The sequence below is a fragment of the Solidesulfovibrio magneticus RS-1 genome, from assembly GCF_000010665.1.
GTDB classification, from domain to species: Bacteria; Desulfobacterota; Desulfovibrionia; order Desulfovibrionales; family Desulfovibrionaceae; genus Solidesulfovibrio; species Solidesulfovibrio magneticus.
This window is the reverse complement of sequence record NC_012796.1, coordinates 1,941,864-2,057,206: the sequence shown is the minus strand read 5'-3', so window position 1 is coordinate 2,057,206 and position 115,343 is coordinate 1,941,864. Positions and strand designations below refer to the sequence as shown.

Genomic DNA, 115,343 nt, shown 5'->3' with positions numbered 1-115,343 from the left:
AGCAGACGGCTCCAGCAGTTGGAGCGCGCCATCTATGAAGGCCATGTCGCGGTTGGGCGGGATGATGTAGGTGCAGTTGGGCTTGACCACCATCCCGTCCACCACTTCGAAAACCTTCATGCGGGTATAGCGCTGAATGAGATCTGTGAGGATGCTCTTGTGATCAGGGGCAAGATGCTGCACCAGCACAAAGGCCATGCCAGGATCGGTATCGGTAGGCATGCCAGAAAAGAAGGCCTCAAAAGCCGCCAGCCCTCCTGCGGAAGCACCTATCCCGATTATGGGGAAAGATGATCCAGAGGCCTGTACAGGGTCTGTGGCAGATGTTTCTACCGAAGAATCTCGGCCTGTCTTGGGCTTTGACTTCGGTGGGGCCTTTTTCTTGGCCATAGGACGATCTCCCTGAGGGTGATGTGAACACAAGATCTCGAAAATTATGATGTCGCAACAGTCACGATTGTAGCCTATTTTGCCATCATGCCACTTAAGATGATTTGAGACAAGCGAAACGGTGCGGCACCTTGAACCTAGTGTCAACAGCAGCCAGATACTTTGCAGCCAGATGATATTGTTATAAATATATTCATTCGCAACCAATAAAGAAGGTGCTGAACTGCTTTTCCATGTCATGGCGGAACGCCACGAGCGAGGATCGGTCATCATTACGACGAATCTTGGCTTTGCGGACTGGCCCCAGTTCTTTGGGGACGCGACCCTTGACAGCGGCCTTGCTCGATCGCCTGACCCACAAGGCGTTCATCATTAGCTGCAACTGGGATTGTTACCGGCCCAGGGAAACCTTACGGGCTCCAAGCAGCAAGCTGCTGTCCTGGCGAAGAGGACGTCCGGCACTGATATTACTAACTAGTTAATTTCCTTTAATAATTTTGCACATGAGTACGCCGTATGATTTCACCGAACTGCCGGACGGGTTATGGGCAAAATTTGAACCGCTCCTTGAGCCGTTTAAGCGAAAGCGTTCTGGCGGAAGCCCTCCGATATCCTCTCGAAGCATAATCAACGGCATCATCTTCCGCCTGAAAACAGGATGTCAGTGGAATATGATCCCAAAATGCTATGGATCAAAAAGTACTATTCATGATCACTATCGCCGAGGGGCGAAACATGGGGTCTTTGACCAATTGATGAAAATATGCCTGGAAGATTATCATCGCCAGCAAGGTCTTCATCTTTCCTGGCAATCTATGGACGGCTCTTTGATTCAGGCACCTGTTCGCACAAAAAAAAGATGCGGCTGAAGGCCTTGGAGCGAATCCCACAGATAGAGGACGCTCTGGAACAAAGATCCATTTGCATGTTGACCAACAAGGGACACCTCTCGGAATTATTGTCGTTGGGGCAAATGTTCACGACAGTCGACTAGTTGGCTTAACGATCGGAAATAATAGCGATCTTGTTTCCATGTGTTTAATGTTTGCGCAGACAGCCATCACTTGTGCCTGGACAAAGGGTATGATTATCCACGCGTGCATGAAGAAGTGTATTCATATGGGTTTGAAGCGCATATTCGCTCCCGAGGGTAAGAGAAAATTGAGAAGCAAGAAGGCCTTCATCCTGCTCGTCGTTGGGTCGTAGAACGCACATTCGCTTGGCTGAAAGGATTTCGCGGTATTCGAACGAGATATTGCCTCTATCTATCAACCTTCATTGCCTTTGTAAAACTGGCCTGTGCAATTATCGTGTTCAGGAAGAGCTATGCACGGCAATAGTCGTGCCGGATGTCCTCTAAGGATGTCGACTGGGATTCGCTCCCGTCGGGCGAAGACTGGCAACTAGACGGGGGATTTTCGGCGCTCGGGGTGTGGAACTGACCCCGTGGGTCTGGAGAAACAGCATGACAGACCGAATTTCTTTCTGCTCTTCTCTGCCCCACCCTATCATCAAGCCCCACTCCCTTTCCAGAAATGGGGCTTTTCCTATCTCAGTTGACCATCCCCAGGATCATCCCGCCGACACGCTGCAGCCGATAGCCACTCTCTGCCGTCAGCCGAGGGTACTGGGCCGCCTTGGTGTAGGCGTTAATCACATGGAACATGGTCTCGCCCTGCTCCTGCGGCCACGCCCATTCAACGGCTTCCACTTCCTGCTTCCCAAGCTGAAACTGGCGGTTGAATGACTTCATGGTCGCAATCGGCTCCTTCACTTCCGACTCCAGGGAAAACTGGAGCCTTTGCTTCTCATCCAACAACTTGGCACCGACATCGCCAATGGCCGTGGGGAACTCATCCAGAATCCGCGTCGAAATGTGGCGATACGAAGCCTCGACTTCCGTCTTCGAAATGAGCCCGTTGGTGCACACCAGTCGCAACAGGAACGCCGAAATGGACAACGCCGCCAATCCGATCTCGGAATTGCCAATGGAAATCCCGGGCCTTACGCGATCGTTTCCATTAACAGCAAATTCCTGCCCTTGGTCAAGGATGGAAAGCGACATGAACTCGTGATCCAGGTAACATTGCACCTCAAGCTCCTCGCCAAAGCCCATCTCGGCAAGTTTGTGCAAAACCGTCATGTTATCCACAGGCACGTAGCGAGGGGTGAACACGGCCCTGACATCATCGCCGTCGAATCGAAGATAAAGATCCTCATTGCGTTCCCTGGCCAGCCAATGGTTCAGGTTCTGCGCTTGCAACTCGGGCGGGCACTTCTTCAGATATTGCAGCGGCACACCCAACCGATACGACAACGATCGCTGGGCCATGTGCCGCAACTCATGCACCTCAGTGCCGACTCGAATCGATTCCAGGTCATTGAATTCGATATGGCGCACCGGCACAATCTGGTCATGGCAGTTTACGGACATCCGTTCCACCTTCTCCATCACCTTCCCCAGGGTCGTCAGCTTGCCTTTCACGACCGCACTTCCTGGCTGCTCGACGACACGACACTATGCCCATGAACATCCACCACCGGTTCGCAGGGGAGCATGGAATTGGCCGCCGACGCTTCGATGTTGAAAATGGCCACGGCCACCGGCATCGAAATGGTCGGGTACAGCGACTCGACTTCTCGGATCACCAATTCCTTTGTTGAACCGAACGGGCTCTTGGCGCTGCGTTCACCTGTGAGCAGCAACAAGCCGACATCAATTTTTCCCAGGTCGTACCCGAGCTGCAGCCGAACGAGCCCTTCAAGGATGTACTCGTAGGCGTGGAAGTTGGCCTCGATGGCGATGCGCTGGAGACAGCCCTTGTACTGATACCGGCGGCCTTCGATGATGGGCAGGTTCCCGTTGTCACGCCAGCCGCAATCTTCCAGGCTGCTCTTGAGCCGACGCCCTTTGTACGGCGACTCAGGAAGCCAATCATCGACGTACCCCAGGGTATCCTTAACGATATTGGTCATCCCCTTTTCCTCGATGACCATCTTGGAATCTCTGAAATGGAGCAATTCATAAGACATAGAAGCCTCCATCATGGGCTTGGAATCTGTTTTATGGGATCAAGGACAGCCAGGTCGCCGGTCATCTCATCAATGAAGATGGACCTCTTGGCGGGCTGCCCCAGGTAGTTGTGCGAGTAGGTCACGTAGAGCCGATCCATGGCGCGGGATAAGGCGACGAAGCAGATCCTTCTCTCCTCTTCCAAATCGCCGCGCTTGGTGGGCATGATGCCTTCGACCAACCCGACCACGAACACCACGGGAAATTCGAGTCCCTTGGCCTTGTGGATGGTCATGAGCTTCACGCCACTGGGGTCACGGCTGCAGGTTTCGTCTTCAACCGTCGCCACATAGGTCAGAAACTCACTGATGGACGCGTACCGGGCCGCCGACTGCAGCAGCTGGTTCAGGTTGAGCACGGCCTGGTTGTCAGGAGAGGGAATATCCTTGTCAGTGACGAACCGGTCGTAATCCAACCGCTGGCGCAGCTTCGCCAACACCTCGGCCGGCCCCATCTCCCCTTCGTTCTGAATGAATGACTCCATAAGCCGCACGAACTCATGGACATTCCTCCTGATGTAGGGGCTGTCGAAGTCCATGGTGCGAAGGGCTTGATACAGGCTGCAGGATGCCTCATTGGCCACCCCAGCCACCTGTTCCATGAACTTCTTCCCCAGGTATCTGTTGGGGGCATTGATGATCCGTTGCAAGGCTTCATCTCCGGCCACCGAATCGGGATCTTCAATAAACCGGAGATAATCGAGCAGGATTCTGACCTCACGGCGCTCGTAGAAGCTCATGCCGTTGTCGATGTAGAAGGGAATGCCAGCTCTCACAAAGACATTTTGCAATATCTCCGACTGGAAGTTGGCTCGGTAAAGCACCGCCATATCGCTATACGCCGTGCCATCAGACACACTCAGGTGCTTGATTTCATTGGCGACCAGACACGCTTCCTCTTCCTCATTGAAGGTGTCGATGACAAACAGGTCATGGTTGCCGCCTGGCTTGTGTGCGATAAGCTCCTTGGGGATCTTCCGCTGGTTATGATCGATGAGCTTCTGACACGCGGCCAAGATCGCCGGGGTGGAGCGGTAATTGACGTTGAGCACGATCTCCTGAGCCGAGGGGAATATCTGCTTGAACCGAAGGATGTTCCCGATGCTGGCTCCGTTGAACGCGTAGATGCTCTGCCAATCGTCGCCGCAAGCCCAAAACGAGCCCCGGCCGGTATCTTCGATGAGCGCCTGGAGCACGGCCAACTGCGCCGGGTTGGTATCCTGGTACTCGTCAACGAGGATGTGGGGATACACGTCATGGTATTTTTCAGCGCCGCCCTCATGGGCCAGAAACCGATACGCCTGAAGGAGCAGGTCATCGAAATCGTAGAGATACCGGATGGCCTTTTGCTCCTCATACTCCTTGAACACCATGGCCGTTTTCTGCTTCGACTGATCTTCACCGTAGAGATCAATGAACTCTTCTGGGCTGATCAGGTTGCTCTTGGCCAAGCTGATATCTTGCAACACTCCACCGATGGCCAAGTCTTTGATCCCTAGCGAACGCATAATCGTCGCCACCATGGTCATCTGCTCGGAGCCTGAGACAATATTGAAGTATCGGCCTTCGGATTTGAGCAACCGCAGACAAAACGAATGGATGGTATACAAATTGACTCGACTGGCTTCACCATGGAGAACCAACTCCAATCGTTCCCGCATCTGCTCGGCAGCCTGACGGGTGTAGGTCAGCCCCAGAATGTTCTCCGGGGCGACGCCGTGGTCATTGACAAGCCGGCCAATTCGTTCCGTCATCGTCTTGGTCTTTCCGGAACCAGGGACAGCGACAACCAATGCGATCCCGGTATGAAACTGCGCCGCCTCCAACTGTTTGGCGTTAAGGGACATGATCCCTCCTTGTTCAATTTGCGAACCAATCCCGACAGCACAGCTGATACGAACAGCCCTTGCACTTCCAGGACGTGTCATTGGGAATGAACACCCCTTGCATGATCCCACGATAGACAGCCTGAATCTTCTTCATGGCTCGCTGCTCATCTTCTTCAGTTCTGACGGTGTAATACTGCTCGAACTTGGGCTTCTTGGTTTTGACGAGACAATCAAATCGCAGCATGATCTCCCGGTCAGCATACCCGTTGGCCTTGGCAGCCATGCCGTAGATGGTCAGCTGCAGGCTCTTGTCGATGTCATCGGAGGAGTAGGAACGACTGGAGGTCTTGTGGTCGACGATGACGATATTGCCGCCGGCATCTTCTTCGACCATGTCCATGACGCCGACGATGGGAATCGGCACGCCTTCGATCTGAAACGAAAAGGCCTTCTCCAAGCCAATGACCTTGAGCCCGGTTTCGGGAAACTGAGTGACATAGGTGGCAAGCAGGGATTTCCCTTCAAGCAGCGTCGAATCGAAATCCTTGCTGACAGCGACCGTGCAGAAGGATGCCGCCGCCGAAATTCGGAATCTCCACGCCAAGATCGGTCAATTGACATGGAGAAGGATTTTTTAGAGCGGGCCTTCGCCAAACGGTGAGTCACGAGTGAGCGAAGGCGCGGGATGGTCGAACGCGGGCGTCCCCGGACACCTCAACACGTCGCATACAACATTCTAAATTTACTATTTTTTTGTTTCGCCGCAAAACCTCCAACAAATTAGTCCAACAATCCCACCGACAAATCCACCTAAATCACAAACGATGTCTCTACACTTTTCTTTAGTTCGCCTGCTTTTACTTTATTTATACGTTCAATAATAGTGTTTCGAGTAATATCATGAGACCTTTGTTCATCTTTGTCGCCACATATAATTGCGTCATACTCTAAAAGCAGATTTTCCAGGACATTTAATTCATATTCTTTGTATATTTTTTCAAACAATGCCACTCTCAACATAGTTCGACTTTCACGCTTCGTAACACCACGACTTGTAACCCTTCCTAGCAAAGCCGCCTTGATCGTCGACAAACTTAATTCACTTACATTGCATAGAATAGCTTGCCTTGCACCAATATCTTTTATCTTGTAGCCAATTACATCATAACAGTCTTTTAATGCTTCATTTCTTAATTTTACCATATTTATATCAACTGAATTGAACGCTTTAAAAAACGTTCTGCTATTCTTAGATCTATAATATGAAAACATATCACACATTGGTTTGCTATACTCTCTAAAATCTGGACAATTCATCATAAAATCCTTAGCCTCATCATGCCAAAGCTTATTTGGCAATCGCTCTATTTCATTAAATTTATCTGCAAAATTTTGCCTTGATATACATAAAATATTATTTCTAGAACAAAACAAATAGCGCGTCATAAACAATGCCAGTAATAATTCTCTGCGCTTTATTGGGCTACTTTCATACTTTTGGCGAATTTTACCACAGGATTCATTAAAGACTACCATATTAATCCTTTTTCCAGTCAACTCGACCAATTCGATAGGCCAATCCAATTTATCTTCAAAATTACATCCGTCATCAAAATTGCCACTGAATACCGCTTCCCGTATCTGCCGTACGTTATGCTTTTGCCAGAGACATCATGCCCAAGGACTTCTCTGGCTTTGTATTCATCTACTCCGGCAACTTTACAGGCATTTGCGAAGGTATGGCGAAAGGAATGAAACACTTTCTTGCCATCTCCACTCTTGACCCCGACCTTTACTAGGAAATCGGCATTGAACCAACGGGATGCATAATGCGAAAATCGTCCACTTTGCTTCCGCAACTCTGGGAATAACCGTTCATTTTTCTTCGCTTTTTGTTCAGCAACAAAGTCCGGAAATTTGAACTTGTCAACAAGATCAGGATGCAGCGGTACCAGCCGCTTTGCAGCAGGCGTCTTTATTTTTTTATCTTTGTCGTCATTAACGCTTAGACAATACAAACCGTCTTCCACAACCAGGTCTTCAACGTAAAGCTGACAGATCTCTTCAAGCCTCATCCCTGTATACAATCCAAGCAGCGGTATCCAATATTTAAAAGACTTTTCAGCACCAGCCTTCGCATAGATCTCGGACTTGAAAATTTTGGCAAGGTCCGCCTCAGTAAAAACATCTCGCAGAGCGTCAACTTGACGATTGATCTTGATTGCCAGAACATCAGAAAGTCCTTCACCGACGCCATCATAATTCTTCTTCAACCATATCAAGAAGCTATTTATAGTCCCATAGTATTTACTAAGACTTGACGGAGACATCCTATCGTCTAAAGGGATAGAAGCCTCAAGAACCTCTTCAAGGCTGAGGTCTTTGTATTTTTTAGTTATACCATAGCGAGCAGGCAGCCTATCAATGACAAGCTTGAAGTCTCTGACATGCTCTCGACTCAACTTTTCTATGGCTATATTTCCGACTAGCTGCTTGAAAAATTGTAGCTTCGGTAGAAAATCAGCCTGGGAACGCTCTGTCCATGCACCTGCTCGAATTCTTTCTTCTATATATCTATCAAGGACATCGTTCAACAGATTTTCCGGTGCCGGCTCTACTGGCTTGCTTGCTATGTCGGCACTCCTGACAACTGCGACATCTTCTACAGAATTTGAAGGAATAGGATCTGCAGTCAATGAATCTGAGTAATCACCTATCGTTCTGTTTGCCTGAATCTTGGAGAGATCGACCGTCGCCTTCATGAACTCTGCAGTCAGCATCTTAAATTCGAGAGAGTCCTTCTCTGGAATCGGCAGGTTCTCCCGCTCCAAGCGTTCCGCCACCCAGTCTTGATTGACGCATGAAAAATCGCCCGCGGCCAATTGCTCTTGGTAATAGGCCGCCATGCTCTCAAGCGACGCTTTACGAGCCTCACGCATCTCTGCGTTCACGGGCTTATCCCGAGACAGATGCTCGGCTTCGTAATAATCCAGCCCCTCCAAAAGCCACTTCTTAGCCAAGGCCCGGATGGTCTTCTTATCCAAGTTTCCCATTGGGATGGAGTCCTTTTGGACATGACGATAGACGAGGTGAGCGTTTGCCGCAAGTTTCCCTGCCAACAACTTGGCCTCGCGGAGCACTCCCGTCCTCAGAGACGCCTTGAACTCGTTGAGTCCGCCTAAGCGCGGGCGACAAGGAGTGGGAACGGCCATACGGAAATGCCAGGTGCCATTCCGGAGGACCAGATGGGAAGGAGATTTTGTACCAGGGGAGAGGGTCGGATAAGCCGAAGGTGAAGCCCGCATGGGGGCCTCCTGGCGTTGGCATTTTGTACCAACACTTTGTACCCAAGACCGTCCACAAGATTTTCAAGGGTTTTTCGCGGGCCGGGATCGAAAAAAGGCCGTTTTTAACCCCTGAAAAAAGTAAAAGGGTTCAAGCCCTTACAGCTCAAACCCTTTTACAATTGTGGTGCCGAAGGGGGGACTCGAACCCCCACGGGCATGGCCCACCACCCCCTCAAGATGGCGTGTCTACCAGTTCCACCACTTCGGCAAATATCGTCTCTACTGCTTCGCCGCGCCAGGAGCCGGAGCCGCCGGGGCCGGAACATCCTCGAAGGTAACTCCCTTCTTGGGTTCCGCATCCTTGGCGCCTTCCACAGCTGCCGGAATCTGCACCGGAGCGCCGCTGGCGTCCATCATGACCGATTTGGCCGAACGCTTGTGCGAGCCCGAATACACATTGTAGGCAAGCGAAGTAATAAGAAAGATCGCTCCAAAAAGCGCGGTCAGCTTGACGAGCAGTCCACCTGCCCCCGTACTGCCGAAGACGGATTGGCTTCCGCCTCCGAAGATCACCCCCATGCCTTCCTTGCCGGACTGCAGCAAAACCAGGATGATCACGGCCACGCAGGCGAGTACATGTACAGTAATTATGAGAGTTGTCAACTGATTTTTCCCGTTATTTTCGCGGACATGTCCACGTGTTCGTCAAGCTGTCACAATCGCCGCGAAGCTTCCAGCCTCAAGGCTTGCGCCACCTACCAGCACTCCGTCGACGTTGTCAATCCCTAATAGCTGCCCCGCGTTGCCCTGCTTCACGCTGCCGCCGTAGAGAATGCGGATTTGGCCGCCCACAGCGCCCAATCGTTCGACCAACATGGCCCGCACCAGGGCGTGGGCCTCGGCCACTTCCTCCGGTCCGGCCGTGAGCCCCGTACCGATAGCCCAGACCGGCTCATAGGCCACGGCCAGCTTTTCCGGCCCAACATCAGCCCCGACCTCGGCCAACCCGGCCTCGATCTGGCGGCGCAGCACGGCTTCCAATTCGCCGGCCTTGCGCTCCTCCACCTTCTCGCCCACGCACAGGATCATGGACAGGCCGCTTTTCAGCCCAAAACCCACCTTGCGCCCGACCATGGCGTCGTCCTCGCCCAGGATATGGCGGCGCTCGGAATGGCCGGCCAGGGCGTAGGTGCAACCCGCGTCCAGGAGCATCTCCGGCGCGATCTCGCCGGTAAACGCTCCCTGGCCCGAAGGATAGAAGTTCTGGGCGCCCAGGGCGAACCCGGCCTGGCCGGCCAGGGCCTCGCCCGTGGTCCCCAGGGCGGTAAAGGGCGGGATCACCAGCACCTCGCGGTCGGCCGGCAGCTTGCCGGCCAGGGCGGCGACCAGCTCGGCGGCCGTTTTGCCCGCCTCGCCCCGAAGCTTGTACATCTTCCAGTTGGCGGCCATGAGCTTTTTCATGACTGGCACTCCTTGAGCGCGGCAAAGGCCGGCAGTTCCTTGCCTTCCAGAAATTCCAGGGACGCGCCGCCGCCGGTGGAGATGAAGGCCATCTTGTCGGCCAGCCCGGCCTGATGCACCACCACATCGGTGTCGCCGCCGCCGACGATACTCAGCCCCCGCACCCCGGCCACGATATGAGCCACGGTGTAGGAACCCTGGGCAAAGGCGGGGTTCTCGAAAGCGCCCATGGGGCCGTTCCAGACCACGGTCTTGGCGGCGTCCATGACCAGGGCGAAAAGCCCGGCCGTCACCGGGCCGACGTCCAGGGCCACGGCGTCCTCGGGGATGGCGGCGAAAGGCACCTGGCCGCAGGGCTGCATCTCGGCCATGGGTTTGCCCGCGTCCTTGGAAATGATGAAATCCACGGGCAGGTAGAAGCCCACGCCGCGCTTTTTGGCCTCGGCCATGATCTCCAGGGCCGCCTCGAACAGATCGGGCTCGACCAGGGACTTGCCCACGCCGTAGCCCTGGGCGGCCAGGAAGGTGTTGGCCATGGCCCCGCCGATGCACATGGCGTCGACCTTGGTGAGCAGATTTTTGAGCACCCCGAGCTTGGAAGACACCTTGGCCCCGCCCGAAACGGCCACGAACGGGCGCTGGGGCGCTTCCACTGCCTCGCCCAGGAACTGCCATTCCTTCATAAGAAGAAACCCGGCGCAGCACTGCTTGGCTACCTTGGCAAAAGCCACCATGGAGGCATGGGGCCGGTGGGCCGTGCCGAAGGCATCGCACACGTAGACCTCGGCCATGGACATGACGTCCTTGGCAAAGTCCATGTCCCCGGCGGTCTCGCCCGGATGGAAGCGCAGGTTTTCGAGCATGAGGATCTCGCCGGGCTTAAGGGCCGCGGCCATGGCCCTCGTCGCCTCGCCCAGGCAATCCGGGGCCATCTTGACCTCGCGACCCAGCAACTCGGAGAGCCGCTTGGCCGCCGGGGCCAGGGAATACTTGGCGTCCGGCGCCCCCTTGGCCTTGCCGAGGTGGGAGCACAAGATGAGCGAGCAGCCCTTGGACAGGGCGTATTCGATGGTCGGCAGGCTCGCCCGGATGCGCAGGTCGTCGGTGATCTCGCCGTCTTTGAGCGGCACGTTGTAGTCCACCCTGATGAGCAGCTTCTTGCCGGCGACATCGATTTGATCAATGCGGATAAGGGCCATGGGAACTCCTTAACGCGTGCCTGAGAGGGGTTATATGTTGGCGCTTGCGCCCTGGCCGGCCGTACGCCGCATGACCAGGGCGTCCTCCCCGGTGTCGGGGTAGTACCGTTTTCGCACGCCGACCACGGCGAAACCGTGGCGAAGATACAAACGTTTGGCCGGCTCGTTGCCGGCGCGCACTTCCAGATGCCCCTGCAACATGCCTGCTTTGTCGGCCTGTTGCAAGACATGGCCGAAAAGCCGAGACCCCAGACGCTGCCCGCGCCGGGCCGGGTCCACGGCGATGTTGATCACCTCGAACTCGTCGCCCAGGAAGTGGAACACGCCATAAGCGGCAAGATGGTCGCCGTCGCGAATACCGTAAGCCCGGACATGAGGCCGGGCCAGGGCGGCGGCAAAGGCGGAAGCGTCCCAGGCGTCGGGAAAACAGGCCCCCTCCAAAGCGGCCAGGGCTACGGCGTCGGCCACGCCCAGGGCCTCGGGCGCGACGATTCGAGGCCCGCCCGCCTGTTGCGTCGGTTCGCCCGGCGCGGCCCGTCCCCCTGCCTGTTCCCCGCTTGCGAGGCTCGCTGCATCCGGTTGCATTTCCGGCGTCTCCTGGCATCATGCCGCCACAGGACCAAGCCATGGCGAAAAAAGCGAATCCCAAACCGGTTGAGGAAATGGTGGACGTGGTCGATGAAAACGACCGCGAACTGCTCGTCATGCCCCTTGGCGAGGCGCACCGTCAGGGCCTTTACCACCGCGCGGCCATGGTGCTGGTCTACGACCCCGCCGGCCGGCTCTATCTGCAAAAACGCGCCCCGCACAAGGACCTCTACCCCGGCCGCTTCGATCTCTCGGCCACGGGCCACGTCCAGGCCGGCGAAGCCCGCGAGGAAGCCGCCGCCCGGGAACTCCACGAAGAACTCGGCCTGACCGCCAAGACGCTGACGCCCGTGGACGCCGCCCAGGCCAGCCGCGAGACTGCCTACGAGTTCGTCACCGTCTTTTCCGCCGGCCGCCTGACCGACCCGCCGCGCCCCAATCCCGAGGAACTCGCCGGAGGCATGTTCGTGGACGAAGCCGAACTGGCCGCCCTGGTGCGCGACTACCGCGACTGCCTCACCCCGGCCGTGGTCCACTTTTTCGAAAAGGGCACGCTGTTTCCGAGGCTATAGAATCTGAAGAGCCTCCGGCGGCCGGGGGCCTGAGGCCCCCGGACCCCCCAAATGGGGATAGTCAATCGGCCAGCAGGGCCAGCATGGGGGCGTGGAGCGCGCCGTTGGTGGCCAGTATCCGGAAATCGCCCAGGCAATACGGCCCGTCCGGGCGATAGCTGCCCACCCTGCCCCCGGCCTCGGCCACAAGGAGCGCCCCGGCCGCCACGTCCCAGGGATTGAGCGCCAGCTCATAAAAAGCGTCGAACCGCCCGGCGGCCACGTAAGCCAAATCCAGGGCGGCCGAACCCGGCCGGCGGATGCCTTGGGTCTCGGCCAGCATGACCCGCAAATCGGCCATGATCTCGTCCAGATTCTCGCGGATGGCGTAGGGAAACCCCGTGGCGACCAGGGCCGCTTCGGGCCGGTCGGTCCGCGAAACGCGGATGGACTCGCCGTTGCAATACGCCCCCAACCCTTTGCCGGCCGTGAAGCACTGGCCAAGCAGCGGCGCGTTGACGCAGCCGACCACCGGCTCCTGGCCGTCGTACAGCGCCACCGACGTGCAGACAAACGGAAACCCATGGGCGAAATTCGTGGTGCCGTCCACCGGGTCGATGATCCAGGTCAGCCCCGACAACACGGTTCTGGCGGCGGTCTCCTCGGCCAGGAAAGCAGCCTCGGGCAACACCCGGGCCAGAGCCTCCTTGAGGCCCTCCTCCACGGCCAGATCCGTGGCCGTGACCAGATCGATGCGGCCTTTTAAACGCACGTCGCGCGGGGCGTCCCAATCGGCCTTGATGCGCTCGCCGGAGGCCAAGACCGCCTGCCGCACGGCCTCCATCAGGCGTGCTGTTTCCGTCTTCGACATGGGTGGTTGTCCTAGAGAAGAAGATGAAGAATGCCTCCGGCGGCCGGGGGCCTGAGGCCCCCGGACCCCCCAAAGGGGTTAAGGGGGGGATGGGCGCTCTCATGTAGCGTCCCTCAACAAGTACAATAGTTTTTTAAGAAAAATTTATGGTTTTAAGATGTTGCCTACGAAATGCCTTATGCGCTTTTCATGGACGCGACACCCGGGAGCGGAAGTTCATTCGAGGAGAAGCCTGCCGGGACCATGCCCGCGCTTCGGACGGTCTGCCTCGGGGCAATGTGCAACGCGGCAGCGCCTTAATTGATGAAAACGTCCTTAAAGCGGTCCCGGTCGACCATGGAGCGGCCGGTGCCGCGCACCACCGTGGTCAGGGGATCGTCGTCGAGGACCACCGTGAGATTGGTCTCCTGGCTGATGCGCTGATCCAACCCGGCCAGAAGCGCTCCGCCGCCGGCCAGGAGCAGGCCGTTCTTGGCGATGTCGGCCACCAGCTCGGGCGGCGTTTTCTCCAGTGCCTTCATGGCCGCGCTGACGATGATGTTGACCGGCTCGCGGATGGCTTCCCGGATCTGCTCGTCGGTGATGGTCACCGTGGTCGGCGTGCCGTCGATGAGCGACTTGCCCGACACGTCCATGGAGCGCGGCTCGGGCAGGGGCATGGCCGAACCGATGCGGATCTTGATCTCCTCGGCCATGTTTTCGCCGATAAGCAGTTGGAATTCATCCTGGACGAAACGCTGGATGGTCTCATTGAGTTCGTCGCCGGCCACGCGCACGGATTCGGCGTAGGCGATGGCGGAAAGCGAGATGACGGCCACTTCGGTTGTGCCGCCGCCAATGTCCACCACCATGTTGCCGGAAGGCCGGTCGATGGGCAGGCCCGCGCCGATGGCCGCGGCCATGGGCTCCTCCACCAGCTTGACCTCGCGCGCGCCGGCCATCTGGGCCGATTCGACCACGGCGCGTTTCTCGACCTGGGTGATACCGGTCGGCACACAGATGACCATCTTGGGCTTGGCGTAACGAAAACCGGTCAGCACCTTGCGCACGAAAAAGGCGATCATGGCCCGGGTAACGTCGAAGTCGGCGATGACGCCGTCCTTCATGGGTCGGATGGCCCGGATGCGTTCAGGGGTGCGGCCAAGGTACTCCTTGGCCTCGGCGCCCACGGCAATGAGTTCGTCGGTACGGGTGTCGATGGCCACCACCGAGGGCTCAGCCAGCACGATGCCGTCCTGGGCGGTATAGAGCAGCGTATTGGCCGTGCCGAGGTCCATGGCCAGGTCCTTGCCGAGGAACCGAAACAGTTTCGTGAAAAACATGCCCACACTCGCGTTGGCGTTCGAAAAAAAGGGGACGGCCCATTGCCGGACAATTGGCCCATGGTAGATGGGCGCGGCCGAAAAGTCTACGCCGAAGGGCTGCCGAGACGGGTGCGCAGGTGCAGGTTTTCCAGAAACAAGGCCAGGCTTTCCGAGACCATGCCGACAAAGGTCTTGAGGTCCTCGGCCACGGGCAGGGGCCGGGGATCGGCCAGGGTGAGCACGGCCCGGGTCTTTTTGGAAAAAGCGATGGGCAGACAGATGACGCTTTTGCAATCGATGGTCGCCACGTCCAGGCCGAAAAGCGGCAACCGGCTGGCTTCGTCCTTTTCGCCGGTATAGACCGGGGTGTTGTTCTTGAACACCCAGCCGACCAGGCCCTGGCCCACGGAAAACCGGCCGGGCACGTCGCGGCCGCCCAGAAACGGGCTTTCGCTCACGCCTTCCAGAAAATACGAGCGCCCCGATTCGTCGCGCACGGCCAGGATGGCGTGGCGAAACCCTGCCGCCTCGGCCAAAATCGACAGGAAGGCCTCGCGAAAAGCGGCCCATTTGGGGTGGGTCTTGTGCAGCAGGGCGATGCGCTGGTGGGCTTTGTAAAAACCGTGCTCGACCAGGCTTTGGGCCACTTCCCGGCTACGGGCCAGGTGGTTGCCGGCCAGCTGCGCGAACTGCGACAGGATCTTGAGGTCTTTTTCGACAAAAGCATAGGTCTTGCGGGTGTCGATGCAAAGCGCCCCGCCGGTGGCCGGCACGGGATGGCCCATAAAGGCCCGGATGCGCTCCTCCTCGCCGCCCCGGTAATAGCCCAGGATACCGCGTTGCTGGTCAAAATTGCTGATCAAAAGCGGCTTTTTTTCGCGGATGATCCAGCCAACCAGCCCTTGGCCCGGGGCGATGGCGGCCTCGCGATTGAGCGCCTCGCCCAGGCTGAACGCGGCCGCCGCCCGGCACACCCCGGGCTCGGCCGGATCGGGCAGAAACAGCACGGCCGAATAGGCGTCGAAGACGTTGCCGACAATGTCGAGCAGTTGCTCGTAAAAGGCGGTCTGCTGCATGGCGGCCGGTGTCTCGCTTGCAAAAAGCCGGCAGGCTTTTCCAACTACGGATTATAAATTCAGCTTGTTAAATGGCAACTTTGGCCGGGCCTCTGGCAGCCCGGGCAACGGCCGCCCGCAAAGGGGCTTCCGTCTTGGGCGCACCTTACGGAGACGGACCGCCTGCGTCAAATCGTTCACCCCGCGTAACCGCCACCGCCTCTGCGGGGCTTTATTCCTAATGGATATTAGGCTAAGAAAGGGTTTTCGGCAGCGGCGGCCAGCCCGCCGGCGGCCGGCAACCGACAACCCGCCCATGGAGCGGCCATGATCTTCGACTGGACGACCGCCTTTTCCCAGGTTCCCGAAGCCCCTTTCCTCGACGGCCAGCACCGCGCCAGAGAAGGGGAAATCCTGCGCGTCCAGACGTTGCCCGATCTGCGCCGTTATCTCGACTGGATCCACATCAAGCAGTGCCTGCTCAAGCCTTACGCCGAACACGCCAACTATCCGGTGGTGGATTTCCGCGAGTTGCTGCCTTCGTTTGAGGCTGACGCCTACGAATACAAGGAGCTGCCGGGCTTTTCCATGGTCGCCCTGGCCCGACCGCTCAAGTATTTCCAGGAAATTTTCCAGTACGACATCCTGCACTGCCTGCTCGACTACGCCGACGAAAAATACCGCGACCAATGTCCGCTGGAATCCTCGATCTTCAGCCAGAACATCCGCACTTTCTGCGCCCACCTGCCCAAGGCCAGCCAGGACGCCTTCCGCACCCGCTTTTCCGAGACCGACGTCACGAGCCTGGAGAACTACGCCGCCCTGCTCCCCACCATCCTCGACATGGACCGGGCCCATGTGCTGTCCATGGACAGCCAAAACGACTTCTACCTCTCCGGCGTCTACTGCTCGTTCCCGTCCTACCTCGACACCGAACTCAAGCGGTTTGGCCTGAACATCAAGAAATTCGCCGTGGGCGACGACCGGCGCTACGAGCGCCATCGCGGCTTCGTCTACCAGTTTCTCATGGAGCTTTACGGCTTCCCCATCGTGTCCGAACGGCGCACCTCGTCGGCGCTTTTCGCCCGCCGGCTGTTCCGCATGGGCGAAAAATTCCTGGTCCGCGTCCTGGGCCAGACCGACCGGGCCATCACCACGCTCTACTCCCACCCTGACGCGCGCTTTTATCCGCGCGTGGAAAAAATCGCCCTGGTGGCCGTGGACAAGTCCCAGACCGAGGCGGTCAAGGCCTTGGCCGAAGGCGGCTACTTCATCGACCCCGACCGCCGGGTGGTCATCACCCGGGTGGTCTACCGCCAGCACAAGTACGATCCCAACAACGTGCGCCAGGATCGCGCCCTGTCCGTGGCCTCCCAAGAGGTCATCCACCCCCTGACCGGCCGCAGCTACTACCGCCTCAACCTCGTTAAGGACACCTACAGCCTGTTTTTGCGCTTAAACGACATCGTGCGCGGCGAATACTCCGGCCGCATCGTCTACAAGCGCAACGAAATCGTGGAAAATACCGACACCCACGAAAAAAAGCTCAAGTTTCTCTACGCTTGGCTGTCCAAGCACCAGCGCCGCATCATCGGCTACTCCGACGATTTCTATTCCAACGTGGTCAAGGTCCTCGACAACTACCTTTTAAGTGCCGACCACTACGACGACTTCAGCAACCTGCGCGATGTCTACCAAGAAGTCTGGAGCAAATACAGCTACATCCAGCAGGCCAGAAAAGTGAAGATGCTCGAAGACCTCCAGGACCGCAACTATAAGGGCGAACGGCTGACCTACGCCAAAATGCTGGCCCTTTTCACCGAAGTCTTAAATGATCTAAAATTCGAGATCGTCAACTATTTCGATGCCTTGGTCGAGCGTGTTCTGTCCCTTGGCGATATGATCTTAAACGACAGCTACCTGCTTCGGACCTACATACGCAAAAAGGACCTGGACCTTTCGCCCTACGGCCTGTCCGTAAAAAAGACCTACGGCCGGCTGGTGGCCCTGCTCGACGAGTTCCGCATGATCCGCAAGGCCAAGAAAGAGCAGGGCATCGTCCTGCCGCTGGTGGCCCAGAGCTGATGCTGCCTTTATAACGCAACCATGGTTGCGTTATAAAATATATAATTATGCAAACATGTTGTTTGTTATATTATTGCACTTCGCAACTGCAATCGGAACAAAACCTGACCGGCGGCCCGGCCGCCGTACACCCTTGACGTCGGAACGCCGTTTCCGACAGACCCGGAGCCAATTGCCGTGGAAAAGCCCACCCCCACTCCCCTGACCGACTGGAACCGCGAGCACGGAGCCAAGATGGTCCCCTTTGCCGGCTTCGACATGCCGGTGCAGTACACCTCCATCCTGGCCGAACACGAGCAGACCCGCAACAAAGCCGCCGTCTTCGACATCTGCCACATGGGCGAATTCACCCTGTCCGGCGACGGCGCGGCCCAGGCCCTGGGCAAGGCCGTCACCCACGACCTGGCCACCCTGGCCCCGGGCAAATGCCGCTACGGTTTTCTCCTCAATGAAAATGGCGGCGTCATCGACGACCTCATCATCTACTGCCTGGGCGTGGACGACTACATGCTGGTGGTCAACGGCTCGCGCATCGTCGTGGATTTCGAGACTATCAAGGGCCGGCTGCCGGCCGGCTCGAACTTCCGCAACGTCTCGGCCGAGACGGCCAAGATCGACCTGCAAGGCCCGCTGGCCTTCGAGGTGCTGCGCGACCGCCTGCCCGGCGATTTTTCGGGCCTCAAATACTTCAACTTCGTCTGGACCGACTTCCAGGGCGTCAAGATGATGGTCAGCCGCACCGGCTACACCGGCGAACTGGGCTACGAGCTGTTCCTGCCGGCCAGCCACGCCGTGGCCCTGTGGGAGGCCATCACGGCCGACCCGCGCGTGGCCCCGGCCGGCCTTGGCGCGCGCGACACCATCCGCCTGGAAATGGGCTATCCCCTCTACGGCCAGGACCTCGACGAGGAGCACACCCCAGCCGAGGCCGGTTACGGCTGGCTGCTCACCTCCCCGGCCGACTACGTCGGCAAGGGCAAGGCCGCCGGCCTGCGCCAAAAGCTCATCGGCCTGGAGATTCCCGGCCGCCGCAGCGCCCGCCACGGCGACGCCGTGTGCGACAAGTCCGGCAAGACCGTCGGCGTGGTCACCAGCGCCTCATTCGCCCCGAGCCTTGGCCACGCCGTGGCTCTGGCCTATGTGGACGCCTCGGCCGCCGAGGCCAAGGACTTCGTGGTCAAGGCCGCCCGGGTCGAACTGCCGGCCAAACGCCGCGATCTGCCGTTTTACAAGGACGGCACGGCCAGAAAGGCGATTACGGGGTAAGCGGAAAGAGGAAGATGCCTCCGGCGGCCGGGGGGATGATCCCCCCGGACCCCTGCAATGGAAGCCAGGGGTTGGATCGGGAGCATGATGGTGCGGCCGGGGGGTGTGCCTCTCGGCCGCTTTCGTCACCGGACGCTGTGACAACGCCAGCCAAGGACTTTTTTCGTGGGCCGACCCGACGCCTTTTTCATTCCGCCCGAGCAGTTCGCCGCGCCCTTTTCCCTCACCGGCGGCGAGGCCAGCCACTGCGCCAAGGTGCTGCGCAAACGCCCGGGCGAACTCGTGCGCGCCTTTGACGGCACGGGCCACCACGGGCTTTTTCGCATCGAAACCGTCGGGCGCGACCGGGTGGAGCTTATCCCCGAGAGTCTCGAAGAAACGCCGCCCCCCGCGCGGCGACTTCACATCGCGGCCGGCTTTTCCCGCTCGGCCCGGCGCGACTTTTTTTTGGAAAAGGCCGTGGAACTCGGCGCGGCCGGCATCGTCTTCTGGCAGGCCGAACGCACACAGGGCAAAATGCCCGGCGACCCCAAGGAAGCCTGGACGGCCGGGCTCATCGCCGCTGCCAAACAGTGCGGCGCGGCACTTTTGCCGACGCTCGCCTGCGTGCCCGGCGGTGCGGCCGGCCTGACCAAGGCCGGACAAGCCTACCCCCGCAGATTTCTCCTTTGGGAAGATCCGGCCGTGTCCCGGCCGCTTACCCCGACCGATCTGGCTGCCGCCGGCGACACCCTGTGCGTCGTCGGGCCGGAAGGCGGCTTCACCGACGCCGAGGCCACGACGATCACAGCTGCCGGGTTTATCCCGGTCACCCTCGGCCCGCGCGTGCTGCGCTGGGAAACCGCCGCCCTGGCCGTGCTGGCCCTGGGCCTAGCGTCCGAGGCGAGATAGGAGCCTCTGGCGGCCGGGGGCCTGAGGCCCCCGGACCCCCCACATGGGAAAAAGTATAACGGGGTTCGACGGGAATTGGCTTTGTGTCGGCCGGGAAGCATCAATTGGACTTGACGGAGACTGCCGTTGACCTGACTTCAACGAGTCCCGATACCTTGATGAGTCGTACGCAACGACAAAAAAACGGTCGCCGACTGAAAACCTTCGCCAACCACGGAGGAGAGTCTCCAGCCCAACCCGAAACGGGATTCCAAAGGGCAGCGCCCTTTGGCCGCCGGAGGCTTCCCCCACGACCACATCAACGAGGCGACTTGCATGGATTTGCTCGGAAACGAAAAACGCCCCCTGGCCGAGCGCATCCGGCCGGCCAAGCTCGAAGACTTCGTGGGCCAGGCCCATGTCATCTCGCGGCTGACCAACATGCTGGCCGCGCCGCGCCTGCCGAGCCTGCTGCTCTTTGGCCCGCCGGGCTGCGGCAAATCCACCCTGGCCCTCATTCTCGCCCGGGCCAAGGGCCGGCCCTACGTGCGCGTCAGCGCCCCGGAAGCGGGCCTGGCCGCCCTGCGCGAACTCATCAAGGGCAAGGAAATCCTTATCCTGGACGAGCTGCACCGCTTTTCCAAGGCGCAGCAGGATTTTTTCCTGCCCATCCTCGAAACGGGCGAGATCGTGCTCTTGGCCACCACCACGGAGAACCCGTCGTTTTCGGTCACGCGCCAACTCCTGTCCCGGCTGCACGTCCTGCGCCTGGGGCCGTTGACCCATCCCCAGCTCATGGTTCTGGCCGAGCGCGGGGCGCGCGAGGCCGGCATGGCCCTGGCCAAGGAGAGCCTGGAAACCATCGCCATGCTGTCCTCGGGCGACGGCCGCACGCTGCTCAATCTGGTCGAATACACGGCCGCCTTGTCCGAGGACAAACGCGCCCCGGACGAACTGCGCAAGCACCTCCCCGAGGCCCTGGCCCGGGGCGACCGCGACGGCGACTCCCACTACGAACTGGCCTCGGCCATGATCAAATCCATCCGCGGCAGCGACCCGGACGCCGCCCTGTACTACCTGGCCTGCATGCTCGAATCCGGCGAGGACCCGCGTTTTTGCTGCCGCCGGCTCATGATTTCGGCTTCCGAGGACATCGGCCTGGCCGATCCCATGGCTTTGCCCCTGGCCGTGTCCGCCGCCGAGGCCGTGGAGCGCATCGGGATGCCCGAAGGATTTATTCCCCTGGCCCAGACCGTGGTCTATCTGGCCCTGGCTCCCAAGAGCAATTCCACCTACGCCGCCTATCTGACCGCCAAAAAGGAAATCATGCAGTCCGGGGTCAAGCCCGTGCCCCTGCATCTGCGCAATCCCTCGACCAAGCTGCAAAAGGAATGGGGCTTCGGCAAGGGCTACATGTATCCCCACGCCTATCCCGACGCCTGGGTGGAGCAGGATTATCTGCCCGAGGAACTGGTGGGCCGCCAGTTCTACATGCCCAAGGAGCAAGGCCAGGAACCGCGCCTGGCCGCCAGGCTGGCCAGGCTTCGCAAGCGCCATGGGTAGGGCCATGCCCTTGCCCGCGTAGCATCGCAACCGTCCGGCACTTGGCCTCGCCCACATTGTCGGGCAAACGCCAAGCGCAAGTTCTTGGCAGACGGCCGCCGAGATGTGCCCCGGGGCCGCCTGGGAACTTCTGGGACACGGCCAAGCCCCGATTCGGTCAAAAGTCGCCACGCCCCGGTCTTGTGGCAGGGGCCGAAAAAAGCTATTTTTTTCGCGGCGGCGCGGCTTTTTGCCAAGGGCAAGGGCTTGCGACCGCGTCGGCGCGGTTCTTGCCCGCCGTCCCCCGACACCTGGGCGCGCGCAGGCATTTCCCCGACGCCGCCCCCTACCCGACGCGGTGCGCCATGACCGACTTACGCTTCGAACGCTATTTTTCCGGCAAAGCCCGGGACTATCTTTTCCGCTCCATCGACCTCGCCCTGGAGGAAGACGGGCCGGACTTGACCGCCATGGCCGTTTTCGCCCCCGAGGACCGGTTGACCGCCGCCATCGTGGCCAAGGAAGAAGCCGTCATGGCCGGCTTGCCCATCGCCCCCCTGGTCCTTGAGCGCATGGGCCAGGCCGAGGCTTGCTCGGTCACGCTTTTCGCCGCCGACGGCCAGCGCGTGGCCAACCGCATGGTGGTGGCCGAAATCGTGGGGCCGGCCATCACGCTGCTCAAGGCCGAGCGCGTCATCCTCAACTATATCTGCCATCTCTCGGGCATCGCCACCATGGTCGCCAAGGCCGTGGCCGCCCTGGCCGGCACGAAAACCCGCCTTCTCGACACCCGAAAGACCCTGCCCGGCCTGCGCTATCCCGAAAAATACGCCGTGGTCTGCGGCGGCGGCGTCAACCACCGCCTCGATCTGGCCGAAATGCTCATGTTCAAGGACAACCACATCGACCGGGCCGGCGGCATCCCCCAAGCCATGGCCGCCTTGCGCAAATCCTACCAAGGCCATATGGAATCCATGCCGCCCGTGGAAATCGAATGCCGGACCCTGGCCGAAGTGGCCCAGGCCATAGCCGAAGCCCCCAAGCGCATCATGCTCGACAACATGGATGAGCCGACCATGCGCGAGGCCCTGGCCATGGTGCCGGCCGGCATCGAAACGGAAGTCAGCGGCGGCGTGGACCTGGACGCCCTGGCCGGCATTGGCGCGCTCGGCCCGGATTTCGTGTCCGTGGGCCGCATCACCCATTCCGCCAAAAGCGCCGACTTAAGCATGCTGCTCAAGGAGACGACCGCATGATGACCGCCGAAACCGCCCAGAAAATCGACGCGATCCGCCGGGAACGCGGCAGCGACTTGGCTATCCTGGCCCACCACTACCAGACCGACGACGTGGTGGCCCACGCCGACATTCTCGGTGATTCCCTGGAACTTTCGCGCAAGATCGCTTCGCTGTCGGCCAGGGACATCGTGTTTTGCGGCGTCTTTTTCATGGCCGAGACAGCGGCCATGCTGGCCGCGCCCGGCCAGCGCATCCACATCCCGGCCCCGGACGCGGCCTGCGTCATGTCCGAGATGGCCCCGGCTCCCCTGGTCGAGGCCGTGCTGACGCGCCTGCGCCAGGCCGGGCGCGACGTGTTGCCGCTGACCTACGTCAACTCCTCGGCGGCGGTCAAAGCCGTGGTCGGGGCCTGCGGCGGGGCGGTATGCACCTCGGCCAACGCGCCGAAAATGCTCAAGTGGGCCCTGGACCACGGACGCGGCGTGCTCTTTTTGCCGGACAAGATGCTCGGGCAAAACACCTGCAACACCCTGGGCGTGCCGGAAAGCGCCCGCCACATCCTGGACGTGCGCGGCGGCGGCTCCCAGGTCGACCTCGCGGCGGCCACCAAGGCCGAGGTGCTCTTGTGGCCCGGCCAGTGCGTCATCCATGCCCGGTTCAAGGCCCGGGACATCGCCGCCATCCGCGTGCAGCCCCCCGAGGCCCGCATTGTGGTCCATCCCGAGTGTTCGCCCGAGACCGTGTCCGCCGCCGACGCGGCCGGCTCGACCTCGTTTATCATCAAGTACGTGGCCGAGGCTCCGGAGGGTTCCGAGATCGTCATCGGCACGGAGATCAATCTGGTCAAGCGGCTGGCCAAGCAGTATCAGGGAAAAAAGACCATCCGGCCCCTGGCGCTGAGCGCCTGTTCCAACATGGCCAAAGGCACCGAGGCCAATCTGCTGACAACGCTGCAAAATCTCGACACGGCCGAGCCGGTGCGCGTGGATGAAGCCGTGCGCGCCCCGGCCGCGTTGGCCGTCACGCGGATGCTCGAAGCCTCGGCCTGAGCCGGCGGCCACAAGCTGCCCTTTTTTGAAAATGGATTTGTGCAACAGCGCATTGTCGCCATTTATCTGACCGTTTGCGAGGACGCCCCGCCAGCCCCGAGCGCGCCCAAGGAGGAAGCTGCCCCATGGTCTACCGCATGCACGCCAACGCCCTGGTCATCGGCTCGGGACTGGCCGGCCTTACCGCCGCCCTGACCATGGCCGAGGCCGGCCTGGAAGTGATTCTGCTGACTTCCGGCGAAGACCTCGACGACGGCAACAGCGCCCTGGCCCAGGGTGGCATCGTCTATCGCGGCCCGGACGACTCGCCCCAGCTTCTGGAGCGCGACATGCTCACCTGCGGCTGGCGGCACAACTCCGTGCGCGCGGTCAAGTATCTGGCCCGGCGCGGGCCGCAGGTGGTGCAGGAACTGCTCATCGACAAGCTGCAGCTCCCTTTTGACCACAAGGGCGGCGGCAGCGACTACCACCTGGGCAAGGAAGGCGGCCACAGTGTGGCCCGCATCCTCCACATGGCCGACCGCACCGGCCGAGCCATCATGGAGGGCCTGATGGCGGCGGTCAAAGCCAACCCCAACATCAAGATCCTCACCCGCCGCACGGCCGTGGACCTGCTCACCTCCAACCACCACGCCACCTTGCTGGAATTCAAGTACCAGCTCCTGAACCAATGCCTGGGGGCCTACGTCTTAAACGAGGTCTCGGGACAGGTGGAAACCATTCTGGCCGATTTCACCGTGTTGGCCACGGGCGGCTGCGGCCGGCTGTTCCTGCACACCTCCAACACCCGTTCCTCCATCGGCTCGGCCCTGGCCATGGCTTCGCGCGCCTTTGCTAAGGTCATGAACGTGGAATACGTGCAGTTCCATCCGACCACGCTCTTTCACCGGGCCGAACGCCGCCTGCTCATCACCGAGGCGCTACGCGGCGAAGGGGCTAGGCTCGTCAACGCGGCCGGCGAACCCTTCATGCAGCGCTACGATCCCCGGGCCGATCTGGCCCCGCGCGACATCGTCACCCGGGCCATCCTGGCCGAGATGCTCAAGACCGACCAGGACTGCGTCTATCTCGACGTGGCCAGCTACGTGAAGAACCTGGAAGAGCACTTCCCCACGGTTTACAAGGGCTGTCTGCAGCTTGGCATCGACGTCACCAAGCAGCCCATTCCGGTGGTGCCGGCGGCCCACTACTTCTGCGGCGGGGTGCTCACCGACAGCGCCGGCCGCACCACCCTGGAGCGGCTCTACGCCGCCGGCGAATGCGCCTGCACCGGCATCCACGGGGCCAACCGCCTGGCCAGCACCTCGCTTCTGGAATGCGTACTGTGGGGGCACAGCGCCGGCCAGGACGTGGCCAAGCGAGCCGGCTCCAAGGCGGCCATCGGCCGGCGGCTGCTGGACAGCATCCCGGACTGGGTCAGCCCCGGCTCCAACCGCAACGAGGACCCGGCGCTCATTGCCCAGGACTGGGCCACCATCCGCAACACCATGTGGAACTATGTCGGCATCAACCGGTCGAGTTCCCGGCTCAAGCGGGCTTTCGAGGATCTGCGCGAACTCAACAAGCATATCCACGACTTCTACCGCGAAACGCCCATCAGCAAGGCCATCGTGGACCTGTTTCACGGCTGCCAGGCGGCCTACACCATCACCATCGCGGCCATGCAGAACCGCCGGTCGCTGGGCTGCCATTACCGCATCGACTAGGTCCCTCGGACGGCGGATGCGTTTTAAACGTCAAAGGGCCGCTAGCGCGGCCCTTTGACGTTTCTACAGTTCGATTCATGGTCAGCCACAAATCAAACTTACGCAGCTCGAAAGCCCTTTAAACTTTCCTCCATGCGGGGGTCTGGGGGCCTCAGGCCCCCAGCCGCCGGAGGCATCTTTTCTTCTCACTCTCTCACTCGCTCACGCTCACACGCTAACTGCCGCCGCCTTGCTGTTGCTGGCAGACGGCGTAGCCGATGTTGCAGTTGTTGACGCAGTTGCCGACCCCGGCGCACATCATGACGCAGCGTTGGTAGCTCTGGACGCAGGAATTGTTGGCCGGGCCGCCCTGCTGCTGGGGCATCCCCTGTTGCTGGGGTTGGCCTTGCTGTTGCTGTTGGCCCTGAGGCCGCTGGCCGCCTTGCTGGCCTTGGGGCCGTTGCCCGCCCTGCTGCTGCGGCTGTTGCCACTGGGCCACCACCATCCCCTGATCGCCGGCCTGGGCGACGGGCATCGGTCCGATTTCGACCACCAAGCACAGCGCGCCGGCCACGGCGGCCGCCAGAAAACGTTTCCGCATACCCATAGGAGCCTCCTCCGGGAACTGGTCCCTATTGCAGACTCAAGCACGACCGAGCGTCCCGGTCAAGGACGATTTGCCGCCCATGAAGCGGCGTCGGATCGGGAGCCTGGATCGCCTCGGCCAAATCCGGGCAGTCCCTGTTTCGACTGGCCGGCGACCGCTCTCGCCAGCCCAAACAAGACGGCTTTCCGCCGAAACGCCGTCGCATTCGGGCAGCGACGAGGCATCGGGGACGGAGGATGGCGTTCATGCCCGGCCTGCCGGGCGAGCGACTTGGCTGGCCGACAAATCGCGCGCCCGTTCGTCGAAAGGCCGCCGTCTGGCGCTGGGAACATGTCTGATTGACATACGAAAGCCGCGCCGCCGGTCGACGGCCCTTCCTCCAAAAGCGACCGCCGGACCGATACCGAACGGTTGTTCCGCAACAAGAACGAATTCAGCGGGTTTCGCGAATAAACGCGGCTAATCGAGGGGGGTTTTGGCGGAAGGATCGAGCTTTTTGACCTGCAAGAAATCCTCCCGGGCCTTGTCCGGCTCGCCCAGGGCTTCGTAGACCTTGCCGCGATTGAGGTAGAGGTCGGGGTCGTCGGGCGAAGCTTCGATGGCCAGTGCAAAATTGGCCATGGCGCTTTGCAGGTTGCCTTTTTTAAACCAGGCCGAACCCCGGTTGTTAAGCAGCTTGGCGTCCTTGGCGTCGGTCTCCAGAGCCAGGGAGTAGTCGTCGATGGCCTGGTCGTAGTGGCGCAGGGCGAAATGGGCGTTGCCCCGGTTGTAGATGGCCGACACGTAGCTGGCGTCGAGTTGGACGGCCTTGGAATAATCGTCAATGGCGGCGTTATAGTCGCCCATGGCGGCCCGGGCGTAGCCTCGGGCGGCCAGAAACAGGTGGGTCTGTTCGGCCGGCAGTTCGTTGGAGTCCATGGCCTCGGTGAGCTGGGCTATGGCCGACGGGTATTCCTTGGCGTCCAGGGCGGCCAGGGCCGATTTGGCCTGATCCAGGCCGCCGGCCAGGGCCGGGCTGCCAAGGCAGGCCGGCAGGCTCAGCACGCAGGCGGCCAGCAGTCGCGAAATCTTCAAGACCCGCCCCCTTCGCGGTCCACGTCAAAGGCCGGCACTTGCAGTTCGTCGTCAATGCGGTCGGCGTCCTGGGAGGAATAGCGCACCATATTGCGCAGATGGAAAAAGGCGGACTCGTCCATGCTGTCGAAATCAATGGCGACGCCTTCGTCATTGGAGCGCACGACCGTGGCCTTGAGCCGCACCTTGATGTCCTTGGCCAGTTCAAAAACCACCGTGCAGTCCCGCCCTGGGGCCAAGCGCGGCTCGGGGCAGAAAAGCGCCCCCTTGAGGCTCAGATTCTGGGTGCTGACCGGAATCTTCTCCCCGTCGATGTACACATACGCGTCGAACTGGGCGCAGACCCGGCTGCGGCGTCTCTTGTTGTCTCCCATGCCTTTCCCTCACTTCTTGCCCGCGCGGCGCGGCCGGCATCCACTTTGACGTTGGCTCGCCGAAGGCAAGCATAGCCGGTTCGCAGCGTTTTAGAAAGCGCCAATGCGGGCATCAGGCCGCCGGAGCCGATACGGACATGGGAGCCAGCGGCCCGCAAACGCCCACTCGGCCATCGGGCAGCCGGACGAATTCCCGCATCTCGCCGTCCTGGGATACCACCACCGCCACGGCTCCAGACGCCCTAGCCACATAGCGGGCGGCGCTGCGGTGGCGGGTGCCGAAGCCGGCGATGTCCAGGGAAGCCGTAGGGACCAGCTCCGTGGACTGGGGCGACAGCGACAGACAAAGCGGTAAGGCGTCCTCGTCGCGGGCGAGGAGCTCCACCCGGAAGGCCTGCACCGACAAGGCGGCGTCCAGGATCACCGCCCCGTCCACGCACGAGGCCTGGGCCGTCACCCGGGTAGCCGTGTCCCATTGCTCCAGATGCACGGCCTGACCGCCACCCGCGCCGGCCAAATTCTGCGCCACCCGGCCGAGGTTGGGCCAGGCCACGCCGACCCCGGGCGACAGGAGCGTCCTGGCGGCGGCGGCCTCGGCCCGCCCGGGCGGCAGAAACACGAACATGCCGCCATGGCCGGCGGCCACGGCCAGGGCGAACACCCGGGCCAGGGTCGCCTTGACCAGGCTAGGCAAGGCACCGGAATCCTCGGCCCCGTGGGTCAAGGCCTGTGCGGCCTGACGGCAAAGCGGCAGGAAAATGGGCGAAAAAGCGTTGTCGTGACAAACCGATAGCCGGCCTTCCCGCAACTCCAGATAGAGCGCCGGCTGATCCGGGCAGACCAGCGACGCCCGCAGCTTTCCCGGGGCCGAGACGCTTAACGAAAGGCCCGGGAACTGGGTGCCGCCATGGTAGTCGATACGGCCGCGCAGGGCGGCAAAGCCGGAGTACTCGACCTTGGACACGCCTTCCAGCCGCAACCCCTCCGGCCCTTCCTTGGCCACAAACGCATAGGGGCCGGGCGGGATGCCCGGCGAGAGCCGGTGTAAGGTCGGCAGCGTACAGGGTTGGGGCGGAGAAAACCGCAGGTCGAGCACCGGCTCGGCCCCGCCGGCCAGAGGCGAAAACAGTTGAAACGACGGATAGCGCCCCTCTTCCCGCTTGAGGCTGGCCCGGTAGGCCGTCTCGACCAGGACAGCCAATCCCCGGTCGGAGAGGACGGAGGGATTGGGAATAAGCCTGGCCGCCAGTTCCAGGGGACCGGCCGGCCCTGAGGTCGGAGCGAAAGCGGTGGAAGCCTGCATTTGGGCCTTGTAGGACCGGCGAGGGCGGCTGTCAAATGACCGCGACGCCAGACTCGCGCAATTGTCGCGCATCGGTTACCTGTCGGTTATCCGGAGGACACGGACCGGGCGCACCTTGGCCTTTTCCATACCACATCCGAGGAGCATCCCATGCGTAAAACGACCCTTCGACTCGCCGCCCTGGCCCTGGCCCTGGCCGCCGCCAGCGGTCTGGCCGGCGAGGCCCTGGCCCAGTCCCGCCCCGCCCCCCTGGTCATCGGCCACCGGGGCGCCTGCGGCCATCGCCCCGAACACACCCTGGCCTCCTACGAATTGGCTATCGACATGGGGGCCGATTACGTCGAGCCGGACCTCGTCGCCACCAAAGACGGCGTGCTCATCGCCCGCCACGAAAACGACATCAGCGGCACCACCGACGTGGCCGCCAAGTTCCCGGACCGCAAAACCAAGAAAACCATCGATGGAACCGAGATCGATGGCTATTTCACCGAAGACTTCACCCTGGCCGAACTGAGGACCCTACGGGCCAAGGAACGTCTCGACTTCCGCGACCACAGCCGCGACGGCCAGTTCGCCGTGTCGACTTTCGAAGAGGTCATCGAACTGGTCAAACGCAAAGAAAAGGAAACCGGCCGCGTCATCGGCATCTATCCCGAAACCAAGCATCCGACCTATTTCCGAAGCATCGGTCTGCCCCTGGAAGGCAAGCTCGTGGAGATTCTCGCCAAAAACGGCTACGACAAGGCCGAGTCCCCGGTCTTCATCCAGTCCTTCGAGATCGGCAACCTCAAGGACTTGCGCCAAATGACGCCGGTCAAGCTGGTCTTTCTCTACGACGAGCCCGACATGCGTCCCTATGATTTCGTGGTCTCCGGCGACAAACGCACCTTCGCCGAACTGCTCTCACCGGCCAATCTCCAGGAGATCGCCGCCTTCGCCAACGGCATCGGTCCCTGGAAGCGGCTTATTATCAAGGAAAACCCGGACAAGACCCTGGCTGCGCCCAATACCGTGGTGGCCGACGCCCACGCCGCCGGGCTCACCGTGCATCCCTACACTTTCCGCAACGAAGACCGCTACCTGGCCAAGGACTACGGCAACGACCCCATCAAGGAATATCTCCAGTTCTACGAACTCGGCGTTGACGGCGTGTTTGCCGATTTCCCCGACACCGCCGTGGCCGCGCGTGAGATATTTATGAAGGAAAAATAAGGAGATAAGAGGCCTCCGGCGGCTGGGGGCCTGAGGCCCCCAGATCCCCCAGATGGAGAAAGGGGTTAAGTGGGTGTGGCGTGCATCGGCGCTGTTGTCGGTCGGGAAACACTGTTTCTCCGGCGGCGGGGCCTTGTGTTTACGCGGGGCGTTACTCGGCGCGCTCCAGGGGCGGCGGCTGAGGCAGGGCCGCCGCCACCGCCGCCGCCGTGGCGGCCCGGCGCAACATGAGCCGGGCCGCGTCGCCGGACTGCTCCAGCACGGCCTCGAAATCGCCGGCCCGCCACAGGCACACGCGCCCGGAGGCGGCCTCGCGGCAATGCGGTGGCCCAAGGTCGCGAGTCAGTTGCGCGGTGAGCGCCGGCGCATCAGCCGGCGCGGCCAAGGCAGCTTCCACGGAGAAAAAACCGCCTTGCCAGAAGGCCAACGTGGCCTGGGTCAGGGCCGCGCCAAACGGCGCGTCCCCCTGCCCCGGCGCGGCATAGAAAGCCAAGGACTCGGCCAGGGCACTCGGCAGCGGCACGGCCAACCGTGTAAGCCCCGGACCGGGCGCATCGCCAAAGGCCAGTCCGAACAGTCGCCCCGGCGGCCCGGCCGGCCCAGTCGGCTCCCCGGCCCCGGAACAGCCCCCAAAAAACAGCAAGGCGGCCAGCAGCCCAAGGGCGGCCGCGCCCCAAGCCCTCTCTCGGGGCCGGCCCCGGGCGTCCCCTTTGCCGGGCCTGCCAGGGCCGGGCGCTCCGTCTGCCGCCCCCCCGGCCCTGCGCCGCCAGGGCACATAACCGCAGTGCGGCCGACGCGCGTTGCAGTCCCTTACCCAGACTCTTGCAAAATACATCGCCACGCAATAGTCTAAACAAAGGGACGATTTTCTCTTCAAAAAATATAGTACATTAAAAACAAAAGTTTTATTCATGAAATTTACTCCATAAACAAAGAAATCAAGGACGTATCATATCCAAAAACAACCAAACACCAGTCACTCTTTGCAGAAAACACCCCACCTTGACCGATCCAGAAAAATCGCTATTCTCCGCACGACTCGATTGCACCAGACGCTATCCATACAATCCCACAACGAAACATGAACATTCTTTCATACTCCTGTCATCCGCGCGCCGACGCCGAAGCGCCATGACCGCACAGCCTCAGCCTAACGCCATCCGCCTGCCCGGCGCGACCCCATGGAACCACACCCATGCCCTACCCGCCACTTGGTGATCCCGGCCGACCGATCTTTTCCAAGCACCGTCGCCGCTCCTGGCGACTGCTCACCCTCCTCGGTCTTGCCGTCCTGGCTCTGGCCGCTGTCCTGGGCCTCGCCCGCCTGACCGCGCCGAGAGCCTTCCTGGAGTCGCTGTTCCAGACCGCCTCGGCCCCGGCCCCGGCCCCGGCCCGGTCCGAAACCAACGTCGCCGTCGTCGGCAACCTGTTTGAAAGTCCGCCCGAAACCGAGCCGGCCGTAAACGCCGCGCCCCCCGAACCGGAAGCGCCAAACGCGGCCCACCCCGACGCCCGGACCATCACCGGCGAGATCCGCCCCGGCCAGACCCTGGCCGGCCTCCTCGGCCGCCATGCCGAGCCGGCCAAAATCGCCGCCCTGGCCGACCCCGAGGACTTCTCCTTCTCCAACCTGCGCACCGGCCAGCCCTACCGCCTCACCCTGCGCGACCGGGAACTGGTCTCTTTTGAATACGACATCAACGAAACTGAAACCCTGGTCATCGACGAAAACGACGGCGAGCTTGCCGCCCGGGTCGAAACCAAACAGTGCGAGGTACGCCCCGCCCTTTTGACCGCCACCGTCACATCCACCCTGTCCGAAGCCGTGGCCGCCAGCGGCGGCAATTTGGCCACCGCCCTGGCCCTGGCCGACATCTTCGCCTCGGACATGGACTTCAGCCGCGATGTCCAGCCCGGCGACACCGTACGGGCCGTGGTGGAAGAGCGCTACGTGGAAGGCCGCCCGGCCGGCCTGGGCCGCGTGCTGGCCGCCCGCTACACCAGCGGCGACAAGGTCCTGGAAGGCTACGGCATCCTCGGCGACAAGGGCCGCCTGGAATACTACGACGCCGAAGGCGTCCCCCTGCGCAAGACCTTCCTGCGCGCCCCCCTGTCATTTCTGCGCGTCACCTCGGGCTTCACCGCCTCGCGCCTGCACCCCATCCTCAAGGTCCGCAAAGCCCACTACGGCGTGGACTACGCCGCCCCCACCGGCACCCCCATCTGGACCGTGGGCGACGGCGTGGTCATCGAACGCGGCCGCAACCACGCCGCCGGCAACTACCTGACCGTGCGCCACGGCAAAACCTACGTCACCCGCTACAACCACTTAAGCCGCTTCGCCAAGGGCATCGCCCAGGGCAGCCGCGTGGTCCAAGGCCAGGTCATCGGCTACGTCGGGGCCACCGGCTACGCCACCGGCCCCCACCTCGATTTCCGCATGTACGCCGACGGCCGGCCGGTCAACGCCCTGGATAACGACACCGCCGAAGCCACGCCCCTGCCCCGCGCCCGGCTGGCCGAATTCCGCGAAGACGCCCTGACCTACGCCGCCGTCCTCGACGGCCACAAGCCCCCCGCCGCCCTGGCCGACGCCTTGCCGGCGGCTAATGGTGGCATGTAGAGGAGAGTGAAAGCCTGGAAATACAGGAAGATGCCTCCGGCGGCTGGGGGCCTGAGACCCCCAGACCCCCCGAATGGGTTTTAAAGGAGGAGCGTTGCTGTTGCGGTGGGCGGGAGTGGCGAGAAGAAATTCCTTGGGGGTAAGGCGAAGAAGACCGACGCGGTGGCAACCGTTAGAACCGCAGGCGCTCCAGGATGAGGTTGCTGACTAGAAAGCCGTTCTTGGTCAGCCGCAGATGCCCGGCGCTCAGACGCACCAGCTCCTTTTGCCGCAAGGCGGTGACGAGCGCTTCGTTTTCCTTAAGAAAATCAATTCCGGTCAACCGCTTGTAAAGCCCCAGCCGAAGCCCCTTGGCCGTTCGCAGCGAGAGCATGACCAGTTCGCGGATGCGCTCCTCACGCGAGAGCGCCACCCCGCCGACGCCGCAGCGCCCGACCTTGGCCTGGACAGCCCAGTCGCGCACGTCGCGGGGATTTTCATGGCGCACCCCGGCCACGGTGGACACCGCCCCCGGCCCCAGCCCCAGATAGTCCCGGCCTTCCCAGTAGCCCGAATTGTGGCGGCTTTGGAAACCCATGCGGGCGTAATTCGAGATTTCGTATTGCAGGTAGCCCTGCTCTTCCAGAAACTCCGCCCCATGCACGTACATGCGGCCCTGTTCGCCATCCGGCGGCAGCTCCAGCTCGCCGGCCTCGGCCGAGGCGGCCAGGGGCGTGCCCGGCTCCAGGGTCAGGCCGTAACAGGACAGATGTTCCGGCCGCAGACGCACGGCCGCCTTGAGGTCCTCCATCCAGCTGGCCTCGCGCTGGCCGGGCAAGCCCCAGATGAGGTCCAGGCTGATGTTGGCGAACCCCGCCTTGCGGGCCGCCTCGAAGGCCAGCTGGGCCGTCCTGGCGTCATGGGGCCGGCCCAGGGTCTTGAGCATGGCGTCGGAAAAGCTCTGCACACCAAGGCTCAGGCGGTTGACCCCGGCCCCGACCAGGATGCTCAGGTACTGCTGGTCCAGAGCCGAATCGGGATTGCCCTCAAACGTCCATTCCACGGCCGGATGCACGTCGAAATGGCGGGTAATTTCCGGCAGGATGCGCGACAGCGCCCAGGGCGGCAACAGCGTGGGCGTGCCGCCGCCGAAATAAATGGTCTCGACCTTGGGCCGGCCGAGCTTCTTGCCGAAATGCCGGATCTCCAGCGGCAAGGCCGTGGCGTAGACCTCCACCTCGGCCATGTCCAGGGGACGCGAGACAAAGGCGCAGTACCGGCACTTGCTCCGGCAAAAGGGCACATGGATATACAGCAGCATAGGAGAACGTCCGGTGGCGGCGCAATTGCGCCGGCCAGGCGCTTATCTAGGCGCAAACCGGAGTTCGGGCAAGCCCGGCCGGCCCGGGCATACCGTCAAGCGGCCTGAAGGAACCGCAGAAAGCGGACGAAGCCGGACAGCGTCGGCCCTACAGCCAGGCCGTGAAGAGGAAAAAGAACCCGGCCCCCAGCAGCATGGCCGCCGGCAGGGTGAACACCCAGGCCATGGCGATGGAGCGCAGGGTGCGCATCTGCAGGCCGCTTTTGTGGGCGGCCATGGTCCCGGCCACGCCGGAAGACAGCACGTGGGTGGTGGACACCGGCAGCCCCAGGCCGTCGGCCAGGCCGATGGTGGCCATGGCCACGATCTGGGCAGAAGCGCCCTGGGCGTAGCTGAGCTTGGTCTTGCCGATCTTCTCGCCGATGGTGACCACAATGCGCTTCCAGCCGACCATGGTGCCCACGCCAAGGGCCAGGGACACGGCCATGATGACCCAGCTTGGGGCGTATTCCGTTGGCCGGCGCAAGGTTTCGCGCAGTTGCTCGATCTCGGCCCGCTCGGCGGCGCTGCCCGAAAGCCCCTGCATGATCCGGGCGGCGTCGTCCAGACACAGGATGTCGGTGCGCAGCTCCCAGCGTTCCCCGGCCGGGATGGCGGCAATGGAATCATACAGGGCTAGCTGGCGCTGGATATCTTCCGAGGCGGCCACGGCCCCGCGCACGTCGCAGTTCACGGCCGAGGCTTTTTCGGGCAGCTCCCGGATCGCGCCGCTGGCGTAGGCCTTGTCGATCTCCAGCCGGTGGGCGTCGAAATAATCGGTGAACCGGGCCGCCGCCTGGCGCACCATGGCCGTCTCCCCGGGCGACAGGTCGGCGTCCAGGGAATAGACCCCGGGCAGGATGCCGATGAGGATGAGCATGATAAGGCCCACCCCCTTCTGGCCGTCGTTGGAGCCATGGGCCAGGCTCACGCCCAAGCCCGAGAGGATCAGCGCCGCCCGCATGGCCGGCGGCGGCGGCGCGTCGCCCTGGGGCGGCCGGTGCAGGGCCGGATTTTTGAGGAGTCGTTGCAGCAAAAGCAGCAGCCCACCGGCCAGGACAAAGCCGATGATGGGCGAGATAAAAAGCGACAAGCCAACTTCGATGGCCTTGTGCCAGTTGACCCCGGCCCCGGCCGGCAGCCCTTCGCGCACGGCGTTGGCCAAGCCCACGCCCAGGATCGCGCCGATGAGCGTGTGCGAGCTCGACGCCGGCAGCCCCAGGTACCAGGTGCCGAAGTTCCACAGGATGGCCGAGACGAGCAGGGAAAAGACCATGGCCAACCCAAGGTTGGAGTTGACCGACACGAGCAGGTCCACCGGCAGCAGATGGACGATGGAATAGGCCACGGCGATGCCGCCAAGCAGCACACCGAGAAAATTGCAGATGCCCGACAGGACGACGGCCGTGGTGGCCCGTAGCGCCTTGGTGTAGATCACCGTGGCCACGGCGTTGGCCGTGTCGTGAAAGCCGTTGACGAATTCAAAGGCCAGGGCGATGCCCAGGGACAGGCACAACAGGATCAGGGTATGGCCGTCAAGGCTGGCAAGGGACTGCAACATGCCGTACTCCGGTGCGGGTGGGGGAAAGCGGGCGCGAGCGGCGACCAAACCGCCCCTCCGCGTGGCGTATCCTTGAAAAAAGCAGCGAGCGTTTTGCCGGCAACAAGCGAAAAACCATTGCACTCCCCCAAAATACCAACATATTTATTTCGGAGAGGGGGGCGCGACGCTAGGTGCCTTCCAACAGATGCACCAGGGCCTGCCTGGCCTTGAGTTCCTCCACGGTGAAAATAAACCCGTGGGCGGCGGCGTGGGCCACCAACTCGGAGAGCGGCAGGCCGCCGACCAGCAGCAGCCGGTCCTTGTCGGCCTGCAACCAGGCCAGAAATTGATCGATGGCTTCCTGACTCATGGCCTCCTCCGTGCCTGCCCCTTTTGTCGCTTCCCTTAAAAAATACGGGCGTATTTTTTAAGAAAAAATGGTGGTTTTCATCGTTGCCCGGGAAACGCCAGAGGCGCTTGTCGCGGACGCGACACTAGCCCAATCGGGCCGGCCGCGTACAGGCCAAACCGATGAAGGTTGCGTGAGTCTCCCATGACGAACGCGCGGCGTGGGAAAACCCGGCCGCTGTGCAAAAAAACAAGCCGGGCTTCACCTTTTCTTCATAATCGGGTGCTACAGCCAGGGACGCGCCCGGATCGTCTCCCCGGGCCGCCAAGGAGGAAGTGCGTGAACAAGCTTTTCAAATACGACGGATTGCAGCAGCCCGACGTCATCGCCGCCTATCTGGAGGCCGTGCGCGACGGTTTCGCCTCCGGCGAGATCACCCTGTCCCAGGGCGAGGACGTGCTGCGCCTTATCCCCAAGGGGCTGGTGGCCGTCACCGTGGAAGGCAAGGCCAAGGGCGAGGACCGCAAACTCAAGTTGACCTTCCGCTGGAAGGAGCGCGAACAGGAATGTTCCGCGCCGCTTTTAATCACCGCCCGGGACGAAGACGATGCTTGAGATCGAGCGCAATTTCAAATTCCTGCTCGTGGAGATCGAGCGACAGATCGCCGGGACCATCGAAGTCCTCAAGCACCGTGACGAAAAGGCCATCGCCAAGATCGAGGCCCGCGACGACTATATCGACAACTTGAAAAGCGTCATCGAAAACGCCTGTTTCGCCACCCTGCACGGCGAAACCCGGCCCACCGCCCCGGAAGTGGCCCGCATCCGGGCATTTCACATCATCGGCAGCAACCTCGAACGGGTGGGCGACCATGCCGTCAACGTGGTACGCCAAACGCGCCACTACGACGACCCGGGGTGCTTGCTGCGCTACGCCTACAAGCCGTTTTTCCAGGAAATCCAAAATGCCCTGGGCTGGATGCCCAAGGCGGTGCTGGAGCGCGACATGTCCGCGGCGCTCAAAATCTGCCGTTGCGAGCTGCATCTCGACCGGCTCTACAAGCAGGAGTTCGACCGCATCCGCGACGAACTGCGCACGGGCTTCAACACCGGCGATCTGCTCACCACCCTGTTTATCTTCCGCTACCTCGAACGCATGGGCGACGCCCTGCTCAACATCGGCGAGGCAGCCATCTTCGCCATCACCGGCGACAAATTCAAAATCCGCCAGTTCACCGCCTTAAACGACATCCTGACCGCCGCCGGCCACGAAAACCCGCTGTCCGACGTGGAATTCGCCTCCATCTGGGGCACCCGCTCGGGCTGCCGCATCGGCCGGATTCAGGAACGCGGCGGCGAAGGCGACTGCCACAAGGAAGTCATCTTCAAGGACGGCGACACCGGCAAGCTGCGCCAGGAAGCCGCCAACTTCGCCCGCTGGGAGTCCCTGATGCCGGGTCTGGCCCCGCACCTGGAGGCCTTTCGCGAAGGGGAAAAGACCAGTTCCATGCTCATTGAGCTCTTGCCCGGCCAGACCATCCAGGACCTGTCCCTTTCCGGCGACCTCAAGCTGCTCTCCCGGGCCGTGGCCGCCCAGTGCGCCGCCGCCGGGGAACTCTGGGAAAAGACCCTGACCCCCGGCCCCCAGCCCACCGGCTACAGCAAGCAACTGCGCGCCCGCCTGCCCGAGGTGCTCGCCGTGCACCCGGGCTTTCGGGTCAAGCCCAAGGCCATCGGCTCCTATCCCCTGCCGTCCCTGGACGAAATTGTCGACGCCGCCGAGGCCGTGGAGCGCACCCTTGCCGCGCCCTACACCGTGCTGATCCACGGCGACTACAACACCAACAACATCCTCTACGATCCGGCCGAGAACCGCATCCACTACATCGACCTGCACCGCTCGGCCGACGCCGACCTGGTGCAGGACGTCTCGGTCTACATGGTCTCCAACTTCCGCCTGCCCATCTTCGACAAGGCCCGGCGAAGCGTCCTTTCCGCCGTCATCCTGGAGATGCGCCGCTTCGCCGCCGCTTTTGCCGCCAAGCATGGGGATACGACCTTCGACATCCGGCTGGCCCTGGGCCTTGGCCGGTCGCTTATGACCTCGACCCGATTCGAACTGAGCGAACGTTTCGCCCGGCTCATGTTTAACCGAGGCGTCTTTTTGCTGCAGCACGTGGCCGCCCATGCCGGCGACCCGGCCGACTTCAAGCTGCCCATCGACGCTTTGTGCTACTAGACAACCTGCCTGCAACCATGGAGAAAAACATGAAAAAGATTGGCGTGGTGGGCATCCCCGGCGGCTGGTCCACCCTGCGTTTGCTGGACGCCCTGGAAGCCCGCACCGGCTATCGCCTGTGCATCGACATGGCCGAGGTGCGCCTGGATCTGGAAACGGGCAAGGCCTTTTACAAGGACAACGACCTGACGGAACTTGACGGTATCATCGTCAAGAAAATCGCCCCGTCCTATACCCCCGACGCCCTGGACCGCATGGAGATCCTGCGTTTTCTCCATTCCGGCGGGCTGCCGGTGTTTTCCAACCCGGACAGCATGTTTCGGCTCATTGACCGCCTAAGCGGCACGGCCGTGCTGCGCCGGGGCGGCATCCCCATGCCGCCGACCACCGTCACCGAGGACGTCAGCGAAGCCGCCGCCGCCGTCTCGGACTACGGCCGGGCCGTGTTCAAGCCGCTGTACAGCTCCAAGGCCCGGGGCATGACCGTCATCGAGGAAGGCCCGGACATGCACGAGGAGATCGCCGACTACCAGGCCGCCGGCAACCGGGTCATGTACATCCAGCAGATGGTCTCCCACGCCGGCGGGCATCTCGATCTCGGCGTGTCGTTTTTGGGCGGCCAATATCTGGCCACCTACGCCCGCCAGGGCAGCGGCAACTCCTGGGACACCACCACCCGCACCGGCGGCCGCTACGTGCCCCACAACCCGTCGGACGAGATCATCGAACTGGCCCGCAAGGCCCAGAACCTGTTCCCGGGTATGGCCTTCACCTGCGTGGATGTGGTGGAAACCCCATCCGGCGCGGCCATCTACGAAGTCTCGGCCTTCGGCGGCTTCCGGGGACTCCTCGACGCTTGCGGCCTGGACGCGGCCGGCACCTACGCCGACTATGTCCTGGGGGAGATCGCATGAGCGCCCCGACCATCGCCGGGCTTATGGCCCCCGTCCTGGAAACCGCGCCCCTGGCCCACCGTCTGGAAGTCACCTTTGACGACGTGACCGTGGCCGTGGCCACCAACTCCCAGGCCCTGTCGGAAAAGCTCGGCCGCTACTTCCGCGATTTCCTCGGCAGCGGCGGCACGACCGTCATCGAGGTCACGGCCATCGAGGCCGGGCCGCCGGACTTCGATCTCCCCTTTGCCGTCCACCCCCGAGAACCGGGCAAGACCAAGCTCAAGGAAGCCTCCATCGACCTTGCCGACGGCCGGGTGGTCAAAAAGCTCCTCACCGGCCTCGTCTTTCTCTTCGGCCAGGGCAAGAACTACGCCGTGGGGCCGTGCCTGGACAACGACAACCAGATCGTCAACTTCATCAACAACCGCTTCATCGAATGGCGCTTAAAGCGCGGGGCGCTGCTGTTCCACGCCGCCGGCGTCGCCCAAGGCGGCCAAGGCCTGGTCATCGCCGGTTTTTCCGGGGCCGGCAAATCGACCCTGGCCCTGGAGATCATGCGCTGCGGCACGGAGTTCATCAGCAACGACCGGGTCATGGTTTCCCGCGAGGGCGACGGCCTGGTCATGCACGGCGTGGCCAAGATGCCCCGGGTCAACCCCGGCACGGTGCTCAACAACCCCAGCCTGGCTCCGGTCATGGACGCCGTCGACCGGGCCCGGTTCTCGGCCCTGCCCGCCGCCGAGCTGTGGGACCTGGAGCACAAGTACGACGCCTTTATCGACGAGTGCTTCGGCCCGGGCCGGTTCAAGCTGGCCTGCCCCATGGCCGGGCTGGTCATCCTGCGTTGGAAGCGCGACGCCTCGCCCATGACCGCCGCCCGGGTGCGCCTGGCCGACCGGCGCGACCTCATGCCGGCCTTCATGAAGGACGTGGGGCTTTTCTACGAATTCGAGGACCCCTCCGAGCCGTCCATGGCTAGCCAGAAGGCCTATCTGGAACTGTTGGGCGACCTGCCGGTGCTGGAAATCGACGGCGGCGTGGACTTCCACCAGGCGGCCCAGGCCAGCCTGGATTTTCTGGCTGCGGTGCGCCGGTAACGGCCATGGCCCAAGGTTGTGGCCCAAGAGTAGGCGGACACAGGACGCCAAACCGGCGCACAGCCGGCAAAATGCCAATTTAGTAAGGTGATTGTCCGTCTTGCTTCAGTCATGAGAAAGCCATCCCCGGCTTGTAGGGCCTGATGCGGCATCGGGGGAGTCCTTGCCGGTGCTTGGACCGGCCTCCCCCGCGCATCGAATCGAAGGAGGCGTCATGACGCAACCCCCGCAGCAAGCGACACCCCAGGCTCCCCCCCACCCGGCCGCCCTCGGCCCCGAAGGCCTGCGCCTGGCCCCGGAAGCGGCCTTTGTCAAAACCCTGGAACACTTCGTACAGAAAGCCAATGTCTTCGCGGCCCTGGCCGCCAAACAAAAAGTCGAACCCTACGAGGCCTTCCAGCACCTGAACGCCTTGTGGCGGGACGTGGCCGAGGCCGGCGAGCGCCTCACCGAACCCGTCCCGGTCGCCAAGCCCGCCGCCATGGGGCTTTCCGCCGCCGAAGCCCGGGAGCGTCTGGCCAAGTACGGCCCCAACCAGGCCGCCGCCGCCAAGCGGATCACCCTGCTAAGCCGCCTGTTTGACGCGGTCAAAAACCCGCTGGTGCTCCTGCTGTTTGTGCTCGGCTCCATCTCCTACGCCACCAACGACGTCCGCTCGGCCGTGGTCATCATCGGTATGGCCGTCCTGGGCGTGACCCTCAAGGTCATCCAGGAGGCCAAGGCCGACACCGCCGCCGAGGAACTGCGCAAGATGGTCCACACCACGGCCACGGTCCTGCGCGACGGGCAGCAGACGGAAATTCCCATGGCCCAGGTGGTCCCGGGCGACATGGTGCTGCTCTCCGCCGGCGACATGGTCCCGGCCGACGTCCAGCTCGTGCGGGCCAAGGATCTCCACGTCAACCAGGCCATGCTGACCGGCGAGGCCTTGCCCGTGGAGAAAACCGCCCGCCCCTTCGGCGAGGCCGCCCCCGAGGGGGAGACGGGACTGAACGATCCGGCCATGTGCTTCATGGGAGCCAACGTGGTCTCGGGCTCGGCCGCCGCCCTGGTAGTGGCCACCGGAGCGCGCACCTATTTCGGCGGCATCGCGGCCAAGCTTTCGGAAAAGCGGGTGGAGACGGATTTCGACAAGGGTATTAAAAATTTCACCATGCTCATGCTGCGCTTCATGCTGGTCATGGTGCCCTTTGTCTTTCTCATCAACGGCGCAACCAGCGGCGACTGGATGGGCGCGTTCATGTTCGCCCTGGCCGTGGCCGTGGGCCTGACCCCGGAAATGCTGCCCATGGTGGTGACGGTGTGCCTGTCCAAGGGGGCGCTGGCCATGTCCAAGCACAAGGTCATCGTCAAGCGCCTGGACGCCATCCAGAATTTCGGGGCCATCGACGTGCTGTGCACGGACAAGACCGGCACGCTGACCCAGGACAGGATCATCCTGGAAAAATACCTCGACGTCACCGGCCGCGAGGATTGCTCGGTGCTGGAATACGCCTACGTCAACAGCAAGCTGCAAACGGGCCTGCGAAACGCCCTGGACCTGGCCGTCATCACCTCGGGCGACGACGCCGCCTCGGCCATCGATCCCAACCGTTACGAGCTGCTTGACGAGATCCCCTTCGACTTCATGCGCCGCCGGTTAAGCGTCATCGTGCGCGACAAGCAGACCGGCAAGGCGGTGCTTATCTGCAAGGGCGCGGCCGAGGAAGTCTTCTCCAAAAGCCATGACTGCCTCCACGACGGCGTGACCTCGCTCCTGGACGCCGACCACCGCGAAACCATGCAGGAGTTGGTCCACGAACTCAACGACGACGGTTTCCGGGTGGTGGCCCTGGCTTATAAGGAAGTCGACGGTTCGCGCCACGACTTCGCCGTGGCCGACGAGTCCGACTTGACCCTCATGGGCTATCTGGCCTTCCTCGATCCACCCAAGGACACCGCCGCCGACGCCCTGGCCACCATGCTGGCCCATGGCATCCAGCCCAAGATCGTTACCGGCGACAATGCCGTCATCACGGCCAAGATCTGCCGCGAAGTGCGTTTTGACGCCGGGGACCACATCATCACCGGCGACATGGTGGCGGCCATGCGTCCGGCCGAGCTGTCCGAGGCCGTGGAGAGCTGCCACGTGTTCGCCAAGCTCGATCCCATGCAAAAGGAAGCCATCGTGGCCGCGCTTCGCGCCCGGGGCCATGTGGTCGGGTTCATGGGCGACGGCATCAACGACGCCCCGGCCCTGCGGGCCGCCAACGTCGGCATCTCGGTGGATTCGGCCGTGGACGTGGCCAAGGAGTCGGCCGACATCATTTTGCTGGAAAAAAGCCTGCACGTGCTGGAGCACGGCGTGGTCGAAGGCCGCAAGATTTTCTTCAACATCACCAAATACATCCGCATGGGGGCCAGTTCCAACTTCGGCAACATGTTCAGCGTGCTCGGGGCCAGCGCCTTTTTGCCCTTCCTGCCCATGCTGCCCATCCAGATCCTGGTCAACAACCTCATGTACGACTTCTCCCAGACGGCCATTCCCACGGACAACGTGGACGACGACATCGTCAAGGCCCCCCGGCGCTGGCGCATCGACGACATCCGGCGCTACATCGTCTGGCTTGGCCCGGTAAGTTCCATCTTTGACTACGTCACGTTCTTCATTTTACTGCATGTTTTCCATGCCTGGGACAACGCCGCGCTGTTCCAGACCGGCTGGTTCATCGAATCGCTGCTGTCCCAGACGCTCATTGTCCACGTCATCCGCACGGACCGCATTCCCTTCCTGCAAAGCCGCTCCAGCTTGCCGCTGGGGCTTACGACGCTGGCCATCTGCGCCTTGGGGGTGTGGCTGCCCTTCTCGCCCCTGGCCGCCTCCTTCGGCCTGGTCGTGCCGCCGGCCCATTATTGGGGGTTTATCGCCCTGGTCATCTTCGCCTACATGTGCCTGGCCCAGATCGTCAAAACCTGGGTGGTGCGGCGCATCACCGCGGTCGGTTAGGCGTCGTTCAGGCCATCGATAACAAGCCCCGGCGCGCGCCTTCATGGGCAGCGCGCCGGGGCTTGTCCGTGTCGTGCAGGCAAAACAAGCGCATGGAGCGTTATTGGATGCGGCGCGACGGTTACCGCGTCGCGGGGACCAGCGCAACCAGATCCATGCGATGCGTCAAAGCTGACATCGCGCCATGACCAAGCCCGACCAGTCGAAAAAAAGCCCGGCCGCTTGCGCGGCCGGGCTTGGACGTTTCGGGGGAAACGCGGTCCTACTTCTTGTTGAGCCCGACTTCCTGGGGGAAAATCGGCAGATAGCGGTAGGACAGGCTCATGATGATGAAGCCGTAGGCGATGACCATGAGCGAGGTGGCCCATTCCGCCCAGTTGGGCGTGTAGATCTCCCACTTGGTGAACGGCAGCACCGGCTGGGCCAGGGCCTGGACGGTGAAGACGTAGCGGTTGATGACCACGCCGGCGCAGGCCAGGATGGCGCCCGTGTACATGAAGAACGGCTTCTTGCGCAGGGGCGTGAGCAGGCAGATGACCGGGACGATCAGGCACAGCACCAGTTCGGAGAAGAACAGCCACTTGCCGTAGACCATGCCGTAGAACATCTGGTCAAAGGTCAGGCCGGCCCGGGGCAGGATGTCGTTGATCCAGGCCCAGGTGTCCAGGTACTTGAACACCGTGTAGATAAGCAGCATGGTGCCGCCGATCTTGCACATGAGCGACTTGACCCGGTAGGTGGTGAGCTTGCGGCCGGTGATCTTTTCCATGAAGCCGCAGATCAGCACCGTCATGCACGGGCCGGAGGCGATGGCCGACAGGACGAACAGGAAGAACGTCCAGGGCCAGATGAAAAACCCGTCGCGGAAAGCGTACGGGCGGGCGAACATGACGCCGTACATGCCGCCGAGCGACCCCTGGTGGAAGGTCGAGAGGAACGCGCCGATGCCGGCGAAAAGCGGCATGACCACGTGCATCTGGTGGGCCAGGTTGTGCAGGAACGGGATCTTGTTGATCTGCTTCTGCTCAAGGATAAGCGGAATGTACTCGATGATGAGCACCATCAGGTAGCAGGTGATGCAGAAGATGACTTCCGTCAGCATCGAGTGGACGTTGGGGTGCCAGTAGCCGAACCACGACCGGATGGGCTGGCCGACGTCCAGGGACAGGATGAGCATGGCCCCGGAGTAGCAGATAAAGCCCTTGATGACGGTCAGGTTGATGATGTTTTTGAGTTCGTCGATACGGATGATGTAGCGCAGGAGTCCGGTAAAAAAGGCTCCGGCGCCCAGGGCGATGACGGCCAGGTCGAAGGTGATCCACAGGCCGAAACCGAAGTAGTTGTCCAGGCCGGTGACGCCAAGGCCGTAGGCGAAGCACACGATCATGGCGAAGAAGCCGTAGAGGGCGACGACGCCCAACACGCTCAGCCACTTCATGAACTTCCCAAGGGAGCAACGCTCGACGCCCTCGGGGTACCAGGTTTTTTCGATTTCAATAAAGCTCATTGCATCCCCCCCGATTACTCGCTTTTAAGGTAGTTGTCGCCGAGCTTGCGGACCCATTCCCGCCGGCTGATGTAGTAGACCTGGGTATCGGTGCCCAGGCGCTCCAACAGACGGAAGGCGTAGGGGCTTTTGACCAGCTCGTGCACCTTGTGCTTGGGGTTTTTGATGTCCCCGAAAGCGAGGGCCCCGGAAGGGCAATTCTGGACGCAAGAGGTGACGTAGGCCCCGTCATCGAGGTTATCGGGATCCTTGCCGGCGACGCGGGCGGCGTCCTTGGCCTGGGTCCAGCGATGATGGCAGAAGGTGCATTTCTCGACCACGCCGCGAGGGCGCACCGAGGTCATGGGAGACAGGGTCTTCTCCATGCCTTCCGGCCAAATGGGGTCGTACCAACCGAAGTAACGGACGTGGTAGGGGCAGGCGGCCACGCAGTACCGGCATCCGATGCAACGGGGGTAGACCTGGCTCACGATGCCGCCGTCCTCGTTCTTGTCCGTGGCGATGACCGGGCACACGGACACACAGGGCGGATTGCCGCACTGCTGGCAGGGCCGGGGCAGATAGGCAATGTCGTGATTCGGGAAGGCTTTGTCGTTGGTGAGCTCATAGACGAGCATCCACGACGTGGCGCGCAGCTTGTTGGAAGCCTCGCGCTGGGGTTCGACGTTGTTTTCGGTCTGGCAGGAGGCCATGCAGGCTCCGCAGCCGGTGCATTTGTCAATATCGATCACCATGCCCCAGGTGATCGGGAATTCCTTTTTCTGTCCGGACATGACGGCTTCCCTTTCCCTTCGTTAGGCGATTTTGACTTCAGGGGCGATCCACATGGACAGGCCCGAGCCCGGCTCTTCGACCACGGCGGCAAGCGAGAGGTAGTTGGCTCCCTTGCCCTGGCTGTAGTAGTCGAAGGCGGTATGGCCGAAGCCCAGGGGGGCGGAGACCATGCCGGGCATGACGCTTTCGAAGATGTGGACCTTGGCCTGGCAGTCGACGCCGGCGCCGGACAGTTTGACCATCTGGCCTTTTTTGAGGCCCAGGGTTTTGGCCGTCTCGCTGTTGACGCGGATGAAGGTGGTGTCGCCGAGAAGCTCGGTGTCCGGGACCGTGGTCAGATCCTGGCAGGGCATGCCGGTGACCGGGGTGCCGGTGCGCAACTGGGCGTAGGGAGCCAGCACCGTGGCTGTGGCGGGCTTGCCGGCCTTGACGGCCTTGGCCACCACTTCGGCGGCAAAGCCCATGGCGGTCTGGGCCGCCTGGCCGACCATGGTCCAGGCGTACCCGGCTTCCAGGGCCTTCCAGAGGTCGCCGCCGACCAGGGCGGGCGCGGGCTTTCCGGCCGCGACCTGCCAGGGCATGACGTCCTTGGCCACGAAACCGCCGCTGACCTTGGCTAGGCTGGCGACTTTTTCCTTGATGACCTGCTGGAAGTTGTCGAACTTGAGGTCAATGGAGAGCTTGCGAGCCAGGCCAAGCAGCACGTCGCCGGTGGTCTTGGTGTCGCAGATGGGCTTCTGGATGGGCCGCACCAGGCTGTAGACGCAAAAGCCGGAGCCGTAGGGCGTGGCCACGTCGTCGTAGCGCTCCAAGGGCAGCGAGTTGGGCAGCACCAAGTCGCACAGGGCGGCGGTCTCGTCCATGAAGGAGGAGAAGCTTACCTTAAACGGGATCTTTTCCAGGGCCTTGGCCATGGTCGCCGCTTCGGGCAGGCCGTAGGCCGGGTTGGCGTCATAGATGAGCAGGGCCTTGGGAGCCGGGGTTTTGCCGGACTCCACGCCCTTGAGAAACGCGGGCAGATCACCGTCGAGCATGGCCGCGCGGGTCAGCGCGCCCGGGACCACCGAGGGCAGTTCCGGCAGCATGTAAACGCCACCGGGCTTGTTGATGCGGCCCAGGAGCATGTTGAGGGACATGCCGGCGATGACCGGGGCCGCGCCCAGGCCCTGTCCGAAGGGCGAGCCGGTGACCACCAGGGGGGCCTTGGCCGAAGCCAGGGCCTTGGCGATGGCGGCCAGGGTCTCGGGAGCCACGCCCGTGGCCCGCTTGACGTCTTCGGGACCGAAGCCGCCGTTGACCACGGCCTTGAAGGTGTCGAACCCTGGAGCGTTGCTGGTCGCGCCGGCCTTGAGCAGGTGCCAGGCGATGCCCAGCGCCACCACGCCGAGATCGGCGGCGGCAGCCGGAACCCACTGGTCGCACACGGCGGCGGTGTTGTTGCGGCTGGGGCCGACGTAAACGTAGGTGTTGGCGGGCTTGGCCCCGGCCGGGCGGTTGGCCCCGAAGGCCTTGCGGTTCCTGGAGGAAGTGCCCCAGGTCTCGAAGATGTCCGCGCCAAGGACCAGGACGGTATCGGCGTTTTCGAAGTCGTAGCCGGCCTGTCCCTGGGCTCCCATGAGCTTCATGGCCTTGGCGGCGGTGGTGGCTTCGGAGGGCATCATGAAGCTGCCGGCGCTGCCGAGCTTGGCCGTCAGGGCGGTCAGGACTTCATTGATGGTGCCGGTGTTGTCGCCGGAGATGGAGGCCACCGCGCCCTTGGCCGCACCGAGCTTCTCGGCCATCTCGACAAGGGCCTGCTCCCAGGTGATGGGGGCAAAGGTCTTGCCGTTGCGCTTCATGGGCGATTTGATCCGGGCCGGGCTGTAGAGCATGTAGACTTCGGACCGGGCCAGGGCGGAGACGCCGCCGCAGGACAACGGATGCGAAGGGTTGCCGCCGGCCAGAATCGGGTTGCCGGCCACACGCATGATCTTGAGGCCTTCCCCAGCCGGGCACAGCTTGCTGGTGGTGGCCACGTAATCGACCTGGCCCTTGGGAACCCGGGGGATCCACGGCCAGTTCTGGGTCCAGATAGAAGCGTCGTCAATCAATTTCCACGGAATGGGGGTGAACATGGCGCCAACGGTACCACCCGCCACAAGACCGAGGAAAGCTCTGCGATCAAGTCCCATTTCTCCCCCCTTATTTATGACAGACGAAGCAGGCGTTGCTGGTGCCCATGGAAGCGTGGCAGCGTTCGCATTCCCACATCTTCATGGTGTCCTTGCTGTAACCGCTCAGACGGTTCTCGTAGTACGGCGGGGGAGTGTCCGTCTTGGCCACGTCGAGGTGGCACTTGGTGCACTCGAATCCCTTGTGGGCGGCGTGGGAGAAGAACACGTTGTCGGGCTGGTACTGGTACACAAGCCAGGGCACCTGCCGGCCGGTCTTGACGTAATCCTTGACGAACTTGTCGATTTCCTTGCCGTTGGCAGAGGTATCGCCGGTCTCTTCGCCATGGCACTCGGCGCAGGACTCGGTGGAAGGCAGGCCGGCAAAGCGGCCGTCGGGACCCAGATGGTGGCACTGCTCGCACTCAATGCCCAGCTGGGTATGGACCGTGTGACTGAAACGAATAGGTTGCGTCTTTTGGCTGTACAGCATCTTCGGGAAGATGCCCCACCCCACCACCAGGGCGCCGACGAAGCCGATCAGGGCAAAAAGCGCCATGCCGCCCACACCGCCGGCCGAATTCGATCTTTTCTCCTCCATACGTCCCCTGCCCATGCCTTTGCTGGTTGTCCGCCGGGCGCAAAGACGCCCAACGGCCCCTTCCCCCCCACGGGGAAAGGCGGATGAAAGAAAGACGTGTCGCCACGTCACGAACCCCTCCGAGGATTTGTCCCCTCACCTCGGCGCGGATTGTCGCACCGCGCTTTTTACCCAGCCTGCTTCTTCCGTGTCAAGGTCTAATGAAAAAATTCACGAATCCCCGGCCTGTTGCTGACTCTATTTGGGGCTTTTGCCCTCGCGGCCGTAGATGTCGTCGAAGCGCACGATGTCGTCTTCTTCAAGATACGGCCCCGACTGGATTTCAATGATCTCGACCGGCACCTTTCCGGGGTTGGAAAGCCGGTGCAGACTGGTCTTGGGAATGTCCACGGACTGGTTGTCCGTAAGCAAAATTTCCCGTTCGCCCACCTGGACCAAGGCCGTGCCCGAAACTACCACCCAGTGCTCGGCCCGGTGGTGGTGCATCTGCAGCGACAGCCGCGCGCCGGGCAACACCTCGATGCGCTTGATTTTAAAATTCGGCCCTTCTTCCAGCACGGTGTAGCTGCCCCAGGGCCGGCGCACCGTCACATGGGCCTCGACGAGCTTGCTGCCCTGTTTCTTGAGCGCCCCCACCACGTCCTTGACCCGCTGGGCCTCGGTCACCGGGCACACCAGGGTGGCGTCCTTGGTCTGGATGACGATAAGGTCCTTGACCCCGGCCACGGCCAGAGCCCCACCTTGTGAAAAAAAGAGCGAGTTCGAGCAGTCCAGGGCCAGCACGTCGCCCTGGATCACGCAGCCGCTGGCGTCGCGCCGGCCAAGCCGGTACAGCGCCTCCCAGCTCCCCAGGTCGTCCCAGTCGAAGCCCGCCTCCACCATGGCGATGCGGTCAAGCTTTTCCACCACGCCATAGTCCACGGAGACGTCGGGAATGCCGGCGTAGCCGTCGGCCAGGGGACGTTTGCCCCGGGCCTGCCACCAGTCGTGAAGAACCGGCGCATGAACAGCCACGGCATCCAGAAAAACGTCGGCCCGAAACACGAACATGCCACTGTTCCAGGAATACTCGCCGCTAGCCAGAAGCGCTTCGGCGGTTTCCCGGTCCGGTTTCTCGGTGAATCCCAGCACGGCGTAGCCGCCCTCGCCCAGGGCCTCTCCCCGGTGGATGTAGCCGTAGCCCGTTTCCGGGGCCTTGGGCGGGATGCCGAAGGTGACAAACCAGCCGTCCCGGGCCAGCTCGGCCGCCCGGTCCATGGCCCGCACCCAGGAGGCGACGTCGTCGATGCGGTGGTCGGCTGGAAACACGCCCACAACGGCCTGGGGATCGGCGGCCACGATGGGGGCCAGTCCGAGGAGTATGGCCGGCAGGGTGTTGCGGCCCACGGGTTCGGCCACCACGGCGCTGTCCACGTCCGGGAGCTGGCCGCGCAACTGGGCGCGCACTTCAAAAACGTGTTCCTCGTTGGTCACCACGGCGATGCCCGTCGGGGCAAAGGCCTTGGCCACGCGCTCGGCCGTGGACTGGAGCAGGGTCGCCTCTCCGCCCAGGGCCAGCAACTGCTTGGGCAGAAGCGTCCGGGAAAGAGGCCACAGGCGCGTGCCCGAGCCGCCGGCCAAAATCAGGGCATAACGTCCGCCAGAGGATGTCCCGACATCGGAATTGCTCATAGCCGCGGATTCTCCAATTCGCGTTGCGTCACGCCATCAAACGGCAGGCCTACGGAAGTGACGCAAGGCGCTCGTAAATCGTGTTCACTCGTAACCACTCGGGTTTCAAGGAGTTCCTAGGGTTCGTAGACGAACGGGGAACCCAGGGCGGCCAGACGCGGCTGGACCGCATCCTTCTGCGACAGGACAGGATCGGTGACCGGCCAATTGATGCCGATGTCCGGGTCGTCCCAGGCGATGCCGGCGTCCAGGTCGGGCGCGTAAGGAGCATCGACCTTGTACATGAATTCGGCGTCCTCGGTCAGGGTCACATAGCCGTGGGCAAAGCCCCGGGGCACCATGAACCGCAGGAAATTGTCGGCGGAAAGCTCGATGCCGTACCACTTTTTATAGGTGGGCGACCCCACCCGCAAATCGACCACGACGTCGTAGACCGCTCCCCGGGTCACCCAGACGAGCTTGGCCTGGGTAGCCGGCGGCAGTTGGAAATGCAGGCCGCGCAGCACGCCCTTGGGGCCGGAGCGGGCGTGGTTGTCCTGCACAAAATCATAATCGAGGCCGGCCTTGGCGTAAGCCTCCCGGCTGTAGGTCTCCAGAAAAAAACCCCGGTGATCGCCGAACACGTTCGGTTTGATCACGACAAGCCCCGGGATGCCGGTTGGCGACACCTCCACGCGGGACCTCCTTTGCTACGCTTGCCGAATGCTTCGGCCATGCGGAATGAATGGGCGCTTGTAACGTATTTCGCGGCCTTGGACAACAACCGTCGCGGCCTTTAGTCCCGGCGCGAACGAGGCGGCCGGCCCGGTTTGCCCGATCCTGAGGATTGGCCCTTCCCGGCCGGACGGGGCGGCTTGCTCCCCGGCGACTGGCGCGACGAGCCAGGCGCGCCGGCCGGACCCGACGCTCCGGGCGCGCCGCCCGGCCGGGGACGTCGCTTGCCGCCCTTTTCCTCCCGGGAACCGGCCCCGGCTTTGGTCGAACCGGAGCGGCGCTCCTGGCCGCGGGCCGCCTTGTCCCCAGGGACGGGGGCACGGCCGGTTGCGGCCCGGGGCTCCGCCGACCCCACGCCGGACGGGTCCGGGGCGAGCATGACGCGCGGCGCGCCGCTTTTGGCGTCGAGCGGCGCGCCGGCCGGCACGTCCACGGCCAGCAGGTCGCCCGGGGCGGGCGGACGGCGGTCCGGGGAACACAGCACCAGCAGCCCGGAAGCCGAGCAGCCGTAAACCGCGCTGCCCGGCACGTCGGCCAGGGAAAAGGCCCCGGACACCACCCGCGCCCCGCCACTGGGCGCAGGGCGGGCCTTGCGGGCCAGCAGGAAAGACAGGCTCAGGCGCTCCTTGCCAAGGCCGGCCCGCTCGGAAAAAGCGGTCAGCCAGCGGGGCGAACCCACCGGCGACATGGTGAAATGGCACCAGGCCCGGGTGCGCCCGGCCAAGAGCACGCACTCCTCGCGGTGGGGGCAGGGGGCGGCAATATCCATGTCCATCTCGACAAAGGCCTGGCGCATCCCCAGCAGGCAGCGCCAGCCCAGGCGCGTGCCGGGCTCGACCACCAGGACCCGGCCGCCGGGCACGAGGCTTTCGGACAGTTGGGCGGCCACGCGCTCCATGCGCTCGTCCAGCGGTTCGCGGACCTTGCCGGCCAGCTCGTTGGCCACGTTGACCATGGCCACGAGATCGGCTCCGTCGGTCAATCCCTGCCAGTATTCGCCCCGGGTGACGCGGATGCGCCAGGGCGCGTCCGGGCGGGTGGGGTCGAAGCCGGCCAGCTCGGCGAAAAGGGCCAGCCCCAGTTCCAGGGCCCGCTTGGAGCGGTCCACGCAGGTGATGCGCAGCCGCCGCTTGCGCAGATCAGGCCGCGACAGCCACAGGGCCTGGATGAAGGTCAAGGGGCCGCTGCCGAGGTCGCAGACCACCCCGCCGTCGGGAATGTCGAGGTCGAGGCCAGGCAGCAGACGCGACAGACGTACAAGGTTCCAGGGCAGATAATACCAAAGATAGGCCGACAGCACCTTCGGGTCGCTCAAGTAGCCCGGCCGGGGGCCGCCTTCGCGCTCGGCGGTCAGCGACAGGGACAGTTCGCGCACGACCTTGGGCAGTTCGCGCACCAGGCCCGGGCGCAGCGGCAAGGCCTTTCGCAGCAATTCGGGATAGGCTTCGAGCCGGGCGCGGACGTCCGGGGGCAGGGGCGCAAGCAGGCGCTTGGCGCCGGGACGAGCCGGCACGGCGGCGGCGTCAGAGGACATAGGAAAAAACCATCCTTTGGATGAAGGCCTCGCCGGAATCGGCGGCGTCGACCAGGGGAACGAGTGTGGTGCGGGCGGCAAGCCCGGCCGCCTGACGGCGGCTTGGGGCGTCGGCCAGAAACAGCGCCGCGCCGGCCAGGGACAGGTTGCCGGCCACATGGGCGCGCCCGGCCAGTCCGGGCGGCAGAAAGCCGAGGGTTTCGAGATCGGCCGGCGATACGGCCGCGCCGAACGCCCCGGCCAGATGGACCGAGGCCAGATCGGCCGTGGCCAGGCCGGCGGCAGCCAGAAGCGCCGAAACGGCCAGATTGCAGGCCGCCTTGACCTTGAGCAACTCCTCGACGTCGCCGGCCGGCAGCCGGCAGCCGGCGGTTTCGAAATACGGTTCGCCGTGGGCGCGTCCGACCTGGGCGGCCAGACGCCGGCCAAGCGGGGTCGCGGCCGGGGTTGTAGCGAATCGACCGTCCACGTCAAGGATTTGCTGCTCGACCAGTCGCGCGGTCAGGGACAGATAGCCCGGTCCGGCTATGCCGCGCGGCGCTCCAGTATGATCGGGGTCAAAAAATTCCGGCACGATGCCGGCCGGGGTGAGAGCAAAGGCCACGGCCACGCCCGGCCCGGCCATGGCTCCCTGGGACAGGCCCACGCCTTCCAGGGCCGGCCCCAGCGGGGCGCTGGCGGCCAGATAGCGGTCCGGGGAAAGGGCCAGCACCAGCTCGGCGTTGGTGCCCAAATCAGCCAGCAAAAAAGGGTAGGCCGGCGCTTGCCGCACCAGGGCGGTCAGACCGGCGGCGATGTCGGCGCCGACAAAAGGCCCGAAAAGCGGCGGCACATAGGCCGGCGGCAGGCCGGGATCAAGGCGTTCCAGGCTGTCGCCGCGCCACGACAGGCCATAGGGCGCATGGGCCAAACCGCCCAAGGGCTTATCGCACAAAATCGACATCATGACGGCATTGCCGGCCACGCACAGGGCGGCGAGCCTGGGGCCGGCGGGGACGGCCAACCGCTTGAGTTCATCCACAACCAGCCGGCGCAGATAGTCGCCGCCGCCGGGTTCCAGGGCAAAAGCCAGGCGCGAGACCACCTCGGCCCCGGCCCCAAGCTGGGGATTGACCCCGCGCCCCTGGGCCGCCACCGTGCCGTCGGCCAGGGACACCAGCCGCCAAGCCAGACCGGTGGTGCCAAGGTCCACGGCCAGGCCCAGGGGGCCGTCGCCGGCCGCTTCAGGCGTCGGCGCGACAGGAGGCCCGGCCGGAGTGGTCGCGCCCTCGGGCAGTTCCAGACGTTCGCCGCCCCGGGCCGGATGCAGGCAGGCCAAGCGCCAGCCGGCGGCCAGCTCGTCCGGGGACAGCCGACGCAGTTCGGCCGGCAAGGGCGGCGGCGCATCGGCCGCAAAGCGCGCCCGGCAGCGGCCGCAACGTCCTAGACCGGCGCACAGGGGCACGCCCACGAAAAAGCCGGCCCGGAAAAGCGCCCGAGCCAAGGTGTCGCCGGGCCGGGCCGTCACCGCCCGCTGTCCGCCCGGCCCGACAAGAAAAAAAATGTTCGCCATTTCCGCCGAGTGTTCCCCATTTCCGCTTCCCGGACAAGGCCCGGAAAGGGCCGGGAAGGAGATTTCAATTTATTAAATTGTCAAAATAACCTTGACGCGGATTTTTGAAGCTTTTAAACGGGACTCTACCTTTCGAAACTGTATCCGGCGATGCAAACGAAAAATCGTCCTGGTGGACCGAGCAAACGGTCCACGCTTCGAGGCGATCAGCGGCCCCACGAAACCGAAAGGTTTATGCGGAAACGTGGAAGCGGCCCCGGCCGGCAACTCCAGCAAGGAGGAAACGTTTTGACCGACGCGCGCGCACACGCCAAAGGCCTAACCAAGCTCAAACCCTACGTCGTCATGGCGGTCCTGGCCCTCGCCCTGGCCGGGTGCACCTCGAAACCTAAAACCTACTCCTACAATTTCGAAGACTACCAGGGCTTTAACGCCAGCAACAAATTCCTGGTCGCTGGCGACCACGAAGCCCAGCTCATCGCCGCCGCCGAGAACAACCTCATCTCCGGCAACCTGTTCGACCAGGGCGGCTCCACGCCGGCTCCCAGCGCCGCATCGGCCCCCCGGATGCAGGCCGCGGCCTCGCCGGACAAGCTTATCAGCGACAACCTTTTCGAGCTGACCTCGGTGCAGCGCAAAGGCGGTGTCTACGACCGCATGTTGCGCACCGCCCATACCCAGCTCGGCACGCGCTACCGTTCCGGCGGCTGCGACCCCAACTCCGGATTCGACTGTTCCGGTTTCACCACCTGGGTCTTCAACCGCTACGGCATCCACCTCCCCCGCTCCTCCCGGGAGCAGTACCAGGTGGGTTCCATGGTGGCCAAAAACAATCTGCGCAAGGGCGATCTCGTCTTCTTCCGCTCCAAACGGGGCGTCAATCACGTCGGCATTTATCTGGAAGACGGCAAGTTCATCCACAGCGCCAGCCAAGGCAAAAACGTCACCATCTCCCACCTCGAAGAAGATTACTGGAGAACGCATTATGCGGGAGGCCGTCGGGTCTTCTAGCGCCGTTCGCGGCGTGTCCTGCCCAAAGGCTCACGAAGCGGGTTTCCCTCGGACGGGAGGCCCGCTTTTTCGTCAGGCGGCCCTTTCCCTGGCCGGCCGATGGGCCGTGGCCGGGCTTTTGGCCGTCTTTTTAACCGTCTGGCTGCCGGGCCTGGCCCTGGCGGCCAAGGACAAGCCGGCCGCCACGCCCACCGCCGCTGCGCCGGCCAAGGCCACGCCCTTTTACGAGGCCGAAGCCGCCGCCGTAGCCGATGCCGCCGTGCGCCAGGAACTCCTTGAAGTCGGCCGGCAGTTCGCCAGTGCGGTCACGGCCCGGACCATGGCCCGCTTTTCCGGCAAGGCCGGCCAGCGCCATCTGGAACTGCTCACTGACCCCGGCCAGGCCTTCCGCGACGCCGCCCGTGCCGACGCCCTGGCCCGGCTCCAGGCCGCCAACGCCGATCTCGCAGCCAGCCAGTATTTCGTCTACGCCGACCGCAACCCGGCCACCCAACTGCTGCTTTTGGCCTACTACGACGCGCAGGCCAAACGCGTGGCCTTTGTCGGCGCGGATTTCATCTCCTCGGGCAAGCTGCGGCCCCGGGAGGACTCATTCATCACGCCGGTGGGCGTTTTCGAGCATCTGCCCGAAAACTGGGGCTACCGGGCCGAGGGCAGCAAAAACAGCAAGGGCTGGCGCGGCCTTGGCGCGCGCGGCAGCCGGGTGTGGGATTTCGGCTACCAGCAGGCCCCGCGCCAGTTCCGCCAGGGCGTCTACGACAGCCAGATGCGCCTCTTAATGCACGCCACCGACCCGGACCAGGGCGAACCGCGCCTTGGCGGCCCGGATTCCAAGGGCTGCGTGCGGGTGTCGGCGGCGGCCAACGCCTTCCTCGACAGCCGCTCCATCCTCGACCGCCACTACGAGCAGATCGCGGCCACGGACAAGGAGCGCGACATGTGGCTGCTGCGCCGCGACCGCGCCCCGGTCTCCCACCCAGGCAGCTACCTCGTGGTCGGCGACTCGGCCCTGGGCAGCGCCTCGAACTAGCAGCACGCCCTTCTGTTGGGGCGTATCGCCGGGAATACGCCCTAGGAAGCTTCGAAGACCTCCCCCGGCTCGGGCAGAAACGCCCGGATCGAGGCGTCGGTGAGCATCCGGCGGATGGCGTCGCCGCGCTCCCGGCGCACCTCGCGCCGCACATGGACCACGGCCAACGCCTCGACCCAGGCCGCTTCGGCCGCTTCGACAGCCTCGGACACCGAGCCGTGGCCGGGCACGCCCGCTTCCAGGCCGTACGCTTCCAGCACGGCCAGGGAACACCCCGAAGCCAGCTCCAGCCCCTTGGCCGTCATCGGCCCGTCGCCGCCGTAATACAGCGCCCCAAGCCGGGTTTCGAGCCGCAGCCCCAGACACGGCGCGCCGTGCCCGGTCAACTCCGCCCGAGCGCCAAAACCGGCTAGGTCGAAAGCCACGCCCGGCCGGGCCTCGATCCCGACAATCTCGAATGACAGCTTCTCCCGCAGATTCGGATAGGCCAGATCCAGGGCGGCCAGCACCTTGGCCGCAACCCCGGCCCCGCCGTGGACGCAAAGCGGCCGCGAGCGCCCCTGCTCGTGGAGCCGGGCGATCAACCAGGGCAGGCCCAGGAAATGGTCGCCGTGGAAATGGGAAATCCAGACCGCGTCCGGCCCATCCTGACGGTCGGCCGGGGCAATGGCCGGACAGGCGAAAAACGCCGCCCCTGCCGTGAAGCCGCAGTCGAGCAGGACCGTGCGCCGCGTCTCGCCGGCCAGGCCGGCCAGGCCGGCCACAAACAGGCTCGTGTTGGCCAGCCCCTCGTCAAACGCCTCGCCCACGCCCACAAAAACCACCCGCATGGCCGACAACCTCCGCAACCTTGCAATATTTGCCGCTTTTCGCCAAAGTCCTGGGACGCTAACGCCCCGCGCGCCGCACAACCGGCGCGCCCGTCGCACCCCAAACAGCAAAGGAAGCCCTCATGCAGCGCCGCGTCACCCAGATCGAAAGCATCCGGGTTCTGGCCATGTTCGCCATCTTCTTCTACCACGTCTGGACCGTGCTGCCCGACGGCGGCGCGCAAAATCCCTTCGGCCCCATCCTCGGCGACATCATGAGCCAAGGCTATCTCGGCGTCGTGGTCTTCAACGCCATCACCGGCTTCGTCCTCACCTTGCCCCACGCCAATCCGGGCGGCAAGCCGCCCATGGCCTACTTCGACTTCTTCCGCCGCCGCTTTGGCCGCATCACCCCGCAGTACTACCTGTCCCTGGCCCTGTGGAGCCTGGTGGCCCTGCTTGCCGGAGCCATGCCCCTGGCCGCGCTCGGGGCCTGCGTGGCCGAAAAGCTCTTTTTCGTCCAGACCTTCGACCCCACCCGCTTTTTCTGCCTGGAGCCGGCACTGTGGTGGATGGGCCTGCTCGCCCAGTTCTACCTGACCTTCCCGCTTTTGCTGAAGCTTTTCGAAAAGTACAGCCCGGCCAAGGCCGCCGCCGTCTGCGTCGGAGCCGGCTGGGGCCTGTGGCTGATCCTGTCGCTTCTGGCCAAGGTCAGCGACACGGCCGCGCTGTTCGATTACATGCTCTACTTCAACCTGCCCTACCGCCTGCCGGAATTCGCCCTGGGCATGGCCTTCGCCATGGCCTGGAAGGCCCGGGCCGCCGCCCCGCGCCAGGGCGACCTGGAAACCGGCGTGCCCACGACCTGGCTCATCGGCTTTTTGGCCGCCACCTACGCCGCCCTGCCCTTGGCCATTGTCTTCAAAAGCGCCCTGCCGGCCCTGCTTGCCCATATGCTCCTCACCGTCGCCTGCCTGGGGCTGGCCGGAACGCTTTTCGTCTGGCCGGCCATGGCCCGCATCGGGGCCAAGCCGGCGGTGGCCCTGGCCGCCGCCACCTCCTACAGCTTCTATCTGCTCCACCAGCCCATCCTGGGCTACGGGGCCGATCTGCTACGCGGCCATCTGCACCCCTTCGCCGCCATGTGCCTGCTGACCGTGGTCAGCCTGCCGCTGTCCTATTACCTGTCGCGCGTCCAGGACGACCTCGTGGCGCGCTTTGACGCCAAGAAATAGGAGGAGAAGAGAAAACGAAGAGCGGGGCTCCGCCCCGCGCCCCGCCGGGGGCCTCAGGCCCCCGGACCCCCGACATGGCCTGCGGTCTCCCCGCAGCCTTCCTGTTCGGGGCGGGCCTTGGGACTTCAGGCTATGCCTGAAGCCCCAAGGCCCGCCCCAGACAGGGAGGGTCCGGGAGGGGGTTACCCCCTCCCGGCCGCCGGAGGCATTCTTCGTCTTCCCTCTTTACTCTTCTCCGCCCACAGGAGACGCCCATGTCCCAAGATGCCAGTCCCTTTGATCCCTTGCCGACCCCTGAGGAAATCGCCGGTTGGGATCAGGCCAGCGTGGCCGAGTGCGGCATGTCGTTCCTGGCGCTCATGGAAAACGCCAGCCGCGAGGCCTATCACGCCCTGGTTGGCGAGGTGGGTGAGTTGGCCGGCAAGCGGGTGCTCTTGCTGGCCGGACCGGGCAACAACGGCGGCGACGCCGTGGCCCTGGCCCGGCATCTGCATAACCGTGGCGCGGACGTGACCCTGGCCTTGGCCCGCCCCCGGGGACAGTACAAGGGCGCAGCCGGCTACAACGTCCGGCTGGCGGCCAAGCTTGGCCTGCCCATGATTGCCCTGGTCAAGGCGGATCTTTCCGGGGCCGACGCGCCCGACATCATCGTGGACGGGCTGCTTGGCACGGGCTTTCGCGGCGAGCTGCGGCCGGACATGGCGGCCGTGGTCGAGGCCGTCAACCGGCTGGCCGGGCGGTCGTACATTTTCGCCCTGGACATTCCCTCGGGCCTGGACGGCCTGCATGGCCGGCCTTCGCCCGTGGCTGTGCGGGCCGATGCCACGGTGGCCTTCGAGGCGGCCAAGACCGGGCTGGTCGCCGCCCCGGCCGCGCCCTTTGTCGGCAAGCTGCTGGTGCGCGACATCGGCATCCCGACCCTTATCAAGGAGCGTCACCCTTGCCGGGCCGGGCGCATCGCCCCGCGCGTCATGGGGCTTGTCGGCCCGGCCGATCCGCTGCTCCACAAGGGCAGCGCCGGCCGGGTGGTTGTGGTCGGCGGCAGCCGGGGGCTTACCGGCGCGCCGCTTCTGGCCGGCCTTGGGGCGCTTCGGGCCGGCTCGGGGCTGGTCAGCGTGGCCTGTCCCGGCGCGGTGGAAATCGCGCTCAAGGCCGGTTTTCCCGACGTCATGACCATGCCCATGGGCACGTGCGGCCATTTCACGGCTGCCGAGGCCCAGGCCGTGCGCGAGTTTGCCGCCGGAGCCGGGGCCCTCGCCCTGGGGCCGGGCCTGGGCCGCCATCCCGACACGGCCGGTTTTTTGACCGCGCTTTTGCCCCTGCCCTGCCCCTTGGTCTTGGACGCCGACGCCCTGCATTTCTTGGCCGACGACCGCGAACTGGCGGCAAAAATAGAAAATAACGCCGTCATGACGCCCCATCCCGGCGAGGCGGCCCGGCTGCTCGGCACGGACATCCCCGGCGTGGAGGCCGACCGGATGGCCTCGGCCCGGGAACTGGCCGCGCGCTACGGCTGCGTGGCCGTGCTCAAGGGGCCGGCCACGGTGGTGGCCACACCCGAAGGCTATGTGGCCGTCAGCCCCGTCATCGCCCCGAATTTGGCCGTGGGCGGCTCGGGCGACGTGCTCTCGGGACTGCTGGCCAGTCTGCTGGCGCGCCGTCTTTCCCCCTTGCTCGCCGCAAGCCTTGCGGTGTATTGGCATGGTCGCGCCGGCGAAGCCCTCGCCGACGCCTATCCCGCACGGGGCAACCTGGCCTCGGAAATCGCCGACATGCTGCCCCGGGCCGCAACGGAGTAACGGATGCTCACAGCCAAGGACGTGATGACCGCAAACGTCGTCACCATCAACGAAGACACGGACATCACCGCCGCCGCCACGCTGCTTTTTGAAAAGGGCTACAACGGCGTGCCCGTGGTCAACGCCGCCGGCAAACTGACCGGCATTCTCTGCCAGGCCGATCTGGTGGCCCAGCAAAAAAAGCTGTCCCTGCCCTCGGTGTTCTCCCTGCTCGACGGTTTCATTCCCCTGGGTTCCATGAAGGACCTGGACCGGGAAGTGGAAAAGATGTCGGCCCTGACCGCGTTTCACGCCATGACCGCCAAACCGGTCACCGTGACCCCGGAAACGCTTATCGACGAAGTGGCCACGCTCATGACCGAAAAGGGCTACCACACCATTCCGGTCGTCTCCGGCGACGCCATCGTCGGCATCATCGGCATGCGCGACATCCTGGGCACGCTGCTCAAAAAGTAGCCCGGGACATGGACCCCAGCCAACCAGCGCGCCTGCGGCTGCCGGACGAGGCGGCCACACTGGAACTCGGCCGTATTTTGGCCGAAATCCTGGCCAACCCGGCCACCCGGGCCGCCCTGCTCTTGCGCGGCGACCTCGGATCAGGCAAAACCACCCTCGTCCGGGGACTGGCCGGGGCGTTGCCCGGCGGCGACGAGGCCGAGGTGGCCAGTCCAAGTTTCAATATCGTCAATGTCTACCCGACCCGGCCCGAGGTGTTCCACGTCGATCTCTACCGGATTCCCGGCGGCGATCCCTGCGTGGAGGAGCACCTGGAAGCGGCTTTGGAAAACCAGGCCGTGGCGGTCGTGGAATGGGCGCAGCATCTGTCCCGGGCGCTTGCGCCGCCGGATCGCCTGGAATGCGACTGGCTGCCGGTCCCCTCGGGGAGGCTGTGCGAATTGACTGCCCACGGGCGGCGGGGCGCGGCGGCCCTGACCGCCTTGATCGCGGCCTGTCCGAACCTGCTTGACCGCTAGCAGGCCGGGCAAGGACGCTTTTCCCGAATCATCGGAGGCTTCCATGCGGATTATGGTGCAAAAATACGGCGGCACGTCGGTCAAGGGCCTGGAGCGCATGCGCCTGGTCCTGGCCCGCATCCAGAAGGCCCATCAAGAGGGCTTCAAGGTCGTCGTGGCCCTCTCGGCCATGTCCGGCGAGACCAACCGGCTCCTCGACATGGCCAAGGAATTTTCCCCCAATCCCGATCCGGCCGAACTCGACGTGCTGGTCACCACCGGCGAACAGGCGTCCGTGGCGCTATTCGCCATGTTGTGCAAGGACGCCGGACTGCGCGCCCGGTCGCTGCTCGGGTTCCAGATTCCCATCACCACCAATTCCAATTTCTGCCGCGCCCGCATCATGGACATCGACACCCAGCGTCTGCGCGGCCTGCTGGAGGATTACGACGTGCTGGTGGTGGCCGGCTTCCAGGGCGTGGACTGCCTGGGCCGTCTGACGACGCTCGGCCGTGGTGGCTCGGACACCACGGGCGTGGCTCTGGCCGCCGCCCTGGAGGCCGAGGTCTGCGAGATCTACACCGACGTCAACGGCGTCTACACCACCGACCCCAACCTGTGCAGCAACGCCCGCAAGCTCGACCGCATCTCCTATGACGAGATGCTGGAATTCTCCAGCATGGGGGCCAAGGTCCTGCAAATCCGTTCGGTGGAGTTCGCCAAGAAATTCAACGTGCCGGTCCGCGTCCGCTCGACGTTCACCGACGATCCCGGCACCCTGGTCACTTTGGAGGATACGGAAATGGAAGACGTCCTGGTTTCGGGCATCGCCTACGACAAGGACCAGTGCCGCATCACGGTGCGCAACGTCATGGACCGCCCGGGCGTCGCCGCCGCCATCTTCGCCCCCATCGCCGAAGCCGGCATCCTGGTCGACATGATCATCCAGAACACCGGACGCGAAGGCCGCACAGACATGACCTTCACCATCTCCCGGGGCAACCTCGACAAGACCCTGGCCATTCTCGAAAAGCTCAAGCCCGAGATCGGCGCGGCCGAGATCCAGCACGACACCAACGTCTGCAAGGTCTCGGTCATTGGCGTGGGCATGCGCAGCCACTCCGGGGTCGCCTCCATGATGTTCACGATCCTGAAAAAGGAGAACATCAACATCCTCATGATCGCCACCTCCGAAATTAAGATTACCTGCCTCATCGAGGAAAAGTACCTCGAACTGGCCGTTCGGACCCTGCACGACGCCTTCGGGCTATCCCAGGCTCCCACCCCGGCCTGCTAGCGCCCGCCCGGTCAGCCCCGACGACGCTGACCAGGACGGAACGCCGGCATTGCCGCGTTTTCCGCGAAGAGCCTGACACCTCTTCCGAAAACGCGGCAAGGCAGGTTCCCCCGCGAAACAATCCTGCGTTTCGCGACCAGGGCCGGCCCAAACGCATCCCGCGTTCGCCCGGCCGGCACGCACCGCCCGGGCGCGCCCCAAAGCGCGCCCGGACACCCACGAGCGACACCATGCGACGCGTTTCCATCTACGACACGACCCTTCGCGACGGCACCCAGGCCGAGGACATCAGCCTCACCACCGAGGACAAGCTGCGCATCGCGCTCAAGCTCGACGAGCTCGGCGTGGCCTACATCGAAGGCGGCTGGCCCGGATCGAACCCCACCGACAAGCGGTTTTTCCAGGAAATCCAGAACTACAGCTTCAAGAACGCGGCCATCGCCGCCTTCGGCAGCACCCACGCCCACCGTGGCACGGCCGCCACCGACCCCAATTTGAAGGCCCTGGTGGAATCCGGCGCGCCCGTGGTCACCATCTTCGGCAAATCCTGGGACATCCACGTCACCGAGGCCCTGGGCACCACCCTGCCGCGTAACCTGGAGCTGGTCGGCGACTCCCTGGCCTTCCTGCGGCCCCACGTGAAGGAACTCTTTTTCGACGCCGAGCACTTCTTCGACGGCTTCACCGCCAACCCGGACTACGCCTTGGCCGTTCTCAAAAAGGCCCACGAGGCCGGAGCCGACGTGCTCGTCTTATGCGACACCAACGGCGGCACCCTGCCCGGCGACTTCCGCCGCATGGTCGAGGCCGTGACCACGGCCCTGCCCGGGGTAGCCTTCGGCGTCCACGCCCACAACGACTCCGGCGTGGCCGTGGCCAATTCCATCGAAGCCGTGGTCCTGGGAGCCTGCCAGGTCCAGGGGACGATAAACGGCTACGGCGAACGCTGCGGCAACGCCAACCTGTGCTCCATCATCCCGTCCCTGACGCTGAAGTGCGGGATCGCCTGCCTGCCCGAGGGCAAGCTGCCGCTGATTACCCCCACGGCCCACTTCGTCTCCGAGATGGTCAACCAGGCCCCGCCTTCCAACCAGCCCTACGTCGGCGACGCCGCCTTTGCCCACAAGGGCGGCATCCACGTCTCGGCCGTGGTCAAAAATCCGCGTACCTACGAACACATCACCCCGGAAACCGTGGGCAACGCGCGCCGGGTGCTGCTGTCCGACCTGTCGGGCCAGTCCAACATCCTCTACAAGGCCCGGGAATTCGGCTTCGACCTCGACAAGAACGACCCCTTCGTGCTGGAGCTTTTGTCCACCATCAAGGAACGCGAGGCCATGGGTTACGAGTATTCGGCCGCCGAAGCCTCCTACGAGCTGCTTTTAAATCGCGTCCTTGGCCGGGCGCGCAGCTACTTCACCGTCACCCGCTACCGGGTGCTCGACGACAACGTCTATGACCGGGCCGAACCCATCACCGAAGCCACGGTCATGATCAAGGTGGGCGGGCGCATCAAGCACACCGCCGCCGCCGGCATGGGGCCGGTCAACGCCCTGGACAAGGCCATCCGCAAGGCCCTGCGCGGCTTCTACCCGCGCCTGGCCGAAATGCGGCTGCTCGACTTCAAGGTCCGGGTGCTCTCGGGGCTTAAGCGCGACGACTGCGAACCCGGCGGCTGCGGCACGGCCTCCCACGTGCGCGTCTTGGTTGAATGCGGCGACGCCGCCAAACGCTGGGTGACCGTGGGCGTGTCCCACAACGTCATCGAAGCCAGCTTCCAGGCCATGGAAGACGCCATCAACTACAAGCTCTTCAGCGACGACAAGGCCAAGCTGACGAAAGCGCTGAAGGGATAAGGCCAACATAAAAACAGACAATTGCTGCGGTGAGAGACGAGAAGGAAGAATGCCTCCGGCGGCCAAAGGGGCTGAGCCCCTTTGGAAACCCCAATTGGGGTGAGGTGATCCGCCGGGGGAGATGACGATAGGCGATAGTTTGCTATGATACCGGCCCGCTTCGGTGAGAGGCGGGCCATTTTTTGGAACGTCAGCCTGCCGCCGGCAGCGCGAATACAAAGAGGCGACGCCGTTTCATGGGTCTGGTCCGCTTTCTCCTGGCCGCCGCCGTGGTCATCAACCACACCGGCCCCCTTTACGGTCTGGTCATGACCGACGCCTACATGGCCATCAAGGTCTTTTTCATCATCTCGGGCTTCTATATGGCGCTCATCCTGACCGAGAAATACAACGGGCCGGGCCAGACGCGCCTTTTCTATTCCAACCGCTTCCTGCGCCTGTTTCCGCTCTACTGGGCCGTGCTCCTGCTCTCGCTTGGGGTGTCGCTGGTCTTCAAGTTCGGCCTGCACACCGCCTTGCTCCTGGGGCCGTGGCAGACCTGGCTGCACAAGCTCGACCCGGCCGTGGCCGCGCTCTTGGCCGCCGCCAACCTCACCATCTTCGGCCAGGACATCCTCTTTTTCAGCCACATCACCGACGCCGGCACGCTCTCGTTTTCCGCCGACGCCCTCTACCGCCCGACCCCGGCCTGGTTTTTCCTGCTCATCCCCCAGGCCTGGACCGTGTCCCTGGAACTCGTCTTTTATGCCTTTGCTCCCTGGCTCGTGCGCCGGGGAACCGGCACGCTGCTGGCCCTGGCCGGTCTGAGCTTCGGCCTGCGCGCCCTGGTCTACCTGGCCGACCTGCCGTTTGATCCTTGGAAACAGCGCTTTTTTCCGGTGGAATGCGGCTTTTTTCTCCTGGGCATCCTGTCCTACCGGCTCTACGTTGCGCTCAAACCCGTGGTCTTTCCCCAGCCGGCCCTGTGGACGGTCTTTGGCCTCTACCTCGCCTCCATCCTGGGCTATCAGTTCCTGCCCGGCTTTTACGTCAAGGAATTCTATCTCTACACGGCCACCGTCCTGTCCGTCCCCCTGCTCTTCCGGCTGACCAAGCGCCTGCCCCTGGACCGGGCCGTGGGCGAGCTGTCCTATCCCATCTACATCACCCACTGGACGGTCATCATGGCCGTGGAATACGCCTGCGGCCGGACCCATCTGCCGGTCATCGCCCTGATCGTCACCGTAGCGGCGAGCCTGGCGCTCAATAAGCTTGTGGCCGATCCCATTGAGCGCATCCGCCAGCGCCGGGTGCTGGCCAGCCGCTAAAATCCCCCTACAGGCGCCCGCCGCATCCGGCCAGTTGCCGCCTGCCCGCCGACGTCGGAGCTCTTTCCTGCACTTTTCCAGCCCGTGCGGCCTTTTACATTTTTTCGCGCCGTGGTAGCTTGTCCCCAAGCCAAACCCCAAACACGCGAGGAACCGCCATGGTTGCCATCAAGACCATTCTGTGCGCCCTGGATTTTTCCGAAGTCAGCCCCAAGGTCGCCGCCTACGCCAAGACCCTGGCCGAGGCCCTGGGAGCCAAGGTCGTGGCCCTGTACGTGGCCCCGTCGCTGACCCAGTATGTGGAGTTCCACGTCCAGGCCAGCTACATCGACGATTTCGTCTCCGGCATCGTCAGCGGCGCGTCCGAGACCATGGATTCCTTTGTGCAGGAGTTTTTTAAGGGCGTGCCCGTGGAAGGCCGGGTCGTGTCCGGCTACGCCGCCGAGGAAATCGTCAGCGCCGCCGAGGAAGTGGGCGCGGACCTTATTGTGTTGGGCACCCACGGCCGCAAGGGCATCGACAAGATCCTGTTCGGTTCCGTCGCCGAAAAGGTCATCAAGACCGCCAAGGCCCCGGTGCTGTCCATGCGCCCGGAAGACAAGGCCTCCTAGCGCCGCGTGCGGCCAAGCCGCGCCCGCCGCTTCGAGGACCATACGCCAAGGCGATTCGCCGACGAGCCGTGACGGCTCCGGCCGCCCCTGGGCCGGCGTCCCTGCTGGCGTTGCCCGCCGCCTCCCACCACCCGTCCCGCCTTCCCGGCGGGACGGGTGAACGCCTTTGCCGCCGGCGAACACCCCATCCGGCCGGCCTCACTCCCCAGGCTCGCCCCGTACCAAGCAGACCCCTTGACGGCATTCCGGCGGTCGGTTGTCGCCAACCGCGCTTTCCGTCGGCTTTCCCGCCCTGGGTCCTTCCTGGCGCTTTCTGACGTCATTTGACGGCGAAACTGGCATCGTCATTAATGTCACAATTTCCTGCCAACATCTGACTAAGCCTTCGCGCCGGACACAACATCGCACCCTATTTGAGAAGTCGACACCAAAGCCATCATATAATGGTATTTTTTCACAGTCACGGGTTGCCCCTGGCCTCAGTCATTTTGACATTGATTTTTACCCCAGAAGGGTTAAGGGGTAACCGAACAGAGATTTCTCGAAATTTGTCAAAAGGAGCTAAAAATCATGCAGAAGCAAACCCTCGAAAAAGTTTTCGAGTACGCCTCCTCGCCAGTCCACGGGACGCTCTCCCGAAAACTCCGTAAAGGCGTGAAAATCCAGATCAACGAAGGAAAAATCCACGAAGCCGCCACGCTCTTTCTCGGCGACGAGTTCGTGCGCGTCACCGTCAAACAGGGCGAGGAAACCTGCAACACCTACTACTCCTGGGACAAAATCTGCTGCGTCACCACCATCGGCAAAGTTGAAGACTAACCCGACGCTCCGGAGAGGGGTTTTGCACATGAGGGCAAAATCCGGCTGATATTTGGCCCGCGCCGGCCCCCCCTCTCCCGACGCGGACCATGCGCCGCTCCGTCTCTCCACGGGGCGGCGTTCTTTTTGCCATTTTCGGCATTACTGCCGTCGTTCTCCTACTTGCCAATTAAAAGATAATGACTATTCTTATCAAAAAGGAGGAAGGCCATGAACACCTCCCTGCATAGCGACTACAAGGGTTTCTCCATCGACCTGACCCCGCGCGGCGACTACTGCGCCTCCTTCGCCGCCGACATCCGCGACGGCCAGGGACATCTGCTCCATCACCTCGGCGTGGCCGGCAACACCGAAACCCGCGCCGTGGAGCGCGGTCGAGAACTGGTCGAATTCGAACTGGCCTATGGCCGGCTCCAGTAACCCCGGCCGTACTAGGCCGGTCCCGGGAGGCGCTGAGCGCTTCGGGACATGACCCCGGGCCGGCTGCGCCTCCCCCGAGACACAGTCGAACGGCGTCAGGCAGCACGATCCCAATGCCCTGTCCCCAAAGGGGCGAGACACACCTTCCCGGCCCTTCCCGACGACTGGCCCTTCGGCCGATTTGGTGATACCCCCCGGGGTCCGTAGACCAACCCCGGGGGTTTTTCATGGCATCCGTACCCGTCACCGTGCTCACCGGCTTTCTCGGGGCCGGCAAGACCACGCTGTTAAATCGCCTCCTCACCGAGGCCCACGGCCGCAAATTCGCCGTCATCGTCAACGAATTCGGCGAAATCGGCATCGACAACGACTTGGTGGTCTCCTCCGACGAGGAGATCTACCTCATGAACAACGGCTGCATCTGCTGTTCCGTGCGCGGCGACCTCATCCGCGTGCTGTCCGGCCTGGCCAAGCGCCGGGGAGCCTACGACGCCGTGCTGGTCGAGACCACCGGCCTGGCCGATCCCGCCGCCATCATCCAGACCTTTTCCATGGACGAGGACACCGGCGACGCCTTCCGCCTCGACTCCGTGGTCACGGTGGTCGATGCCCTGCATTTTCGCCGCCACGCCGCCGAAAATCGCCAGGCCCTGGAACAGGTCGTCTATGGCGACCTGATCCTGCTCAACAAGACCGACCTCGTGCCCGAGGCCGAGCTGGCCGACATCCGCCAGGCCATCTCCCGGATCAACGACACGGCCCAGGTACTGGAAACCACGCGCTGCCAGGTGCCCATGGACGTGCTCCTTGACCGCAACGCCTTTGATTTGAGCCGCCTGCCCCTGGGCCAGCCGGCGGCCGGGTCTGCCCCGGGCGGCCTGGCTCCCTACCGGCCCGAGGAAGACCATCAGCACGGTCACGTCCACGACCATGGCATCCAGTCCCTAAGCTTCACCCTGGACGCCCCCCTGGACCCGGACAAGCTCGGCGAATTCCTGCGCACGCTGCTTGCCTCCAAGGGCCAGGACATCTACCGCTCCAAGGGCATCCTGGCCGTGGCCGGGGCCAAGCAGCGCTTTATCTTCCATGGCGTGCACATGTATCTGGAAACCGCCTGGGGCACGCCCTGGGCCGAGGGCGAAACCCGCCAGAGCCGGGCCGTGTTCATCGGCCGCGACCTGGACCGCAAATCCCTTGAAGACGGCCTCGCCGGTTGCGCGGCCAAGGAGGCCTAGGGCCATGACGTTTACTCCCGACGCGGAACTCAAAGGCCTCATGCGGGCCGATTTCGGCGCGTACGTCGCCGCTTGCTCCTTTTCCCCGGACGGCGAAACCATTGCCTATGCCCTGGGCGACGGCCGCCTTGCCCTGGTCGAGGCCGAGACCGGCGAGACTGAATTCGCCGCGCCCCACACCGGCGCGGCCCTGTGTCTGGCCGCCTCGCCCCATGGCTTTCTCACCGGCGGCGACGACGGCCGGGTCGTCCTGACCACCCTGGAAACCGGCTGCCGCGAACTGGCCGCCTTCCCCGGCCAGTGGGTCGAACACGCCGCCGCCAGCCCCGACGGCCGGGTGCTGGCCGTGGCCGTGGGCAAGCAGGTGGTGCTCTTCCCCGGCCCCGACTTCGCCCCGGCTCCCCTGCCGGAACTGCAAAGCGCCGTGGCCGGCCTGGCCGTCAGCCCCGACGGTCGCACCCTGGCCGCCAGCCACTACGACGGCGTCACCGTCTACGCCCCGCCGCGCCCCGGCACGCCCGGCAACCGTCTGGAAGGGGCCGGCTCCAACCTCACCGTGGTCTTCTCCCCGGACAACGACAAGATGGCCCTGGCCACCCAGGACAAGTCCGTGCGCGTCTACGATCTGGCCCAGTCCGCCGGCTACCTGCTGGAAGGCTACCCGGCCAAGGTGCGCTGCCTGTCCTTTTCCAGCGATGGCGGCACCCTGTGGACCGGCGGCGAACGCGCCTTCGTCGGCTGGCCCGTGGGCGCGGACGTTGATCCGGCCACCCGCGAGGCCACGGTATTTGGCATCTTCGAGCACGGCATGCTCGGGGCCGTAGCCGCCCACCCCGCCCTGCCCCTGGTGGCCGGCGGCTTCGACGGCGGCGTGGTGTTCCTCGGCAGCGCCTCCCGCCAAGGGGCCGCGCCGCTGTTCGCCCTGGAAAGCCACCGCGTGACCAACCTCGTCTGGTCCCCCGACGGCCGCCGCCTGGCCGGCGGCAGCGACGGCGGGCCGGCGTTTTTCATGAAGATGGCGTAATAATCAAAGAAAAGAGTGCCTCCGGCGGCCGGGAGGGGCTAAGCCCCTCCCGGACCCTCCCTGACAGAAAAAATTTGCATCAAGGCAGGAGGTGAGGCTACGGATACGTTTAACTTAAAATAAACGACCGACTTTTTTAATATAAAACAATCCTATTTACTCATAAAAAAATGCTTTATAATCACACAAAAGCCTTTAAGCAGGCGCAACCGCTTGAGACAGTGCACCCAGTGCCACACACCACGAAGCCCCCAAAGAAAACAAACAACGAAGCAAAAACAAAAAACAAGGCAGGTACAATTGGAATGATTATAGTGTCGTTATTATTGACTCTCAACATGGAATTATCCATGAATCTACAAATAACCGAACCGATCACACTCCCATCCAGCATTGGGTCGCCTGCTTAAATGCTTTTTTCCAAGTTATGCAAAAGCCCTCCCTGGCTCAAACCAGGGAGGGCTTTGTTGTGGCGTGCCATGTGGCGTTTACTTGAGCAACTCGCCTATGGCCGTCTGGACCCGGCCCAACTCCTCCACCACCAGCCGACAGGCGTCGCGGCAGCCTGCGGAGTCGCCGGACAGGCCGGCCTCTTGCAGCTTGCGCGCGCCTTCGGTCAGCCCCCTGGCCCGCAGCGGCACGGCCATGCCGAGCAGGGTATGGGCGGCGTCGCCAGCCGCCTCCCAGTTCGCCTCCCGCATGGCGGTTTCCAAAGAAGCCGCCACCTGCGGACTCTCCTCCAGGAACATGCGGCAAATTTCCCGGGCAAAGGCCGACTTGCCCCGCTGCTCGTAATAATCAAGGTCCATGACCCCGGCGGAGGTCACGGCTGCCTTGGCCGGCTCGACCGGACGGGCCAACACCCGGCGCATGACCATGAACAGTTCGTCCACGTCCACCGGCTTGGACACGTAGTCGTCCAACCCCACCGACAAGAACCGCTCCCGGTCCCCCTTCATGCTGTAGGCGGTCAGCGCCACCACCGGCATTGCCCGGGCTGCATCTCCAGCCTCGCCTTCCCGGATGCGTCGGGTGGCTTCGGCCCCGTCCATCTCCGGCATCTGGATGTCCATGAGAACGAGGTCAGCCGGTTCCTGACACAAAAGTTCCAGGGCTTGCAGGCCCGACCCGGCCAGACGCACCTGACAGCCGGCCTCGGCCAGGAAATGCTTGAGGAAAAGGCGGTTGACCTGGTTGTCCTCGGCCAGAAGCACCCGCAAGCCGGCGAATCCGCCGGCCTGGGCGGCGGCGGTCCGACGTGCCGGTTCGGGCGCGGCCTCGGCAGCCGGGCGCAGAGACACGGTAAAAGTGAACGTGCTGCCCTGGCCCGGCACGCTCTCCACGTCGATGGCCCCGCCCATCATCTCCACCAGTCGCCGGCTGATGGCCAGCCCCAGCCCCGTGCCGCCGTAGCGCTTGGCCCGGGTGGATTCGAGCTGGGAAAAGACCTGGAAAAGCTCGTGCAACCGGTCCTCGGGAATGCCGATGCCGGTGTCGCGCACGCTGCACGAAACGAGCATGGGATCGCCCGGCCGGGCCAGGGACAACGTCACTTCCACCTCGCCCTGGTCCGTGAATTTGAGCGCGTTGCCGACCAGATTACGCACCACCTGCATGATGCGGTCAGGATCGCCATGGACCATGGCCGGCACCTGCGGATCAATGCGCACCCCCAGGGTCAGCCCCTTTTGCCGGGCCGAGAACTGGAACGATTTCATGGTCCGATCCAGGGTGTCGCGCAGGTCGAAGTCCACCGGCACGAATTCCATCTTGCCGGCCTCGATTTTGGAAAAATCCAGGATATCGTTGACGATGCCCAGAAGCGACCGGGAGGAATCAAGAATCAGTTCCAGGTTTTCCCGGATCTCCGGCCTGGGGTTTTGGGTCAGGGTCATCTGGGTGAGTCCGATGATGCCGGACAGGGGGGTGCGGATCTCGTGGCTCATGTTGGCCAGAAAGCCGCTCTTGGCTTGGCTTGCCGCCTCGGCTTGGCGTCTGGCCGTGGTCAGGTCCTCCTCGCGGCGGCGTTCCTTGACGTGGCGCAACACGCCTTCGCCAAGGAGCGTGAGGCGGTTGATGTCGTCGTCGCCATACGGCATGGCCCGGCCGGCCACAGCCAGAATAAACGTTTGGCCGTCGCCGCGAAGGGCCGTGGCCAGCCGGCTGCAGGGCGTGTCCGACACCACTGGCCGCAAGTCGCCCACGGCCATGGCCAGGCTCGGCGAGTCCCGTAGCTCGAATTCCCGCGTCCCTTCCCCAAGCCCGAAGACGGCCAGGGCCTCGCTGCCGGCAGCCAACACGGCAAAGCGGCCTGTCGCCGGGTCGGACATGGCCGCAAGCCCGCTCTGGCTGGCCGTCAAGGCCACGCCCCGCGAGAGCACGAACTCGCCAAGGGCGGCTAGGTTGGCCCCGCGCATACGCCCCAGGCGCAGCAAGGCCTCCAGGGTGTTGGCGTGCAGGGTGAGCCGGGCCGCAGTGCGGCGCGCCTCGGTCACGTCCAGGAGATGGGAAATGAAATACAGCGGCTCCCCGCCGCTGCTGCGCACGAGCTTGGCCGAGACCTGTCCCCAGACCTCCTCGCCCAGGGCATGGCGGTAACGCTTTTCGAAACGAAACTCCTCGCGCACCCCGGCCAGGGCCAGGGAAATGAAACGCGGGCTGACCGCTTCGTGGCCCTCGGCGGCCAGATCGCCCACGGTCTTGCCGAGCAGCGCCTCGGCCTCGTAGCCGAAAAACCGGCACAGTGCCTTGTTGACCCGCAAAAACTGCCCATCCAGCCCCACGATGGCCAAGCCTTCGTTGGCGTTTTCAAAAGCCAGCCGGAAAAGCTCCTCACTTTTGGCCAAGGCCTCCTCGGCCTGCCGCCGCCCGGTCACATCCACAAGCGCCGCCAAGGAGCGTCGAAAGTCCCCCGTGACGTCGTATTCGCCCACGGCGGAAAGTAACACCTCGACGACGCGCCCGTCGCTGGCCACAAGTTGGTACGGCTTGTCCGTGAGGCGGCCGTCTCGCACGAATCGCGGCATGGTGGCCTCGAAATCGGCCCGGGAGGCCGGGGTCATGAAATCGCCAAACGACCTCCCGACTACCGTGTCCAGGCCATAGCCCAAGGTCTGCCGCCACATGGCGTTGACCGACAGCAGCCGCCCCTGGCCATCCAGGGAATGCAGCATCACCGGCGCTTTTTCGTAGAGGCTGCGCACGAGCTCCAGGGACAAAACGGGATCAATGGACGGCGTATCGGCCATGCCTGGCTCCTTTGCGGGGTTGCGCTTCCTGGCCTCGGGGCTTGCCAAGCGCTCGTCGAGTGCGCATTCTACGCCAGGGTTGCGCCCAAGACAACGCGGCGCGGCCAAGGGCCATGCCCGCCACGCCTCCCGGCCGAGAGCCGGTTTTTTCCGACGCGGCGCGGCAAGGCAAGGGAGACGGCAACATGCAAAAGACCCAATGTCTCGTCATCGGCTCCGGCCCGGCCGGCCTTTCCGCCGCCATTTACACGGCCCGGGCCGGCATGGAAACACTCGTCGCCGGCTGCGAACCCAAAATCGCCGGAGATTACGACATCGACAACTATTTCGGCTTCCCGGAAACCATTTCCGGCCGCGAACTCATCGAACGCGGCGTCAAGCAGGCTCAGCGCTTTGGCGCGCGCATCGCCTGCGAACGCGTGCTGGCCGTGCACATGACCGAGACCGGCGGCTTCCACTGCGTCACCGACAAGGAGGAAATCGAGGCCGAGGCCATCGTCATCGCCGCCGGCGTCAACCGGGTGCGCCCCGGCATCGCCAACATCGGCGACTACGACGGCAAGGGCGTGTCCTACTGCGTGAGCTGCGATGGCTTTTTCTACCGGGCCCGCAAGGTGGTGGTGGTCGGCGAAGGCAACTACGCCGCCAACCAAGCCCTGGAACTGACCAATTTCACCTCCGACGTCGTCATCTACACCCAGGGCAAGGAGCCGGCCATGGACGAGCGGTTCGCCGCCAGCCTGGCCGAAGCCGGCATCATTGTCTCCACCGCCAAGATCGTGCGCCTCTCCGGCCAGCCGGCCATGACCGGCGCGACCCTGGAGGACGGGACCGAAATCGCCGCCGAGGGCCTTTTCGTGGCCATGGGGCAGGCATCGGCCCTGGATTTCGCCAAGACCCTGGGCGTCGCCACCCGGGGCGCGTTCATCGAGGCCGACCACGAGCAAAAGACCAATGTGCCGGGCGTGTTCGCCGCCGGCGACTGCGTGGGCCATTTCATGCAAATCAGCGTGGCCGTGGGCGAAGGGGCCAAGGCCGGCCGCGCCGCCATCGCCCATGTGAAGGAACGCGCCGGCAAGGACGCCAAATAAGCGGGGAGGAATGCCTCCGGCGGCCGGGAGGGGCTAAGCCCCTCCCGGACCCTCCCTGCATGGGCGCGGCGGCCAGCGTGTGTGTTGCGGTCGGGCCAGGTCTTGACAGGGTCACGGCGCACGGCGTATCAATACCAGTTCGCTATCGCGGCATGGGCCTATAGCTCAGTTGGCAGAGCCACCGGCTCATAACCGGCAGGTCCCAGGTTCGAATCCTGGTGGGCCCACCACGACGAAGGTTCCATGACAGCAATCGTCGCTTTTTCCTATACGCCCTCCGCCACCGCCCGCGCGGCGGCCAAAGGGCTCCTCCAGAGGCGCTTTTTTGCCGACACGGCCCAAAAAAGCGCCTTTTGCGTTCTCCCATGCGCGTAGCCGACCTCATCGCCCGCATCGAGGCCGTGGCCGCCCCGGCCCGGGCCGCCTCCTGGGACCGCAGCGGCGTCCAGATCGCCGGAACCGCCCAAGCTTGCACCCGCCTCGCCGTCACCCTCGACCCCCTGCCGGACGTGGTGGAGCAGGCCCTGGACTGGGGGGCCGAAGTCGTTCTGGCCCACCATCCGCTCACCCTTTCCCCGCGCCTGCCCGACCGCCTCGACGACTACCACCGCGTCCTGGCCCTGGTCCTGACCAGCGGGGCGACCCTCTACAGCGCCCACACGTCCCTGGACGTGGTCACCGACGGCCCGGCCGGCTGGCTGGCCGACGCCTTGGCGCTGACCGGACGCCGCATCCTCGAACCGGCCGGCCGCGTGCCGCACCTCGCCCTGCGCTTTGCCGCCAAGGGCCGCGCCGAGGCCCTGCAGGCCGCCCTGGCCGCCCTGCCCGGAGTCACGGCCTTTGCCTTGGGGTCGGACGGCATCGAAGCCGTCTGCCCGCCCCGGCTGCGCCAGTCAGCCCAGGCAGCCGCCCTGGCCGCCGTGCCCGAGGCTGCGCTTGCGGCCGTGCAGGAGCTGACAGAGCCGGCCGAAGTCTACGGCTACGGCCTTGTCGGCGATCTGCCCTCGCCCGTCGCGCCCCAGGCCCTGCTGGCGCAGCTGGGCGAACTGCTGCCGCGTGCCTTTTTCACCCTGGCCGGCTCGCTGCCGGACCGGATTTCCCGCCTCGCCTACTGCCCCGGCTCCGGGGCCGACATGGCCTTGCGGGCCTTTGCCGCCGGAGCCGACGTCTACGTCACCGGCGATCTCAAGTACCATCAAGCCCAGGCCGTGCCGGCCGGACGCTGCCTGATCGACGTCGGGCATTTCTCCCTGGAAGAGGTCATGATGCGGCGTTTCGCCGCCCTACTTGCCGCCGAATGCGGCCCTGACGGTCCCGAAGTCCGCTATTTCCCTGGTCGGGACCCCATGGCCGCCTGCCGCCCGGACGACCACGTCGCCCGGGACGAATAACCACTCGGAGAGACAGTCATGTATTTGAAACAGATCGAACAGCTCGTGGTCCTGCAGAAGGTCGACGACGAAATCGTCCTGCTCCAGGATGAACTCAAACGGGCCCCGGAACAGATTATTGAGCTCGAAAAGCGCCGCCAGGACATCGAGGACAGCGCCGAGCTCGTCCGCGACAAGCTCAAGTATTTGACCGACCAGCAAAAACGCCTGGACGGCGAAATCGAAACCGATTCCGTGCGGCTCAAAAAGAGCAAAAGCAAGATGATGATGGTCGGCAACCAGAAAGAATATCACGCCATGATGCGCGAGATGGACAATCTGGAAAAGCAGAACCGCGGCCGCGAAGAGGAAAAGACCACCGTCGCCGAGGAACTCTCCCGCCAAAACCAGGAGCTGGCCGACATCGACGGCCAGGCCAAGGAACTCGACAGCGAACTGGTCGTGGCCCGCGAAAGCCTCGACGCCCGCATCCAGCAGGCCCAGGCCCGCCTGGACGAACTCGGACTACGCCGCAACGAAGCCGGCCAGGCCGTGCCCCGCCCCATCCTCCAGCGCTACGAATTCATCCGCTCGCGCCTGAAAAACCCGGTCATCGTGCCCGTCCACGCCGGCATCTGCTCGGGCTGCCATATCGCCATCCCGCCCCAGTCGTTCATCGAATTGCAAAAGGGCATCCAGATCCTGAGCTGCCCCAACTGCCAGCGGCTCATCTACTGGAGCGAACACATCGAACCAGAAGTCAAGCCCGAGGACGAAGCCGCCGAGAACGCGGCGGAATAAGGCGAGAGTAGAGAGGGAAGAGAAGAAAAGAGAAGATGCCTCCGGCGGCCGGGGGCCTGAGGCCCCCGGACCCCCCAAAGGGGAAAAGGGGTGAAGGGCTGCGGCGGCAATCGGTGGACGGACGTTCGCCGGTGTAGGCGAGGCGGCAGGGTTTCGGGCCGTACGTCCGCCCGGTCTTCTCCAAGCTTGTACGAGTGCTCCGCTTTCTGGCGTATATCTGAAAAAGCCGGCCCCGCGCCGGCTTTTTCTTTTTGCGGAAAGCTGGCGGCGAACGGCCGCGCGTCGAAAGGAAGCCGCCCCGACAGTCGCACCCCCAGGGCAAATCTGCGCCGGCTTCGGGGTTGGTCGGTAAACGGCGTCGATTTCTCGGTGAACGGTCTTTTGTCCCAAGCCCGATACGATTATTGGATTGTTTCCGCCATTGGCCGATTTACGCTTTTCGGGCCGGGCGCTTTACGGCACTGTGCCCCCATACGCGACGCCAAATCCCAACCGGGAGGAATCCATGACCGCCGACAATATCCAAAGCCTCCAGCAGGAAGGACGCACCTTCGAACCGCCCGCCGCCGGACGCGACACCGCCTACATCAAAAGCCTCGACGAATACCGCGCCATCTACAAACGCTCCATCGAAGACCCCGAGGGCTACTGGGCCGAGCGCGCCACCGACCTGCTGACCTGGGAATCCCCCTGGGACAAGGTCCTCGAATACGATTTCAACGCCCCCGAAATCAAATGGTTCGCTGGCGGCAAGCTCAACGCCGCCTACAACTGCCTGGACCGCCACCTGACCAACGGCCGCCGCAACAAGGCCGCCATCATCTGGCAGGGCGAAAAAGACGAGGACGTGCGCACCTACACCTATCAGATGCTCCACGACGAAGTCTGCCGCTTCGCCAACGTGCTCAAGAAGATGGGCGTCAAAAAGGGCGACCGGGTAAGCCTGTACCTGCCCATGGTGCCGGAACTCGTCATCGCCATGCTGGCCTGCGCCCGCATCGGCGCGCCCCACAGCATCGTTTTCGCCGGCTTCTCGGCCCATAGCCTGCGCGACCGCGTCAACGACTGTGAATCCAAGGTCATCGTCGTCAGCGACGCCGTCATCCGCTCGGGCAAGACCATCCCGCTCAAACCCAACGCCGACGAAGCCCTTAAGGAATGCCCGACCATCGATAAATGCATCGTGCTGCGCCACGCCGGCAACGACGTGGAGATGCAGCCCGGCCGCGACGTCTGGTGGCACGACGTCATGGCCGACCACGACGTCGAGGGCGATTGCCCGGCCGAGTCCATGGACGCCGAGGATGTGCTGTTTATCCTCTACACCTCCGGCTCTACCGGCAAGCCCAAGGGCGTCTACCACACCACCGGCGGCTACCTGACCTACGCCGCCCACACCTCGCAGATCGTTTTCGACCTGAAAGACGACGACATCCACTGGTGCACCGCCGACATCGGCTGGATCACCGGCCATTCCTACATCGTCTACGGCCCGCTGGCCCTGGGCGCGACCTCGCTCATGTTCGAGAGCGTGCCCACCTACCCGGCCCCGGACCGGTTCTGGCAGATCTGCTCCAAATTCAAAGTCAACGTCTTCTACACCGCGCCCACGGTCATCCGCTCGCTCATGAAGTCCGGCCCGGCCTGGACCCAGAAGCACGACCTGTCGTCGCTGCGCATCCTCGGGTCGGTTGGCGAACCCATCAACCCCGAAGCCTGGATGTGGTACCATGACCACATCGGCGGCTCGAAGCTGCCCATCGTGGACACCTGGTGGCAGACCGAGACCGGCGGGCTCATGATTTCGCCGCTGCCCTACGCCACGCCGCTTAAGCCCGGCTCGGCTTCGCTGCCCCTGCCCGGCATCGATCCGGCCATCGTCGATATGGAAAACAAGGAAGTCGGCCCCAACCAGGGCGGATTCCTGGTCATCCGCAAGCCCTGGCCCGGGATGCTGCGCGGCATCTGGGGGGCCAAGGACCGCTTCAAGCAGCAGTATTTCGCCGCGTTCAAGGGCTGCTACGAGTCCGGCGACGGGGCCAGGCGCGACGAGGACGGCTATTTCTGGATCATGGGCCGGGTCGATGACGTCATTAACGTCTCCGGCCACCGCATGGGCACGGCCGAGATCGAATCGGCCCTGGTGTCGCACCCGACCGTGGCCGAAGCGGCCGTGGTCGGCATGCCCCACGACATCAAGGGCCAGTGCATCTACGCCTATGTGACGCTCAAAGCCGGCTACGACGAGAGCGAGGAGCTGCTCAAGGGTTTGAAACTCCATGTGCGCAAGGAAATCGGCCCCATCGCCGCGCCGGAGGTGATCCAGTTCGCCCCGGGGCTGCCCAAGACGCGCAGCGGCAAGATCATGCGGCGCATCCTGCGCAAGATCGCCTCGGACGAAGTGGAAAGCCTCGGCGACACCTCGACCCTGGCCGATCCGAGCGTGGTGAACGAGCTCATCGACGGCAAGAAGCGGTTGTTTGGGAAGTAAGAATTCGGGACGAGAGAAGATTTTGAAAGGCCGCCCCGGGGGAGGATTTTTTCCTCGCCCGGGGCGGTTTCCTTTATCGCGGCGCGAGCCTCGCTGCATCCTGTTCGGGGATCGGCAAGGAGATGAATACGGTCGTCCCATCTTCCTCGGACGTGGAAAAACTGATTTGACCACCGTGCGCTTCCGCTATCAATTTGGCGCTGTACGTGCCTAAACCTGTGCCAAAGGGCTTTCCGAACGTAATATACTTATCAAAAAAATTATTTCTTATACTTTCAGGAATAGCTCCGTGATTATGAACAAGGATATGCAGATCAACATCAGAACATATGCACGTGATTGTTACGGACTTCCCTCTCGGTGACGCCTCTAGCGCATTTTTTAAAATATTTGTGACCATATCTTGCACAAGGATTTCTTCTCCAAAGCAACGGTCATTCACTTTTACAAAATCATCGAAGTTTGTTTCTATGTATATTTGCTTCATGTCTGCTATGGGCGACAAACAAACAACGGCATCATGTATACAGTTTTTAATACTGAACCATTTTGAGTGCGGTCTGTATTTTCCTAATTCAAGCATAGCAACTTTTTCAGTAGAATCCACCAAACTGATGACGTGCTGCACAGCTCTCAATATTCCTGGCACGAGAAGGCGAATATCTTCGTCTATCCCATCTTCAAAAACAGTCTTAGCCAGAGTGTGAAGGCTTGCCAGCGGAGCCTTGATGTCGTGCCGCACTATTCTTTCGACTTCCAAACGAAACTGCTCATTCACTTTCCGGTCCGTGATATCATAGACATACCCAATATACCCGGCAAATTCACCCTTTGCGTCCTTGAAAGGACATCCTATGTCGAGAATCCACCGGTATTCTCCGTCATGCCGACGAAGACGATACTCCATTTGAAAAAATTTCCGGGCATGAAACGCTTCGAGGTAAATCGCCAGACACCGATCAAAATCTTCAGGATGCACCCCTTCCGCCCAACCGTCGCCAATTTCCTGAGAAAGTTGACGCCCGGTAAAGGCAAGCCATGTCGCATTAAACCAGTCACACTTGGCATCTTTCGCGGCCCGCCAAATCAATGCTGGCGCTTCATCAAGAATCGTCAAATAAAAGTCGGCATCTTCTTTTGATCGCTTGTATTCAACACTCCCAATAGTGCAAAATGACAACTCTACATCTTTAAGACGTTGGCGCAAGGCAACCAATTCTGCAATCAATTCCTCTTTTGATTTTTCGTAATCAAGCATATTGCACTCCTTTGAAAACCATGCTTCTATTGCCTTACACATGAACATCTTACTACATCCGATATACTCGCTACAATTCTGATACAATACAAAAATCTGTCTTTTAAATTATTACACCATGATAATACTCCACGTGGCTATCCAGTCAATGCACGCGACCCCTCTTTTACGCAAGGAGACCGTTCCTCACCGTCAACGGCAACACGACCAAACGACTCAAACGGAGACCTGGGGATTGATTCAACCGCAACATTTCCAGGCGACAATGAAATCATGGCCTGGGCCAACCCTATCCAACATACGCTTCTGGCCAACAAAAGGAAACAGCCTGGGCTGCTGATCGCTCCAGCTCGATCGGCGCTAAAATCGCTGACTCTTGGCGAGCCTACGGCAGAAGTGACCCGTAAATTCCCGACAAGAGTAGCGACGGCAGTTGCTTGAACACAATACACTGACATTGCAGTCACTTCCGCCTATCCTCCGCAGCGTTCTTGCTCCACGCCGCTTTGCCCTGCATGGCCGTAAACAACATAAAAGCCCGGTTCAGGCCATGGCCTGAACCGGGCTTTACGTCCAGAGAATCATGCCGTTAGAGCATGCAGTCTACCCCAGGAGCACTCCCCGCGCCACCTCGTCCTGCACATCCGTGATAAACGGCACGCCGGTTTCTCGCTCGGTTTCGCGGTTGGCCGAGGCGATGTCGCGGCGGTCGATGGACGTGACCGCGAACTTGCGCGCTCCGGCGAGCAGTTGCTGCAGTCCCGCGCCGAGCTTGTCGGCCAGGGTGCAGATGGCCACTGCCCCGTAAGGAATGTTCGCCATCTCGGCCGCGCCGACCTTTTCCTTGACCGTGGCATAGGCCGCGAACAACTCCTCGGGCGTGCGGCCGATGTCCGTGACGGTCTTGGGCAGGCTGTCCCAGTTGCCGCTGACCGCCTCGCGGCGGGCGGGATTGAGCGCGCCTTCGATGTTGGAACCCAAAAAGCCCGGGATCATCACCGCGCGGCCCATACACACGAGCTTCACGTAGGGCGCGCCCAGGGCCAGGGCCTTGAAGATGTGGTCTTCCCGGGCCAGCCCCCCGGCAAAGGACAGATCGACCACGCGGTGACCGCGCGAGGCTAAAAGCGCCGCGTACTCGGCCGCCTTGGCGTGGAGCAGGATAGAAGGAACGCCCCAGGTCTCCATCATGTTCCAGGGACTCATGCCCGTGCCGCCGCCGGCCCCGTCGATGGTGAGCAGATCAAGCCCGGCGTCGGTGGCGCAGCGCAGGGAAAGGGCCAACGCTTCCATGCCGTAGGCCCCGGTCTTGAGCGATATGTTGCGGAACCCAAGCGAGCGCAGATAGGCGACGTTGGCGGCAAAAGCCTCGCGCACGGCGTCGTTGCCGGGAAGATCGGTATAGCCCAGGCGCGAATGGCGGGCGAACCCCTTGACCGCGCCGTTGTTGAAGGCTTCGACCACGGCCGGGTCCTGCGGGTCCGGGTCCACGAGGTAGCCGCGCTTTTTGAGGAACAGGGCGTAATCAAGGCTTTTCACCTCGATCTCGCCGCCGATATTCTTGGCCCCCTGGCCCCATTTGAGCTCCACCACCACCTTGTCGCCGTACTTGTCGGCCACGTACTCGGCCACGCCGTTGCGGGCGTCCTCGACGTTGAGCTGCACGATGACCGCGCCGTAGCCGTCGAAGTAACGCAGATAGCCGTCGATGCGCCGGTCGAGTTCCGGGGCGGCGGTGATCTTGCCGTTCTCGATGACGGCGGCCCGGTCCACGCCGACCACGTTTTCGCCAATGACGATGGGCAGGCCGGCCAGAGCGCAGCCTATGGCGAAGCTGTCCCAGTACTTGGCCGCGATAAAGGTCGATCCCAGCGCCCCGGTCATAAGCGGCAGGCGCGCTTTGAGGCCGCTGCCAAAGGCCGTTTCCAGATTCACGTTGGTGAACAGGCAGTCGTCGGGATTGGTGGTGCGCCCGGCGGCCACGGCGTAAGCGCCGTAGTTGTAGCCCTGGATGCGCAGGGCGTCGTAGCTCACGCCCACGTGTTCGGTGTTGCCGCTGCCAGCGGTGACGATCCCGAAATCCCGGGGATAGAGCATGGCCCGGCCCTTGAGGCTCGACAGCCATGTTTCGCATTTGCCGGCGCAGTCGGCGCGGCACAGGGTGCATAGCCCGGACGGGGCGACATTGCCGCGATTGGTCGTGCCGAGGACGTCGTTGGTCTTGGACAAGTTGCGCATGGTCTCTCCTGGCGGATCGTAGAGTGGAACAAAACCGCCGTAATACACAGGACAGCCGGTCGGGTGTCCATGGGCCGATCTCCCGAATGCCCGGGAGGGCTTCCCGGGAATCCCGGGAGACTCCCGGCCGGCCGCGAAACCGCGCTTTACCTGTCGCCCCCAAGCGGCCATACTGCGACCATGGCACGCACGCCCCTGACGCAACCCGATTTTTTGCCCATGACCCGGGCCGAGATGGACGCTCTCGGCTGGGACTGCCTGGATGTCCTGCTCGTTACCGGCGACGCCTACGTGGACCATCCGTCCTTTGGCGCGCCGCTGCTTGGCCGGTGGCTGGTGGCCCACGGCTACAAGACCGGCCTGGTGGCCCAGCCACGCTGGGAAGGCGACGCGGCGGACGTGGCCGCCATGGGCCGGCCACGACTGTTTGCCGGCGTCACGGCCGGGTCGCTGGATTCCATGCTGGCCCACTACACCGCCTTTCGCAAAAAACGCTCCGACGACGCCTACACCCCGGGCGGCAAGGCCGGCGCGCGCCCCAATCGGGCGGCCATCGTCTACGCCAACCTCGTGCGCCGGGCTTTCCCGGGGTTGCCCGTGGCCCTGGGCGGCATCGAGGCGTCGCTACGGCGGGTGTCCCACTTCGATTTCTGGTCCAACGCCCTGCGCCGCTCGGTCCTTTACGACGCCAAGGCCAGCCTGGTGCTCTACGGCATGGCCGAGACCGGCATCCTGGCCCTGGCCGAGGGACTGGACCGGCTGGAGGACGAAGGGGGCTTACTGGCCGACATCCTGGCCGGACTTCCCGGCGCGGCCTTTTCCCTCAAGCCCGAGGAGCTGCCCCAGCGGTTCCCGCAGGCCGACGTCCTGACCTTGCCGGCCCATGAGGCCATTGTCGCCGATCCCAAGCGGCTCATCGAGGCGACCTTGGCCCTGGAGCGCCACGTCCACCAGAACAAGCAGCTTGCCGTGCAGCCAAGCGGCGACCGGCTGACCGTGCTCACCCCGCCAGGGGCGGGGCTTTCCGGCAAGACTCTCGACGCCCTCTACGCCCTGCCCTACTCACGCCAGCCGCATCCCTCCTACAAGCTGCCCATCCCGGCGGCGGACATGATTCGCGGCAGCCTCAACATCCACCGGGGCTGTGCCGGCGGCTGCTCCTTTTGCACCCTGGCCCTGCACCAGGGGCGGGCCATCCGCTCCCGAAGCGCCGGATCGGTCCTGCGCGAAGCGGCCCGGCTGGTGGACGCGCCGGGCTTTGACGGGTCGGTGAGCGACGTGGGCGGCCCCTCGGCCAATATGTGGGGCGGGCGCTGCCGGGGGGACATGACATCCTGCCAGCGGCCAAGCTGCCTGACGCCGACCATCTGCAAGCATTTTTCCGTGGACCAGGGCGCGTTCGTCGACCTGCTCGAAGCGGTGGCGGAAGTCCCTGGCGTGCGCCATGTGCGGGTGGCCAGCGGCTGGCGCATGGATCTGGCCCTGGCTGACGAGGACGCCCTGGGGCGCATGGTGCGGCGCTTTACCGGCGGCCAGGCCAAGGTGGCCCCGGAGCACCAGAGCGACCGGGTGCTCAAGCTCATGCGCAAGCCGCCCTTTGCCGTGTTCGAGCGGTTCCTGAAAGTCTTCGAGCGGGAATCCGGCCGGGCCGGCAAGGAGCAATACGTGGTGCCCTACCTCATGAGCGCCTTTCCGGGATGCACCCTGGAGGACATGCGGCGCATGGCCGAGTGGTTCGCCGGCAAGGGCTGGCGGCCCAATCAGGTGCAGTGCTTCATCCCGCTGCCCGGCACGGCGGCGGCGGCCATGTATTTCGCCGGCACGGACCTGGGCGGGCAGCCGCTTTTTATCGCCGACGCCGATGCCGAGCGCCTGCGGCAGCACGCCGTGCTCGGCGGCGAGCGCGAAAAGCGGCTGGCCGGCCAGAGCAAGGGCCAGCCCGACCGGCGGCCGGACCGCCGCGCGCCGGGCGCACCCGCACCTCCTCGCCGCGACGCGCCGCCGCTCCGCCAGGGCAAGGCGGACGGCAGGCGCGGACGGCCGGACACCAGGTCCGGCAAGCCCGACACGCGCCGCGCAGCGACTGGAGACAAACGCGGCCAGGGGCGTAAACCCGGACCTTGAGGGAGCCCAGGCAGGCCGTTTCCAAAACGTATCTTTTTCCAGTATGCTTCACGTGAGGCAGCAGCAGGCGGCGGTAGACCTGGGTAAAACTATGAATATAAACGAAATCTTGCTTTTTTTTCCAATCAAGGACCGTCATCAGTCTGGCAGTCGCCAGCTTTTTCATCAAAGGTTTATTCCTGCTGGTTCTGCACAAGATCAGACGCCACAACTATCTTTCGATTCTGGCTTTCGGTTGTTTCGCATTTTCCCTGGGCTGGGCTCTTTTCCTGTTGCGTTTCATGACAGGCATCAACCTTGTCTCGCTGCCTATAGCCAACCTGTGCATCTTTTCACTGCCTATCTTCATTGCCCTGTCGGTCTTTTCACTGGCCCGCCAGCCGCCCACACTGCGCTTTAGCCTGACCGTTGCCTCGATTTTCGCGTTTTCCTTTGGGGTGTTGGCCCTGACTATGCACGACAAGCACTTACCGGGCATCTACACCTCGGCCATAAACGGCGCGCTGTATCTGTACGCTGCGCTGCAAATCATACGAAAAACCCGCCCGCACAACGCCGTAGTCTGGTCGATGCACGGCTTTTGCCTGCTGCTGGCGTCAACGCTCTTTATCCGGGCCGCCATCCTGTGCGCCGGCTGGCTTTCCCCGGGCTCGGCCCTTGACGCCATTGGCCCCGAGCTGACCGCCATCGTTCTTTTTGGCAACATGCTTTGCCTGGACGCGCTCATCCTCTGCTTTCCCCTCCTCGATTTCATGGATGCCCAGTCCAGGCTTTCCCAGGCCACCCAGGAAATCATCGAGCGCTCGAAGATCGACGTTCTAACCGGTGCATACAACAGAAGCCATATGCAGTCGCGACTGCATCACCACGTCTCCCGGTGCAGCAGTTCCGGCGAAACCTTTTCCCTGATCCTGTTCGACCTGGATCACTTCAAGGCCATCAACGACACCTACGGGCACGTCATCGGCGACCGAGTCCTTGCTCAGGTGGGGAGTCAGGTAAAGTCGAGCCTGCGGCGCTACGACGAGTTGTTCCGTTTCGGCGGCGAGGAATTTCTCGTCATCCTGCCCGACACAGATGCCAACCACGCTTGTGACATCGCTGAACGATTGCGCCAGGAAATCGCCAATCTGCTCTTCGATGGCCCGAATATATCGGAACAATTTCGGATAACGTCATCGTTCGGAATTGCAAGCACGACGAAAGCCACGAGGTCTGCCGACATTTTGCTCCAGCAAACCGACGCCGCTCTCTACAAAGCCAAAGCCCAGGGCCGCAACATGGTTTGCGTCTAGTGTCGCGTCCACGAAAAGCACAGAAGACATTTCGCAGACAACAGACTAAAACCATTGTTTTTTCGTTGAAATACCATCGCTTTTCTAAGGGACGCGACATTCGTGCCAACCCCTGAGACTGGCGCATACTTTCTCAAGAACAATCATCGCTTATGCTTTATTTTAATAATGACTACGTGTTTTCAGAAATTGCAGCACAAGCCAACAACACCCTGCAAATGACATCAGAAAATTTTTAACAACAAACAGGATCCTTTCACAACACAACATATTTCACGTCCACAAATCTCTAACGCCAAGGAGACGACCATGCGCTACGGAGCCAGAAACCAGATTCCGGCTAAGGTGACTTCCGTGAAAAAGGGTGACGTCATGACCCAGGTCAACTTCAGCGTGGACGTGCCCCACGCCATGGCGTCGGTGCTGACCACCGAATCCGTGGAAGACTTGGCCCTGGCCCCGGGCGATGCCGTGCTGCTTGTGGTCAAGGCCATCCACGTGGTGCCGGTCAAGGAATAGCCGGCGCATTCCGACCGCAAAACGCGGCCGGCCCGGAAACCTGTCGGAGGTTCCCGGGCCGGCCGTTTGCGTTGGGTGGGGCGGTAGCGGCCGCCTCGTGAAGCAAGAAAACCTGGCGGCGACCGGCGGGAAGGGGCAACACGCTCTGCCCGTGTCCCGGCCGCCGGAGCGCTTATTCCTCGAAGGCGGCCAGAGCGGCGTTATCCGGATAGGCCTCGCGCAGCCGGCGCACTTCCTCCAGGGCCTTGCGACGCTGGCCCAGGCGGGTAAGTTCTTCCAAAAGCGCGATGTCCGGGGTCACGTCGCCGGGAGCGGCGGTCTTTCGCATCTCGGCCACTTGGCCCTCGAAATCGGCCAGCTGCGCCCGTTCCTCGTCGGAAAGGGGCTTGTCCTCGGGCAGGGTGACCTCCCGGGTCTTGACCTGGGCCGTGGCCTGCTCGCCGGCCTGGCTTAAAATTGACGAGGCTTCACCCGTGGCCGGCTTGGGCTTCCCCGGCAGCTTGTCCACCACCGGCGGCGTGGACGCGTTGGGGCTTTGGCCGCCGGCGGCGGCGATGAGCACCGTGGCCGGCCCGGTCCAGGTTTCGCGCTGGCCGAGCTGCAAGAAGGCCAGCTGTACCTCGGCTCCCCGAGCCAGCTCCAGGCGTTCGCCCTCGCGCAGGCGGGTAAAGAGTTCCAAGGGCTTTTTCGGACCGTCAGCCGGGGACAGGCTGGCCTGGCCGGACACGGCCGCGACCAGACAGACCAGACGCGGCGCTTCGGCCAGGGCATAACCGCCGGACAGGCCCACGGCCAGGATCACAAACAAGAAAAGCGCGACGGCGCGACGCATGGGAACTCCTTTTCTATGTATCGGCCAGTCCCAGGATTTCCAGGACCGGCACGGGTTCGCTCTTGCCCTTGACCCGGGCCATTTCCTCGCGGCCGGTGGCGACGCCCGGCCCGGCCATTGTCACGGTCATGCGGCTGGCCACGATGGGGCAGCCCATGGTCTTGGTCACGCCTTCCAGGCGCGAGGCTGTGTTGACCGTGTCGCCGATGGCCGTGAAATCGAGCCTCTGCCGGGAACCGATGTTGCCGACAACGGCCGGGCCGCTGTGCAGCCCCACGCCAATGCGAAAGCGCCAATCCCCCAGCTTGGGGAAACGCTCGCGCATCCAGGTCTCGAAGTCATGGGAAGCAGTAATCATGCCGAGCGCCGAGGCAAGGGCTTGGCGCGCATGTTTCGGATCAGCCAGGGGCGCGCCGAACACAGCCATGACCGCGTCGCCGACGAATTTATCGATCATGCCGCCATGGGCCAAGATGATGTCGCAGACCCGGGTGAAGTAGGCGTTTAACAGCTCCACCACTTCCTCGGCCGAGAGTTTTTCACTTAATGTCGTGAAATCGCGGATATCCGAGAACAGCACGGTGACCGTGGCCAGGGAGCCGCCCGGCGCGGGCGGTTTGCCGCTGGCCAGGATGGCGGTAATGGCCGCGTCGGACACGTACTTGCCAAAAGCGTGGCGGATGTGGGCTTTTTCCCGCTCGCCGCGAGTGAGGCGCACGGCGTTGGCCCCAGCCCAGACCGCCACCAGCCCGACGTCCAGGCCGGCCAGGGGCAGAAGCCGCCCTGCCAGAAACAGGCCATAGCCCAGGCCAAAAGCTCCCAACCCAAGACCCAACGCGGCCAGGGCCGAACGCCCCGGCCCAAGCCGCGAACAGGCCAGGGAACACAGGCCCAGAAACGGCAGCCAGGCCCCGGCCGCGGCGCCGAGGCCGACGGTCGTCAGGGTGCGGCCGGTCAGCATGGCCTCGATGATGTTGGCGTGGATCTCGGGGCCGGGCATGAACTCCTTGGGCGCGCCGAAAAGCGGCAGGGAGTACGGCGAGGCCAGCCGGTCGTGGGCGCCGTGGATGTCGATGCCCAGAATGACGATCTTGCCGGCCAGGGCCTGGACCTTGGGGTCGCTTAGGGCGTCCGGGGCCAGCAGCCGGGCGAAGCTGACATGGGCAAAGGTGCCGGGGGGGCCGGCGTAGGCGATGGGGCGCGGCTGCAAGGCGGTCCGGTCATCCAGGCCGGCCAGCCCCGGCGCGCCAGAAATACCTGGTGCGCCTTTTTTGGCCAAGGCGGCGGCAAAGGACAGGCGTGGCTCGCCCTCGCTGTACAAGGCCGGGGCGAAGCGGCGCACCACGCCGTCACGGTCCAGCGGCACGTTGGTCAGCCCGAGGTCGGCCTCGTGACGGGGCAAGGCCAGCAGATAGTCCGTAGCCGGCAGGCTAAACGACGGTTCGCCCGATTCGGTGGACACGCTGGCGGCCAGGACGACCTTGCCCTTGGCCAGCTCCAGCATGAAGTCGCGGTCGAAATCGCGGCTGGCGTCGGCCCCGATGATGTCCATCCAGGTGACGGGACTCAGCGCCGGCTGGATGTCCATGCCCACGGCCACGGCCCCGACCTCGCGAAGCCTCGCCAGGATCTTGGCGTACAGCGGTCCCCAGAAAACCAGCGGCCGGTCAGGTTCGGCGGCCAGGGCCTCGTCGTCCAAAAGGGCCACGGCCACGTGCTGCGGTTCGTAGCGCTTGCCGGCCAGGACATGCCACAGATCCGACGACCAGGCGTCCACCCGCCGGGCCGGCTCCAGACGGGTGGTGAAAAGCCCCAGGGCCAGGGCGGCCAGGGTCAGGCCGGTGTAGAAAACGGGTTTGAATTGCATGGGCGTTGACGGCGAAAGCCGGAGGTTTGGCAGGCGGTTGGGGATGGCGCGGGCTGGAGAAACGCCCGGGCGGCAGTATCGGCCAGCCGGCCCGGGCCGTCCATGAAAATCTTGCGGCCCGGCCCGCGCGGGAGTGCGGGTCCCTTAAACAAGACGAACGTCGTGGTTATGAAAAACGGGCATCGTATGCTGTTGCCCACGAAACGCCCTAGGCGCTTTTCGGGGACGCGGCACTAGAATTCAGGTCCTAGCTCGGTGAGCGTCACCACGTCGACGCGGCCGTCGCGTTCCTTGGCCCAGATTTTCAAGGCTTCCAGGGTTTCGCCGTAGGGATGGCCGATGGCGATGGCCCGGCCGTTTTTGAGCGCGTTGCGCTCGGCGGTCTTGAGTTGGCCAAGGATCGTGCGGACATTGCGCACGTTGTCCAGAAACACGGCCCGGCGGTAAAACGGCACGCCGTGCTTGCGCGCCGCTTCGGGCGCGGCGCTGACGGCCGAGGTGACGGAGTCGAGGAAAAACAGGCCCTTTTGCTTGAGCACGGCCATGACGGCGTCCATGCCGGCCGGGTCGCTGGTGAAAGCCGACCCCATGTGGTTGTTGATGCCCTTGACGTGGGGAACCTGGCTCAGGTTGTCGGCCAGGATTTCCTTCACGCGCTCGGGCTCCATGTCGGTGAAAAGCGCGCCCGGCCCGGGATTGACCCGTGGGTAGGTTCCGGGCTGCATGGGCTGATGCAAAATGATTTCGACGTGCTGGCTGGCGGCCATGGCCTCCACGGACCGCGTCCGGGGACGGTTGGGCAGGATGGCCAGGGTGACGGAAAACGGCAGTTCGGTCAGATTCTTGGCCATGACGGGATGGTCGCCGATGTCGTCGATGACCACGACCATGCGCGGATTTTTGCCTTCATCCCGGGCCACGGGCGGGGCGGCCGGCTCGGGCGGCGGCGGTTGCGCGCCGGCCGGCGGCTCGACTTTGCCCCGCACTTCGTGAGGACCATTGCCGTTCCCGTTGCCATTGCCGTTCCCGTTTTCGGGCGAGGCGGCCTGGGGCGGCAGGTGCTCCTCGAAATGGACCGGGGGCGGCGTGCCCTTGGCTTGGGCCTGGGCCTGGGACAGCGCCCGGGCCAGGGTCAGGGCGTCGTGTTCGTCGGTGGGGGCCGGGGGCGCTCCCTGAGGCGTCGCAGCCTCGGGCGCGGCCGGGGACGGCTTGGACGCCGGCTTGGGCGGTTCGGGCTTCTTGCGAGCCGCCTGCTGGCCAACGGCCGGCTTAGGCGGCTTGGCCGCCTGGCGTTCGCCCGGGGGCGACGGGAACGGGCCAAACAGGAGCGCCGCGAGCACGGCAAGCGTAGCGACCAGGGCCAGGGCGGCCACGGCCGTAAAAACAGGTTTGCCGGAGAGAACCACACGGTTGTTCTCTCCGGCTCCGGAGCGCCGGGGAGCCTTGCCTGGCCCTTTGGCGGGCTTGGCGGCTCCCTTCTTGGCTGGGCGCTTCTTAGGGGGCGTAGGTTTTGATGGGGAAATACTTCACCAGTTCCAGGGCCAGCTTGAGCTGGTTGTCCCGGGCGAGTTGATCGAGCATCTTCTGCTTGGGATCGTCCGTCGCCTCGGGTTTCTTTTTCTTGTTTTCCAGGTGCCGGGACAGGTCGCGCTCACGGAACTGGTGGTTGGCCGAGAGCTTGTCGCGGTCGGACTCGGAGTCCTGGAGCGGGACCATGAAGTCGGGTTCGATGCCTTCGGCCTGGATGGAGCGGCCGCTTGGCGTGTAGTACAGCGCGGTGGTGAGCTTGATGCCCGAACCGTCGGACAGCGGGATGACGGTCTGCACCGAGCCCTTGCCAAAGGTTTTTTCACCGACAAGCAAGGCGCGCTTGTGGTCCTTGAGGGCGCCGGCCACGATCTCCGAAGCCGAGGCCGAGCCGGAGTTGATGAGCACCACCAGGGGAACGGCCACGTCGGCCCCGTCGCCCTTGGCGGAAAAGACCTTCTCCTGCTCCTGGTTCTTGCCCTTGATGGAGACGATCTGGCCCGAGGGCAAGAACACGTCGGAGACGTTGACGGCCTGTTCCAGCAGGCCGCCGGGGTTGTTGCGCAGGTCGAGGATGACGCCCTTGAGCGGCTTGCCGCTTTTGGCCTGATAGTCGGCCAGGGCCTGCTTGAGCTCGGCGGTGGTGTTCTCGTTGAAGCGGGTCAGGCGGATGTAGAGATAGCCCGGCTCCACTTCGTTGCTTTTCACGCTGATGATGGGGATGGTGTCCCGCACCACTTTCACTTTGAAGGGTTTTTGCTGGTCCTTGTGAACGAGTGTCAAGGACACGGCCTTGCCCTTGGGGCCGCGAATTTTTTGCACGGCGTCGACCAGGGTCATGTCCTGGGTGGACTCGCCCTCGATTTCCAAAATAATGTCGCCGGCCTTGATGCCAGCCTTGTCGGCCGGGGTGTCGTCGATGGGGGAAATGACGGTCAGGCGGCCGTTTTCCATGCTGATTTCAATGCCGATGCCGCCGAATTCGCCAGAAGTGCTGACCTGCATTTCCTTGAATTCGTCTTTCGACAAAAAGCTCGAATGGGGATCGAGCTGCTGCAGCATCCCGACGATGGCCCCGTCGATGAGTTCGTTGCGGGTGACCTGCTTGACGTAGTGGTTTTCCACCAGATCCATGACCTGGCTGAAGCGCTTGAGCGGCGCGAACCGGTCTTCCTCAGGTTTGGCGGCAAACGCGACGGAGCATAACGCCAGGCTAACGGCCAGGGAACAGGACACTTTGGTCAAAAGACGCATACCATCCTCCAGGAAATGCGGACCGAAACGCCGGCCTCGGGTGAAAACGCCTATCCCCGCGAAACCGGCCGGCAGCCGAGCCTAGCGCCTGACGGCGAGCCACTCCGCCGGATTAAGGGCTTTTTCCCGAAAACGCAATTCGAAATAGACGCCGGGGGCGCGCGTCTGGTTGCAATAGCCGCTGCGGCCGATAAGCCCCTGGCGGGGCACGGCCTCGCCCACGGCGAGGCTCGTTTCTGACAGGCAGGCATAGACCGTGTGGCAGCGGTCGTCATGGGCCAGGATAAGCACCCGGCCCAAGCCGCGCAACGTGCCGGTAAAAACCACCCGCCCGTCGGCGGCGGCTACAACGGGCGATCCTTCGGGCACGGCCAGCACCAGTCCCTGCCGGGCGTCGCGGCCGGACGGGGCAAAGGGCAAGGCCACCCGCCCCTGGCTCGGCCAGGCCAGCCCGCCGGGCGGCGGCGTGAAGACCATCGGCCCGGCCGCGCCGTCCTCGCCCGCCGGGGCCACGCCTGCCAGGGCGTCATCCGGCGCGGCGGCCGCGTCCAGGGCCTCGGCCAAGGCGGCCTCGTCGCCGCGCCCCGGCTGGTGGGCCGCCGTCTCCAACTCGCGCAGCCGGCCGGCCACGGCGGCGGCAAAGGCCACGTCGGCCTCCTTGCGCCCGGCCAGCAGGCGCAAGGCCGCGTCGTCCCGGGCCAGCCGTCCGGCCTTGGCCTTGGCCGCAGCGGCCTCGAAGGCCAGCCGCGACGCGCCGGCCGCCTCGATAAGCGACCGCGTCCAGACGAACCGGCGGTCCGCCTCGGCCCAATCCTCGGCCTGGGCCGCCCCAGCCAGACTCTCGGCCCGAAGCGGCCACAAGGCCGCCGTCAGGGCGGCAAGCCGTCTGGCCTCGGCGTCCCGGGCGGCCTCCAGGGCGGCCAATTCCCGGCCAAGCCGGGCGGCCTCGGCCGACTGGGCCGCCACCTTGGCCCGGGCCTCGGCCAGTCGGGCCTTGGCCGCGTCCTGGGCCGCCGACACGGCCTTGGCCGGAACCGTCGGCGGTTTGACGGCCTGTCCCGGCCCGGCCAGGGCCAACAGACAGAAAAGGGCCAAAAGCGCCGTCCTCATTGCAAAAAACGCTCCAAGGGACAGGCGGCGCATTTGGGCGCGCGCGGCCGGCACCAGGCGTTGCCCACGCGCACCAGCAGGGCGTGGAATTCGTTATATAGCCTCACGTCCTCGGGCAGCGCGTCCATGAAAAGTTCACGCAGCTCATCATAGCCGGCCTCCTCGGGGGCCAGGCCGTGGCGGAAGCAGATACGGGCGGTGTAGGCGTCCACCACGAAGGCCGGTAGGTTCAGGCCATAGAGCAAAATACTGTCGGCGGTCTCGGGGCCAACGCCCTTGACGGACAAGAGCTTGTCCCGGGCCTGATCGAGATCGTAGCCGGCCAGGGCGGTCAAGTCGCCGCCAAGCTCCTCCACGATAAGCGCCATGAGGTTTTTGAGCCGCCCGGCCTTGACCCGGAAATGCCCGGCCGGCCGGATGCGCTCGGCCACGGCCTCCAGGCTGGCGGCATGCAGGACATGCGGATCGAGCAGCCCGGCCTCGCGCAGCCCGGCCACGGCCTTGGCCGCGCCCTGCCAGTTGGTGTTCTGGGTCAGGATCGCGCCCACGGCCATCTCCAAGGGCGTTTTGGCCGGCCACCAGCCGCTGGGTCCCATGGCGTCGAGCATGGCCCCGTACATATTGAGAAAAAGCGTCTGGCGTTTCATGGCCGGATGCCGTCTTCCTTGGTTGGCGGCAGGGAAAGCGCCGATCAAACATGCTCCCGGGGATTAAGCCCCAGCAGACAGAAGACCTCGTAGGGGATGGTGCCCCACCACAGGGCCAGGTCGTCGGCCGTGACCGCGCCCGGTCCCTCGCCGCCCAGCAGATGGATGGCGTCGCCGGGCCGTACGGCATCGAGGCCCGAGACATCCACGGCCGTGAGCTGCATGCACACCCGGCCAAGGATGGGGACACGCCGGCCGGCCAGGCACATGAAGCCCTTGTTGGACAGCCCCCGGCTGTAGGCGTCGGCGTAGCCGGCGGCCACGATGGCCACCCGCATGTCGCGCTCGGCCACGTAGGTGCGGCCGTAGCTGATGGAGGCCCCGCGCGGCAGGTCGTGGACCGAGACGATGCGGGTTACGGTCTCCATGGCCGGGAGCAAGCCGTGGCCAAGGGCCTCGCGGGCGCTGCCGGCAAAGGGATTGACGCCGTAGAGCGCGATGCCGGCCCGGCGGGCGTCGAAGCCGATGGCCCCGGCATGGGCCAGGATGCCGGCGGAGTTGCACAGCGAGGCCCGAAACGTCAGCCCGCCGTGGCGCAGGGCCTGGCAGATGCGGGCAAAGCGCGCCCCCTGCTCGGCCACGAATTCGAAGGCGCCCGGATCGTCGGCCGTGGCCAGATGGGAGCTGACCATGACCACCTCGATGCAGGGCGAGGCGCACAGCATCTCGGCGAGTTTGGGCGCGTCGGCCTCCACGAACCCCAACCGGGCCATGCCGGTGTCGAACTTGAGCGCCACCTTGGCCACGCGCCCAAGACGCGTGCAGGCGACGGCCAGCCGGGCCAGCTGGTCGAAGTCGTGCATGAAGGGCACGAGATTTTTTTCGATGATCAAGAGTTCGTCCTCGGGCAGCACCGGGCCAAGCAGCGATAGGATTTCCGCCGTGCAGCCGGCATCGCGCAGGGCCGCGCCCTCGGCCGCCGAACCCACGGCAAAGCTCTCGCAACCGGCCCCGGCCAGGGCCGTGGCCGTTTCGAGAAGCCCGTGGCCGTAGGCGTCGGCCTTGATGACGCTGACGACCTGACCGCCCTGGGCGCGCAGGCGCGTATAGTTGGCGACAATGTTTTCCGTGCGTATCCGGGTGCGCAGGTAATTATGCTCGATGGGCATGGTCGGCTCCTTTTGCGTGGGACACCCGCCCGTCTACCCCCGACGCCGGCGTTTTTCCAGTCGAAACGCGCGGGTGGCCTGGGGCGGCGAAAGATCGTATATTCCCCGCCATGACAGCTTCGACGACCCATCGCACCATCCGCGTGCTGCCCCCGGAACTGCAAAACCAGATCGCCGCCGGCGAGGTGGTGGAGCGGCCGGCCAGCGTGCTCAAGGAACTCGTGGAAAACAGCCTCGACGCCGGGGCCAGCCGCATCGAGGCGGCCATCGACGGCGGCGGCCGCACCGCCGTCATCGTCAGCGACGACGGCGGCGGCATGACTCCCGAAGAGCTGCCCCTGGCGCTGACCCGCCACGCCACCAGCAAGATCGCCTCCATCGACGAACTGGAACGCATCGGCAGCTTCGGTTTTCGCGGCGAGGCCCTGCCAAGCATCGCCTCGGTGTCGCGGTTTCGCATCAGCTCCCGCCACGAGGCTTTCGAGGAAGGCGCGTTCGTGGCCGTGGAAAACGGCCGCCTCACCGAGCGCGGCCCGGCGGCCGTGGCCCAGGGCACGCGCATTGAGGTGCGCGACCTGTTCGCCGCCGTGCCGGCCCGGCTCAAATTCCTCAAATCCGAGGCCGTGGAGACCAAACGGGCCACCGAGCTTTTTTGCCGAGCGGCCCTGGCTCGCCTTGACGTGGCCTTCAAGCTGACCGTGGGCGGACGCACGGCCCTGCGCTTCCCGGCCGGCCAGACCCTGCCCGCCCGGCTGGCCGCCTTCTGGCCGCCGGCCGTCACCGAGGATCTCTTCGAATTTTCCAGCGACGCCGCCGGGGCCAAGGTCCACGGTGTGCTGGGCAAGCCGCTGCGCGCCCAGGGCAAGGCCGACCGCATGTATTTCTACGTCAACGGCCGGCCGGTGCTGGACCGGGTGCTGCTCGCCGCCGTACGCGAGGCCTACAAGGGCCGGCTTTTAGCCCGGGAATACCCCCAAGCCGTCATTTTTTTGGAACTCGACCCGGCCGATCTGGACGTCAACGTGCATCCGGCCAAGACCGAGGTGCGTTTCCGCGACGAGCAGGCCGTGTTCCTCACCCTGCGCCGGGCCGTGGGCGCGGCCCTGGACAAGGCGCTCGTCCACCGCACGGTCCCGGCCCCGGAACCCTGGGTCAAGGCCGGGGCCGAGCCGCCGAAATTCGCCAGCCGCCGCGACTTTTTCGAGGAGCTCGGCCGGGCCGGCGCGCCCTCGCCCCATGAGACCACGCCTTCGGGCCAGTCCGTGCGGGAACGCGCGCCCTTGCCCGGCGATCCGCGAATCCTCAGCAGCAGCTCCTTTGACGAAACCCTGCCGCCCCTGGCCCCGCCCGAGGGCGCGGCCCAGACGGCGGGCCAACCGGCGGGCGGGGCGGCCGGCCGGGCAGGCTCTCGGCCGGCCGCGCCGCTGGCGGACCAAGGCCCGGGCCGGGCGGCGCACCAGCCCCACGGCCGGCGACCGGACCAGGACGCGGCCCAAACCTTTGGCCGGGAGCCGGGTCGCTTCGCGCCGCCCCCTGGGGCGACCCGGGACATGTCGGCCCAGCCGGCGGATCAGGAGGCCTATCCGGCCCGGCCGTCGGGGTATGGGGTGGCCGAAGCCCCGGCCCAGCGCCAGGGGCCGGCCCGCCATTTCGATCCGCCGGCCGTGGCCCGCCGGGCCGCCGCCGAGGCCGCCCTGGAGAACGACGGGGCCGAGGCCGGCGCGCCCCTGTACGCCAGGACCGTGGACGAGCTGGAACCGGCCCTGCCGCCGGACATGCGTTACCTGGGCCAGTTCGACGACACCTATCTCATCGTGGACACTGGCGAGGAGCTGGTGCTGGTGGACCAGCACGCCGCCCACGAACGCGTCATCTACGCCGCCCGGGAGGCGGCCGGCCGGCGCGGCCACAGCCGGCCGCTGGGGATGCCCGTGGAGCTGACGCTGCATCCCTCCGAGCAGGCCCGGCTGCAAACGCTTTTCACCGAACTGCGGTCCATGGGCTTTGTCGTGGACACGCCGCGTCCGGGCATGGCCGCCATCACCGGCGCGCCGCCGGAGCTGACCGTGGGCCAGGCCAAGGAGTACCTGCGCGCCGCCTTGGCCGGCCAGTCCAAGTCCTTGCAGGATTTGTGGATTCTCATGAGCTGCAAGACGGCGATCAAGGCCGGCACGCGGCTCACCGCCGACGAAGCCGTGGCGCTTTTGTCCCAGTGGGCCACGGTCCCGGACCGCGACTACTGCCCCCACGGCCGGCCGGTGACGGTGCGTTTTGGCCGACGCGAGATGGAGAAGATGTTCAAGCGCAAGAAATGAGATGGGGGGCCCGTTTGGGCCGCCCCGAAGCGTTCGTATCCCTGGCCGGGCCTAGAAAATCAAAATCGTGTAGCCCTCTTCCGTGTACCGCCCCATGCCCGGGTGGCCGTGCATGTCGTCAAGCAGCGTCAGCCCCTCGGTAACGCAAGCCTCCTGGCTGCCGAGCTGGTGGGAACAGGCTCGGCAGGCGCCGGCAAAAAGCCCTTGCCCCTTGGTCTTTTCGAAAAGCCCGTGCATGGGATGCTCGGCCTTGGACAAAACGGCCACGAGCTTGGTGGCCTCGCCTTCCAGCACCACCTTGGCCTCGTAGCCGCGCTCCCGGTAGTCGATGGCGTTAAGGAGCACGTGCACGAAACAGGACACGTCGCCACGAAAGGCGAACAGCACGACTTTTCTCTCCATTCCTTCCTCCTCCCCCAAAACGACGCCGACCGGGTCAGACCTTGCCGACCGGAGCGAGATAGATGGTGAATTCCGTGTCGCCGTCCAGCCCCAGCATGGCGTCGAAAGCCTCCTGGTCGTAGGCGGCGATGGCGCAGGTGCCGGCTCCCACGGCCTCGCAGGCCAGATAGAGGTTCTGGCAGACATGGCCGGCGTCCAGGGCCATGACCTTGTAGGACGCCTCGCCGTAGCGCCACTCCATGCGCGCCGGCACGGCCGTCCAGATAAACGTGGCCGCCCCCCGCGACACAAAGCCCTGGTTGAAGGAAGCCATGGCCACCTCCTCTTCCAGATCCTCCACCGTGACCGCCTCGATCAGCGCATGTTCGATGGGCAAATAGCGATAGACGCCGGGGTTGAGGCCCTGGACGCGGTAAATGGCGACATAGGTTTCAAACGCGTGTCGACAACCGGCCGAGGGCACGGTGCGCAGCCCGCCGGTCAGCCCCGGGGATTTGCGCAGGCCCTGGGTGGCCCACAGGAGAAACCCCAGTTCGTCCTGGGTGAAAAGCTCCTGGCGAAAGCTGCGGTGGGATTTGCGCGCCGCCATGGCCTGGGCCACGGGCACATCGCGCACCCCCTGCCACTGCCCCGGCCCGGCCAGCCGGACAAGCTCCGCGCCCAGGGGATAGGGCTTTTGCAACGGCGGCGGCGGCAGGCCCCGGTTCTGGGCGGTCTTGGAAAAATCCACCATCTTGCGGATGGTGTCCTTCAAGAAAAACTTGAGGTTCACGTTCATGCCCGCCGTCTCCTGCGAAGTGGGTCATAAGCGGCATCAGAAAGACAACCCCGGCGGCCACGGGGACCGGCGGCCACGAGCCTTGCCATCGGCTGCCCGAAAAAGAAGGGCCGCCCGCGACGGGCGCGGGCGGCCCTCCCTGCGCCGCGTGAACGCGGCAGGCAATCAGGCGTTGGTCGGGGGCGTGAACACCCGGGTCGCCAGGTCCTTGTCGAGCATGAACGCCCCGCCCGGGGTCTGGTCCACGAGCTTGAGCTTGGCGATGACGTCGGCCACGCTGGCCTCCTCCTCCACCTGCTCGTCGATGAACCACTTGAGGAACGAGGCCGTGCCGTGGTCACGTTCTTCCAGAGCCAGGTCCATGAGCCTGTAGATGCGGGCGGTGACGCCCTCTTCATGGCCCAACGCGTCCTCGAACACGGCCAGGGGCGAGGCCCAGTCATGGGGCGGCGCTTCAATGGCCTGCAGGATCACCCGGCCGCCGCGTTCCACGATGTAGTTGTAGAACTTCTGGGCGTGGAACTTCTCTTCCTGATCCTGGACATGCATCCAGTTGGCAAAGCCCATGAGGCCCTTGTCCTCGAAATAGGTGGCCATGGAGACATAGAGGTAGGCGGAATAGAGTTCCCAATGCACCTGATCGTTAAGCGCCTTTTCCATGGTCGGCGACAGCATGGGCTAGTCCTTTTTCCACAGGCCGTGAAGGTTGCAGTACTCGCGAGCGGACACCTTGTCGGCCTTGACGCAGAAAAAGGCTTCCGGAGCCTGGCCGGGCTTGAGGAACTCGCGGTAGGCCTTGCCGTCGGCAATCAGTTCGATCCACTCGATGTAGTGTTTTTCTTCCATGGGATGAGCCACGGCGCCGACCTTGACCAGATAGCCTCCCTCGACCTTCTCGATGACCGGCACGTGTTTTTCCTTGGCGGCGTCCACGGTGTTTTCGGCCATGAGTTTCATGGGCTGGCCGCAGCACACCAGTTCGCCGCCGCCGGCATGCAGGACTTCAACGATATTGCCGCACAGTTCACACTTGTAGATTTCGAGTTGTTCAGCCATTTTTTACTCCTTAAAGGGCCCCGTTCGTGGGTGTCCGCCGGGAGCCGGGGGCGAGGCCGGCCGGCGGGGACAAGCAAAACCTTGTATTTCCATAAATCACTTCTCGCGCCCTTAGGCAAGTCCTTAAGCCGGGGAGAACTCGACGCCGCCGTAAAGATTTGGCCGAACCGGCCGATGGGAGCGGCACGGGGAACATTCCCGGGGAGGAAACGCCATGACCGCCATCCGCAAACTTCCGGCCGCCTGGGCCATGCTCGCCGCCCTGGCCCTGGCGGGGCCGGCCGGCGGGGACGAGGCCCTGGCCGACACCCCGGCCCCGCTGCCCACGCAAATCCGCATCCGCGACGTGAGCCAGCCGCCCACGCCCTCCACGCCGGCCAAGCCCTTCGTGTCCAAGCCCGTCAAGCGCAAGCCCAGGCGGGCCAAGGCCCCTCGCCACGCACCCACGCCGCCGACGGCCCAGGCCCCGACAGAAAGCCGTGGCCCGGCTCCGGTCTCCCAGAACCCCAGCCAGCCCAAGCTCGAAAAACGCTACGAGGCCGCCACCGATTCCATCTTTCCCCTGGACCCGGAACCGGCCAAGGTCCCAGGCCAGGCCCCGGCCAAACCGGCCGAACCGGCCCCCGCGCCGGCCGCCTTTCCGCCCGAACCGGCCCCCGCCAAGGCCCCGGCCGCCAAATAACAGGAGTCCGCCATGCGCCTTACACGCTTAACCAGCCTTTTGCCCCTTTTGCTGGCGGCCCTGCTGTCGCCGCTGCTCATGGGCGCCCTGTGCGGTTCCGGCAAGAATCCGCCGCCGCCCCAATATCCCGACGTGGCCATGGCCATGGCCGCCGACCTCGACCGCCAGCTCGGCCCGCGCCTGGGCATGGGCACCCCCACCAACAGCCGGGGACTCTACTGGCTGGTCATCACCACCCCGGCCGACCTCAACAACCTGGAGCGGGCTTCGCCCCTGTCGCGCCTTTTCGGCCAGGAACTCTACGCCGCCTTCGTGGGCCTGGGCTACAATGTCCAGGAAATCCGCAAGGCCAGCGACATCATCTTCAGCCGCAGCCAGGGCGAATTCGTCCTCACCCGCGACACCAAGGCCCTGGCCACCACCCGGGCCACGGCCACCCTGGTCCTGGCCGGCACCTACAGCGTCACCCCGGGCGGCGTGCGCTTCAACCTGGAAGTCATCGACGCCAGAAACAACAACATCATCGCCGCGTCCAGCCGCACCCTGCCCATGGATGCCACGGTGGGGGCCATGGCCGGCCTGTCGCCCACCGCCTTCGTGGCCCCCACCGTCTCCACCACCGACCCGGCCACCTTCGAACGCGAGATGCAGCCGTATATGTCGCGACATTGGTAAGAATAAGAGAAGATGCCTCCGGCGGCCGGGGGCCTCAGGCCCCCGGACCCCCGACTTGGCGTAAAGGGGACCCTCGCCGCCGCCGGGACAACGCGATACGCAGACGCGCCGTCCGGCTTGCCAGAGCAGCCGCCATCCCGTATCCAGACAGGATCATACCCTCGTCAAGGATGGCAGCAGCATGACCGACCATCGCCACGTTCTCGTCGTCGAGGACAGCCGCGTCCAGGCCAAGATCATCTTCCAGCACATCGCCGACCGCACGCCCTTTCCCACCATAGTGGCCCACAGCTTCACCGAAGCCGAAGCGGCCATGACCGAACGGCGCGACTCCATCTTCGTGGCCATCCTCGACCGCAACCTGCCCGACGACCCCGAGGGCCGCATCGTGCCCCTGGCCAAGAGTCTCGGCATCCCCTCGGTGGTCATGACCGCCAGCTTCTCCGAGGAGGTGCGCAAAATCCTGCTTGAAGAAAACGTGGTCGATTATTTCATCAAGTCCATGGCCGAGATGGAGGCCATGGAACGCCTCATCGAACGGCTGTACAAGAACCAGTTCGTCCGGGCCCTGGTCGTGGACGATTCCAAACTGTTCCGCGCCCGGCTGACCGGGCTGCTGCGCAATCTCAACATCACCGTCCTGGAAGCCGAGGACGGCCGCAAGGCCCTGGAAACCCTGGCCCAAAACGACGACGTGCGACTGGTCATCACCGACTACAACATGCCCAACCTCGACGGTTTCGGGCTCATCGAGGAACTGCGGGCCGGAAAGTCCAAGGAACGCCTGGCCATCATCGGCGTTTCGGCCGAGGGCGGCGGCCAGACCGTGCGTTTCCTCAAGGTCGGGGCCAACGATTTCCTGGTCAAGCCGGTGGAGGTCGAGGAATTCACCTGCCGTGTCCACATGCAGCTCGACATGCTCGACCTGCTCGAAAATCTCCGGGAGTTGCGCGCCGCGCACCAGGGTTGATCCCATGACCGCAACGGCTTCACGCCCGCCCCGCTGGCGGCGACGGGCGGCCGTGGCCGCGGCCGTGCTGCTCCTTGCCGCCCTGGCTGGCGGGCTGGCCCTTTTTGCGGCCACGGCCCGGCCGCCCTTTCCCCTGGCCGCGCTGTCGCCGCCGCCGGCCACGGTCGTTGCCGCTCGTAACGGCCAGCCCCTGCGCCTCTATCTCGCCCCGGACGAATCCTGGCGCTTTCCGGTGCGCCTGTCCGGCGTCGCCCCCATCCTGCCGAAACTCATCCTCGCCGCCGAGGACAAGCGGTTCTACCGCCACCCCGGCGTCGATCCCCTGGCCCTGGGCCGCGCCGCGCTGTCTAATCTCGCGGCCGGCCACGTCGTTTCCGGCGGCTCCACCATCACCATGCAGCTGGCCCGGCTGGCCCAGCCCAAGGAGCGCACCCTGGCCGCCAAATGGCGCGAGGCTCTGGCCGCCCTGGCCCTGGAACGCAAGCTCGGCAAGGACGCCATCCTGGAGCGCTACCTCAACATGGCCCCCTACGGCGGCAACATCGTGGGCGTGGGCGCGGCCGCCACCCTCTATTTCGGCAAGACGCCGGACAAGCTGTCCCTGGCCGAGGCCGCGCTCTTGACCGTCCTGCCCCGCTCGCCCCTGCGCCTTGATCCCCTGCGCCGCCCCGAAGCGGCCAAGGCCGCCCGCGACAAGCTTCTCGCCGCCATGGCCCGGCGCGGCGTCATCACCTCCGAAGCGGCCAGGGAAGCCGCCGCCGCCCCGGTGCCCACGCGCCTGGCCCAACTCCCGTTCGCCGCGCCCCATTTCGCCCAAATGGCCCGCGAGGCCGCCGGCCCCAGCCCGCGCATCGACACCACCCTGGACCCGGCCGCCCAAAAGACCGCCACCGACGTGCTGCGGTCCCGATCCCGCTGGCTGGCCGCCCAGGGCCTTGGCAGCGTGGCCGCCGTGGTCATCGAACCGGCCAGCCGCGAGGTTAGGGTCATGGTCGGCGGCGTGGACTGGTTCGGCGACGCCCGGTTCGGGCAGATAAACGGCGCGACCATCCGCCGCTCGCCCGGCTCGACCTTAAAGCCCTTCCTCTACGCCATGGCCATGGACCAGGGCCGCGTCTTTCCCCAAAGCCAGATGCTCGACATCCCCACCGGCTTTGGCGGCTATACGCCCAAAAACTATGATGGCCTGTTCCGGGGCCGGGTGACGACCGAGCAGGCGCTCATCACTTCGCTGAACATCCCGGCCGTGCGGCTTTTAAACGACGTCGGCCCGGCCCCCTTCCTCGACCTCCTGCGCCGGGGGGGCCTGACGACCTTGGACAAGCCGGCCAGCCACTACGGGCTTTCGCTCATCCTTGGCGGCGGCGAGGCCACGCTGACCTCCCTGACCAACCTCTACGCCTGCCTGGCCGACGACGGCCGGTTCCGGCCGCCCGTCTTTCTGGCCAATGCCCCGGCCGCGAGGGCCGAGCGGCTTTTTTCCCCCGAGGCCTGCGCGCTGACCACCGAAATATTGACCCGGGTCGAACGGCCCGATCTGCCCACTTCCTGGGAGCGCGCCCTGGCCGTGCCCCAGGTGGCCTGGAAGACCGGCACCTCGTTTGGCCACCGCGACGCCTGGGCCGTGGGCATAAGCGCCGGCTACGCCATTGGCGTGTGGGTGGGCAACATGGACGGCCGAGCCGTGGCCGGCATCTCGGGCGCGGTCCATGCCGGGCCGATCCTTTTCGAGCTGTTCCGGGCGCTGGAACCCTATGGTTCGCGGCCGGCGGCCAGGACCGGACTCAATCTGGCCACCATCGAGGTCTGCGCCGACAGCCGCGAGCTGCCCGGCCCCGACTGCCCCCGGCGCGTGCCGGCCACCATCATCCCCGGCCGCAGCCGCCTGACCCCTTGCCCGATCCACCGCCGCACCCTGGTGGACACTAAGACCGGCGAGCGCCTCACCGCCGACTGCGCCGCCGGCCACGAGGCCACCACCGCCGCCGTCACGGAGTATCCGGGCGAACTCGTGTCCTGGTGGCGGTCGACGGGCATCCCCTTCGAGTCGCCCCCGCCCCTGGCCCCGGACTGCCTGGGCACGGCCGGAGCCGGTCCGCGCATCGTCTCGCCAAGCCCGGCCACGGTCTATGCCGTGCGCCCCGACATTCCGGCCGACTTCCAGCAGATCACCCTGTCCGCCGACGCCCCGGCCGCCACCACCCGCTTGTCCTGGTACGTGGACGGCGAACTGGCCGCCCAGGGACCGCCCGGCGGCCGGCTGTTCTGGCGGCCCACTCCCGGCGCGCACCGCTTCGCCGTCACCGACGACCAGGGCCGCAGCCACGCCGTCACCGTGCGCGTCGAAACGCCAACCCCAACCAAGGAGGACGCCCCATGAGCGCCATTCTCGATTTCTCCATCTTTCCCCTGGACAAGGGCGACAGCCTGTCCGCCTATGTGGCCCGGGCCATTCGCATCGTGCGCGAATCCGGCCTGCCCTACGTTTTTTCGCCCATGTCCACGAGCATCGAAGGTGAGTGGGACGAGGTGCTGGCCGTGGTCACCCGCTGCAAGGAAGCACTGGAAAAGGACTGTTCCCGCATTCATGTGGCTGTGCGCATCGACTGGCGCACCGGCCCGGCCGGCCGGCTGACGGCCAAGATCCAGGCCGTGGAAGACCACCTGGCCCAGGCTTGAGGCGACTGGCCGGGCCGATTTGCAGGCGGTAAGATCGGCCTCGACCGTTGCCAAGGCCCGGCCTCGAAGGTACACAGACGGAAAAGATTTCCCCTGTCCCGCGCGACGGGCCGGCGGTCGGCCCGGACGCGCCACGCCGACGCGCGCGCACCGCAACGCCAAGGAGACGCACATGCTGGAGCAACTGGCCCAAGTCGACATGAGCATATACTTCCAGACGATCATGTTTATCGTCTTTATCGCCCTGGTCATTCGCCTGCACTGGAAGATGGGCTCCATCCCCCACATGATGGTCAGCGGCGCGAAATACCTCATCTTCATCTTCATCTTTATCTATCTGTTCCTCAACTGGGCCAGCGACGTCAATCCGACCCTGCGCAGCAGCAGCATTCTCATCATGACGCTCATAAACGTCTACATGCTCTGGCAGACCATCGTCGCCGCCATGGAGCTGCCCTACCGCCGGTCACTCACGAGCTGCGTGGAAGGCGTGTGCACAGCCGACGACCTGGAGCAGGCCTTTACCACGGGCAAGCGTTTCTACAAGGTGCGCTACTTCTTCGCCGCGCTCACCTGCGGCGGCTCGCCCTTCCACTTCCTGGCCGCCGTGGCCGCCGAACGCACCCGCGACGATCTGCACCGGGTGTTCGTCGGCCTTGATCCTAAGGCCTCGGTCTTCGGCGCGAGCCTCTACTTCCAGTTCCTGCGAAGCGCGCTGGCCGCCGACAAGTCCATGCCCGGCGACAAGCGCTCCGAACGCCAGCGCGCCGTGGAAGCCCTGGCCCGCGACCCGTGGCTCAGCGAAAAAACCAGCGACTTCCTGCACCACCTGCTGGCCTCGCCCGAGGAACTCCTCGACGCCGGCCTCAAGGAATCCCTGCGCAGCGAAGGCAAGATGATTTAGGCAAGAAGGAAGGCGAAGAATGCCTCCGGCGGCCGGGAGGGGCTCAGCCCCTCCCGGCCCCTCCCGAAAGGGGGTTATGGGATGGGCGCGGCACGGTGGTCATGTCGATTGTTTTCCGTCCTGCTCCTGGCAGCCCTCGTCGCCTTGGCGGGCTTGAGCGGAAACGCCCGGGCCGGCTGCAAACCGGCCGAACTGATCGTGGCCATCGATGCCGGCCACGGCCCCAAATCCCCGGGCGCGACCAGCGCCTCGGGACAGCCCGAATACGCCTTCAACAAACGCCTGGCCGCCGCGGTCAAGGACGCCCTGGTCCAGGCCGGCTTCAGCAAGGCCCTTCTCATTGATCCCGTCGGCACGGACCTGCCTCCGGCCGGCCGGGCCGCACGAGCCAACGCCGCCAAAGCCGGCCTGCTCATCTCCATCCACCACGATTCCGCCCAACCCCAGTTTTTCACCACGGCCGTCATCGACGGCAGGCCGCGTCGCGTCTGCGACCGCTTCGCCGGCTACGGTGTGTTCTATTCCCAGCGCAACAAAGAGGCCGCCGCCAGCCTGGCCCTGGCCCGGGCCGTGGGCCGGGAGCTTGCCGCCTCAGGCCTGCCCTTCAGCTCCCACCACGCCGCCGACATCCCGGGCGAAGGCCGCCCCATCGTGGACCCCATTGCCGGCGTCTACCGCTACGACGGACTGGCCGTGCTCCACGCCGCGACCATACCGGCCGTGCTGGTGGAAGCCGGCGTCATCGTCAACCCGGCCGAGGAACAAGCGCTTCTCACCCAGGCCCGCCAAACGCAAACAGCCCGAGCCATAGCCCGGGCTGTTGCGGCGTGGTGCCGGGAACGCGGAAAGTAGAACCGGGGATAAAGTGACGCCTCCGGCGGCCGGGAGGGGGTACCCCCTCCCGGACCCTCACGGTTTGGGGGCCGAGGCATTGCCTCCCCGCCTACGCCAAGCCGCCCAGGCAGGTATACTTCATCACCGAGTACTCATCCATGCCGTAGCGCGAGCCTTCGCGGCCCACGCCGCTTTCCTTGACGCCGCCGAACGGCGCTTCGGTGCAAGAGATGAGGCTCTCGTTGACGCCGACCATGCCGTATTCCAGCGCCCCGGACACGCGCATGGCCCGGCCGATGTCGCGGGTATAGAGGTAGGCGGCCAGGCCGTATTCGGTATCGTTGGCCATGGCGATGGCTTCGGCTTCGGTCTCGAAGGGGAATACCGGAGCCAGGGGGCCGAAGATCTCTTCCCTGGCAAAGGCCATGGCCGGGGTGGCGTGGGCGATGACCGTGGGTTCGAAGAAATTGCCGCCCAGGGCATGGGCCTTGCCACCGAGGGCCAGCCGGCCGCCCTTGCCCACGGCGTCGGCCACCTGGGCGTGCATGCGGGCCACGGCCTTGCCGTCAATGAGCGGGCCTTGGTTCACGCCCTGGTCCAGGCCGTTGCCCACGGACAGGCCGGCCACGGCTTCCACCAGCCGCTTAACAAAGGCGTCGTGGATGCCGGCCTGGACGAGGAAGCGGTTGGCGCAGATGCAGGTCTGGCCGGAGTTGCGGTATTTGCTGGCCATGGCTCCGGCCACGGCGGCGTCGATGTCGGCGTCGTCGAAGACGATAAAGGGCGCGTTGCCGCCAAGTTCCATGGAGACCTTTTTGACGGTCCCGGCGCATTGGGCCATGAGCGCCTTGCCGACCTCGGTGGAGCCGGTGAAGCTGACCTTGCGCACGGTGGGGTTTTCGGTGAGTTCCGCGCCGATGGCCCGGGCGTTGCCGGTGACGATGTTGACCACGCCGGCCGGGATGCCGGCCCGGATGGCCAGTTCGCCCAGGGCCAGGGCGGAGAACGGCGTCTGGGAGGCAGGCTTGACGACCGTGGGGCAACCCATGGCCAGGGCCGGGCCGACCTTGCGCCCGATCATGGCCATGGGGAAATTCCAGGGCGTGACGACGCCGCACACGCCAACCGGTTCGCGGGTGACGAGGATCATGCGGCCCCGGGCATTGGCGGGGACGATGTCGCCGTAGGCCCGGCGGGCCTCTTCGGCGAACCAGCGGATATAGCTCGCGCCGTAGCCGATCTCGCCGGCCGACTCGGCCAGGGACTTGCCCTGCTCCAGGGTCATGAGCTTAGCCAGATCGTCCTTGTTGGCCAAGATGAGGTCATGCCAGCGCAGGAGCATGTCGGCCCGCTCCAGGGCGGTCATGGCCCGCAGGGCCGGCCAGGCTGCGTGGGCGGCCTCGATGGCCCGGCGGGTTTCCTCGCGGCCGCAGCGCGGCACATGGCCGAAGATTTCGCCGGTGGCCGGGTTGTCCACGGCCACGGTCTCGCCGTTATCGGCCGCCGTCCACTGGCCGTTGATGAGGCAGGCTTCCCGGAAAAGGCGCATATCGTGAAGCATCGTCATTTCCTCCTGGGGCATGGCCGGCTGCGCGCCGACGCTTTCGGGCCGTGTAGACGCCTTGCCTGGTTGTGTCAAAACAGACAGAAGACCAATTCCAGCCTCTTGCGGCCTGAAAAACCCGACGAATGAGTCGATTGAGCTGCGAAACAGGCCGTTTGAGGAAGAGCCGGCCGAGCAAAACGTGTTTTGGTCATGCACGCGCATTTTTCCGACAAAGGTCGCGCTCGGTCTACAATTCTGTCGGGGAGTCTGCGACAAATTTGTTTCCAGGCACAGTTTCCAGCGTTATCGATCAATAAAATCAATATATTGCAATCTGGCACGCTCCTTGTAGAGTCACGATCGTCCTGACAATTGGCGACAGGAAAAGGAGCGTTATGGAACAGGCGATTTTCGAGGAGCGGCGGGATCAGATCCACCGTACCGGCGAGGGGCCCTTCGAGCTGGCCTGCAACCGCGACAGCCTGGCCGGGGCGGTGTCCCAGCGGGCCTGCGTTTTTTGCGGCTCGCGCGTGGTGCTCTACCCCATCGCCGACGCCCTGCACCTGGTGCACGGCCCCATCGGCTGCGCCGTCTACACCTGGGACATCCGGGGCGCGCTGTCCTCGGGCCCGGAACTGCACCGCCTGAGCTTTTCCACCGATCTCCAGGAAAAGGACGTCATTTTCGGCGGCGAGAAAAAGCTCAAGGCCGCCCTGCTCGAACTTATCGAACGCCATAAGCCCAAGGCGGCCTTTGTCTACGCCACCTGCATCGTGGGCATCATCGGCGACGACGTGGCCGCCGTGTGCCGCGACGTGGCCGAAAAAACCGGCATCCCGGTCATCCCGGTCCAGTCCGAAGGCTTCAAGGGCAACAAGCGCGAGGGCTACACCGCCGCCTGCAAGGCCATGTTCACCCTGACCGGCTCCGGCGACACCTCCGACATCAGCCCCATTTCCATCAACATCCTGGGCGACTTCAACCTGGCCGGCGAGATCTGGATCATCCGCGACTACTTCAAGCGCATGGGTGTGGAGACCGTGGCCAACATCACCGGCGACGGCCGGGTGGACGACATCCGCCGGGCGCACGGCGCGGCCCTCAACGTCGTGCAGTGCTCCGGGGCCACCATGGAACTGGCCAAGATGATGCAGGACAAGTACGGCATCCCGTTTATCCGGGCGTCCTACCTCGGCATCGAGGACATGGCCGACTCCCTCTACGCCGTGGCCGAACATTTCAAGGACCGCGACCCGGGCATTATGGAACGCGCCCAGCAGGTGGTGCGCGAGGAACTCTCGGTGCTGCTGCCCCAGCTCGGACAGTACCGCAAGGACCTCGAAGGCAAGAAGGTGGCCATCTACGTCGGCGGCGCGTTCAAGGCTTTCTCGCTCATCAAGGCCTTCCGGCACCTCGGCATGAAGGTGGTGCTCGTCGGTTCCCAGACCGGCACCAAGGAAGACTACGAGGAGCTGGCCGCCATCTGCGACCCGGGCACGGTCATCGTGGACGACTCCAACCCCTTGGAACTCTCCAAGTTCGTCAAGGAACTCGACGTCGATCTCTTTGTCGGCGGCGTCAAGGAGCGGCCCATCGCCCACAAGCTCGGGGTCGGCTTTTGCGACCACAACCACGAACGCAAGGAAGCCCTGGAAGGCTTTGTCGGGATGCTCAACTTCGCCCGCGAGGTCCACGCCTCGGCCACCAGCCCCATCTGGCGGTTCGTCCCCCGCCGCGAAGCCATGGCCAAGGCCGAAGCCGCCAAGAAGGAGGCCATATGAGCGACTCGCCCTACGTCTCCACCACCAATGCCTGCAAGCTGTGCACGCCGCTGGGCGCCGCCCTGGCCTTTCGGGGCGTCGAAGGGGCCATCCCCTTCCTGCACGGCTCCCAGGGCTGCGCCACCTACATGCGCCGCTACATCATCAGCCATTTCCGCGAGCCCATGGACATCGCCTCCTCGGCCCTGGGCGAAAAGCAGGCCGTCTTCGGCGGCGGGCCCAACCTTAAAAAGGGCATCCTCAATGTCATGAGCAAGTACGGCGCGTCGGTGGTCGGCGTGGCCACCACCTGCCTGACCGAGACCATCGGCGACGACGTGCCCCGGCTGCTGGCGGAATTTCGCAAGGAGTTCAGCGATCTGCCCCTGCCCGAGATCGTCCATGTCTCCACCCCGAGCTACTCCGGCACCCACATGGAAGGCTGGCACGCCGCCGTGGCCGCCCTGGCTTCCCAGCTCGTGCAGGTCAAGGCCGAGCCGCAGCGGCGGGTCAACCTCATGCCCGGCCTGGTGTCGCCGGCCGACCTGCGGCACTTAAAGGACATCCTGGCCGACTTCGGCGTGGCCGCCACGGTCCTGCCGGACATCTCCGACTCCATGGACCGGCCGGCCCTGCTCGACTACGAAAAGCTCCCGGCCGGCGGCACCACCCTGGCCGACATCCGGGCCATGTCCGGGGCCCTGGGGTCCATCGAATGCGGCCGGGCCGACCATGTTGCCGAATCGGCCGGGGCCAACCTGGAACGCCGCTTTGGCGTCAAGAACCTCCGGGTCGGCATCCCGGTCGGCATCCGCGAGTCTGACGCCTTTTTCGCCGCCCTGGAAGAGCTGACCGACGTGCCCACCCCCAAGAAGTACCAGGACGAGCGCGGCCGGCTGGTGGACGCCTATGTGGACGGCCACAAGTACGTGGCCGGCAAGCGCGCCATCGTCTACGGCGAGGAAGACTTGGTCATCGCCATGACGGCCTTTTTGGCCGAGATCGGGGTCAAGCCCATCCTGTGCGCCACCGGCGCGACCTGCAAGAACTTCAAGGCCCAGCTCGCCGCCGTGACCGAGGGGCTCTTGCCCGAACCGCCCGAGGCGCGCGAAGGCGTGGACTTCCACGACATCGCCGAGCAGGCGGCCGATCTGGCCCCGGATCTGCTGGTCGGCCACAGCAAGGGCTACACCTACGCCAAGGCCTGGAACGTGCCGCTCATGCGGGTGGGGTTCCCCATCCACGACCGCTTCGGCGGCCAGCGGATGCGCCATGTGGCCTACGGCGGAACCCAGGAACTTTTCGACCGACTCGTCAACGTCGTCTTGGAACGCAAGCAGGAAGACAGCGCCGTGGGTTACGGCTATCTCTAAAGGAGCGCGATCATGACCACCGAAAAGGACCTCTCCAAGCACCCGTGCTTCAATCGCGAATCCGCCGGAACCTGCGGCCGCGTCCATCTGCCCATCGCGCCGAAGTGCAACATCATGTGCAACTTCTGCAACCGCAAGTACGATTGCGTCAGCGAATCGCGCCCGGGCGTCACCAGCGCCGTGCTCTCCCCGGCCCAGGCCCTGCTCTACATGGACAAGGTGCTGGAAAAGGAACCCCGCATCACCGTGGTCGGCATCGCCGGCCCGGGCGACCCCCTGGCCAATCCCGAGACCATCGAGACCATCGCGCTTCTCAAGGACAAGTACCCGCATCTGCTCTTCTGCCTGTCCACCAACGGCCTGGCCCTGCCTGCCCACGCCAAGACCCTGGCCGAACTGGGCGTCACCCACGTCACCGTCACGGTCAACGCCGTGGACCCGAAAATCGGGGCCAAGGTCTATTCCTGGGCCCGCGACGGCAAGGTCATCCTGCGGGGCGAGGCCGCGGCCGCCCTGCTGCTGTCCCGCCAGCTCGAAGGTATTAAGATCCTCAAGGAACACGACGTCATCGTCAAATCCAACACCATCGTCATCCCTGGCGTCAACGACCATCACGTGCTGGAGGTCTCCAAGACCCTGTCGGAGCTTGGCGTGGACATCCAAAACATCATGCCCATCTTCCCGGTGGCCGACACGCCCTTTGCCGACGTGCCCGCCCCCACCCACGAGCTCATCCACAACCTGCGCGAAAAGGCCAAGGACGTGGTGCCCCAGATGACCCATTGCAAGCGTTGCCGGGCCGACGCCGTGGGGCTTCTGGGCAAGGACCTCTCGGGCGAGATGGCCGGCATCCTCGGCGACTGCGCCAAGGCGCTGCCGGGCGTGGACCTGGCCAAGCGGCCCTACGTCGCCGTGGCCAGCCGCGAGGGGCTTCTCGTCAACATGCACCTGGGCGAGGCCCACAAGTTCCAGATTTGGAAACAGGACGGCGACAACTTCGTCTTTGTCGAGGACCGCTACGCGCCCGAACCGGGCGGCGGTACCAAGCGCTGGATCGACATGGCCAAGCTTCTTCTGGATTGCCGGGCCGTGCTCATCGCCGCCTGCGGCGAGACACCGCGCAAGGTTCTGGCCGATTCCGGGGTGCTGCCCTACGAATGCTCGGGTCTGGTGGAATCGGCCCTGGCCGAGGTCTACGGCGCGGGTGACCTGTCCAAGCTCAAAAGCCGACGCAAGGGTCTGGGCAAGGCCTGTTGCGGCGGCGGTGGCGAGGGCTGCTAGGCCGGCGGGCTGGGACCGTCCCTCGGTTCCCGGCCAACCTGTGGGACCAACCGGATCCGGTGCATCCATACGACAGGCGGAAGGGACACGACGCGAACAGGCAATCAGTTAGTCAATATCGAACTCCACAGGGGCGGCGCTTGTTTCGACACGGCGTCGCCTTTGTTTTGACAAGACGCCTGACCGGGTGTAGTCGGTTACTGTTGTAGTTGGGCCTTTTCGCCCGACCAGGCTGCCGCATGATTGCTAATCTTCCGCATTCGCCTGGAAAACCCGGCAATTTCTTCGACTCACACTTGTCTTCGTTGGTCGAATCGCCCCGACCCCATGGATTGCATCGTGTCCACTGATATGACGGCCGTTCCCGAGCAGGATGAGGAACACGACGAGAACCCACTGGCCCATTGCCGCATCCTGGGCGTGTATTCCCTGGTCAAGGCGGCGGGCACCGGCCATGGGGCCACGACCCGCACCTATGAACAAAAAACCCTGTGGTTCGTGCGTCGTACCGAGGACGACGAATATGTAGTGCAGGCGCTTAACGCCAATTCCATCCCCTCGGGGCCGCTGGCTGTCGTCACCAAGGGCGAATTCATCAAAAACTACACTCCTGAAGTAGGATATTACGAGAAGCGCTGCCTGCCCTTTGTCGATTCGCTCAAAAAAAAGCTGGCCCAGGCCGACAAGTACCTGGCCGATGACGACCTGGACGCGGCGGAAAAGGAATTCTGCAAGGCCCTGCTCCTGGACGAGAAGCATCCCAAGGCCAACATCGAGCTTGGCAAGATCCACATGCACAAGGGCGACGGCAAGAAGCTGGCCGCGGCCATGCGCCGGCTTATGAGCAACGACGCCATCTTCCAGGAACAGGAACGCCATCTGTTCAACGAATTCGGCATCAGCCTGCGCAAGGAAAAGCACTTCACCGAGGCCATCGCCTTTTACGGCAAGGCCCTGGAACACAACGACGCTGACGAGAATCTGCATTTCAACATCGCCCGCGCCCTGGCCGAATCCGGGCATATCGACAGGGCCGTCAGCCACCTGGAAACCGCCCTGTCCCTGGACCCCGCGTTTGACGCCGCCCGCAAGTACCGTGATTTTCTGGCCAAAAACGGCGCTGCCGGGGCTGTTTCCGAAGGCGGTAGCCCGTCATGAGCGTCCCGGACCTCAACCACTTCCACTGCCCGCCGGGGGCCAAGGTCATCCTGGAACTGTCCGGGTTACCGGACAAGCTGGCCACGGTCTGCGTGGGCCACGTGCGCGGCCGTTTCGTCGTCACCCAGGCCCCGGCCGTACCGGACACCGGCCGTGAGGCCCTCTACCAACTCCTGTATCCCGACAATACGGCCATTGTGCGCTATCTCCACGAAGGCACGGTGGTGGGCTTTTCCACCCAGGTCATCCGGTTTATCCAAATTCCCTTTCCCCTGGTCTTTTTCACCTTTCCCAAAAAGCTCGAATCCCACGACCTGCGCCGCCATCCACGGGTGGCCTGCTGTCTGCCGGGCCAGGCCTGCGTGGCCGGGGCCGATCTGGCGGGCATGGTCCTGGACCTCAGCCACTCCGGCTGCCTGTTTTCCGCCGCCTTGCCCGAGACCACGCCGACCAAGGCCCCGGCCGTAGCCATAGACGACGACGTGCTGTTGCGCTGCGGCCTTTTCGGCCAATCCCCGGACACGGCCCTGGCCGGAGTAGTCAAGCGCGTCTCCCTGTCCGGCCGCCGGTTGGAACTGGGGCTCAAGTTTCGCAAGCTGCCCGAACCGGCCAAACAGGCCATTGGTTCCTATCTCGACCAGGCCCTGTCCGTGCTGAGCTGAGCCCGAACCGCTCCCCAGGCCGTCACGAGGCCGACCCGCCCTTTGGCGGCAACACCCCTTTCCGGCTCTGCTACGCCGGCAACGCCTCGCGCTTCTGCGTCTACGCGCTTTCCTTTGACCTCCCAACCGTGTACAGCCTCACCGGACCCTGGCCGGTTCCTCACCCCGCAGCCGAGCGGCTTTACCATCTCCGTGCTGCCTCGCCGGGTCTTCGCCGACCATCCCTCGCGGCAGCGCGGCCAAACCCCACGATCCCGGCCTTACCCTGACGGCCGACTCCATCCCTGCCAAGCCGTCTTTGCCCCACTGCACAGACAAAAATGTCGGACAAAACCGTCGCTTGTGGCGACGCCGCTTCCCTTTGCCATCCAAGGCCTTATACTTTCAGACATTGCCAGGGCTTCTGCCATGGCATCAAGTTTGCTTCAAAGAAAAACAGCCAGGAGGCCGCCATGCTTGTGCCCCTTATCGAAGCCCTGCTTGAAAGACTTCTTCGCAAACAGCCCGCACCGGTTCCCTGTCCCGTGGAACACGACGATCAACGTGACCGCCGACGCGCCAGACGTCAGCAAGACAACTGACACGGCAATATAAAAACAAGTGACTCTCACACTTCTCCATCAAGCGTGCCGCAACGACGTCTGTCGACAGCACAAAGAGACACCCATATTCTATTTGCCGTGACATTCTGTACTTTATGCAATGAAGTCATGTAGGTTGCCCAGATTATCGTCCGCCACGACATAAATGCCTTTCATTTTGTCGCGGCGCAGCGGCAACTGACACGGGAGACGCCTTTTCATGCTAGACGCCAGCGTCCTGCCGCCTCTGCTCCTCACCTTCAAGGTGGCCACCCTGGCCACGGCCCTGGCCGCTCTGCCGGCGGTCTGCCTGGCCCGATTGGCCCAGGTGCGCGATTTCCCCGGCCGCGACGTCGTCGACGCCGTGCTGACACTGCCCATGGTGCTGCCGCCCACGGTCCTTGGCTACTACATCATCGTGGTGCTTGGCCGGCGCGGGATCATCGGCTCCTGGCTGTGGGACGCCTTCGGGGTGACCATCATGTTCACCTGGCAGGGCGCGGTGGTGGCGGCAGCGGTGGTGGCCTTTCCCCTGGTCTACCGTTCGTCCAGGGCGGCCTTTGAGGGTGTGGACGGCAATCTGGAAAACGCGGCCAGGACGCTTGGGGCTTCGGAGACGGCCATCTTTTTACGGGTGTCGTTTCCCCTGGCCCTGCGCGGGGTCGTGGCCGGCGTGGTGCTGGCCCTGGCCCGGGCCATGGGCGAGTTCGGGGCCACCCTCATGGTGGCCGGCAACCTGCCGGGCAAGACCCAAACCCTGTCCCTGGCCGTGTACAGCGCCACTCAGGCCGGCAACGACGCCCTGGCCAACGAACTGGTGCTGCTCATTTCCGTGGCCTGCGTGGCGCTTCTCGTGTTCGTCGCCAGAATCGTGAAACCGAAAGCCTAGAGGATGGAACACGCATGAAAAAACTGCTGCTTACCCTGGCCCTGTGCCTTTCTCTGGCCGCTCCGGCCGCCGCCGGCGACATCACCGTCTCCGCCGCCGCCAGCCTCACCGACGCCTTCAATGAAATCAAGGGCGTGTTCACCAAGGACCATCCCGGCGTCAACGTGACGTTTAATTTCGCCGCCTCCGGCGCGCTGCTCTCCCAGATGGCCCAGGGCGCGCCCGTGGACGTCTTTGCCTCGGCCGACCAGAAGACCATGGACCAGGCCGTCGAGAAAAAGCTCGTTGACGTGCCGACGCGGGTCAACTTCGTCCAGAACGCCCTGGTCATGGCCGTGCCGGCCGATAACCCGGCCAAGCTCAAGGACCTGACCAATCTCACCGCGCCGGCCGTCAAGCGCATCGCCGTCGGCAACCCCGATTCCGTGCCGGTCGGACGTTACACCAAGGCGGCGCTGACCAAGACCGGCCTGTGGGACGCCATCTCCGGCAAGTTTGTTCTGGCCGAGTCCGTGCGCCAGGTGCTCGACTACCTGTCCCGGGGCGAGGTCGATGCCGGTTTCGTCTACGCCACCGACGCCAAGCAGGGCGGCGACAAGGTCAAGACCATCCTTGAAGTGCCCGTGGAAACCCCGGTCACCTACCCCATCGCCGTGTTGGAAGCTGCCAAGGACAAAAAAGACGCCGCCGCCTTCGTGGCTTTCGTCACCGGCTCCAAGGGACAGGCCATCCTGGCCAAGTACGGCTTCAAGAAGCCCTAAGGCCCGCCGTTTCCATGACGCTCCCGGGGCCGGCCCCGGGAGCGTCCAACCAGCCGCCCATCGGAGCCGCCCATGCGCATTGTCGTGGACATCCAGAAAACCTACTGCTGCGGTGGACGCGAATTTCATCTCGACGCCGCTTTTGCCGTGTCCGGCAACCGGGCCGTGCTGTTCGGAGCCTCGGGTTCGGGCAAGACCCTGACGCTGCGCGCCCTGGCCGGCCTGCTGCGGCCCGATTCCGGCTCCATCAGCGTGGACGGCCGGGTCTTTTTCGATTCCGCCCAGGACGTCTTCGTGCCGCCC

Annotated in this window: 102 protein-coding genes and 2 tRNA genes (2 of these 104 cut by a window edge); 57 read left to right on the top strand and 47 right to left on the bottom strand. The window is 64.2% G+C overall.

Features of this window, described 5'->3' with window-relative positions; all coding sequences use genetic code 11:
* On the bottom strand, positions 1-663 hold the start of the coding sequence (locus tag DMR_RS08670; RefSeq protein WP_232502898.1) for a chemotaxis protein CheB. Its footprint begins 2,631 nt before the window's first position; only the first 663 of its 3,294 coding nucleotides appear in the window; its start codon is at positions 661-663; its stop codon lies off the left edge, out of view.
* Here DMR_RS08670 and DMR_RS25770 point away from each other — a divergent pair.
* The 4 genes from DMR_RS25770 to DMR_RS25760 all read left to right on the top strand — a co-directional run bounded on the left by DMR_RS25770 (position 629) and on the right by DMR_RS25760 (position 1,730).
* Positions 629-766, top strand: coding sequence for an ATP-binding protein (locus DMR_RS25770; RefSeq protein WP_081429595.1), 138 nt, complete (start codon positions 629-631; stop codon positions 764-766). The two genes, DMR_RS08670 and DMR_RS25770, sit on opposite strands and share 35 nt — an antisense overlap.
* A 127-nt stretch (positions 767-893) precedes the next feature.
* Complete coding sequence (locus tag DMR_RS23285; RefSeq protein ID WP_015860531.1) at positions 894-1,259, top strand: transposase; 366 nt, start codon at positions 894-896, stop codon at positions 1,257-1,259.
* Entirely contained in the window at positions 1,231-1,596 is a 366-nt protein-coding gene (locus tag DMR_RS25765) for a transposase (protein ID WP_407636344.1), read from the top strand. The genes DMR_RS23285 and DMR_RS25765 overlap by 29 nt, the downstream gene beginning before the upstream one ends.
* A complete protein-coding gene (locus tag DMR_RS25760) occupies positions 1,551-1,730 on the top strand; it encodes a transposase (RefSeq protein WP_081429669.1) in 180 nt (59 codons plus the stop codon). The genes DMR_RS25765 and DMR_RS25760 overlap by 46 nt, the downstream gene beginning before the upstream one ends.
* Before the next feature lie 212 nt (positions 1,731-1,942).
* Here DMR_RS25760 and DMR_RS08665 read toward each other — a convergent pair whose 3' ends face one another.
* The 11 genes from DMR_RS08665 to rimI all read right to left on the bottom strand — a co-directional run bounded on the left by DMR_RS08665 (position 1,943) and on the right by rimI (position 11,823).
* Positions 1,943-2,875 carry a DUF932 domain-containing protein gene (locus DMR_RS08665; RefSeq protein WP_015860529.1) on the bottom strand — a complete coding sequence of 311 codons (933 nt, stop codon included), beginning with the start codon at positions 2,873-2,875 and terminating at the stop codon, positions 1,943-1,945.
* The gene (locus DMR_RS08660) at positions 2,872-3,423 is read right to left on the bottom strand and encodes a hypothetical protein (RefSeq protein WP_015860528.1); all 552 of its coding nucleotides are present in this window, start codon (positions 3,421-3,423) and stop codon (positions 2,872-2,874) included. The genes DMR_RS08665 and DMR_RS08660 overlap by 4 nt, the downstream gene beginning before the upstream one ends.
* 11 nt (positions 3,424-3,434) lie before the next feature.
* Positions 3,435-5,309 (bottom strand): ATP-dependent helicase, encoded by a 1,875-nt coding sequence (locus tag DMR_RS08655; RefSeq protein WP_015860527.1) that lies wholly within the window; start codon positions 5,307-5,309, stop codon positions 3,435-3,437.
* Between the two features lie 13 nt (positions 5,310-5,322).
* On the bottom strand, positions 5,323-5,895 hold the full coding sequence (locus tag DMR_RS08650) for a RecB family exonuclease (protein WP_015860526.1): 573 nt from the start codon (positions 5,893-5,895) through the stop codon (positions 5,323-5,325).
* A gap of 206 nt (positions 5,896-6,101) precedes the next feature.
* Positions 6,102-6,827: a hypothetical protein gene (locus DMR_RS24425; protein WP_148208393.1), complete on the bottom strand. Its 726-nt coding sequence runs from the start codon at positions 6,825-6,827 to the stop codon at positions 6,102-6,104.
* A 17-nt stretch (positions 6,828-6,844) separates the two neighbouring features.
* On the bottom strand, positions 6,845-8,596 hold the full coding sequence (locus tag DMR_RS08645) for a site-specific integrase (RefSeq protein ID WP_015860524.1): 1,752 nt from the start codon (positions 8,594-8,596) through the stop codon (positions 6,845-6,847).
* 164 nt (positions 8,597-8,760) lie between these two features.
* Positions 8,761-8,846 (bottom strand) — tRNA-Leu (locus tag DMR_RS08640).
* Between the two features lie 11 nt (positions 8,847-8,857).
* Positions 8,858-9,241, bottom strand: a complete 384-nt coding sequence (secG, locus tag DMR_RS08635; protein ID WP_015860523.1) for a preprotein translocase subunit SecG — start codon at positions 9,239-9,241, stop codon at positions 8,858-8,860.
* Positions 9,242-9,283: 42 nt separating this feature from the next.
* Positions 9,284-10,039, bottom strand: coding sequence for a triose-phosphate isomerase (tpiA, locus tag DMR_RS08630; RefSeq protein WP_043600344.1), 756 nt, complete (start codon positions 10,037-10,039; stop codon positions 9,284-9,286).
* Positions 10,036-11,238, bottom strand: a complete 1,203-nt coding sequence (locus DMR_RS08625; RefSeq protein WP_015860521.1) for a phosphoglycerate kinase — start codon at positions 11,236-11,238, stop codon at positions 10,036-10,038. The genes tpiA and DMR_RS08625 overlap by 4 nt, the downstream gene beginning before the upstream one ends.
* A 30-nt stretch (positions 11,239-11,268) precedes the next feature.
* Positions 11,269-11,823: a ribosomal protein S18-alanine N-acetyltransferase gene (gene rimI, locus DMR_RS08620; RefSeq protein WP_015860520.1), complete on the bottom strand. Its 555-nt coding sequence runs from the start codon at positions 11,821-11,823 to the stop codon at positions 11,269-11,271.
* Positions 11,824-11,864: 41 nt separating this feature from the next.
* On the opposite strand from rimI, the gene DMR_RS08615 reads away from it, so the two are divergent.
* A complete protein-coding gene (locus tag DMR_RS08615; protein WP_043600343.1) occupies positions 11,865-12,398 on the top strand; it encodes an NUDIX hydrolase in 534 nt (177 codons plus the stop codon).
* Between the two features lie 61 nt (positions 12,399-12,459).
* Here the strand turns inward: DMR_RS08615 and DMR_RS08610 are convergent, their stop codons facing one another.
* The 3 genes from DMR_RS08610 to DMR_RS08600 form a co-directional block, all read right to left on the bottom strand.
* Entirely contained in the window at positions 12,460-13,248 is a 789-nt protein-coding gene (locus DMR_RS08610) for an inositol monophosphatase family protein (RefSeq protein ID WP_015860518.1), read from the bottom strand.
* 296 nt (positions 13,249-13,544) lie between these two features.
* Positions 13,545-14,570, bottom strand: coding sequence for a rod shape-determining protein (locus tag DMR_RS08605; protein WP_015860517.1), 1,026 nt, complete (start codon positions 14,568-14,570; stop codon positions 13,545-13,547).
* Between the two features lie 86 nt (positions 14,571-14,656).
* Positions 14,657-15,628: a GAF domain-containing protein gene (locus tag DMR_RS08600; RefSeq protein ID WP_015860516.1), complete on the bottom strand. Its 972-nt coding sequence runs from the start codon at positions 15,626-15,628 to the stop codon at positions 14,657-14,659.
* Positions 15,629-15,934: 306 nt separating this feature from the next.
* Here DMR_RS08600 and DMR_RS08595 point away from each other — a divergent pair, with 306 nt between their 5' ends.
* From DMR_RS08595 to nadB, 7 genes are all read left to right on the top strand, one after another.
* Positions 15,935-17,692, top strand: coding sequence for a hypothetical protein (locus DMR_RS08595; protein WP_015860515.1), 1,758 nt, complete (start codon positions 15,935-15,937; stop codon positions 17,690-17,692).
* A 177-nt stretch (positions 17,693-17,869) separates the two neighbouring features.
* Positions 17,870-18,958 carry a glycine cleavage system aminomethyltransferase GcvT gene (gene gcvT / locus DMR_RS08590; RefSeq protein ID WP_015860514.1) on the top strand — a complete coding sequence of 363 codons (1,089 nt, stop codon included), beginning with the start codon at positions 17,870-17,872 and terminating at the stop codon, positions 18,956-18,958.
* A gap of 165 nt (positions 18,959-19,123) precedes the next feature.
* A complete protein-coding gene (locus DMR_RS08585; protein WP_015860513.1) occupies positions 19,124-19,849 on the top strand; it encodes a 16S rRNA (uracil(1498)-N(3))-methyltransferase in 726 nt (241 codons plus the stop codon).
* Positions 19,850-20,164: 315 nt separating this feature from the next.
* On the top strand, positions 20,165-21,391 hold the full coding sequence (locus DMR_RS08580) for a replication-associated recombination protein A (RefSeq protein WP_015860512.1): 1,227 nt from the start codon (positions 20,165-20,167) through the stop codon (positions 21,389-21,391).
* Between the two features lie 344 nt (positions 21,392-21,735).
* The gene (nadC, locus tag DMR_RS08575) at positions 21,736-22,626 is read left to right on the top strand and encodes a carboxylating nicotinate-nucleotide diphosphorylase (protein WP_015860511.1); all 891 of its coding nucleotides are present in this window, start codon (positions 21,736-21,738) and stop codon (positions 22,624-22,626) included.
* Entirely contained in the window at positions 22,623-23,657 is a 1,035-nt protein-coding gene (nadA, locus tag DMR_RS08570; protein WP_015860510.1) for a quinolinate synthase NadA, read from the top strand. The genes nadC and nadA overlap by 4 nt, the downstream gene beginning before the upstream one ends.
* A 125-nt stretch (positions 23,658-23,782) precedes the next feature.
* Positions 23,783-25,363, top strand: coding sequence for an L-aspartate oxidase (gene nadB / locus DMR_RS08565; RefSeq protein WP_015860509.1), 1,581 nt, complete (start codon positions 23,783-23,785; stop codon positions 25,361-25,363).
* A 214-nt stretch (positions 25,364-25,577) separates the two neighbouring features.
* On the opposite strand, the gene DMR_RS25140 is transcribed toward nadB, so the two are convergent.
* The 4 genes from DMR_RS25140 to DMR_RS08545 form a co-directional block, all read right to left on the bottom strand.
* Positions 25,578-25,949: a hypothetical protein gene (locus DMR_RS25140; protein WP_043600339.1), complete on the bottom strand. Its 372-nt coding sequence runs from the start codon at positions 25,947-25,949 to the stop codon at positions 25,578-25,580.
* A 459-nt stretch (positions 25,950-26,408) separates the two neighbouring features.
* Positions 26,409-27,023: a tetratricopeptide repeat protein gene (locus DMR_RS08555; RefSeq protein WP_015860508.1), complete on the bottom strand. Its 615-nt coding sequence runs from the start codon at positions 27,021-27,023 to the stop codon at positions 26,409-26,411.
* On the bottom strand, positions 27,020-27,397 hold the full coding sequence (locus DMR_RS08550) for a PilZ domain-containing protein (protein WP_015860507.1): 378 nt from the start codon (positions 27,395-27,397) through the stop codon (positions 27,020-27,022). The genes DMR_RS08555 and DMR_RS08550 overlap by 4 nt, the downstream gene beginning before the upstream one ends.
* Before the next feature lie 112 nt (positions 27,398-27,509).
* Entirely contained in the window at positions 27,510-28,700 is a 1,191-nt protein-coding gene (locus DMR_RS08545; RefSeq protein ID WP_148208392.1) for a DNA integrity scanning protein DisA nucleotide-binding domain protein, read from the bottom strand.
* A 150-nt stretch (positions 28,701-28,850) separates the two neighbouring features.
* Here DMR_RS08545 and DMR_RS08540 point away from each other — a divergent pair, with 150 nt between their 5' ends.
* A complete protein-coding gene (locus DMR_RS08540) occupies positions 28,851-29,912 on the top strand; it encodes a glycerophosphodiester phosphodiesterase (protein ID WP_015860505.1) in 1,062 nt (353 codons plus the stop codon).
* A gap of 151 nt (positions 29,913-30,063) precedes the next feature.
* Here the strand turns inward: DMR_RS08540 and DMR_RS22375 are convergent, their stop codons facing one another.
* The gene (locus DMR_RS22375) at positions 30,064-30,555 is read right to left on the bottom strand and encodes a hypothetical protein (RefSeq protein ID WP_193763667.1); all 492 of its coding nucleotides are present in this window, start codon (positions 30,553-30,555) and stop codon (positions 30,064-30,066) included.
* Positions 30,556-31,107: 552 nt separating this feature from the next.
* Here DMR_RS22375 and DMR_RS25595 point away from each other — a divergent pair.
* Entirely contained in the window at positions 31,108-32,535 is a 1,428-nt protein-coding gene (locus tag DMR_RS25595; RefSeq protein WP_015860503.1) for a peptidoglycan DD-metalloendopeptidase family protein, read from the top strand.
* Between the two features lie 172 nt (positions 32,536-32,707).
* Here the strand turns inward: DMR_RS25595 and hemW are convergent, their stop codons facing one another.
* The 3 genes from hemW to DMR_RS08515 all read right to left on the bottom strand — a co-directional run bounded on the left by hemW (position 32,708) and on the right by DMR_RS08515 (position 35,787).
* Positions 32,708-33,835 carry a radical SAM family heme chaperone HemW gene (hemW, locus tag DMR_RS08525; RefSeq protein ID WP_015860502.1) on the bottom strand — a complete coding sequence of 376 codons (1,128 nt, stop codon included), beginning with the start codon at positions 33,833-33,835 and terminating at the stop codon, positions 32,708-32,710.
* Between the two features lie 148 nt (positions 33,836-33,983).
* The gene (locus DMR_RS08520; protein WP_015860501.1) at positions 33,984-35,435 is read right to left on the bottom strand and encodes an inorganic phosphate transporter; all 1,452 of its coding nucleotides are present in this window, start codon (positions 35,433-35,435) and stop codon (positions 33,984-33,986) included.
* Between the two features lie 169 nt (positions 35,436-35,604).
* Positions 35,605-35,787: a Nif11-like leader peptide family natural product precursor gene (locus tag DMR_RS08515; RefSeq protein ID WP_015860500.1), complete on the bottom strand. Its 183-nt coding sequence runs from the start codon at positions 35,785-35,787 to the stop codon at positions 35,605-35,607.
* Between the two features lie 318 nt (positions 35,788-36,105).
* Here DMR_RS08515 and DMR_RS08510 point away from each other — a divergent pair, with 318 nt between their 5' ends.
* From DMR_RS08510 to mgtA, 5 genes are all read left to right on the top strand, one after another.
* Positions 36,106-36,381: an amphi-Trp domain-containing protein gene (locus tag DMR_RS08510; protein WP_015860499.1), complete on the top strand. Its 276-nt coding sequence runs from the start codon at positions 36,106-36,108 to the stop codon at positions 36,379-36,381.
* Positions 36,374-38,005 carry a phosphate signaling complex PhoU family protein gene (locus DMR_RS08505; protein WP_015860498.1) on the top strand — a complete coding sequence of 544 codons (1,632 nt, stop codon included), beginning with the start codon at positions 36,374-36,376 and terminating at the stop codon, positions 38,003-38,005. The genes DMR_RS08510 and DMR_RS08505 overlap by 8 nt, the downstream gene beginning before the upstream one ends.
* Positions 38,006-38,034: 29 nt before the next feature.
* Entirely contained in the window at positions 38,035-38,919 is an 885-nt protein-coding gene (locus DMR_RS08500) for a GAK system ATP-grasp enzyme (RefSeq protein ID WP_015860497.1), read from the top strand.
* A complete protein-coding gene (locus tag DMR_RS08495) occupies positions 38,916-39,998 on the top strand; it encodes an HprK-related kinase B (protein WP_015860496.1) in 1,083 nt (360 codons plus the stop codon). The genes DMR_RS08500 and DMR_RS08495 overlap by 4 nt, the downstream gene beginning before the upstream one ends.
* Before the next feature lie 214 nt (positions 39,999-40,212).
* Complete coding sequence (gene mgtA / locus DMR_RS08490; protein ID WP_015860495.1) at positions 40,213-42,984, top strand: magnesium-translocating P-type ATPase; 2,772 nt, start codon at positions 40,213-40,215, stop codon at positions 42,982-42,984.
* Positions 42,985-43,246: 262 nt separating this feature from the next.
* Here mgtA and qrcD read toward each other — a convergent pair whose 3' ends face one another.
* The 8 genes from qrcD to DMR_RS08450 form a co-directional block, all read right to left on the bottom strand.
* Positions 43,247-44,491: a menaquinone reductase integral membrane subunit QrcD gene (qrcD, locus tag DMR_RS08485; protein WP_015860494.1), complete on the bottom strand. Its 1,245-nt coding sequence runs from the start codon at positions 44,489-44,491 to the stop codon at positions 43,247-43,249.
* Positions 44,492-44,505: 14 nt separating this feature from the next.
* Positions 44,506-45,264, bottom strand: coding sequence for a menaquinone reductase iron-sulfur cluster-binding subunit QrcC (gene qrcC / locus DMR_RS08480; RefSeq protein ID WP_015860493.1), 759 nt, complete (start codon positions 45,262-45,264; stop codon positions 44,506-44,508).
* Positions 45,265-45,285: 21 nt separating this feature from the next.
* On the bottom strand, positions 45,286-47,436 hold the full coding sequence (qrcB, locus tag DMR_RS08475) for a menaquinone reductase molybdopterin-binding-like subunit QrcB (RefSeq protein ID WP_015860492.1): 2,151 nt from the start codon (positions 47,434-47,436) through the stop codon (positions 45,286-45,288).
* A gap of 10 nt (positions 47,437-47,446) precedes the next feature.
* Positions 47,447-48,016, bottom strand: coding sequence for a menaquinone reductase multiheme cytochrome c subunit QrcA (gene qrcA, locus DMR_RS08470; protein WP_015860491.1), 570 nt, complete (start codon positions 48,014-48,016; stop codon positions 47,447-47,449).
* Between the two features lie 237 nt (positions 48,017-48,253).
* Entirely contained in the window at positions 48,254-49,687 is a 1,434-nt protein-coding gene (locus DMR_RS08465) for a mannose-1-phosphate guanylyltransferase/mannose-6-phosphate isomerase (RefSeq protein WP_015860490.1), read from the bottom strand.
* Positions 49,688-49,803: 116 nt separating this feature from the next.
* Positions 49,804-50,361, bottom strand: coding sequence for a dTDP-4-dehydrorhamnose 3,5-epimerase (gene rfbC / locus DMR_RS08460; protein ID WP_015860489.1), 558 nt, complete (start codon positions 50,359-50,361; stop codon positions 49,804-49,806).
* 101 nt (positions 50,362-50,462) lie between these two features.
* Complete coding sequence (locus DMR_RS08455) at positions 50,463-51,935, bottom strand: small ribosomal subunit Rsm22 family protein (protein WP_015860488.1); 1,473 nt, start codon at positions 51,933-51,935, stop codon at positions 50,463-50,465.
* On the bottom strand, positions 51,925-53,487 hold the full coding sequence (locus tag DMR_RS08450) for an ASKHA domain-containing protein (protein WP_015860487.1): 1,563 nt from the start codon (positions 53,485-53,487) through the stop codon (positions 51,925-51,927). Before DMR_RS08450 ends, DMR_RS08455 begins: the two co-directional genes overlap by 11 nt.
* A gap of 288 nt (positions 53,488-53,775) precedes the next feature.
* Here DMR_RS08450 and DMR_RS08445 point away from each other — a divergent pair, with 288 nt between their 5' ends.
* Together DMR_RS08445 and DMR_RS08440 are read left to right on the top strand one after the other, a co-directional pair.
* Positions 53,776-54,498 (top strand): C40 family peptidase, encoded by a 723-nt coding sequence (locus DMR_RS08445; protein ID WP_015860486.1) that lies wholly within the window; start codon positions 53,776-53,778, stop codon positions 54,496-54,498.
* Positions 54,473-55,528, top strand: coding sequence for a L,D-transpeptidase (locus DMR_RS08440; RefSeq protein ID WP_015860485.1), 1,056 nt, complete (start codon positions 54,473-54,475; stop codon positions 55,526-55,528). Before DMR_RS08445 ends, DMR_RS08440 begins: the two co-directional genes overlap by 26 nt.
* A 41-nt stretch (positions 55,529-55,569) precedes the next feature.
* On the opposite strand, the gene DMR_RS08435 is transcribed toward DMR_RS08440, so the two are convergent.
* A complete protein-coding gene (locus DMR_RS08435; RefSeq protein WP_015860484.1) occupies positions 55,570-56,358 on the bottom strand; it encodes an MBL fold metallo-hydrolase in 789 nt (262 codons plus the stop codon).
* Between the two features lie 122 nt (positions 56,359-56,480).
* Between DMR_RS08435 and DMR_RS08430 the strand changes: the two genes are divergently transcribed.
* The 12 genes from DMR_RS08430 (at position 56,481) to DMR_RS08375 (ending at position 68,893) form a co-directional block, all read left to right on the top strand.
* Entirely contained in the window at positions 56,481-57,572 is a 1,092-nt protein-coding gene (locus DMR_RS08430) for an acyltransferase family protein (RefSeq protein WP_015860483.1), read from the top strand.
* A 254-nt stretch (positions 57,573-57,826) separates the two neighbouring features.
* Positions 57,827-59,371, top strand: a complete 1,545-nt coding sequence (locus DMR_RS08425; protein ID WP_015860482.1) for an NAD(P)H-hydrate dehydratase — start codon at positions 57,827-57,829, stop codon at positions 59,369-59,371.
* A gap of 3 nt (positions 59,372-59,374) precedes the next feature.
* Positions 59,375-59,827, top strand: coding sequence for a CBS domain-containing protein (locus DMR_RS08420; RefSeq protein ID WP_015860481.1), 453 nt, complete (start codon positions 59,375-59,377; stop codon positions 59,825-59,827).
* 8 nt (positions 59,828-59,835) lie between these two features.
* Positions 59,836-60,345: a tRNA (adenosine(37)-N6)-threonylcarbamoyltransferase complex ATPase subunit type 1 TsaE gene (gene tsaE, locus DMR_RS08415; protein ID WP_015860480.1), complete on the top strand. Its 510-nt coding sequence runs from the start codon at positions 59,836-59,838 to the stop codon at positions 60,343-60,345.
* A 43-nt stretch (positions 60,346-60,388) separates the two neighbouring features.
* Positions 60,389-61,621 carry an aspartate kinase gene (locus DMR_RS08410; protein WP_015860479.1) on the top strand — a complete coding sequence of 411 codons (1,233 nt, stop codon included), beginning with the start codon at positions 60,389-60,391 and terminating at the stop codon, positions 61,619-61,621.
* A 230-nt stretch (positions 61,622-61,851) separates the two neighbouring features.
* A complete protein-coding gene (gene cimA, locus DMR_RS08405) occupies positions 61,852-63,477 on the top strand; it encodes a citramalate synthase (RefSeq protein ID WP_015860478.1) in 1,626 nt (541 codons plus the stop codon).
* A gap of 236 nt (positions 63,478-63,713) precedes the next feature.
* Positions 63,714-64,784, top strand: a complete 1,071-nt coding sequence (locus DMR_RS08400; protein ID WP_043600336.1) for an acyltransferase family protein — start codon at positions 63,714-63,716, stop codon at positions 64,782-64,784.
* A gap of 158 nt (positions 64,785-64,942) precedes the next feature.
* Positions 64,943-65,395: a universal stress protein gene (locus tag DMR_RS08395; RefSeq protein WP_015860476.1), complete on the top strand. Its 453-nt coding sequence runs from the start codon at positions 64,943-64,945 to the stop codon at positions 65,393-65,395.
* Between the two features lie 570 nt (positions 65,396-65,965).
* Complete coding sequence (locus DMR_RS08390) at positions 65,966-66,214, top strand: hypothetical protein (RefSeq protein WP_015860475.1); 249 nt, start codon at positions 65,966-65,968, stop codon at positions 66,212-66,214.
* Positions 66,215-66,424: 210 nt separating this feature from the next.
* Positions 66,425-66,634, top strand: a complete 210-nt coding sequence (locus DMR_RS08385) for a hypothetical protein (protein ID WP_015860474.1) — start codon at positions 66,425-66,427, stop codon at positions 66,632-66,634.
* Between the two features lie 227 nt (positions 66,635-66,861).
* A complete protein-coding gene (locus tag DMR_RS08380) occupies positions 66,862-67,869 on the top strand; it encodes a CobW family GTP-binding protein (RefSeq protein ID WP_015860473.1) in 1,008 nt (335 codons plus the stop codon).
* 4 nt (positions 67,870-67,873) lie between these two features.
* The gene (locus tag DMR_RS08375) at positions 67,874-68,893 is read left to right on the top strand and encodes a WD40 repeat domain-containing protein (RefSeq protein ID WP_043600333.1); all 1,020 of its coding nucleotides are present in this window, start codon (positions 67,874-67,876) and stop codon (positions 68,891-68,893) included.
* A gap of 488 nt (positions 68,894-69,381) precedes the next feature.
* Here DMR_RS08375 and DMR_RS08370 read toward each other — a convergent pair whose 3' ends face one another.
* Complete coding sequence (locus tag DMR_RS08370; protein WP_015860471.1) at positions 69,382-72,141, bottom strand: PAS domain S-box protein; 2,760 nt, start codon at positions 72,139-72,141, stop codon at positions 69,382-69,384.
* A gap of 185 nt (positions 72,142-72,326) precedes the next feature.
* Between DMR_RS08370 and DMR_RS08365 the strand changes: the two genes are divergently transcribed.
* The 5 genes from DMR_RS08365 (at position 72,327) to acs (ending at position 77,894) form a co-directional block, all read left to right on the top strand.
* On the top strand, positions 72,327-73,232 hold the full coding sequence (locus DMR_RS08365) for an NAD(P)/FAD-dependent oxidoreductase (RefSeq protein ID WP_043600331.1): 906 nt from the start codon (positions 72,327-72,329) through the stop codon (positions 73,230-73,232).
* Positions 73,233-73,386: 154 nt separating this feature from the next.
* Positions 73,387-73,462: transfer RNA gene (locus DMR_RS08360), tRNA-Ile, on the top strand.
* A 135-nt stretch (positions 73,463-73,597) separates the two neighbouring features.
* Positions 73,598-74,623 carry a Nif3-like dinuclear metal center hexameric protein gene (locus DMR_RS08355; RefSeq protein ID WP_015860469.1) on the top strand — a complete coding sequence of 342 codons (1,026 nt, stop codon included), beginning with the start codon at positions 73,598-73,600 and terminating at the stop codon, positions 74,621-74,623.
* Between the two features lie 18 nt (positions 74,624-74,641).
* Positions 74,642-75,403, top strand: a complete 762-nt coding sequence (locus DMR_RS08350) for a zinc ribbon domain-containing protein (protein ID WP_015860468.1) — start codon at positions 74,642-74,644, stop codon at positions 75,401-75,403.
* Positions 75,404-75,908: 505 nt separating this feature from the next.
* On the top strand, positions 75,909-77,894 hold the full coding sequence (acs, locus tag DMR_RS08345; protein ID WP_015860467.1) for an acetate--CoA ligase: 1,986 nt from the start codon (positions 75,909-75,911) through the stop codon (positions 77,892-77,894).
* A 73-nt stretch (positions 77,895-77,967) separates the two neighbouring features.
* Here the strand turns inward: acs and DMR_RS08340 are convergent, their stop codons facing one another.
* The gene (locus tag DMR_RS08340; protein ID WP_148208391.1) at positions 77,968-79,152 is read right to left on the bottom strand and encodes a PAS domain-containing sensor histidine kinase; all 1,185 of its coding nucleotides are present in this window, start codon (positions 79,150-79,152) and stop codon (positions 77,968-77,970) included.
* A gap of 603 nt (positions 79,153-79,755) precedes the next feature.
* Positions 79,756-81,390 (bottom strand): glutamate synthase-related protein, encoded by a 1,635-nt coding sequence (locus DMR_RS08335; RefSeq protein WP_015860465.1) that lies wholly within the window; start codon positions 81,388-81,390, stop codon positions 79,756-79,758.
* A 180-nt stretch (positions 81,391-81,570) separates the two neighbouring features.
* Between DMR_RS08335 and DMR_RS08330 the strand changes: the two genes are divergently transcribed.
* From DMR_RS08330 to DMR_RS08320, 3 genes are all read left to right on the top strand, one after another.
* On the top strand, positions 81,571-83,514 hold the full coding sequence (locus DMR_RS08330; RefSeq protein ID WP_015860464.1) for a YgiQ family radical SAM protein: 1,944 nt from the start codon (positions 81,571-81,573) through the stop codon (positions 83,512-83,514).
* A gap of 281 nt (positions 83,515-83,795) precedes the next feature.
* Positions 83,796-84,809: a GGDEF domain-containing protein gene (locus DMR_RS08325; RefSeq protein ID WP_052278976.1), complete on the top strand. Its 1,014-nt coding sequence runs from the start codon at positions 83,796-83,798 to the stop codon at positions 84,807-84,809.
* A gap of 309 nt (positions 84,810-85,118) precedes the next feature.
* Positions 85,119-85,328 carry a TOBE domain-containing protein gene (locus DMR_RS08320; RefSeq protein ID WP_015860462.1) on the top strand — a complete coding sequence of 70 codons (210 nt, stop codon included), beginning with the start codon at positions 85,119-85,121 and terminating at the stop codon, positions 85,326-85,328.
* A 172-nt stretch (positions 85,329-85,500) separates the two neighbouring features.
* On the opposite strand, the gene DMR_RS08315 is transcribed toward DMR_RS08320, so the two are convergent.
* The 7 genes from DMR_RS08315 to alr all read right to left on the bottom strand — a co-directional run bounded on the left by DMR_RS08315 (position 85,501) and on the right by alr (position 93,734).
* Entirely contained in the window at positions 85,501-86,160 is a 660-nt protein-coding gene (locus DMR_RS08315) for a hypothetical protein (protein WP_015860461.1), read from the bottom strand.
* 13 nt (positions 86,161-86,173) lie between these two features.
* Complete coding sequence (locus DMR_RS08310) at positions 86,174-88,027, bottom strand: adenylate/guanylate cyclase domain-containing protein (protein WP_015860460.1); 1,854 nt, start codon at positions 88,025-88,027, stop codon at positions 86,174-86,176.
* A gap of 233 nt (positions 88,028-88,260) precedes the next feature.
* Positions 88,261-89,433, bottom strand: coding sequence for a divergent polysaccharide deacetylase family protein (locus tag DMR_RS08305; RefSeq protein WP_015860459.1), 1,173 nt, complete (start codon positions 89,431-89,433; stop codon positions 88,261-88,263).
* Positions 89,434-89,521: 88 nt separating this feature from the next.
* Complete coding sequence (locus DMR_RS08300; RefSeq protein ID WP_015860458.1) at positions 89,522-90,808, bottom strand: S41 family peptidase; 1,287 nt, start codon at positions 90,806-90,808, stop codon at positions 89,522-89,524.
* Between the two features lie 81 nt (positions 90,809-90,889).
* Complete coding sequence (locus tag DMR_RS08295) at positions 90,890-91,903, bottom strand: murein hydrolase activator EnvC family protein (protein WP_232502896.1); 1,014 nt, start codon at positions 91,901-91,903, stop codon at positions 90,890-90,892.
* Positions 91,904-91,914: 11 nt separating this feature from the next.
* Complete coding sequence (locus tag DMR_RS08290; RefSeq protein WP_015860456.1) at positions 91,915-92,565, bottom strand: endonuclease III domain-containing protein; 651 nt, start codon at positions 92,563-92,565, stop codon at positions 91,915-91,917.
* Between the two features lie 44 nt (positions 92,566-92,609).
* Positions 92,610-93,734, bottom strand: a complete 1,125-nt coding sequence (alr, locus tag DMR_RS08285) for an alanine racemase (RefSeq protein ID WP_015860455.1) — start codon at positions 93,732-93,734, stop codon at positions 92,610-92,612.
* A gap of 110 nt (positions 93,735-93,844) precedes the next feature.
* Between alr and mutL the strand changes: the two genes are divergently transcribed.
* Complete coding sequence (mutL, locus tag DMR_RS08280; protein WP_015860454.1) at positions 93,845-96,049, top strand: DNA mismatch repair endonuclease MutL; 2,205 nt, start codon at positions 93,845-93,847, stop codon at positions 96,047-96,049.
* 51 nt (positions 96,050-96,100) lie between these two features.
* Here mutL and DMR_RS08275 read toward each other — a convergent pair whose 3' ends face one another.
* The 4 genes from DMR_RS08275 to DMR_RS08260 form a co-directional block, all read right to left on the bottom strand.
* Positions 96,101-96,451 (bottom strand): hypothetical protein, encoded by a 351-nt coding sequence (locus DMR_RS08275; protein ID WP_043600322.1) that lies wholly within the window; start codon positions 96,449-96,451, stop codon positions 96,101-96,103.
* Between the two features lie 34 nt (positions 96,452-96,485).
* Complete coding sequence (locus DMR_RS08270) at positions 96,486-97,229, bottom strand: SagB/ThcOx family dehydrogenase (RefSeq protein WP_015860453.1); 744 nt, start codon at positions 97,227-97,229, stop codon at positions 96,486-96,488.
* Between the two features lie 165 nt (positions 97,230-97,394).
* Positions 97,395-97,904 (bottom strand): ferritin, encoded by a 510-nt coding sequence (locus DMR_RS08265; RefSeq protein ID WP_015860452.1) that lies wholly within the window; start codon positions 97,902-97,904, stop codon positions 97,395-97,397.
* A 3-nt stretch (positions 97,905-97,907) separates the two neighbouring features.
* Positions 97,908-98,285, bottom strand: coding sequence for a desulfoferrodoxin (locus DMR_RS08260; RefSeq protein ID WP_015860451.1), 378 nt, complete (start codon positions 98,283-98,285; stop codon positions 97,908-97,910).
* 214 nt (positions 98,286-98,499) lie between these two features.
* On the opposite strand from DMR_RS08260, the gene DMR_RS08255 reads away from it, so the two are divergent.
* From DMR_RS08255 to DMR_RS08225, 7 genes are all read left to right on the top strand, one after another.
* On the top strand, positions 98,500-98,967 hold the full coding sequence (locus DMR_RS08255) for a hypothetical protein (protein WP_015860450.1): 468 nt from the start codon (positions 98,500-98,502) through the stop codon (positions 98,965-98,967).
* Positions 98,968-98,979: 12 nt separating this feature from the next.
* On the top strand, positions 98,980-99,642 hold the full coding sequence (locus DMR_RS08250) for a FlgO family outer membrane protein (protein ID WP_015860449.1): 663 nt from the start codon (positions 98,980-98,982) through the stop codon (positions 99,640-99,642).
* Between the two features lie 181 nt (positions 99,643-99,823).
* Positions 99,824-100,612: a response regulator gene (locus DMR_RS25685; protein ID WP_015860448.1), complete on the top strand. Its 789-nt coding sequence runs from the start codon at positions 99,824-99,826 to the stop codon at positions 100,610-100,612.
* Between the two features lie 4 nt (positions 100,613-100,616).
* Complete coding sequence (pbpC, locus tag DMR_RS08240) at positions 100,617-102,992, top strand: penicillin-binding protein 1C (RefSeq protein WP_015860447.1); 2,376 nt, start codon at positions 100,617-100,619, stop codon at positions 102,990-102,992.
* Positions 102,989-103,291, top strand: coding sequence for an MTH1187 family thiamine-binding protein (locus tag DMR_RS08235; protein ID WP_015860446.1), 303 nt, complete (start codon positions 102,989-102,991; stop codon positions 103,289-103,291). Before pbpC ends, DMR_RS08235 begins: the two co-directional genes overlap by 4 nt.
* A 172-nt stretch (positions 103,292-103,463) precedes the next feature.
* Entirely contained in the window at positions 103,464-104,195 is a 732-nt protein-coding gene (locus tag DMR_RS08230) for a hypothetical protein (protein ID WP_015860445.1), read from the top strand.
* A gap of 153 nt (positions 104,196-104,348) precedes the next feature.
* The gene (locus DMR_RS08225; RefSeq protein WP_232502895.1) at positions 104,349-105,047 is read left to right on the top strand and encodes an N-acetylmuramoyl-L-alanine amidase family protein; all 699 of its coding nucleotides are present in this window, start codon (positions 104,349-104,351) and stop codon (positions 105,045-105,047) included.
* A 91-nt stretch (positions 105,048-105,138) separates the two neighbouring features.
* On the opposite strand, the gene DMR_RS08220 is transcribed toward DMR_RS08225, so the two are convergent.
* On the bottom strand, positions 105,139-106,590 hold the full coding sequence (locus DMR_RS08220; protein WP_043600320.1) for an NAD-dependent succinate-semialdehyde dehydrogenase: 1,452 nt from the start codon (positions 106,588-106,590) through the stop codon (positions 105,139-105,141).
* A 380-nt stretch (positions 106,591-106,970) separates the two neighbouring features.
* On the opposite strand from DMR_RS08220, the gene nifE reads away from it, so the two are divergent.
* From nifE to DMR_RS08180, 8 genes are all read left to right on the top strand, one after another.
* Positions 106,971-108,356, top strand: coding sequence for a nitrogenase iron-molybdenum cofactor biosynthesis protein NifE (nifE, locus tag DMR_RS08215; protein ID WP_015860442.1), 1,386 nt, complete (start codon positions 106,971-106,973; stop codon positions 108,354-108,356).
* Entirely contained in the window at positions 108,353-109,708 is a 1,356-nt protein-coding gene (locus DMR_RS08210; RefSeq protein WP_015860441.1) for a nitrogenase component 1, read from the top strand. Before nifE ends, DMR_RS08210 begins: the two co-directional genes overlap by 4 nt.
* A 12-nt stretch (positions 109,709-109,720) precedes the next feature.
* A complete protein-coding gene (locus tag DMR_RS08205) occupies positions 109,721-110,989 on the top strand; it encodes a radical SAM protein (protein ID WP_015860440.1) in 1,269 nt (422 codons plus the stop codon).
* A 339-nt stretch (positions 110,990-111,328) separates the two neighbouring features.
* Positions 111,329-112,147, top strand: coding sequence for a tetratricopeptide repeat protein (locus tag DMR_RS08200; protein WP_232502894.1), 819 nt, complete (start codon positions 111,329-111,331; stop codon positions 112,145-112,147).
* Positions 112,144-112,809, top strand: a complete 666-nt coding sequence (locus DMR_RS08195; protein ID WP_015860438.1) for a PilZ domain-containing protein — start codon at positions 112,144-112,146, stop codon at positions 112,807-112,809. Before DMR_RS08200 ends, DMR_RS08195 begins: the two co-directional genes overlap by 4 nt.
* Positions 112,810-113,610: 801 nt before the next feature.
* Positions 113,611-114,279 carry a molybdate ABC transporter permease subunit gene (modB, locus tag DMR_RS08190; RefSeq protein WP_015860437.1) on the top strand — a complete coding sequence of 223 codons (669 nt, stop codon included), beginning with the start codon at positions 113,611-113,613 and terminating at the stop codon, positions 114,277-114,279.
* A gap of 14 nt (positions 114,280-114,293) precedes the next feature.
* Positions 114,294-115,040 (top strand): molybdate ABC transporter substrate-binding protein, encoded by a 747-nt coding sequence (modA, locus tag DMR_RS08185; RefSeq protein ID WP_015860436.1) that lies wholly within the window; start codon positions 114,294-114,296, stop codon positions 115,038-115,040.
* 72 nt (positions 115,041-115,112) lie between these two features.
* Positions 115,113-115,343 carry the 5' portion of an ATP-binding cassette domain-containing protein gene (locus tag DMR_RS08180; RefSeq protein WP_015860435.1) on the top strand. 477 nt of this gene lie beyond the right edge of the window, so 231 of the gene's 708 nt are visible here — the first part of the coding sequence; the start codon lies at positions 115,113-115,115; its stop codon lies off the right edge, out of view.

Excerpts from the sequence above, each read along its gene's own strand:
- DMR_RS08660 (WP_015860528.1), bottom strand. The coding sequence starts at position 3,423 with ATGTCTTATGAATTGCTCCATTTCAGAGATTCCAAGATGGTCATCGAG.
- DMR_RS25140 (WP_043600339.1), bottom strand. The coding sequence starts at position 25,949 with ATGGGTATGCGGAAACGTTTTCTGGCGGCCGCCGTGGCCGGCGCGCTG.
- DMR_RS08210 (WP_015860441.1), top strand. The coding sequence starts at position 108,353 with ATGAGCGACTCGCCCTACGTCTCCACCACCAATGCCTGCAAGCTGTGC.
- DMR_RS08400 (WP_043600336.1), top strand. The coding sequence starts at position 63,714 with ATGGGTCTGGTCCGCTTTCTCCTGGCCGCCGCCGTGGTCATCAACCAC.
- DMR_RS25770 (WP_081429595.1), top strand. The coding sequence starts at position 629 with ATGGCGGAACGCCACGAGCGAGGATCGGTCATCATTACGACGAATCTT.
- DMR_RS08350 (WP_015860468.1), top strand. The coding sequence starts at position 74,642 with ATGTATTTGAAACAGATCGAACAGCTCGTGGTCCTGCAGAAGGTCGAC.
- mgtA (WP_015860495.1), top strand. The coding sequence starts at position 40,213 with ATGACGCAACCCCCGCAGCAAGCGACACCCCAGGCTCCCCCCCACCCG.
- DMR_RS08655 (WP_015860527.1), bottom strand. The coding sequence starts at position 5,309 with ATGTCCCTTAACGCCAAACAGTTGGAGGCGGCGCAGTTTCATACCGGG.
- DMR_RS08205 (WP_015860440.1), top strand. The coding sequence starts at position 109,721 with ATGACCACCGAAAAGGACCTCTCCAAGCACCCGTGCTTCAATCGCGAA.
- DMR_RS08540 (WP_015860505.1), top strand. The coding sequence starts at position 28,851 with ATGCGTAAAACGACCCTTCGACTCGCCGCCCTGGCCCTGGCCCTGGCC.
- DMR_RS08545 (WP_148208392.1), bottom strand. The coding sequence starts at position 28,700 with ATGCAGGCTTCCACCGCTTTCGCTCCGACCTCAGGGCCGGCCGGTCCC.
- tpiA (WP_043600344.1), bottom strand. The coding sequence starts at position 10,039 with ATGAAAAAGCTCATGGCCGCCAACTGGAAGATGTACAAGCTTCGGGGC.
- nadB (WP_015860509.1), top strand. The coding sequence starts at position 23,783 with ATGGTCTACCGCATGCACGCCAACGCCCTGGTCATCGGCTCGGGACTG.
- pbpC (WP_015860447.1), top strand. The coding sequence starts at position 100,617 with ATGACCGCAACGGCTTCACGCCCGCCCCGCTGGCGGCGACGGGCGGCC.
- DMR_RS08395 (WP_015860476.1), top strand. The coding sequence starts at position 64,943 with ATGGTTGCCATCAAGACCATTCTGTGCGCCCTGGATTTTTCCGAAGTC.
- DMR_RS08425 (WP_015860482.1), top strand. The coding sequence starts at position 57,827 with ATGTCCCAAGATGCCAGTCCCTTTGATCCCTTGCCGACCCCTGAGGAA.
- DMR_RS25595 (WP_015860503.1), top strand. The coding sequence starts at position 31,108 with ATGCCCTACCCGCCACTTGGTGATCCCGGCCGACCGATCTTTTCCAAG.
- DMR_RS08290 (WP_015860456.1), bottom strand. The coding sequence starts at position 92,565 with ATGAAACGCCAGACGCTTTTTCTCAATATGTACGGGGCCATGCTCGAC.
- qrcA (WP_015860491.1), bottom strand. The coding sequence starts at position 48,016 with ATGGAGGAGAAAAGATCGAATTCGGCCGGCGGTGTGGGCGGCATGGCG.
- acs (WP_015860467.1), top strand. The coding sequence starts at position 75,909 with ATGACCGCCGACAATATCCAAAGCCTCCAGCAGGAAGGACGCACCTTC.
- DMR_RS08270 (WP_015860453.1), bottom strand. The coding sequence starts at position 97,229 with ATGAACGTGAACCTCAAGTTTTTCTTGAAGGACACCATCCGCAAGATG.
- DMR_RS08335 (WP_015860465.1), bottom strand. The coding sequence starts at position 81,390 with ATGCGCAACTTGTCCAAGACCAACGACGTCCTCGGCACGACCAATCGC.
- DMR_RS08365 (WP_043600331.1), top strand. The coding sequence starts at position 72,327 with ATGCAAAAGACCCAATGTCTCGTCATCGGCTCCGGCCCGGCCGGCCTT.
- DMR_RS08255 (WP_015860450.1), top strand. The coding sequence starts at position 98,500 with ATGACCGCCATCCGCAAACTTCCGGCCGCCTGGGCCATGCTCGCCGCC.
- DMR_RS08410 (WP_015860479.1), top strand. The coding sequence starts at position 60,389 with ATGCGGATTATGGTGCAAAAATACGGCGGCACGTCGGTCAAGGGCCTG.
- DMR_RS08515 (WP_015860500.1), bottom strand. The coding sequence starts at position 35,787 with ATGAGTCAGGAAGCCATCGATCAATTTCTGGCCTGGTTGCAGGCCGAC.
- DMR_RS25685 (WP_015860448.1), top strand. The coding sequence starts at position 99,824 with ATGACCGACCATCGCCACGTTCTCGTCGTCGAGGACAGCCGCGTCCAG.
- DMR_RS08265 (WP_015860452.1), bottom strand. The coding sequence starts at position 97,904 with ATGCTGTCGCCGACCATGGAAAAGGCGCTTAACGATCAGGTGCATTGG.
- DMR_RS08355 (WP_015860469.1), top strand. The coding sequence starts at position 73,598 with ATGCGCGTAGCCGACCTCATCGCCCGCATCGAGGCCGTGGCCGCCCCG.
- DMR_RS08375 (WP_043600333.1), top strand. The coding sequence starts at position 67,874 with ATGACGTTTACTCCCGACGCGGAACTCAAAGGCCTCATGCGGGCCGAT.
- DMR_RS08390 (WP_015860475.1), top strand. The coding sequence starts at position 65,966 with ATGCAGAAGCAAACCCTCGAAAAAGTTTTCGAGTACGCCTCCTCGCCA.
- modA (WP_015860436.1), top strand. The coding sequence starts at position 114,294 with ATGAAAAAACTGCTGCTTACCCTGGCCCTGTGCCTTTCTCTGGCCGCT.
- DMR_RS23285 (WP_015860531.1), top strand. The coding sequence starts at position 894 with ATGAGTACGCCGTATGATTTCACCGAACTGCCGGACGGGTTATGGGCA.
- nadA (WP_015860510.1), top strand. The coding sequence starts at position 22,623 with ATGATGACCGCCGAAACCGCCCAGAAAATCGACGCGATCCGCCGGGAA.
- DMR_RS08500 (WP_015860497.1), top strand. The coding sequence starts at position 38,035 with ATGAAAAAGATTGGCGTGGTGGGCATCCCCGGCGGCTGGTCCACCCTG.
- DMR_RS08580 (WP_015860512.1), top strand. The coding sequence starts at position 20,165 with ATGGATTTGCTCGGAAACGAAAAACGCCCCCTGGCCGAGCGCATCCGG.
- DMR_RS08440 (WP_015860485.1), top strand. The coding sequence starts at position 54,473 with ATGCGGGAGGCCGTCGGGTCTTCTAGCGCCGTTCGCGGCGTGTCCTGC.
- DMR_RS08420 (WP_015860481.1), top strand. The coding sequence starts at position 59,375 with ATGCTCACAGCCAAGGACGTGATGACCGCAAACGTCGTCACCATCAAC.
- DMR_RS08320 (WP_015860462.1), top strand. The coding sequence starts at position 85,119 with ATGCGCTACGGAGCCAGAAACCAGATTCCGGCTAAGGTGACTTCCGTG.
- DMR_RS08385 (WP_015860474.1), top strand. The coding sequence starts at position 66,425 with ATGAACACCTCCCTGCATAGCGACTACAAGGGTTTCTCCATCGACCTG.
- DMR_RS08625 (WP_015860521.1), bottom strand. The coding sequence starts at position 11,238 with ATGGCCCTTATCCGCATTGATCAAATCGATGTCGCCGGCAAGAAGCTG.
- DMR_RS08340 (WP_148208391.1), bottom strand. The coding sequence starts at position 79,152 with ATGCTTGATTACGAAAAATCAAAAGAGGAATTGATTGCAGAATTGGTT.
- DMR_RS08310 (WP_015860460.1), bottom strand. The coding sequence starts at position 88,027 with ATGCAATTCAAACCCGTTTTCTACACCGGCCTGACCCTGGCCGCCCTG.
- DMR_RS08330 (WP_015860464.1), top strand. The coding sequence starts at position 81,571 with ATGGCACGCACGCCCCTGACGCAACCCGATTTTTTGCCCATGACCCGG.
- DMR_RS08260 (WP_015860451.1), bottom strand. The coding sequence starts at position 98,285 with ATGGCTGAACAACTCGAAATCTACAAGTGTGAACTGTGCGGCAATATC.
- modB (WP_015860437.1), top strand. The coding sequence starts at position 113,611 with ATGCTAGACGCCAGCGTCCTGCCGCCTCTGCTCCTCACCTTCAAGGTG.
- qrcD (WP_015860494.1), bottom strand. The coding sequence starts at position 44,491 with ATGAGCTTTATTGAAATCGAAAAAACCTGGTACCCCGAGGGCGTCGAG.
- DMR_RS08315 (WP_015860461.1), bottom strand. The coding sequence starts at position 86,160 with ATGCGTCGCGCCGTCGCGCTTTTCTTGTTTGTGATCCTGGCCGTGGGC.
- cimA (WP_015860478.1), top strand. The coding sequence starts at position 61,852 with ATGCGACGCGTTTCCATCTACGACACGACCCTTCGCGACGGCACCCAG.
- qrcB (WP_015860492.1), bottom strand. The coding sequence starts at position 47,436 with ATGGGACTTGATCGCAGAGCTTTCCTCGGTCTTGTGGCGGGTGGTACC.
- DMR_RS08600 (WP_015860516.1), bottom strand. The coding sequence starts at position 15,628 with ATGCAGCAGACCGCCTTTTACGAGCAACTGCTCGACATTGTCGGCAAC.
- rimI (WP_015860520.1), bottom strand. The coding sequence starts at position 11,823 with ATGCAACCGGATGCAGCGAGCCTCGCAAGCGGGGAACAGGCAGGGGGA.
- DMR_RS08195 (WP_015860438.1), top strand. The coding sequence starts at position 112,144 with ATGAGCGTCCCGGACCTCAACCACTTCCACTGCCCGCCGGGGGCCAAG.
- DMR_RS08275 (WP_043600322.1), bottom strand. The coding sequence starts at position 96,451 with ATGGAGAGAAAAGTCGTGCTGTTCGCCTTTCGTGGCGACGTGTCCTGT.
- DMR_RS08220 (WP_043600320.1), bottom strand. The coding sequence starts at position 106,590 with ATGCTTCACGATATGCGCCTTTTCCGGGAAGCCTGCCTCATCAACGGC.
- DMR_RS08235 (WP_015860446.1), top strand. The coding sequence starts at position 102,989 with ATGAGCGCCATTCTCGATTTCTCCATCTTTCCCCTGGACAAGGGCGAC.
- DMR_RS08370 (WP_015860471.1), bottom strand. The coding sequence starts at position 72,141 with ATGGCCGATACGCCGTCCATTGATCCCGTTTTGTCCCTGGAGCTCGTG.
- nadC (WP_015860511.1), top strand. The coding sequence starts at position 21,736 with ATGACCGACTTACGCTTCGAACGCTATTTTTCCGGCAAAGCCCGGGAC.
- DMR_RS08550 (WP_015860507.1), bottom strand. The coding sequence starts at position 27,397 with ATGGGAGACAACAAGAGACGCCGCAGCCGGGTCTGCGCCCAGTTCGAC.
- DMR_RS08455 (WP_015860488.1), bottom strand. The coding sequence starts at position 51,935 with ATGTCCTCTGACGCCGCCGCCGTGCCGGCTCGTCCCGGCGCCAAGCGC.
- DMR_RS08450 (WP_015860487.1), bottom strand. The coding sequence starts at position 53,487 with ATGGCGAACATTTTTTTTCTTGTCGGGCCGGGCGGACAGCGGGCGGTG.
- DMR_RS08610 (WP_015860518.1), bottom strand. The coding sequence starts at position 13,248 with ATGTCGAAGACGGAAACAGCACGCCTGATGGAGGCCGTGCGGCAGGCG.
- DMR_RS08465 (WP_015860490.1), bottom strand. The coding sequence starts at position 49,687 with ATGAGCAATTCCGATGTCGGGACATCCTCTGGCGGACGTTATGCCCTG.
- DMR_RS08430 (WP_015860483.1), top strand. The coding sequence starts at position 56,481 with ATGCAGCGCCGCGTCACCCAGATCGAAAGCATCCGGGTTCTGGCCATG.
- DMR_RS08230 (WP_015860445.1), top strand. The coding sequence starts at position 103,464 with ATGCTGGAGCAACTGGCCCAAGTCGACATGAGCATATACTTCCAGACG.
- DMR_RS08380 (WP_015860473.1), top strand. The coding sequence starts at position 66,862 with ATGGCATCCGTACCCGTCACCGTGCTCACCGGCTTTCTCGGGGCCGGC.
- mutL (WP_015860454.1), top strand. The coding sequence starts at position 93,845 with ATGACAGCTTCGACGACCCATCGCACCATCCGCGTGCTGCCCCCGGAA.
- DMR_RS24425 (WP_148208393.1), bottom strand. The coding sequence starts at position 6,827 with ATGGTAGTCTTTAATGAATCCTGTGGTAAAATTCGCCAAAAGTATGAA.
- DMR_RS08435 (WP_015860484.1), bottom strand. The coding sequence starts at position 56,358 with ATGCGGGTGGTTTTTGTGGGCGTGGGCGAGGCGTTTGACGAGGGGCTG.
- DMR_RS08300 (WP_015860458.1), bottom strand. The coding sequence starts at position 90,808 with ATGCGTCTTTTGACCAAAGTGTCCTGTTCCCTGGCCGTTAGCCTGGCG.
- DMR_RS08605 (WP_015860517.1), bottom strand. The coding sequence starts at position 14,570 with ATGTTTTTCACGAAACTGTTTCGGTTCCTCGGCAAGGACCTGGCCATG.
- DMR_RS08520 (WP_015860501.1), bottom strand. The coding sequence starts at position 35,435 with ATGTTGCAGTCCCTTGCCAGCCTTGACGGCCATACCCTGATCCTGTTG.
- DMR_RS08595 (WP_015860515.1), top strand. The coding sequence starts at position 15,935 with ATGATCTTCGACTGGACGACCGCCTTTTCCCAGGTTCCCGAAGCCCCT.
- DMR_RS08250 (WP_015860449.1), top strand. The coding sequence starts at position 98,980 with ATGCGCCTTACACGCTTAACCAGCCTTTTGCCCCTTTTGCTGGCGGCC.
- tsaE (WP_015860480.1), top strand. The coding sequence starts at position 59,836 with ATGGACCCCAGCCAACCAGCGCGCCTGCGGCTGCCGGACGAGGCGGCC.
- DMR_RS08615 (WP_043600343.1), top strand. The coding sequence starts at position 11,865 with ATGGCGAAAAAAGCGAATCCCAAACCGGTTGAGGAAATGGTGGACGTG.
- DMR_RS08645 (WP_015860524.1), bottom strand. The coding sequence starts at position 8,596 with ATGCGGGCTTCACCTTCGGCTTATCCGACCCTCTCCCCTGGTACAAAA.
- DMR_RS08505 (WP_015860498.1), top strand. The coding sequence starts at position 36,374 with ATGCTTGAGATCGAGCGCAATTTCAAATTCCTGCTCGTGGAGATCGAG.
- DMR_RS08325 (WP_052278976.1), top strand. The coding sequence starts at position 83,796 with ATGACAGGCATCAACCTTGTCTCGCTGCCTATAGCCAACCTGTGCATC.
- hemW (WP_015860502.1), bottom strand. The coding sequence starts at position 33,835 with ATGCTGCTGTATATCCATGTGCCCTTTTGCCGGAGCAAGTGCCGGTAC.
- qrcC (WP_015860493.1), bottom strand. The coding sequence starts at position 45,264 with ATGTCCGGACAGAAAAAGGAATTCCCGATCACCTGGGGCATGGTGATC.
- alr (WP_015860455.1), bottom strand. The coding sequence starts at position 93,734 with ATGCCCATCGAGCATAATTACCTGCGCACCCGGATACGCACGGAAAAC.
- DMR_RS08495 (WP_015860496.1), top strand. The coding sequence starts at position 38,916 with ATGAGCGCCCCGACCATCGCCGGGCTTATGGCCCCCGTCCTGGAAACC.
- nifE (WP_015860442.1), top strand. The coding sequence starts at position 106,971 with ATGGAACAGGCGATTTTCGAGGAGCGGCGGGATCAGATCCACCGTACC.